This is a genomic window from Caulobacter sp. FV1ye6ST (assembly GCF_058681225.1).
Window position 1 is genome coordinate 2573175 of record NZ_CM178733.1, and the last position, 115343, is coordinate 2688517.

92 protein-coding genes and 1 pseudogene (2 of these 93 cut by a window edge) are annotated in these 115343 nt (G+C 67.2%); 48 read left to right on the forward strand and 45 right to left on the reverse strand.

All coding sequences use genetic code 11. The annotated features are described in order from the left end of the window. On the forward strand, positions 1-84 hold the final stretch of the coding sequence (locus ACW175_RS12620) for an alkene reductase (protein ID WP_492104793.1). 996 nt of this gene lie to the left of the window's left edge; the window shows 84 of its 1080 coding nt (coding positions 997-1080); the start codon falls outside the window, past its left edge; the stop codon is at positions 82-84. Positions 85-106: 22 nt separating this feature from the next. Here the strand turns inward: ACW175_RS12620 and ACW175_RS12625 are convergent, their stop codons facing one another. Further along, positions 107-1750 (reverse strand): NAD(P)/FAD-dependent oxidoreductase, encoded by a 1644-nt coding sequence (locus tag ACW175_RS12625; protein WP_492104794.1) that lies wholly within the window; start codon positions 1748-1750, stop codon positions 107-109. Between the two features lie 237 nt (positions 1751-1987). Here ACW175_RS12625 and ACW175_RS12630 point away from each other — a divergent pair, with 237 nt between their 5' ends. From ACW175_RS12630 to ACW175_RS12650, 5 genes are all read left to right on the forward strand, one after another. Then, positions 1988-4705, forward strand: a complete 2718-nt coding sequence (locus ACW175_RS12630; protein ID WP_492104795.1) for a TonB-dependent receptor — start codon at positions 1988-1990, stop codon at positions 4703-4705. 255 nt (positions 4706-4960) lie between these two features. Beyond that, a complete protein-coding gene (locus ACW175_RS12635; RefSeq protein WP_492104796.1) occupies positions 4961-7882 on the forward strand; it encodes a TonB-dependent receptor in 2922 nt (973 codons plus the stop codon). 100 nt (positions 7883-7982) lie between these two features. After that, positions 7983-8504 (forward strand): RNA polymerase sigma factor, encoded by a 522-nt coding sequence (locus tag ACW175_RS12640; protein WP_492104797.1) that lies wholly within the window; start codon positions 7983-7985, stop codon positions 8502-8504. Continuing rightward, complete coding sequence (locus tag ACW175_RS12645) at positions 8494-9477, forward strand: FecR family protein (protein WP_492104798.1); 984 nt, start codon at positions 8494-8496, stop codon at positions 9475-9477. Before ACW175_RS12640 ends, ACW175_RS12645 begins: the two co-directional genes overlap by 11 nt. A gap of 99 nt (positions 9478-9576) precedes the next feature. Next, positions 9577-10644: an NAD(P)H-dependent flavin oxidoreductase gene (locus ACW175_RS12650; protein ID WP_492104799.1), complete on the forward strand. Its 1068-nt coding sequence runs from the start codon at positions 9577-9579 to the stop codon at positions 10642-10644. Positions 10645-10776: 132 nt separating this feature from the next. On the opposite strand, the gene ACW175_RS12655 is transcribed toward ACW175_RS12650, so the two are convergent. The 5 genes from ACW175_RS12655 to ACW175_RS12675 all read right to left on the reverse strand — a co-directional run bounded on the left by ACW175_RS12655 (position 10777) and on the right by ACW175_RS12675 (position 18213). Continuing rightward, on the reverse strand, positions 10777-11475 hold the full coding sequence (locus ACW175_RS12655) for an FABP family protein (protein WP_492104800.1): 699 nt from the start codon (positions 11473-11475) through the stop codon (positions 10777-10779). A 99-nt stretch (positions 11476-11574) separates the two neighbouring features. Further along, a complete protein-coding gene (locus ACW175_RS12660) occupies positions 11575-12201 on the reverse strand; it encodes a glutathione S-transferase family protein (RefSeq protein ID WP_492104801.1) in 627 nt (208 codons plus the stop codon). 130 nt (positions 12202-12331) lie between these two features. Further along, positions 12332-13678, reverse strand: a complete 1347-nt coding sequence (locus ACW175_RS12665; protein WP_492104802.1) for a hypothetical protein — start codon at positions 13676-13678, stop codon at positions 12332-12334. Between the two features lie 83 nt (positions 13679-13761). Then, positions 13762-16824: a TonB-dependent receptor domain-containing protein gene (locus tag ACW175_RS12670; protein ID WP_492104803.1), complete on the reverse strand. Its 3063-nt coding sequence runs from the start codon at positions 16822-16824 to the stop codon at positions 13762-13764. Positions 16825-16878: 54 nt separating this feature from the next. Next, on the reverse strand, positions 16879-18213 hold the full coding sequence (locus ACW175_RS12675) for a dicarboxylate/amino acid:cation symporter (RefSeq protein ID WP_492104955.1): 1335 nt from the start codon (positions 18211-18213) through the stop codon (positions 16879-16881). A gap of 252 nt (positions 18214-18465) precedes the next feature. Between ACW175_RS12675 and ACW175_RS12680 the strand changes: the two genes are divergently transcribed. Continuing rightward, positions 18466-20298: a sensor histidine kinase gene (locus ACW175_RS12680; RefSeq protein WP_492104804.1), complete on the forward strand. Its 1833-nt coding sequence runs from the start codon at positions 18466-18468 to the stop codon at positions 20296-20298. After that, positions 20298-21644, forward strand: a complete 1347-nt coding sequence (locus tag ACW175_RS12685) for a sigma-54-dependent transcriptional regulator (RefSeq protein WP_492104805.1) — start codon at positions 20298-20300, stop codon at positions 21642-21644. Before ACW175_RS12680 ends, ACW175_RS12685 begins: the two co-directional genes overlap by 1 nt. A 6-nt stretch (positions 21645-21650) precedes the next feature. Here the strand turns inward: ACW175_RS12685 and phoY are convergent, their stop codons facing one another. The 15 genes from phoY to ccoN all read right to left on the reverse strand — a co-directional run bounded on the left by phoY (position 21651) and on the right by ccoN (position 39403). Beyond that, positions 21651-23312 carry an alkaline phosphatase PhoY gene (phoY, locus tag ACW175_RS12690; protein ID WP_492104956.1) on the reverse strand — a complete coding sequence of 554 codons (1662 nt, stop codon included), beginning with the start codon at positions 23310-23312 and terminating at the stop codon, positions 21651-21653. 89 nt (positions 23313-23401) lie between these two features. Then, the gene (locus ACW175_RS12695) at positions 23402-26578 is read right to left on the reverse strand and encodes an efflux RND transporter permease subunit (protein ID WP_492104806.1); all 3177 of its coding nucleotides are present in this window, start codon (positions 26576-26578) and stop codon (positions 23402-23404) included. Between the two features lie 2 nt (positions 26579-26580). Continuing rightward, complete coding sequence (locus ACW175_RS12700; RefSeq protein WP_492104807.1) at positions 26581-27729, reverse strand: efflux RND transporter periplasmic adaptor subunit; 1149 nt, start codon at positions 27727-27729, stop codon at positions 26581-26583. Then, the gene (locus tag ACW175_RS12705; protein ID WP_492104808.1) at positions 27726-28958 is read right to left on the reverse strand and encodes a TolC family protein; all 1233 of its coding nucleotides are present in this window, start codon (positions 28956-28958) and stop codon (positions 27726-27728) included. The genes ACW175_RS12700 and ACW175_RS12705 overlap by 4 nt, the downstream gene beginning before the upstream one ends. A gap of 50 nt (positions 28959-29008) precedes the next feature. Then, positions 29009-29359, reverse strand: a complete 351-nt coding sequence (locus ACW175_RS12710) for a hypothetical protein (protein ID WP_492104809.1) — start codon at positions 29357-29359, stop codon at positions 29009-29011. A 55-nt stretch (positions 29360-29414) separates the two neighbouring features. Beyond that, the gene (gene hemN / locus ACW175_RS12715) at positions 29415-30776 is read right to left on the reverse strand and encodes an oxygen-independent coproporphyrinogen III oxidase (protein ID WP_492104810.1); all 1362 of its coding nucleotides are present in this window, start codon (positions 30774-30776) and stop codon (positions 29415-29417) included. Continuing rightward, entirely contained in the window at positions 30773-31564 is a 792-nt protein-coding gene (gene ftrB, locus ACW175_RS12720; RefSeq protein WP_492104811.1) for a transcriptional activator FtrB, read from the reverse strand. The genes hemN and ftrB overlap by 4 nt, the downstream gene beginning before the upstream one ends. A gap of 45 nt (positions 31565-31609) precedes the next feature. Further along, positions 31610-31774 carry a cbb3-type cytochrome oxidase assembly protein CcoS gene (gene ccoS / locus ACW175_RS12725; RefSeq protein WP_099578172.1) on the reverse strand — a complete coding sequence of 55 codons (165 nt, stop codon included), beginning with the start codon at positions 31772-31774 and terminating at the stop codon, positions 31610-31612. Further along, the gene (locus tag ACW175_RS12730; RefSeq protein WP_492104812.1) at positions 31771-33957 is read right to left on the reverse strand and encodes a heavy metal translocating P-type ATPase; all 2187 of its coding nucleotides are present in this window, start codon (positions 33955-33957) and stop codon (positions 31771-31773) included. Before ACW175_RS12730 ends, ccoS begins: the two co-directional genes overlap by 4 nt. Further along, entirely contained in the window at positions 33954-34460 is a 507-nt protein-coding gene (locus tag ACW175_RS12735) for a FixH family protein (protein WP_492104813.1), read from the reverse strand. The genes ACW175_RS12730 and ACW175_RS12735 overlap by 4 nt, the downstream gene beginning before the upstream one ends. Beyond that, the gene (gene ccoG, locus ACW175_RS12740) at positions 34457-35965 is read right to left on the reverse strand and encodes a cytochrome c oxidase accessory protein CcoG (protein WP_492104814.1); all 1509 of its coding nucleotides are present in this window, start codon (positions 35963-35965) and stop codon (positions 34457-34459) included. The genes ACW175_RS12735 and ccoG overlap by 4 nt, the downstream gene beginning before the upstream one ends. A 6-nt stretch (positions 35966-35971) precedes the next feature. Next, positions 35972-36841 (reverse strand): cytochrome-c oxidase, cbb3-type subunit III, encoded by an 870-nt coding sequence (gene ccoP / locus ACW175_RS12745; protein ID WP_492104815.1) that lies wholly within the window; start codon positions 36839-36841, stop codon positions 35972-35974. Beyond that, positions 36841-37008 carry a cbb3-type cytochrome c oxidase subunit 3 gene (locus tag ACW175_RS12750; protein WP_492104816.1) on the reverse strand — a complete coding sequence of 56 codons (168 nt, stop codon included), beginning with the start codon at positions 37006-37008 and terminating at the stop codon, positions 36841-36843. Before ACW175_RS12750 ends, ccoP begins: the two co-directional genes overlap by 1 nt. Further along, on the reverse strand, positions 37005-37748 hold the full coding sequence (gene ccoO, locus ACW175_RS12755; RefSeq protein ID WP_099578184.1) for a cytochrome-c oxidase, cbb3-type subunit II: 744 nt from the start codon (positions 37746-37748) through the stop codon (positions 37005-37007). Before ccoO ends, ACW175_RS12750 begins: the two co-directional genes overlap by 4 nt. A gap of 8 nt (positions 37749-37756) precedes the next feature. Then, positions 37757-39403: a cytochrome-c oxidase, cbb3-type subunit I gene (gene ccoN, locus ACW175_RS12760; protein ID WP_492104817.1), complete on the reverse strand. Its 1647-nt coding sequence runs from the start codon at positions 39401-39403 to the stop codon at positions 37757-37759. 122 nt (positions 39404-39525) lie between these two features. Here ccoN and ACW175_RS12765 point away from each other — a divergent pair, with 122 nt between their 5' ends. From ACW175_RS12765 to ACW175_RS12795, 7 genes are all read left to right on the forward strand, one after another. Beyond that, positions 39526-39777 (forward strand): hypothetical protein, encoded by a 252-nt coding sequence (locus ACW175_RS12765; RefSeq protein WP_492104818.1) that lies wholly within the window; start codon positions 39526-39528, stop codon positions 39775-39777. A gap of 91 nt (positions 39778-39868) precedes the next feature. Continuing rightward, a complete protein-coding gene (locus tag ACW175_RS12770; RefSeq protein WP_492104819.1) occupies positions 39869-40117 on the forward strand; it encodes a hypothetical protein in 249 nt (82 codons plus the stop codon). A gap of 102 nt (positions 40118-40219) precedes the next feature. Next, positions 40220-40738, forward strand: a complete 519-nt coding sequence (gene msrA, locus ACW175_RS12775) for a peptide-methionine (S)-S-oxide reductase MsrA (RefSeq protein ID WP_492104820.1) — start codon at positions 40220-40222, stop codon at positions 40736-40738. Positions 40739-40813: 75 nt separating this feature from the next. Beyond that, positions 40814-41515: a VIT1/CCC1 transporter family protein gene (locus ACW175_RS12780; RefSeq protein WP_492104821.1), complete on the forward strand. Its 702-nt coding sequence runs from the start codon at positions 40814-40816 to the stop codon at positions 41513-41515. 156 nt (positions 41516-41671) lie between these two features. After that, positions 41672-42961, forward strand: a complete 1290-nt coding sequence (locus tag ACW175_RS12785; RefSeq protein ID WP_492104822.1) for a c-type cytochrome — start codon at positions 41672-41674, stop codon at positions 42959-42961. Positions 42962-42968: 7 nt separating this feature from the next. Continuing rightward, positions 42969-43433, forward strand: coding sequence for a (2Fe-2S)-binding protein (locus ACW175_RS12790; RefSeq protein WP_492104823.1), 465 nt, complete (start codon positions 42969-42971; stop codon positions 43431-43433). Further along, on the forward strand, positions 43430-45739 hold the full coding sequence (locus tag ACW175_RS12795; RefSeq protein ID WP_492104824.1) for a xanthine dehydrogenase family protein molybdopterin-binding subunit: 2310 nt from the start codon (positions 43430-43432) through the stop codon (positions 45737-45739). The genes ACW175_RS12790 and ACW175_RS12795 overlap by 4 nt, the downstream gene beginning before the upstream one ends. Before the next feature lie 310 nt (positions 45740-46049). On the opposite strand, the gene pstB is transcribed toward ACW175_RS12795, so the two are convergent. From pstB to ACW175_RS12825, 6 genes are all read right to left on the reverse strand, one after another. Next, the gene (gene pstB, locus ACW175_RS12800; protein ID WP_492104825.1) at positions 46050-46856 is read right to left on the reverse strand and encodes a phosphate ABC transporter ATP-binding protein PstB; all 807 of its coding nucleotides are present in this window, start codon (positions 46854-46856) and stop codon (positions 46050-46052) included. Next, complete coding sequence (pstA, locus tag ACW175_RS12805; RefSeq protein ID WP_492104826.1) at positions 46853-47701, reverse strand: phosphate ABC transporter permease PstA; 849 nt, start codon at positions 47699-47701, stop codon at positions 46853-46855. Before pstA ends, pstB begins: the two co-directional genes overlap by 4 nt. Before the next feature lie 8 nt (positions 47702-47709). Then, entirely contained in the window at positions 47710-48672 is a 963-nt protein-coding gene (gene pstC, locus ACW175_RS12810; protein WP_492104827.1) for a phosphate ABC transporter permease subunit PstC, read from the reverse strand. A 68-nt stretch (positions 48673-48740) separates the two neighbouring features. Continuing rightward, a complete protein-coding gene (gene pstS, locus ACW175_RS12815; RefSeq protein ID WP_492104828.1) occupies positions 48741-49781 on the reverse strand; it encodes a phosphate ABC transporter substrate-binding protein PstS in 1041 nt (346 codons plus the stop codon). Positions 49782-49883: 102 nt separating this feature from the next. Next, positions 49884-50768 (reverse strand): LysR family transcriptional regulator, encoded by an 885-nt coding sequence (locus ACW175_RS12820; protein ID WP_492104829.1) that lies wholly within the window; start codon positions 50766-50768, stop codon positions 49884-49886. A gap of 58 nt (positions 50769-50826) precedes the next feature. After that, positions 50827-51822 (reverse strand): DUF4118 domain-containing protein, encoded by a 996-nt coding sequence (locus ACW175_RS12825; protein ID WP_492104830.1) that lies wholly within the window; start codon positions 51820-51822, stop codon positions 50827-50829. Positions 51823-51931: 109 nt separating this feature from the next. Here ACW175_RS12825 and ACW175_RS12830 point away from each other — a divergent pair, with 109 nt between their 5' ends. The 3 genes from ACW175_RS12830 to ACW175_RS12840 all read left to right on the forward strand — a co-directional run bounded on the left by ACW175_RS12830 (position 51932) and on the right by ACW175_RS12840 (position 56236). Beyond that, positions 51932-52561: a recombinase family protein gene (locus ACW175_RS12830; protein WP_492104831.1), complete on the forward strand. Its 630-nt coding sequence runs from the start codon at positions 51932-51934 to the stop codon at positions 52559-52561. An 89-nt stretch (positions 52562-52650) separates the two neighbouring features. Further along, positions 52651-53994: a porin gene (locus tag ACW175_RS12835; protein ID WP_492104832.1), complete on the forward strand. Its 1344-nt coding sequence runs from the start codon at positions 52651-52653 to the stop codon at positions 53992-53994. A 475-nt stretch (positions 53995-54469) separates the two neighbouring features. Continuing rightward, positions 54470-56236, forward strand: a complete 1767-nt coding sequence (locus tag ACW175_RS12840; protein WP_492104833.1) for a chloride channel protein — start codon at positions 54470-54472, stop codon at positions 56234-56236. A 203-nt stretch (positions 56237-56439) separates the two neighbouring features. Here the strand turns inward: ACW175_RS12840 and ACW175_RS12845 are convergent, their stop codons facing one another. From ACW175_RS12845 to ACW175_RS12885, 9 genes are all read right to left on the reverse strand, one after another. Further along, complete coding sequence (locus ACW175_RS12845) at positions 56440-57777, reverse strand: DUF1254 domain-containing protein (RefSeq protein WP_492104834.1); 1338 nt, start codon at positions 57775-57777, stop codon at positions 56440-56442. A gap of 20 nt (positions 57778-57797) precedes the next feature. After that, complete coding sequence (locus ACW175_RS12850; RefSeq protein ID WP_492104835.1) at positions 57798-58709, reverse strand: CE1 family esterase; 912 nt, start codon at positions 58707-58709, stop codon at positions 57798-57800. A 23-nt stretch (positions 58710-58732) separates the two neighbouring features. Then, positions 58733-61162 (reverse strand): TonB-dependent receptor, encoded by a 2430-nt coding sequence (locus tag ACW175_RS12855; protein WP_492104836.1) that lies wholly within the window; start codon positions 61160-61162, stop codon positions 58733-58735. A gap of 86 nt (positions 61163-61248) precedes the next feature. Further along, a complete protein-coding gene (locus tag ACW175_RS12860; RefSeq protein WP_492104837.1) occupies positions 61249-61878 on the reverse strand; it encodes a GntR family transcriptional regulator in 630 nt (209 codons plus the stop codon). 163 nt (positions 61879-62041) lie between these two features. Next, a complete protein-coding gene (locus ACW175_RS12865) occupies positions 62042-63412 on the reverse strand; it encodes an ATP-binding protein (RefSeq protein ID WP_492104838.1) in 1371 nt (456 codons plus the stop codon). Further along, positions 63413-64132, reverse strand: a complete 720-nt coding sequence (locus ACW175_RS12870; RefSeq protein WP_492104839.1) for a response regulator — start codon at positions 64130-64132, stop codon at positions 63413-63415. It abuts the gene before it with no gap. A gap of 49 nt (positions 64133-64181) precedes the next feature. Continuing rightward, positions 64182-64979 (reverse strand): sterol desaturase family protein, encoded by a 798-nt coding sequence (locus ACW175_RS12875; RefSeq protein WP_492104840.1) that lies wholly within the window; start codon positions 64977-64979, stop codon positions 64182-64184. A gap of 53 nt (positions 64980-65032) precedes the next feature. Next, entirely contained in the window at positions 65033-65455 is a 423-nt protein-coding gene (locus ACW175_RS12880) for an EF-hand domain-containing protein (RefSeq protein WP_492104841.1), read from the reverse strand. An 82-nt stretch (positions 65456-65537) separates the two neighbouring features. After that, positions 65538-65951 (reverse strand): hypothetical protein, encoded by a 414-nt coding sequence (locus tag ACW175_RS12885; protein ID WP_492104842.1) that lies wholly within the window; start codon positions 65949-65951, stop codon positions 65538-65540. 348 nt (positions 65952-66299) lie between these two features. On the opposite strand from ACW175_RS12885, the pseudogene ACW175_RS12890 reads away from it, so the two are divergent. The 4 genes and pseudogenes from ACW175_RS12890 to ACW175_RS12905 all read left to right on the forward strand — a co-directional run. Next, positions 66300-66398, forward strand: a pseudogene (locus tag ACW175_RS12890) (hypothetical protein); the annotation flags it as partial. A 129-nt stretch (positions 66399-66527) separates the two neighbouring features. Beyond that, a complete protein-coding gene (locus tag ACW175_RS12895) occupies positions 66528-67034 on the forward strand; it encodes an RNA polymerase sigma factor (protein WP_492104843.1) in 507 nt (168 codons plus the stop codon). Continuing rightward, positions 67031-67984 carry a FecR family protein gene (locus ACW175_RS12900; RefSeq protein ID WP_492104844.1) on the forward strand — a complete coding sequence of 318 codons (954 nt, stop codon included), beginning with the start codon at positions 67031-67033 and terminating at the stop codon, positions 67982-67984. The genes ACW175_RS12895 and ACW175_RS12900 overlap by 4 nt, the downstream gene beginning before the upstream one ends. Positions 67985-68071: 87 nt before the next feature. Next, positions 68072-71059 carry a TonB-dependent receptor gene (locus ACW175_RS12905; protein ID WP_492104845.1) on the forward strand — a complete coding sequence of 996 codons (2988 nt, stop codon included), beginning with the start codon at positions 68072-68074 and terminating at the stop codon, positions 71057-71059. Positions 71060-71179: 120 nt separating this feature from the next. On the opposite strand, the gene ACW175_RS12910 is transcribed toward ACW175_RS12905, so the two are convergent. The 4 genes from ACW175_RS12910 to ACW175_RS12925 form a co-directional block, all read right to left on the reverse strand. Beyond that, a complete protein-coding gene (locus tag ACW175_RS12910) occupies positions 71180-72052 on the reverse strand; it encodes a glycerophosphodiester phosphodiesterase family protein (protein ID WP_492104846.1) in 873 nt (290 codons plus the stop codon). Between the two features lie 85 nt (positions 72053-72137). After that, the gene (locus ACW175_RS12915; RefSeq protein ID WP_492104847.1) at positions 72138-74861 is read right to left on the reverse strand and encodes a TonB-dependent receptor; all 2724 of its coding nucleotides are present in this window, start codon (positions 74859-74861) and stop codon (positions 72138-72140) included. A 68-nt stretch (positions 74862-74929) separates the two neighbouring features. Beyond that, entirely contained in the window at positions 74930-75721 is a 792-nt protein-coding gene (locus tag ACW175_RS12920; protein ID WP_492104848.1) for a glycerophosphodiester phosphodiesterase family protein, read from the reverse strand. A gap of 1030 nt (positions 75722-76751) precedes the next feature. Continuing rightward, a complete protein-coding gene (locus tag ACW175_RS12925; RefSeq protein WP_492104849.1) occupies positions 76752-77753 on the reverse strand; it encodes a LysR substrate-binding domain-containing protein in 1002 nt (333 codons plus the stop codon). Between ACW175_RS12925 and ACW175_RS12930 the strand changes: the two genes are divergently transcribed. The 15 genes from ACW175_RS12930 to ACW175_RS13000 all read left to right on the forward strand — a co-directional run bounded on the left by ACW175_RS12930 (position 77743) and on the right by ACW175_RS13000 (position 94354). Continuing rightward, on the forward strand, positions 77743-78732 hold the full coding sequence (locus tag ACW175_RS12930; RefSeq protein ID WP_492104850.1) for a YeiH family protein: 990 nt from the start codon (positions 77743-77745) through the stop codon (positions 78730-78732). The genes ACW175_RS12925 and ACW175_RS12930 overlap by 11 nt on opposite strands. A 282-nt stretch (positions 78733-79014) precedes the next feature. Further along, complete coding sequence (locus tag ACW175_RS12935; protein ID WP_492104851.1) at positions 79015-79461, forward strand: DUF305 domain-containing protein; 447 nt, start codon at positions 79015-79017, stop codon at positions 79459-79461. 1 nt (position 79462) lies between these two features. Next, positions 79463-80911 (forward strand): hypothetical protein, encoded by a 1449-nt coding sequence (locus ACW175_RS12940; protein ID WP_492104852.1) that lies wholly within the window; start codon positions 79463-79465, stop codon positions 80909-80911. A gap of 21 nt (positions 80912-80932) precedes the next feature. Further along, a complete protein-coding gene (locus ACW175_RS12945) occupies positions 80933-81460 on the forward strand; it encodes an RNA polymerase sigma factor (protein WP_492104853.1) in 528 nt (175 codons plus the stop codon). Continuing rightward, entirely contained in the window at positions 81457-82233 is a 777-nt protein-coding gene (locus tag ACW175_RS12950; RefSeq protein WP_492104854.1) for an anti-sigma factor family protein, read from the forward strand. Before ACW175_RS12945 ends, ACW175_RS12950 begins: the two co-directional genes overlap by 4 nt. Before the next feature lie 508 nt (positions 82234-82741). Next, positions 82742-82885: a hypothetical protein gene (locus ACW175_RS12955; RefSeq protein ID WP_492104855.1), complete on the forward strand. Its 144-nt coding sequence runs from the start codon at positions 82742-82744 to the stop codon at positions 82883-82885. A 270-nt stretch (positions 82886-83155) separates the two neighbouring features. Then, on the forward strand, positions 83156-85243 hold the full coding sequence (gene tkt / locus ACW175_RS12960) for a transketolase (RefSeq protein WP_492104856.1): 2088 nt from the start codon (positions 83156-83158) through the stop codon (positions 85241-85243). Further along, positions 85240-86364 carry a transaldolase gene (gene tal / locus ACW175_RS12965; RefSeq protein WP_492104857.1) on the forward strand — a complete coding sequence of 375 codons (1125 nt, stop codon included), beginning with the start codon at positions 85240-85242 and terminating at the stop codon, positions 86362-86364. The genes tkt and tal overlap by 4 nt, the downstream gene beginning before the upstream one ends. Positions 86365-86411: 47 nt before the next feature. Continuing rightward, complete coding sequence (gene gnd / locus ACW175_RS12970) at positions 86412-87389, forward strand: phosphogluconate dehydrogenase (NAD(+)-dependent, decarboxylating) (RefSeq protein WP_492104858.1); 978 nt, start codon at positions 86412-86414, stop codon at positions 87387-87389. After that, complete coding sequence (gene zwf, locus ACW175_RS12975; RefSeq protein ID WP_492104859.1) at positions 87386-88873, forward strand: glucose-6-phosphate dehydrogenase; 1488 nt, start codon at positions 87386-87388, stop codon at positions 88871-88873. Before gnd ends, zwf begins: the two co-directional genes overlap by 4 nt. After that, positions 88870-89688, forward strand: a complete 819-nt coding sequence (locus ACW175_RS12980; RefSeq protein WP_492104860.1) for a Cof-type HAD-IIB family hydrolase — start codon at positions 88870-88872, stop codon at positions 89686-89688. The genes zwf and ACW175_RS12980 overlap by 4 nt, the downstream gene beginning before the upstream one ends. A 102-nt stretch (positions 89689-89790) precedes the next feature. After that, entirely contained in the window at positions 89791-90228 is a 438-nt protein-coding gene (locus tag ACW175_RS12985) for a ribulose-phosphate 3-epimerase (protein WP_492104957.1), read from the forward strand. 241 nt (positions 90229-90469) lie between these two features. After that, positions 90470-91525: a DUF6976 family protein gene (locus tag ACW175_RS12990; RefSeq protein WP_492104861.1), complete on the forward strand. Its 1056-nt coding sequence runs from the start codon at positions 90470-90472 to the stop codon at positions 91523-91525. A gap of 93 nt (positions 91526-91618) precedes the next feature. Further along, positions 91619-92848 carry a hypothetical protein gene (locus tag ACW175_RS12995; RefSeq protein ID WP_492104862.1) on the forward strand — a complete coding sequence of 410 codons (1230 nt, stop codon included), beginning with the start codon at positions 91619-91621 and terminating at the stop codon, positions 92846-92848. Between the two features lie 204 nt (positions 92849-93052). Then, positions 93053-94354, forward strand: a complete 1302-nt coding sequence (locus ACW175_RS13000; RefSeq protein ID WP_492100487.1) for a cation:proton antiporter — start codon at positions 93053-93055, stop codon at positions 94352-94354. A gap of 192 nt (positions 94355-94546) precedes the next feature. On the opposite strand, the gene ACW175_RS13005 is transcribed toward ACW175_RS13000, so the two are convergent. Together ACW175_RS13005 and ACW175_RS13010 are read right to left on the reverse strand one after the other, a co-directional pair. Beyond that, entirely contained in the window at positions 94547-96304 is a 1758-nt protein-coding gene (locus ACW175_RS13005; protein WP_492100488.1) for an ATP-binding protein, read from the reverse strand. A gap of 360 nt (positions 96305-96664) precedes the next feature. Then, positions 96665-97642 (reverse strand): sensor histidine kinase, encoded by a 978-nt coding sequence (locus tag ACW175_RS13010; protein WP_492100489.1) that lies wholly within the window; start codon positions 97640-97642, stop codon positions 96665-96667. 460 nt (positions 97643-98102) lie between these two features. Here ACW175_RS13010 and ACW175_RS13015 point away from each other — a divergent pair, with 460 nt between their 5' ends. Further along, a complete protein-coding gene (locus ACW175_RS13015) occupies positions 98103-98426 on the forward strand; it encodes a hypothetical protein (protein WP_492100490.1) in 324 nt (107 codons plus the stop codon). On the opposite strand, the gene ACW175_RS13020 is transcribed toward ACW175_RS13015, so the two are convergent. Continuing rightward, positions 98423-99628 carry a hypothetical protein gene (locus ACW175_RS13020; RefSeq protein WP_492100491.1) on the reverse strand — a complete coding sequence of 402 codons (1206 nt, stop codon included), beginning with the start codon at positions 99626-99628 and terminating at the stop codon, positions 98423-98425. The genes ACW175_RS13015 and ACW175_RS13020 overlap by 4 nt on opposite strands. A gap of 331 nt (positions 99629-99959) precedes the next feature. Here ACW175_RS13020 and bufA2 point away from each other — a divergent pair, with 331 nt between their 5' ends. The 5 genes from bufA2 to ACW175_RS13045 all read left to right on the forward strand — a co-directional run bounded on the left by bufA2 (position 99960) and on the right by ACW175_RS13045 (position 107407). Continuing rightward, positions 99960-100229, forward strand: a complete 270-nt coding sequence (bufA2, locus tag ACW175_RS13025; protein ID WP_492100492.1) for a BufA2 family periplasmic bufferin-type metallophore — start codon at positions 99960-99962, stop codon at positions 100227-100229. A gap of 71 nt (positions 100230-100300) precedes the next feature. After that, the gene (gene bufB, locus ACW175_RS13030; RefSeq protein WP_492100493.1) at positions 100301-101137 is read left to right on the forward strand and encodes an MNIO family bufferin maturase; all 837 of its coding nucleotides are present in this window, start codon (positions 100301-100303) and stop codon (positions 101135-101137) included. Further along, positions 101134-101880 carry an HvfC/BufC family peptide modification chaperone gene (locus tag ACW175_RS13035; RefSeq protein ID WP_492100494.1) on the forward strand — a complete coding sequence of 249 codons (747 nt, stop codon included), beginning with the start codon at positions 101134-101136 and terminating at the stop codon, positions 101878-101880. Before bufB ends, ACW175_RS13035 begins: the two co-directional genes overlap by 4 nt. 537 nt (positions 101881-102417) lie before the next feature. Beyond that, the gene (locus ACW175_RS13040; protein WP_492100495.1) at positions 102418-104223 is read left to right on the forward strand and encodes an amidohydrolase family protein; all 1806 of its coding nucleotides are present in this window, start codon (positions 102418-102420) and stop codon (positions 104221-104223) included. Between the two features lie 136 nt (positions 104224-104359). Further along, positions 104360-107407 (forward strand): TonB-dependent receptor plug domain-containing protein, encoded by a 3048-nt coding sequence (locus ACW175_RS13045; protein WP_492100496.1) that lies wholly within the window; start codon positions 104360-104362, stop codon positions 107405-107407. 442 nt (positions 107408-107849) lie between these two features. On the opposite strand, the gene ACW175_RS13050 is transcribed toward ACW175_RS13045, so the two are convergent. Both ACW175_RS13050 and ACW175_RS13055 read right to left on the reverse strand, forming a co-directional pair. Then, positions 107850-108833, reverse strand: a complete 984-nt coding sequence (locus ACW175_RS13050) for a zinc-dependent alcohol dehydrogenase family protein (protein WP_492100497.1) — start codon at positions 108831-108833, stop codon at positions 107850-107852. A 1-nt stretch (position 108834) separates the two neighbouring features. Further along, positions 108835-110334, reverse strand: a complete 1500-nt coding sequence (locus ACW175_RS13055) for an NAD(P)H-hydrate dehydratase (RefSeq protein WP_492100498.1) — start codon at positions 110332-110334, stop codon at positions 108835-108837. 179 nt (positions 110335-110513) lie between these two features. On the opposite strand from ACW175_RS13055, the gene ACW175_RS13060 reads away from it, so the two are divergent. From ACW175_RS13060 to ACW175_RS13080, 5 genes are all read left to right on the forward strand, one after another. Further along, a complete protein-coding gene (locus ACW175_RS13060) occupies positions 110514-111617 on the forward strand; it encodes a zinc-dependent alcohol dehydrogenase family protein (RefSeq protein WP_492100499.1) in 1104 nt (367 codons plus the stop codon). A 56-nt stretch (positions 111618-111673) separates the two neighbouring features. Continuing rightward, the gene (locus ACW175_RS13065) at positions 111674-113056 is read left to right on the forward strand and encodes an NAD-dependent succinate-semialdehyde dehydrogenase (protein WP_492100500.1); all 1383 of its coding nucleotides are present in this window, start codon (positions 111674-111676) and stop codon (positions 113054-113056) included. A 75-nt stretch (positions 113057-113131) separates the two neighbouring features. Next, positions 113132-114289: an NAD(P) transhydrogenase subunit alpha gene (locus ACW175_RS13070; protein WP_492100501.1), complete on the forward strand. Its 1158-nt coding sequence runs from the start codon at positions 113132-113134 to the stop codon at positions 114287-114289. Positions 114290-114308: 19 nt separating this feature from the next. Then, positions 114309-114647 (forward strand): NAD(P) transhydrogenase subunit alpha part 2, encoded by a 339-nt coding sequence (locus ACW175_RS13075; protein WP_492100502.1) that lies wholly within the window; start codon positions 114309-114311, stop codon positions 114645-114647. Between the two features lie 8 nt (positions 114648-114655). Beyond that, positions 114656-115343, forward strand: the 5' portion of a protein-coding gene (locus tag ACW175_RS13080; protein ID WP_492100503.1) for an NAD(P)(+) transhydrogenase (Re/Si-specific) subunit beta. It continues 761 nt past the right edge of the window; 688 of the gene's 1449 nt are visible here — the first part of the coding sequence; it begins with the start codon at positions 114656-114658; its stop codon lies beyond the right edge, outside the window.

A 115343-nucleotide genomic window follows, 5' to 3' on the forward strand; every position in this document is an offset into this window, starting at 1 on the left:
ACGACCTTCTATGGCTTCGCCAACGGGGCCAAGGGTTATACGGACTACCCCACGCTCGAGCAGGTCAGCGAACCGGCCGAGTAGCCGATACTGTCCCCGCGATGGCTCAGGTCGTCGCGGGGATCAGCCCTTCGGCAAGATAGGCCCGCGCCACGGCCTCGGCGACCTTGATGCCGTCGACCGCCGCCGAGAGGATGCCGCCGGCATAGCCCGCGCCCTCGCCGGCCGGGAACAGGCCCGCGGTGTTGAGACTTTGGAAGTCCTTGCCCCGGGTGATCCGGATCGGCGAGGACGTCCGGGTCTCGACGCCCGTCAGCAACACGTCCGGATGGTCGTAGCCGGCGATCTGGCGGCCGAAGACCGGCAGCGCCTCGCGCATGGCCTCGATCACGAAGTCCGGCAGGCAGGTCGATAGGTCCGTCAGCGTCACGCCCGGCTTGTAGGACGGCGCGACCTCGCCCAGGTCCGTCGAGGCTTGCCCCGCCATGAAGTCACCGACCTTCTGGGCCGGGGCGGCGTAGCTGGAGCCGCCCGCCACGTAGGCCAGGCTCTCCCACTTGCGCTGGAACTCGATCCCGGCCAGCGGATGGCCCGGATAATCGCGTTCGGGATCGATGCCGACCACGAAGCCGGAATTGGCGTTCCGCTCGTTGCGCGAATACTGGCTCATGCCGTTGGTGACGACCCGGCCGGGCTCCGAGGTCGCCGCCACCACCGTGCCGCCCGGGCACATGCAGAAGCTGTAGACGGTGCGGCCGTTCTTGCAGTGATGCGAGAGGCTGTAGTCCGCCGCGCCCAGGTCGGGGTGGCCGGCGCAGGTCCCAAACCGCGCCTTGTCCATCCACGATTGCGGATGCTCGATGCGCACGCCGATCGAGAACGGCTTGGCCTCGATATGGACGCCGCGATCGTGCAGGACTTCAAAGGTGTCGCGCGCGCTGTGACCCAGGGCCATGACCACGTGCGTCGTCGCCATGTAGCCCCCGCCGGCGATGTGCAGGCCCTTCAGCCGGCGCACGCCGTCCGCGTTGACCGCGATGTCGAAGTCCTCGACCTTGTGCCGCCAGCGATACTCGCCGCCCAGGCTCTCGATCAGCGCGCGCATCTGCTCGACCATGTGGACAAGGCGGAAGGTGCCGATATGCGGATGGGCCTCGGTCAGGATCTCTTCCGGCGCGCCCGCCTTGACGAACTCCTCCAGCACCTTGCGGCCCAGGAAGCGCGGATCCTTGATCTGGCTGTAGAGCTTGCCGTCAGAGAAGGTCCCCGCCCCGCCCTCGCCGAACTGGACGTTGGACTCTGGGTTCAGCTCGCTCTTGCGCCACAGGCCCCAGGTGTCCTTGGTCCGCTCACGCACGACCTTGCCGCGATCGATGATGATCGGCTTCAGGCCCATCTGCGCCAGGATCAGCCCGGCGAACAGGCCGCAGGGACCCGCGCCGATCACCACCGGGCGCGGGCCGTCGAAGCCCTCGGGGGCCTTGGCCACGAACCGGTATTCGGTATCGGGCGTGACGCGAACATGGTGGTCGCCCGTGAAACGCGCCAGCACGGCCGCCTCGTCGCGTAGCGCCACGTCGACCGAATAGACCATCAGGATCGCGGCCTTGCGGCGCGCGTCGTGAGCGCGGCGCGCGACCGAGAAGCTGACTAGGTCGCCCTCGGCGATCCCCAGGCGCGCGACGATGGCAGGCTTCATGGCCTCCGGCGGATGGCCGAGCGGCAGCTTCAGTTCCGAAATACGCAGCATGGCCGGCGTCTTAGCCAAAAGAGGGCTCGCGCGCCATCAAGATGCGCATCTTCAGCGCCCCAACCAAAGCCATCCGGACAAGGATGGTTCACGGCAATCGTCGCAAACACTTCATAAAATTCCGATCCCGAAAGCTGTCCCCGCCGCGCCCTCAGCCGCCTCTCCCCGCCTGACGACCGGCGGGGAAGCCTCCCCGTCCCGTCATCGCTCAAGCGGAAACCGCAAGGGATCGGGGCCATGCTCAAAGTCACCAAGTTCAACCTTCTGACCACGACGGCGCTGACCGTCGCCGTGCTGGGTGCGACCGCCCAGGCGCACGCCGCCGAGACGCCGGCTGCCTCCGCGCCGGCTGCCAGCGACGCCTCGGAAGTCGACGCCATCGTCGTCACTGGTTTCCGCGACAGCCTGCTGCACGCCCGCGACCTGAAGCGCAAAGCCGTCGGCGCCGTCGACGTGATCGTCTCCGAAGACATCGCCGCCTTCCCCGACCTGAACTTGGCGGAATCGCTGCAGCGCGTGCCCGGCGTGACCATCTCCCGCGACAGCGGCGAAGGCCGTCAGATCACCTTGCGCGGCCTAGGCCCCGACTTCACCCGCACCCAGCTGAACGGCATGGAAGTGCTGGGCAACACCGCTTCGGGCATGGACAACCGCGGCGGCGTCAGCCGTTCGCGCGCCTTCGACTTCAGCCTGTTCGCCTCGGAACTGTTCGACCGCGTGACGGTGCAGAAGTCGTACGCCTCGGAACAGGACGAAGGCGGCATCGGCGGCACCGTGCAGCTCCAGACCGCCAAGCCGTTCGACTATCCGGGATTCAAGGCCGTGCTGTCGGCCAAGGGCCAGCGCAACAGCAACGCCAACGACAAGATCACGCCGCGCGTGGTCGGCCTGATCTCCAACCGCTGGGGCGACTTCGGAGCCCTGGCCTCGATCGCCTATGGCGAGACCGACTCCAACGAGTTCGGCTATCGCAGCTATAATTGGGGTCCGATCCGCGGCAATCCCGGCAACATCGGTTCGGGCGTCAGCGCCGCCGACGCCGCCAAGCTGACGGCCGCAACGGCGACCGTCTACGCCCCGCAGGCCAACACCTATTCGACCTGGTTCGACCACCGCAAGCGACTGGGCGCGACCCTGGCCCTGCAGTATGAGCCCGGCGACAAGCTGAAGCTGGCCTTCGACGGCCTGTACAGCCAGCTGGAAAACAGCCGCCAGAACTTCTCGCTGGCCACCTCGGGCGTCAACAGCCTGACCGGCAACATCACCGGCACGCAGGTGATGCAGTCGGCCGTGATCCAGGGCAACACCCTGATGGCCGCCAGCTACACCGGCGTCGACATCCGCAGCGAGTTCAACCGCGAGGAAGACAAGACCAAGTTCTACCAGCTCGGCCTGAGCGGTTCGTACCAGGCTACCGACAGGTTGCTGCTGTCGGGCCTGATCGGTTACTCGAAGTCGGACTACGCTCTGCCGGTCTTCGACAAGGTGTTCCTGGAATCCAAGAACTACGCCTTCAGCTTCGACGACCGTCCGAGCATGCCGGTCAACACCTACGGCCCCGGCCTGACCGACCCGGCCAAGTGGGACCTGATGCGCATGGACACCCAGGAGAACAGAATCTCCTCGGAATACACCAACGCCAAGTTCGACGTCGCCTTCGCGGCCAACGAGATTTCCACCCTGAAGGGCGGCGTCTCCTACAAGAAGTTCCAGAACTACGGCGCTCAGTGGGGCGACAAACAGTTCCGCAACGTCCCGGCCAACACCAAAATCCCGGACAATCTCAAGCTGGTCCTGCCGTTCAAGTCGCTGGGCGCCTACATCGTCGGCGACGTCGATCCGGTCTATGCCCAGATTGGCCAGACCCGTGACCTGCAAGCCCAGGGCGCGAAGTACGCGACCCCCGGCACCGCCTTCACGGTCACCGAGGAGACCAAGGCGGCCTATCTGCAGTACGACCTGAACACCGAGATCCTAGGCAAGGGCGTGCGCGCCAACGCCGGCGTGCGCTACTACTCGACCGACCTGAGCTCGGACGGCACGCTGAACACCGGCACCAGCCTGCAGCCGGTGTCGATCAAGCACAAGTACAACGGCTGGCTGCCGGCCCTGAACGTGGCCGTCGACGTCAACGAAGGCATGGTCGCCCGCTTCAGCGCCAACCGCGACATCAGCCGCCCGGCCTTGGGCGACCTGGCCGCCGCCGGTTCGCTGACCACCGCCCCCTTCGGTGGCACGATCAGCACTGGTAACCCGAACCTGACGCCGTTCACCTCGGACTCGATCGAAGGCTCGCTGGAGTTCTACGACGGCAAGGTCGGGTCGTTCACGATCGGCGTCTTCTACAAGAAGCTGAAGTCGTTCATCACGTCGCAGACCAGCATCATGCCCTATTCGCAAACGGGCTTTCCGCTGTCGTTCCTGCTGCCGGGCCAGGACGGTACGATCCTGTACAATGTCAGCCGCCCGGTGAACGGCCCCGGCGCCGACATCCAGGGCCTGGAAGCCTCGTTCCAGCGTGACTTCGACTTCCTGCCGGCTCCGTTCAACCACCTGGGCGTCGTGGCCAACGGCACCTATGCCGACGGCTCCTCGCCGGTGATCATCAGCGGCCAGTCGGTGACACTGCCGCTGTTCCAGCTGTCGAAGTACTCGGCCAACGCTACCATTTATTACGAGACGGATGCCTGGGGCATGCGCCTGTCGACCGCCTATCGGGACCAGTACCTGGACGGCGCCGGCGGCAACGGCAACATCGGCAGCGGCGTCAAGGCGACCAACAACATCGACTTCGCCGCCCACTACAACGTCCTGCCCAAGCTGAAGCTGACCCTGGAAGGCATCAACCTCTCCAACCAGCACAGCATCCAGTTCACCGACGTCACCGCCAAGCGGACGACGGTGAACGTCAGCAGCGGTCGCACCATCCTGATCGGCGCGACCTACGAGTTCTAACCCCTTACCAAGAGACCCCTTGAACTGGGCCGCCGTCCCCTCCCGGATGGCGGCCCTCCTTTTTTGCGAGCGGCGAGCCCGACGTTGCCGTTGGGCCACGTTCAGACGCACGGATAGATCCGTCCACAGAACCTTCAAATTAGTGACATGCGTCCTTTGTAGGGGTTCGCGCGGGCGCCTGAAGCTTTACTGGCCGCCGTTGTGAGGACCCTTATGGCGGGACGGCGCGCCTGGCTGTCGCGATCAGGTCCAGTCATGGCCGGTTCGATGCTGGCCCTGGCCGCCGTGGCGCCCGTGCGCGCCGAAGCGCCGAAGCGCTTCGATATCCCGGGCGGCGAGCTCAGCCAGGCGCTGAACGCCTTCTCCCACCAGGCCGACATCCCGGTCATGACCCTGGCCGACATCCGCCGTCGCACCAGCCGCGGCGTGCGCGGCTTGCTGACCCCCGAGCAGGCGTTGAACCGCCTGATCGACGGCCAGAACCTGCGCGCCCTGGCGGCCGGGGGCGGCTATGTCCTGCGGGAAGCGGTCGCCGCCCCGCCCGCTTCAGTTCCCACCGCGCCTCGCCACGTATCGCCGCCCGAGGCGCCGACGCAGGTCGACCAGGTCATCGTCACCGGCTTCCGCGAGACCCTGCTGCACGCGCGCGACCTTAAGCGGCGCGCGGCCGGGGCCCAGGAGGTGATCCTGGCCGAAGACATCGCCGCCTTTCCGGACCTCAATCTCGCCGAGTCCCTGCAGCGCGTACCCGGCATGACCATCTCGCGCGACACCGGCGAAGGACGCCAGATCGCGCTGCGCGGCCTCGGTCCCGACTTTACCCGCGCCCAGCTGAACGGCATGGAGGTCTCGGCCTCCACCGCCTCGGGCATGGACAATCGCGGCTCGGTCAGCCGCACCCGGGCCTTCGACTATTCGATCTTCGCCAGCGAACTGTTCAACAAGGTCACCGTCTGGAAGTCCTACGCGGTCGACCAGGATGAAGGCGGCATCGGCGGCACGGTCGAACTGCGTACCGCCAAACCCTTCGACTATCCGGACGAAAAGCTGGCCTTCTCGGCCAAGGCCTTGAACAACAGCGCCACCGGCGTGGTCAGCCCGCGCATCGCGGCCCTGGCCTCGCGCCGCTGGGGCTATGTCGGCGCGCTGGTCTCCGTGGCCTATAGCGAGAACGACGCCAACGAGTACGGCTATCGCAATTGGGGCTGGTCGCCGGTGACCTTCGGCGCCGCCAATATCGACCCCGGCGTGGCGGGCGAGGTCGCCGACCGCCTACTGGCCACCGGCCCCAACCGGGTCGTCGCCCCGATGGCCGAGAGCTATTCGACCTGGTTCGACCACCGCGAGCGGTTGGGCGTCACCCTGTCACTGCAATACGAGCCGGCCGACCGGGTGAAGCTGGGCGCCGACCTCCTCTACGGACGACTCTCCAACGATCGCGACGAGTTCTCGCTGGCGGCGGCCGGCGACAATCCGCTGACCGGCGACGTCAAGGGGACCCAACGCCTGAGGGCCGCGGAGATCCGAGGCGACAGCCTCGTCTATGCCGACTATTCCGGTGGCGTCGATCTGCGCAGCGAGCACAAACGCTCGGAAGACACGACCGTCTTCCTGCAGGGCGCGCTCAATGGCGAGATCCAGGCCAGCGACCGCCTGCGCCTGCGCGGGGCGGCCGGCTATTCGAAGTCGGATTTCGAAGGACCGGTCTTCGACAAGATCTTCCTGCAGGCCACCGACAAGGCCTTCGCCTACGACCTGCGCGGCGGCGATGCGGCCGCGAACAGCCGCTACGGCTTCGACCCAGCCGATCCGACCCAGTGGAGCCTCATGCGGGCAGACACCCGCGAGGACCAGGTCGTCAACCAGTTCACCACCGGTCGCCTCGATTTCGACTACCAAGCCGCGCCGGCCCTGACGATCGAGGGCGGCGTCCAGTACAAATCGTTCCGCAACGACGGCTACACCCGCCGCGGCCGCGCCGACTATCCGACCGGTAGCCCCGCGCCGCGGGCGGTCAAGGAACTGGTCTTCGAAAAATCGCTGCGCCCCTACATCGTCGGCGACATCGACGCGACCTTCGCGCGCCTCGCCGTCAACCGCGACCTGACCGAGGCCGACGACATGCCGGGCTCGCACTATTCCCTCCGCGAGAAGACCTGGGCCGCCTATCTGATGGCGCGGGTCAACAGCGTGGTGGGCGACAAGCCCTGGCGCGGCGATTTCGGCTTCCGCTACTACGCCACGGACCTGACCTCGGTCGGCATGGTCAATACCGGGACCAAACTGGAGCCCGCATCTATCCACAGCCACTATGATGGCGTGTTACCCGCCCTGAACCTGGCGGTCGACCTCTCGTCACGTGTCGTCGCCCGCGTCTCGGCCAACCGCAACATCAGTCGGCCCAGCCTCGCGGACCTGCGTGCGGCCGGCAATGTCAACTCGGCCCCGTTCGGCGGAACCATCGCGGCGGGCAATCCGAACCTGCGCCCATTCCTGGCCGACGCGGTGGAGGGCGCGCTGGAGGTTTACCAGGGCCGCGGCGGCTCTTTCGCCGTCAGCCTGTTCTACAAGCGGATGGACTCGTTCATCACCACCGCGACCAGCGCCGTGCGTTATGGCTCGACCGGCTATCCGCTGGCGTTCCTGTCGCCCGGCAACGGCCCCGACACGGTCTACACCTTCGTGCGGCCGGTGAACGGAGACGGGGCCTCGATCAAGGGGATCGAGTTGGCCTGGCAGCGCGACTTCACGTTCATGCCCGCCCCCTTCGACAAGCTGGGCTTCGTCGGCAACGTCACCCACGCCGCCGGACGCTCTAACGTGCTGATCGAGGACCGCTCGATCGACCTGGACCTGTTCCAGTTGTCGAAGTGGACCTCGAACGCGACGCTCTACTACGAGACGGCGCGCTGGGGCGCGCGGGTCTCGTCCGCCTATCGCTCGGGCTATCTGGACGGCGCGGGCAGTCCCGGCTCGATTGGCTCGGGCTACAAGGCGTCGAACAACATCGACTTCGCCGCTCACTACAACACGGCCGACGGGCTGCGGATCGTGCTGGAGGGCGTCAACCTCACTGACGCGCCGATCACCCAATACAGCGACATCACCGAGAAACGCCTGACCGCCCGCACCGTCAGCGGCCGCACCTTCACCCTCGGCGTGACGTACGAGTTTTGACGGGCGGACTCTGATGCCGAAACATTTTCTGTCCCCGTTCGCGCGGCTCGCGCCTCCTCCCTCCATGGACGCGTGCACGACCATGCCGACTGGAAGCGCCATGAATGACGTCCTCGCGGCGCTGCGGCCCCACGAGCGCAAGCTCGCGGCCTATATCGTGCGGCGGTCCAAGGACCCGGCGCGCGCCGAGGACATCCTGCAGGAGACCCTCTTGGCGGTGTTGCGCCAGGCGCGAAAGCAGGAGATCGCCCAGCCGCTGGCCTATGCCTACCGAGTGGCGGACTCGCTGATCTACGCCCAGGCCCGCCGCGACCGGCGCGAGGAGCCGATCGGCGACGAGGACTTCGGCTGCGACCTGCCCCTGCCGGACGCGGTGCTGGAGCACAAGCAGCGAGCCGCTGTGTTCGAGAAGGCGCTCAAGCGCCTTTCGCCGCTGCGCCGCGACATCTTCATCCGCCGTCATATCGACGGCCAGTCCAGACAAGCCATCGCCGATGATCTTCGGATCAATGTGGAGGCCGTCAAGAAACACCTCGTGCGGGCCATGACGGAATTGGCCGGCGCGATGCAGGACGCGGCGGTCAACGCCGCGCGAGAAGGGAGCCGCCAGGATGCGCGCTAACGACAACTGGCGCCTGCCGTCCGACGAGGATCTCGAGATCGCCGCCGACTGGGCCGATCGCCTGCCCGACCTGACGCAAACCGAACGGGCCGAACTGGAAGCCTGGCTGGCCGGCGCGCCCGGCCGCGCCGCCGCCTTCGCCCTCATGCGCGACACCCAGCGCGACACCGCCCTGCTGGACGCCGCGGAGCGGGTGCGCACCGCGCCCGCCAAGACGCGACACCTGCGCATGGGCCTCATCGCCGCCGGCGTCGTCTTGGTCGCGGGGCTATCCGCCACGGTGCTGATGGGTCCGTACCTGAGTGAAAAACCGATCGATCTGGCCACCCCGGTTGGGGCGCGCGCCGAGCATCGGATGAGCGACACGTCCGTGATCACCCTGGCCGCCGACACCGGCGTCTCGGTACGCTATAGCCGCGCCGCCCGCGACGTGGCCCTGAACAAGGGTGACGCGGTGTTCGACGTCGCCAAGGACGCCAAGCGCCCCTTCCGGGTCCAGGCCGGCGACACGCAGGTGACCGCCGTCGGCACCACCTTCGAGGTCGAGCTGGTCAGCGACGCCGTCCAGGTGCGCGTGTTCGACGGCGTGGTGCGGGTCAATCGCGAAGGGGCCGAGCGCCGAGTCGGCAAGGGCGAGTGGCTGATGCTGGTCGCCGACCGCGCGCCGGTCCAGGGCCGCCTGGGCGCCGACAGCTACCAGGCCTGGCGCTCGGACTGGCTGGACGCCGACGCCCTGCCGCTAAAGTACGTGATCGCCCGCCTCAACCGCTACACCGCCCAGAGCGTGGCCCTGCATGACGCGGCCCTGGGCGAGTTGAAGGTCAGCGGCCGCTTCAAGCTGGATCGCCCCGCCGAGTCCCTGGCCATGATCGCCGCGGCGCTGGACATGCGGGCCGAGCCGGACGGTCGCAAGGTCTATCTCTCGCCCCGGCAGACCCCTACTCATCACGCGACGCGCCCCCCGGCGATCTAGCGCAGCGCGGACGAACGCCTATGTTCCAGCGGCGCTCCGCGTTCGGTCGGGACGCGATCAGCGCCGTGAACGCCGCGCTCGAGGAACTGGACAAGGCCTATGAGCAGCATCCTGCCACGGATCGGCGTGCGGCTTCCGATCGTGCAAGCGCCCATGGCGGGAACGTCGACACCGGCTCTGGCCGCGGCGGTCACCAACGCAGGAGCCCTCGGCTCGATCAGCGTCGGCGCGGTCCAGGCCGCCAAGGCCGGCGAAATGATCGGCGCGCTGAAGGCGCTGACCGATGGCCCATTCAACGTCAATGTCTTCACCCACCAGCCGGCCGAAGCCAATCCGGTCCGCGAGCGCGCCTGGACTGAGGCTTTGCGCCCGCTCTTCGCGGCCTATGGGGCCGAGCCGCCGACGACGCTGAGGGAGATCTATACCAGCTTCAACGTCGACGCGGCGATGCTGGAGACCCTGCTGGCGGCGCGGCCCGCCGTGGTCAGCTTCCACTTCGGCCTGCCGCCCGCGCCCGTCATCCAACGACTGAAGGCCGCGGGGATCGTCCTGCTGGCCAGCGCCACCAACCTGGACGAAGGCCGCGCCATCGAGCGCGTCGGTGTCGATGCGGTGGTGGCCCAGGGCTGGGAGGCCGGCGGCCATCGCGGCGTCTTCGATCCGGCCGCGCCGGACCCGCAACTCGGTGCGTTCGCGCTGACCCGACTACTGGTGCGCGAGCTCTCGATCCCGATCATCGCCGCTGGCGGCATCATGGATGGCGCCGGCATCGCCGCCGCCCTCGACTTGGGAGCCCAGGCCGCCCAGCTTGGCACGGCCTTCATCGCTTCACCGGAATCCAGCGCCGACGCCTATCACCGCGCGGCTCTGCTGGGCCCCGGCGCCGCGGCCACCGAGATGACCCGGCTGATTTCCGGCCGACTTGCGCGCTCCTTGCCCAATCGCTTCACGGCCTTGAAAGACGCGCTGCAGGACGTCGTCCCGCCCGACTATCCGATCGCCTATGACGCGGGCAAAGCGCTGGAGGCCGCCGCCCGGGCCAAAGGCGAAGGCGGCTTCGGCGCCCAGTGGGCCGGCCAGGGCGCGCCATTGGCCCGCGCTCTGCCCGCCGCCGACCTGATCGCGACCTTGGCGGCCGAGCTCGAAGCGGCGCGGAGAGCGCGCTGATCGCTCGCCGCGGGCGTTGTCGCCAATCCCTGGCGCTGAAGCGCCGCTGAGCTGACGAGCTGCAAATCACCGCCGTGCCAGACATCCAGAGCAAGGCCGGCGCCGTCGCTCGACCTTCGTCGCGGCCTTGGGTTAGCCTTCGACCGGCTCGCCGATCGCGATGAAGCCGTGGGCCTGGCTTCGCGTCGCCTCGCCGGTGGTGATGCGCATCAGGGGGTTTGGCCGCGGCTCGGAGACCTTGGTCAGGGTGTTGCGGTCAACATGACGGAACGGCGCGGTGCGGCCACGGACCTGCAGCATGGTTGTGGAGACGTACGACCAACCGCCATCGGCCTCGAACTTCACGTCCAGTTGGTAGGAATCCGTCCGGAACGCCCATTCGAGGAAATCGGTCGAGCAGATGCCGTAGCCCGGTCCGCCTCGCTCGGCGCGGACCATCAGGCCCGAACCGTCCTCGCTGGCCCGGCCGGCCGCGAGCGCCACCTGGCCGCGCGGAATGGCCAGGGTCTGCAGGATCAGACCCGTCGCCGGCTCGTACAGCCAGTAGCCGATCTGGTCGTGGAAGGTGGTTTCCTCGTCCGAGGCGACGATGTGGACGTGGTAGCGCAGGCCGTAGAACAGCTGCGGGCCGTTCGCCTGAGGATCGATCGGCTGCATCTCGATACGCTCGAGAAAGTCGCGCCGCTCGGGCCCTTCGGCCTTCGGGTTGAGGTCGACGCCCTTGAGGCCCTCCCATACGCCGGCCAGGCGACGCAGCGGCCCCAGATTGGCCAACGCATCCGGATCGACGTCCGAGGGCTCGGTGAAGATGTCGTCGGGGAAATTGATCATGCCGGCCTCTGGTGACGCTTACCCCGGCTCTAGCGGCCCGGGCGCGCCGGTCAAGCCGAAGAGCGGGCGAACTCTGCCGCAGAGCAAGGAATTCATCGCCTAAGCCACCTCGGCCTCCTGCGCCGCCTTGGCCGCCAGGAACCCCGGCCGCGCGGCCAGACGCTCCCAATAGGCGGCGACCTCCGGACTGAACTTCTGATCCAGGCCCAGGGTGCGAGCCAGCAGCAGCGCATAGCCGACACACAGGTCGGCCGTCGTGAACCGGCCGGCGCACAGCCATTCCCGGTCTGCCAGGGCGCGGGTCAGATGGCGCAGGCGCGACAGGAACCACTGGGCGTAGTCGTCGGCGGCCTGCTTCAGCCGACGCTCCTCGGGCTCCAGCCGCGTGTAACGCAGCACAATCGTCTGAGGGAACGTCAGCGTCGCCTCGCCACGATGCATCCAGTCCAGCCACAGGCCGTAATCCGGCTCATCGACCCCAACCGCCAGCGGCGTAGGGCCATGGCGCGTGGCCAGGTACTGCGGGATCGCGGCCGACTCGGTCATCCGCGTCTCGCCGTCGACCAGCAGCGGAATGGTGCCGAGCGGGTTCCGCGCCAGATATTCGGGCGCCAGGAAGCGCGGCGGGAAGGGCAAGATGTGCAGGCGATAGGCCAGCCCCATCTCCTCCAGCGTCCACAGAACGCGGAACGATCGCGCGTCATGGCAGTGATAGAGTTCGATCACCCGGGTCCCCTCGCCTAGTCCCGCAATCGCCATCCGAAGGCGATGCGGGCAATCTCGTTGCGGCGATCGTACAACAAGAATTTGAGATTGACCGCCTGCCCGCGGCTTCACGCCCCCGGCGGCCGGGCGCCTAGTTGAGGCCCGGCTTGGCGCGCGGATAGCTGCGGGTCGACAGCGCCGGGACCTTGTAGCCGACCTGGAAGTGGCAGGCCTCGCCATAGGTCTTCACGGCCTCGGCGCAGCCGGCGGCCAGGGTCGCGGGGCTGGGCCTGGTTCCCTGCTCGATCCAGGCGGTCATGGCGCGCAACAAGGCCGCGTATTCGGGCGTTGCGAGCTTGGAGTGCTCATGCTCGTCGGTGAACGACTGGACCAATAGGTCGCTCTTGCCAGCCTTGGCGACGGTATCATGGAACACCTGTTCCAGTTCAACGAAGGCGGTCGGATCGTCGATGGCGTGCATCGTCAGGGTCGGGACCAGCAGTTGGCCGGTCAGGTCGCTGTCCTCGGCCAACTCGCGTACGCCTTCGAGATCGGCACTGAAGCGGATCACGCCCCTGTTCAGCGCCTTGTCGTCGTCCGAGCCCCGGTAGACCACGCCGACATTGGTGAAGGGGTTCTTGCCATCCAGCCGCTTGTTGACCATGTCGGCGAAGGTAAAAGTGGCCCAGCCCAGGTGGCTGCCCAGGGTTCGCTCGGGGATCCTGGTCACCGCCAGGATATTGGCCAGGTTGCGCTTCTGCTGGGCCGTGCGCTGGCCGGCGGGCAGGTCGACACCGGTGCAAGCGTTGACGCGCGCGTCCAGGTCCTTGTTGGTCAGTTTCGAGCCGACCGGCTGGCCTTGCCAGAGCGGATACTGGGTCTCGCCCTTCTCCGGGTGGTTGCCGCAATAGTACTGGTAGACGGCCCGCAGGTCGGCGCGGAAGTCGTAGGCGCGCGTGCCGCCCGAGACCACGCCGCTGGTCAGGATGACGCCGTCATAAATGAGCTTGCCCTCGGCGTCCTTGCCGTAGAGTTCGGCGGTCTTGGCCGCGACATTGCCGCCCCATGACTGGCCGTGCAGCACCGTGCGCTTGGGCCGACCGTAGGTCTCCCAGAACAGCTTGCGCAGGTTGTCGCTGTCCTCGGCCGCCGAGCGAACGCCGTAGCCTTCGCGACGATAGTTCGAACCGGCCCAGGCATAGCCCTCGACGACGGTGATGGCAAAGCGCTGCAGATCCTCGATCGCGTCGTCGGGCTTGGGCTTCTTCAGACGCGGCCCGCCGTGAGTGTGCAGGATGAGTGTCCCGTTCCAGGCCTTTGGAATGGCGATCCAATAGTAGGCGCCGTTCATGTCCCGGCCCGCCACGCACTTGGTCTCGTCCGGCAGGCCCTCGGGACAGGGCTTGGCGGCCGGAGCTTCCGCATGGGCCGCGCCGGCGGCAAGAGCCAGGCCAAAGGCCAGAACGGCGCCCGAGCATTTGGGGGACAGCTTCATCATCGGCGGAGACCTCGGCACGCGAACAGGAAGGAAGCCGGCCGCTCCAGGGGGAGGACTTTGGAGCGGCCGGGGCGAACTCAGCCTCAGAACGACTTGCTGACGCTGAGATACCAGTAGCGGGCATAGGGGTTGTAGAGCGAGCCGATGAAGCCCGACGACGACAGCGGCGGATCCTTGTCGAACAGGTTGCGCGCGCCGACCCGGATGCGGGTGTCGTTGGCCCAGCCCGTCTGCTCGAAGCGATATTGGGCATAGAGGTTGACCGTGGTCAGAGGCTCCACGCGCCATGGCTCGCCCGTGGTCGACAGAAAATCGGTGTCCAGCACCGCGCCGGTGTAGATCACCGAGGCGCCGATCTGGACCGGACCGCCGCGCCAGGTAGTCGTGCCGCTCCACTTCCACTTCGGCTTGCCATTCCGCTTCAAGAGGTCGCCCGGATCGGTCAGCGGCGTGGCCGGGTTGATCGTCCCAGCGGCGCGGGCGGCGAACAGGTCTGCGATCGGCGGGGCCAATTCCTGCGAGAACTTGTCCATGTAGGTGCCATCAATATTGGCGCTGAAGCGGCCCAGCTTGTCGGTGCGCAGGGTCCAGTTCAGGCCGAAGTCGATGCCGCTGACGGTCTGGGGCTGCAGGTTCTTGAACTGGTCGCGGATCTCCAGGATCTGGCCGACCGGCGTCAGGCCCGTGCCGTTGAAGAAAGCGACGTCGTCCACCGTCGGAGCGGCGCGGATGACGTTGGCGTTTGTCGTGCCCGTCAGGCGGAACAGGTAGTCTTGAACCGCCGCGTTGGTCGAACCCAGGGTGCCGACGATGCCTTGCTGCTTTATCTGCCAGCGATCGACCGTGACCGTGAAGCGACCGAACTGCTCGGGGATGAAGGTCGGCTGGAGCACCATACCCACCGAATAGCTCTCGCTCTCCTCGGCCTTCAGGTTTGGGTTGCCGGCGGTGGTGAAGCGGATGCCCACGCCGCGCGTGCAGGCGCTGAAGGTCGAGATGCGGCCAGCCCGCAGGTCGGCCTCGCAGCGGTAGAAGTCGGTGACGGTGTTGGTCCGCGAATAGGCGAACGGGTTGGTCGTCTCCAGGTTCGGGGCGCGGAAACCCTTCTGCCAGGAGCCGCGGAAGCGGACGCCGTCGACCACGTCCCATGCGAAGGCCACCTTCGGCTTCGCGACCGAACCGAAGTCGCTGTAGTTCTCGTAACGGCCGGCCAACTGGAGATCGATGCGGCGAACCAGCGGGATGTTCATCTCCGGCGAGACCAGCGGCAGGGCGAACTCCACGAAGGCCGACCCGACATCGCGCGACCCCTTGGTGCTGGGGGTGTCGTTGACGCCGGTGACGTTGCTGTTGCTCGTGTTGCCGGTCACCGGGTCGGTGAAGGGTGTGCGGCCGTCCAGCTGCGGGTCGCGGCGGTCCTGCTGGGTCTCATGACGGAACTCGATGCCGGCCGCGACGCCGACATCGCCTGACCAGATGGTCAGCAGGTCCGGTTTGGAGACCTTGAAGTCGGCCAGCGTCAGGGTGGTGGTCGAGTGGCGCTTCAGGCGGAAGCGAATGGCGTCCAGCGCGGCTTTCGAGCTGGGCGTGCAGTCTCGACCGCCCGTGCCGTCCAGGCAACCGCCGTTGAACGGGTTGTAGGCGTCGGGGGTCGACAGCGCCAGTTGGGCGGCCAGCTTCTTGCTGTCGATGCCGTCGCTCTCGTCCTTGGCGTCGGCCTTCGAATAGAGCAGCGCCGAGTCCCAGGACCAGCCCCACTTCTCACCTTTCAGCCCGCCCAGGAAGCGGGTCTGATAGTTCTCGACCTCGACCTTGCTCGGACCCAAATCGTTGAATCGATAGTTGGTGAAGGTCACCGGCAAGCCTGTGACCGGCACGTTGGTCAAGCCCGGCAGGCGGTTGGGATTGACCGTGCCATTGGCGAAGGTCACAGGACCGAAGGGATTCCAGTAGTTGCTGGCCGGCACGCCGATGACCACCAGGCTGGTACCCTGGGTGGTGAGCCCCTCGGACTTGGCGTGATAGAAGCCGAGCTCTCCATAGGCCGTTAGGTTGTCGCTGATGTCATAGTGGCCGTTCAGGAACAGGTTCTGACGCTCGATCCGCGGCTGAACCGTCGTCGCATCGTTCTGCGGCGCGTTGTATCGGTAGGCGTTGGCGGTGCTGCCGGTCGCCAGGTTGCCAGTTCCCAGGCACAGGCCGTTGCCGATCTGGGTGGCGCAGCCGGCGATGGTGTTGGGCTGGACGTGGGTCGCGCCGGCGGCCGTGGTCAGCGCCGTCGCGCCCTGCCGGATGACGCCCGGGCCGCCGAACACCGTGAAGTTGGCGAACGAGTTCTGGTTGCCGCGATTATCCGGCGCGGCGCTGGCGGCATAGTCCGGATAGCCGGCGAACAGAGAGCGCAGGTCCTGGGTCGCGGTATACGGCCGATCGCTGGGGCGCTGAGCCGTGCGCCAAGTGAAGTTGCCGTTCAGCGAGATGTTGCCGCGGCCCTCGGCGAAGTTGCGACCGGCGAAGATGTTGCTGGTGTATTCCTTGCGATGCGTGCCCTCGGCCCACCCGTATTGGGTGTCGACGGTCAGGCCGTCGAAGTCGCTCCGCAGCACGGTGTTGACCACGCCGGCCACGGCGTCCGCGCCATAGATCGCGGCGGCCCCGTCACGCAGGATTTCCAGGCGCTCCAGGTTCGAGGTCGGGATGGCGTTGGCATTGTAGCCCAACAGCGGCACGGTGCCCGAGGATTGGCTGGTCGGGTGCGAGACCAGTCGGCGGCCATTCAGCAGCACCAGGGTGTTGCCCACGCCCAGGCTGCGCAGGTTGATCGAATTGACGTCGCCGCGCGTCGAGTTGCTGGTCTGGGCCGCGTTGCTAGGGTTGATGAAGACATCGCCCATCGCCGGGATCGAACGGAACAGGTCATCGCCCGAGACCGCGCCGGTGGCGGCGATCTGATTGTTGTCCAGCACGGTGACCGGTAGGGCGGCCGTGGTCTTGGCGCCCTTGATCTGGCTGCCAACGACGACGATCTCTTCGACCTTGGTGTCGGCGGCTTCCTGGGCGGCGGCGGTGGTGGCCGCCAGCAGGCTGACGACGGCGACACTTTGGATGAGATGGCGGCGGTAGCCGCGGAGGGTTTGGTACGTCACGTTTAGCTCCCCAATTTTCTTGTTCTGAGTAGGCTTTGAGTTTGACCCGGCGCCCTAGGGGCGCGCGGGGTCCGCGATGGGACCGCCGGCGGCAGGCGGGTGTTTCTTCGGGTTCAAGGCCGCGTTGAGGGCCGCGACATCCAGGCCCCTCTCCCAGCGCGAGACGACGATCGCCGCCACAGCGTTGCCGGTGAAGTTGGTCAAGGCGCGGCACTCGGACATGAAGCGGTCCACGCCCAGGATCAGGGCCATGCCGGCCACCGGGACCGAAGGCACGACCGACAGGGTAGCGGCCAGGGTGATGAAGCCGGCGCCGGTCACCCCCGCCGCGCCCTTCGAGCTCAGCATGGCCACGCCCAGCAGCAGCGCCTGCTGCTCCCACGACAGGTGGACACCGGTGGCCTGGGCGATGAACAGCGCCGCCAGGGTCATGTAGATGTTGGTGCCGTCCAGATTGAACGAGTAGCCCAGCGGGACGACGAGACCGACGACCGACTTCGGGCAGCCGGCCTTTTCCAGCTTCTCGATCAGGCTGGGCAGAGCGGCCTCCGACGAACTGGTGCCCAGCACCAGAAGCAGCTCGGCCTTGAGGTAGCGGATCAGGCTGAAGATCGAGAAGCCGTTGGCGACGCCCACGGCGCCCAGCACCACCACCACGAACAGCGCCGAGGTCAGGTAGAATGTCCCAACCAGCATCGCCAGGTTCGCCACCGAGGCGATGCCGTACTTGCCGATCGTGAAGGCGAAGGCCCCGAACGCGCCGATAGGGGCGGCCTTCATCACGATGTGCACGAACTTGAAGAACGCCTGAGCGATCAGCTCCAGGAAGTCGACGACGGGACGGGCCGGCTCGCCGACCAGGGTCAGCGACAGGCCAAACAGGATCGAGATCAGCAGCACCTGCAGGATCTCGCCGTCGGCGAAGGCGCCGACCACGGTGTCCGGGATGATGTGCATCAAGAAGCCGACGATGGTCTGGTCATGCGCCTTGGCGGCGTATTCGGCGACCTTGTCGGTCTTCAGGGTGGCCGGATCGATGTTCATTCCCGCGCCCGGCTGGACGACATTGGCGACGATCAGGCCGACGACCAGGGCCAGGGTCGAGAAGACCAGGAAGTAGAGCAGCGCCTTGATCGCCACGCGGCCCACCTTCTCCAGGTCGCGCATGCCGGCGATGCCAGTCACCACGGTGAGGAAGATCACCGGAGCGATGACCATCTTCACCAGCTTGATGAAGGCGTCGCCCAGCGGCTTAAGCGACTGGCCGATTTCCGGATAGTAGTGGCCGATGGCGCCGCCCAGGACGATGGCGAGCAGCACCTGGAAATAGAGATGCTGGAAGAACGGCTTGGATCGTTCAGGGGCTCGCGCGGGCGCGGCCGGTTGGATCGTCTTCACTAGCGCCTCTTGGACTGACCGTAACGGCCGCGTTTCCACCCCGCGCCCTTTGCCAGGACGCCTGGATAGACGATCCTTTCAGGCGGAAGTCCGCGCAAGCGGCCTGAAGAAAAGCCACAAGACATTGCTTCTGTTAGATATTTTACTTTGGCCAACGGCGCCATTCGCCCCGTCGCCAGCGAAAATCCCCACACAAAATCCTGAATTTGTGCGAAAATCCGCACAAAGCCTGGAAGGCCGCGAATGACGATCGTACGGCCGCCAGACCTCGCCGACCCGATCGTGCGCCGCTGGGCGGCCTATTTCGCGGTGAGCGTGATGATCCTGGCCGCAATTGTCGGTTTCGCGGGCGCGGTCGCCGAACGGCGCGCCCAAGCCGACCTGGCGCGCCAGGCCAAGACCTCCGCCACACTCCACGCAGCCGTGCTGCGCAGCGAGCTGGCCAAGCATCGCTCCCTGCCCTTCGTGCTGGCCCAGGACCCAGACGTCGCCCAAACCCTGCGCTCGGCGGATTCGCGCGGCATCGACGCCCTGAACCGCAAGCTGGAGACCTTGAGCGGCGGCACCCGGGCGGCGGTGATCTATGTGTTGAACGCCAAGGGCACGACAATAGCCGCCAGTAACTGGCGCGAACCGACCAGCTTCGTCGGCTCCGACTACAGCTTCCGCCCCTACTTCAAGGAGGCCAGCGCGAACGGCGTCGCCGAACTGTTCGCCCTCGGCACCGTCAGCCGCCGGCCGGGCCTGTTCATGTCCCGTCGCGTCGAGGGGCGCGAGGGCATGCTGGGCGTCGTGGTCGTGAAGGTCGAGTTCGAGGCGATGGAGGCCGAATGGTCTGCCGCCGAACCCGCGTTCGTCGCCGATCCGCGCGGCGTGATCTTGGTGACCTCCATCCCGGACTGGCGGTTCTCGACCCTCACTCCCCTGCCCCACGCCGAGCAGGAGCAGTTGCGCACCGAGCACCGCTTCGGCGACGCCCCGTTCGCGGTTCTGAAGGTCGCGCCCGCGCCCATGGCCGGCCGCCCGCCAATCCTCACTACGGCGGCGGCGGATGGCGACACGCGCTTCATGGTCGCCAGCGCCGACCTTGGAGTCGCCGGCTGGACAGTCTTCACCTTTACGCCCGCGGGTGAAGCCTTGCGCGCCGCCGTCGCCGGGGCGCGCGCCATCGCCCTGCTGATCGGCCTCATCGTCTGCGGCATTGCCTTCGCCATCCTGCGCTGGCGTGGCCAGGCGAGCATTCGCGCCGCCCGCCAGGAGGCCGCAAGGCTGGAGCTGGAGGCCCGCGTCGCCGAGCGGACCACCGAACTACGCCAGACCAACCAGCGACTAGTCGTCGAGATCGAGGAACGTCGCCGCGCAGAGGCCCACGTCCATCTGATGCAGGACGAGCTAGTCCAGTCCAACAAGCTGGCTACCCTGGGCCAGATCGCAGCGGGCGTGGCGCATGAGATCAACCAGCCGGTGGCCGCGATCCGCGCCTATGCCGACAATGCCGCCGCCTTCCTGGACCGCGCCGACCAAAAGACCGCCAAGGCCAATCTGGGCCTTATCGCCGGCCTGACCGAGCGCATCGGCCTGATCACCGACGAGTTGCGCGCCTTCGCCCGCAAGTCCAGCGCGCCCGCAGCGCCCGTGACTGTACGCGAAGCCGTCGACGGCGCCCTGCTGCTGGTCGGTCCACGCGTGCGCCAGCAGCACGTCCGGGTCATCCGCGACGAGGCCGACGAGGCGGCCCGGGTGATGGGCGAGCGCTTCCGGCTGGAGCAGGTGCTGGTCAACCTGCTGCAGAACGCACTGGAGGCGCTGGAGGGCACGTCCGATCCGGAGATCCGGGTTCAGGTGGTGGTCAAGCGCTCGCAAGTGCGGATCGTGGTCGCCGACAACGGCCCCGGCGTCACGCCCGAAGCGGCCAAGAGCCTTTTCACGCCCTTCGCGACCACCAAGCCGCGCGGGCTTGGCCTGGGCCTGGTGATCAGCCGCGACATCGTCGCCGAGTTCCGCGGCGAGCTTTCCCTGGAGCCCGCCCCCGGCGGCGCCCGCTTCGTCATGTCCCTTCCCAAGGCGCGCACCTGATGCTTGCTTCCGTCAACCAAGTGGCCTTCATCGACGACGACGACGTGCTGCGCGACGCCAATGTCCAGACCCTGCGGCTGGCCGGGTTCGAGGTCATGGCCTTCGCGGCCGCCGAGGTGGCGCTAGCCGCCCTGCCCGCCGGTTTCCCGGGCGTGGTGGTCAGCGACATCCGTATGCCGGGCCTGGATGGCCGCCAGTTGTTTCGTCGGCTCAAGGTCCGGGACGAGGACCTGCCCGTCATCCTGATCACCGGCCACGCCGACGTCTCGGAGGCGGTCGAGGCCATGCACGACGGCGTCTACGACTTCGTGGCCAAGCCTTATGCCCCGGACCGCCTGGTCAGCAGCGTCCGGCGGGCGATGGAGAAGCGACGACTGGTGCTGGAGAACCGGTCCTTACGCACCCTGGCCGTCGAGGCCCAAAGCGACTGGCCCCTGATCGGCCAGACGGCGATCATGGAGCGCCTGCGCGCCACGCTGCGACAACTGGCTAACGCCGACGTTGACGTGCTGCTGGAGGGCGAGACCGGGGTCGGCAAGGAATTGGCCGCCCGCGCCCTACACGCCTGGGGTCGCCGCCGCGATCGGGAGTTCGTCGCCGTCGACTGCGCCGCCCTGCCCGCCGTCGCCCTGGACAGCGAATTGTTCGGCCACGAACTGGGCGCATTCAGCGGCGCGGTGCGCCAGCGGGCCGGGCGCATCCAGCAGGCCGATCGCGGCACCCTGTTCCTCGACGAGATCGAGACCCTGGCGCCCGAAGCGCAGGGCAAGTTCCTGCGCGTGCTTGAAGAGCGGGAAGTCACGCCGATGGGCTCCAACCGGCCTCAGACGCTGGATCTGCGCGTCGTCGCCGCCGCCAAGTCGGACCTGTCGGACGCCGTGGTCGCCGGAACATTCCGCGAGGACCTGTTCCACCGCCTGGACGTCGTGCGCATCCGCATCCCGCCGCTGCGCGAGCGGCGCGAGGATGTGCCGCTCCTGTTCGCCCACTTCCTGGCTCGGGCCTGCGAGCGGCTGGAGGGCGAGCCGCCCAAGATCGACGACAAGATCCGCTGGCGGCTCTACAACCACGACTGGCCCGGCAATGTCCGCGAACTCGGCCACTACGCCCAGCGGGTGGCGCTAGGCCTGGCGGACCAGGGCGGCGATGCGCGGGCGGATCCTCAGCCGCCCCTGCCGGCGCGCGTCGCCACCTACGAGGCGCACCTGATCGAGGAGGCCCTAGCGGCCTGCGAAGGCGATGTCCGCAAGGCGCTGGAGGTCCTGCGCATTCCGCGCAAGACCTTCTACGACAAGATCGAGCGCCACGGCATCGACCTAGCCCGGCATCGCCGCCGGTCGCGCTAGCCGCCCCTATCGGCAGGGCTGTCCGTAGACCAGCGGCCGGCAGACGCCGTCGATGTCGGCCGGCGCCTTGACGCCCGTGACCGCGGCGATGGTCGGGGCGATGTCGACCGTGTCCAGCGGCAGCACCCGCTCGTGCGGCGTAGCACCCTTCCACCAGAACAGGATCGGCACGCGACGGTCGTAGTCCCAGGGGCTGCCGTGGGTCGAGACATAGGTCGGGCCGGGCGTCGAAGGGACGCGGTTGGGCTTGAAGGCGACCAGGATGTCGCCGACGCGGCCCGGATAAACGCTGCGACGCACGCGCTCCGCCACCGAAAGCTCCTCGATGGCGGCATCGGCCGGCGCCGGCGTCATCGTCAGTATCACGTTGGAGTCGAACGCCTCGGCCACGGCCGGATCGCGCTGGATCAAGGCCAGGGCGGCGGCGGCGATGCGGGCTCGGTCGACGATCGACGGCGTCTTGCGATCCGGTCCGACGACGTAGATCTGGTCGATGCCGCCATCTGCGATCAGCGGATCCCACGACAGGTCGAGATCCTTGCGCAACTGGGCGTTCAGGCTGGCGATCCAAGGCTTGCCGATCACGCGCTGGCTGTCATAGCCCTCGCCCGCCAGCCGCTCGGCGAAGTCGGCGCCGCCGTGATCGGCGGCCAGCACGACCAGAACCCCGCCCTTGACCTTGTCCAGGCTCTTGAGGAACGCGCCCAGGCGGTCGTCGAGGCGGGCGATCTGGTCGCACATCTCCGGACCGCGCGTGCCATAGCGGTGGCCGATGAAGTCGGTGGCCGACAGGCTGACGGTCAGCACGTCGACCTGCGGACCGTCGCCCAAGGCGTAGGTCTCGCGCAGGGTCTGAGCCAGTTCCAGGGTCACCTGGTCCGTATAGGGGCTGGCATAGAGGTCCCGCTGCTGGCCGGCCTCGTCGGACGCGACCGGGATCGGCAGGGCCGCGCGCCACTCGCGGCCGCCGGTCTCATAGCTGGCCTCCAGCGCCTGGCAGCGCCTGGCCGTCCCCCCGATCAGCTTCTTGTCGTAGTCCCAGACGTAAGGATGCTTCTTGAGGTCCGCCGCCAGCCTGGCGTTGAAGGCCGCGACGGGCTTCAGGCGTTCTTCCGCCGTCTGCCCCTGACCGACCCAGGTCGTGAAGCCGAAGCCCGGCTGGTACCAGAACTGGCCGTCGGCCTGGTGGCCCGACATGGTGATCGCCCCGCGATCCTTGCCCGACACGCCAAACACCCGGCTTTTCGGCGACACGGCCTTGAGCCAATCGCCATAGGTCGTGGCGACCAGATTCGCTGGCGACACGGCCCGCCCCTTGGGATTGTCGGCCGGCGTCGCGCTGGGGTCGGCCAGGCAGTAGACCGTCTTGCCGGTGGCCAGATCGTACCAGTCATTGGCGCTGATGCCGGTCTTGTTCGGATGCTTGCCCGTCAGCAGCGTCGAATGCCCCGGGCAGGTCTCGGTGAAGGCGTGGGACTGGTAGCCGTTCGGATAGACGACGCCACTGCTCAGCGTCTTCAGCCCGCCAGTGAACTCGGGCCTGTGCTGGGCGTAGAGGTTGGCGCTGAACTGGTCGATCGAGATGACCACGACCAGCTTCGGATCCGGCCTGGCCGAGATCGTCGAAGCCTGGGCGGTGAAGCCGGTCGATAGGGCGGCGGCGAACAGGCCGCAGGTAAGCATCTTGTTCATTCGCAGCGATTTCGCCCGAACCGACCATCCGTGCAAGGATTGAAACGATCCGGGCGACCCTCATTTCATCCTTGCCTCGGATCGAGGCGGGAGCCTCGACGCTTCGCTAGCCACACGTAGAAACTCGGCAACACCAGCAGAGTCAGCACGGTGGAGGTCAGCAGGCCGCCGACGACCACCGTGGCCAGCGGCTTCTGGACCTCGCCCCCCGGACCGACGGCCAGGGCCATCGGAATGAAGCCCAGGATCGCGACCAGCGCCGTGGTCAGCACCGCCCGCAGGCGTCCGACCGTTCCGTCGATCACGGCGGCGACGATATCGGTCGCGCCCGCCATCCGCTGCTTGATGCTCTGCATGAGAACGAGGCCGTTCAAGGTCGCCACGCCAGATACCGCGATGAAGCCGACCGCCGCCGAGATCGAGAACGGCATGCCCCGCGGCAGCAGCGCCAGCGCCCCGCCGACCAGGGCCAGCGGCACGCAGGCGAAGACCAGCGCCGCCTCCGTCGCCGAACCCAAGGCTAGGAACAGCAGCACGGCGATGATCAGGAACACGGCGGGCACGATGATCGCCAGCCGCGCGCTTGCCCGCTCCAGGTTCTGGAACTGACCGCCCCACTCGAGCCAGGAGCCCGGCGTCGGCTTGACCTCCCGCGCCACGGCGTCCTGGGCGTCGGAGACGAAGCCGCCAAGGTCGCGCCCCCGGACATTGGCTTGCACCACGATGCGCCGCTTGCCGTTCTCGCGACTGACCTGGTTGGGTCCCTCGGCGGTGTCGAAGCGGGCGATGCTGGACAATGGGATGGCCGTCGCGCCCTCCCCGCTCTCCGACACGACCGGCAGCTGTCCCATGGCCGCCGGATCGGCGCGCGACGCGTCGTCAAGGCGAACGACCACGTCGAAGCGTCGGTCGCCCTCCAGGATATGGCCGGCCTCGCGTCCGCCCAGGCCGATCTCCAGGGCGTCGGCCGCGTCGCTGGCGTGGACGCCGAGGGCGGCGGCCGCCGTCCGGTCGACGCTGGCGGTGATGGTCGGCTGGCCGGAGATCTGCTCGACCTTCACGTCCGCCGCGCCGGGGACCTTGCGCAGGGCGGCGGCGACCTGGTCGGCGGTCTTGCTCATGGCCGCGAAGTCGTCGCCATAGACCTTCACCGCCACGTCGGACCGCACGCCGGCGATCAACTCGTTGAAACGCATCTGGATCGGCTGGGTGAATTCATAGGCGTTGCCGATCAGCTTGCTAAGGTCGCCCTCCATGCGCTCGACCAGCTTGGCCTTTGACAGGCTCGGATCGGGCCAGTCCTTGCGCGGCTTCAGGATCACGAAGGTGTCCGACGCGCTAGGCGGCATCGGATCCGAGGCGATTTCGGCCGTGCCGGTGCGGGTGAAGACCAGGGCTACCTCGGGCTGGGCCGAGAGCGCCTTCTCGACCTCGAACTGCATGGCCTGGCTCTCTTCTAGCGAGATCGAGGGCACGCGGCTGGCCTGGACCAGCAGGTCGCCCTCGTCCAGCGTCGGGGCGAACTCACGGCCCAGAGCGAAGAAGGCGACCACACCGAGCGCCAGCGCCAGGACAGCGCCCCCGGCCACCGCTTTCGGCCGCGCCACGGCCGCGCGCAGCACCGGCTCGAAGCGAGTGCGGACGACGGCCATGGCCTTGGTCTCGCCATGACCTTTCGGCTCGCGCACCGCCAGGGCGGTCAGGGCCGGGACCAGGGTCATGGACAACACGAAGGCGCCGGCCAGCGCGAACATCACCGTGGCGGCCATCGGCGTGAACATCTTGCCCTCGACGCCCTGGAAGGTCAGCAGCGGGGCGTAGACCAGCAGGATGATCGCCTGGCCGAAGGCGGCGGGACGCGCCATCTCCTTGGCCGCGTCGATGGCGATCGACAGGCGTTCGTCGGCGGTCAGGGCGCGACCTTCGGCGTCCCGGCGTTGCGCCAGACGTCCGAGGGTATTCTCGATCACCACCACGGCGCCGTCGACGATCAGGCCAAAGTCCAGCGCCCCGAGGCTCATCAGATTGCCGCTGATCCCGAACCGCCGCATGGCGATGGCCGCGATCAGGAATGACAGCGGAATGACCAGCGCCGTGATCAGGGCGGCGCGGAAGTTGCCCAGGGCGAAGAACAGCACGGCGATGACCAGCAGAGCCCCGACCGTCAGATTGTGCTCGACGGTGCGGATCGTGGCGTCGACCAGGCGGGTGCGGTCCAGCACCGGCTTGATGATCACCTCGGGCGGCAGGCTGGGCGTGATGGCCTTGAGGCGCTCGGCCACGCGCGCGGCGACGGTGCGACTGTTCTCGCCGACCAGCATCAGGGCCGTGCCGATCACCACCTCGCGGCCGTTCTCGCTGGCCGAGCCCAGGCGCGGGGCATGGCCGATGGCGACCGTGGCGACGTCCGAGACCTTGACGACCGCGCCCGATCGGCGGCCGATCGGGGTCTCGGCCAGTTCCGCCAGGCTCTTCACCCGCGCGTCCGTGCGGACGATATAGGCCTCGCCGCCGCGCTGGACGTAGCCGGCGCCGGCGATGCGGTTGGAATGCTCCAGAGCCTCGACCAGTTGCGGCAGGCTGATCCCCCGCGCGGCCAGCTTGGCCGGATCGGGATGGACGGCGTACTCCTTGACGTAGCCGCCCAGCACATCGACGCCGGCGACGCCGTTCAGGGTCTTCAGCTGCGGCGCGACGATCCAGTCCTGAACGGTGCGCAGATAGGTGGCCTTCTCGACGTCGGTCCGCAGGGTCTCGCCCTCGGGCGTGACATAGGGAACGCCCGCGCGGGCGGCGGCGCCCTTGAACTCGACGGTCCAGATATAGACCTCGCCCAGGCCGGTGACGGGCGGCCCTATGCCGGGCTCAAGACCGTCAGGCAGGTTGGCTCGCGCGGCCTGCAGGCGCTCGTTGATCAGCGCGCGGGCGAAATAGAGGTCGGTCTTGTCCGTGAAGACGGCGGTTATCTGCGAGAAGCCGTGACGCGACAGCGAGCGGGTCTCGACCAGGCCCGGCGTCCCGGCCAGGGCCGTCTCGAGCGGGAAGGTCACTTGCCGCTCCACCTCCTCGGGGCCGAGGGCCGGCGCGATGGTGTTGATCTGAACCTGGCGGTTGGTGATGTCGGGCACGGCGTCGATCGGCAGACGCGACAACTGCCGCAGGCCAAACGCGAACAGCGCCACGGCCAGCAGGACGACGATCCACCGGAAGCGGACGGAAAGGTCGATGAGGCGGTTCAGCATGATCAGTCCTCGTGCCCCGCCTCGCCCTTGCCCAGCTCGGCTTTCAGGCGGAAGGCGCCCTTGCCGGCGAGGGTCTCGCCGCCGGTCAGGCCTTTCAGGATCTCGACCGAGCCGGCGGCGGTGCGGCCGGTGACGACCGGCGTGGCGCGGAAACCCTTGGGCTCGGCGACGAACACCATCGTGCGCCCCTCCAGTGTCTGGACGGCCTCGGCCGGGACCGTCAGGCCGCCCTCGCCCTTCGCCAGGATCACCCGGGCCGAGACGATCGCGCCGATCTGCGGCGCGGGCGTCGTCGGCTTGGCGCGCACGACCGCCGCGCCCGCGCCCAGCGCGCTGGGCGCGACGGCGACGATACGGGCGCTAGCCTCCCCGCCGTCGGGTCGTTGCACCATGACCGTGTCGCCGACATGGATGGCGTCGACGGAGGCCGGGGGCGCGTCGAGGACGTATTCGACCTGGCTCTGGTCGGCGATCTCGGCGACGAGGCCGCCTTGAGTCAGAAAGCCGCCGACACGCGCGTCGATGCGGGTTACGACGCCGGCGATCGGCGCGCGCAATGTCGCCAGCCCGCTGGCGCTGGGCGCGCCCTGGGCGGCGACCTGGGCGCGGGCGGCGCGCAATTCGGCCTGGGCCTTGGCGGCGGCGGCCTGGCTGACTTCCCAGTCCTGGCGAGCCACGACGCCGGCCTCGAACAGGCGACGATCGCGCGCGGCGGCGGCCTCGGCCGCGCCAGCCCCGGCGGCGGCGACATCGACGCTCGCCCGGGCGCCGGCCCCCTCAGCGCTGCGCAATGTGGCGATGGCGGACCCGGCGGGGACGCGATCGCCGGCGGCGACATGGACACGCTCGACCGTCCCTGACACCGGCGCGCCAAGGGCGGCCGAGGCGTTGACGGCCAGGGCGACCCGGCCAGGCAGAACCAGCTCTGAGCCACCGCCACGCCCGACCGTCGTGGTCAGCACGCCGGCCTTGGCGGCGTCGGCGGCGGAGAGCGCCACGAAACCCTCTTCGTGTGGGACGGCCTCCTTCTCTTCGTGGGCCGGCGCTTCAGCCGGAGCCTTGTCGGTTTGGCGGCCTAGACCGAAGCCAAGGCCGGTGGCGGCGAGCAGCGCGGCGCCAGCGCCGGCGAGGATCCATCTACGGTCGGTCATTGGGTGTCCCCGAAAGCGATCTGTCCGTTGGCCAGGGCGAGGTCCGCCCGGGCCTTGGCGCGCATCAGCCGCGCCTCGACGTTGCGTTGGCGCGCGGCGACGAGGTCGCGGCGCGCGGAGAGAAGTTCCAGCAGCGGCAGCTTGCCGGCCTCGTAGCCGAGCCGGGCCAGGCGGTAGGCCTCGCGGGCGGCCGCCTCGCCTTCGCGGGCGGCCTCGACGGCCTGTTCGGCCGCCTTCGCCTCGCCTGTCGCGCTACGGCGGTCGGCGACCGCATCGGCCCGCGCCATCAACAGCCTGGCGCGCGCGGCGTCGGCTTCGGCCTGCGCGGACTTCACCGCGCCACGGTTGCGGTCGAACAGCGGCAGCGGCAGCGAGAACCCCGCCACGGCGGCGGTGGCGTCCTCGCCGGCCAGGCGGCGGACACCGAAGCTGACCGTGACGTCGGGCGTGGCGCGACGGCGCTCCAGATCGAGCTTTCGCGCCGCGGCCCGCTGCTCGGCCTCGGCGAGGGCGACGGCGGACGCAGGGTTCGATGACGATACGCTCCAGGTCCCATCCAGCACGCCAAGCGTCACGTCGGTGAAGGCGCGCTCTCCGCCGATCAGGGCCGCCAGCCGCGCCAAGGCCGCGCCGAACTCCGCCTCGACGCGCGAGACCTCGGCCTGGGCCGCCGAGACAGCCGCGCGGGCCTGCAGCGCGCGCAGTTCCGCCTCCTTACCGTTGTCGACCAGCAGCCGCGCCGCGCGGGCGTCGGCCTCCGCGAGGTCGCTCCCCTCCTTGGCTACAAGCAGCCGCTCACTGGTCGCTTCGGCCGTCGCGTAGGCCACCACCAGGTCGCGGGCGTAGGCGACGCAGCCCAGGTCAGCGCGCGATCTCGCGGTGTCGAGTTCGGCCTGGGCCGCGGCGACCCGCGCGCCGCGCTTGCCGCCCAGTTCCAGGACCTGCCCGATCGACAAGGTCGTCTCGGCGCCCTGGAAGTCGCGGTAGGGCCCGTCGCCTCCAAGGTTTTCGACCTGCAGGTCCAGCGTCGGATTGGGGCGGGCGCGGGCTTGCAGAGCGCGGCCTTCGGCGGCGCGGGTCTCGGCCTCGCCGACCATCAATCGCGGCGCGGCGACCTCGCGCAGCAGGGTTCCCAGAGGCGGCGCGGTCTGGGCCGAAGCGGCCCCGCAGAGCGCGCCACAGGCGGCGGACGCCAAGGCCGCACGCAGCGGCCAGCGGTTCGATGACATGAAGATTCCTCGCGATGACATGACGACGGCGCGCGAAAGCGCGCGGGTCGTCAGCCGCGAGGCGGTCTATCGAGGGCGGAAACCGTCAACGACGGCAAGATGTGGCCCGGCGCGACGGCGAGACGCGCGTCCGTGAAGGTTGGCGCGGCGATGCTCGAAAGGGGCGCATCAAGCGCGGGACCGACGTGGTGACAGTGACCACCAAGGCAGCAAGCGGCCTTGCACGGCGCGCTGTCCTGACCGTGGTCGGCCTGCGCCGCCTGGCCGGCAGTCACAGCGACCGCGTCGTTGGCGCAGAGGCAAGCCGCGGCGCTGGTCATCGGCGCGGCGACGACCAAGGACAGCACAAAGGCGGCCAAAAGGCCTCCCAGGTTCCGCCACCATGTCGTCTTGCGCCGCATGACCGCTCTCATAACGCCGAGGCGCGCACTTGAGAACGCGTTACATAATCACAGCTCAGACCGCCTTGGCGTGCCGCTCCGCCGCCTTGGGCAGGCGGGCGTCGAAGGCCGCCGCGACCACGCGCATCAAACGTCGAGCCGTCTCCGGGATCGAAATCACCACGCCGTCGCGCTGGCAAAGGCCGGCCAGCGCCAGGGCGTCGATCGCCTCAAAGCTCTCGGCCAGCAGGTCGCTGGGCATTCCCTGACTACGGCAGATCGCTTCGACGTCGACGGACAGGTCGCACATCAACCGCTCGATCACGAGGGCGCGCAGGCGATCCTCATCGCCGACGGCCAGAGCGCGGTTCAACGGCAGCTTGCCCTCAGCGATCCGGGCCGCCCACTGATCGGTCGGCACGTGGTTCTGGACGAAGCCCTCGTGGAACTGGCCGATCGACGACGGCCCCAAGGGGATAAGCACGGCCGCCGCGTCGTCCGTATAGCCCTGAAAGTTGCGCCGCATCCGGCCCTTCGCCGCCGCGAGGCTTAGGGCGTCGTCCGGCAAGGCGTAGTGATCGAGGCCGATCCGCGCATAGCCGGCCTCGACCAGGGCCGCATCGGCCGCCTCGGCCTGCAACCAGCGTCCGTCGAGATCGGCGAGGTCGGTCTCTCGGATCATCGTCTGGTGCTTTTTCATCCACGGCACGTGGGCGTAACCGAACACGGCGATGCGGTCGGGCCGCAGGGCGACGGCCTCGCGAGCGGAGGCATAGACGTTGTCGGGCGTCTGGCCCGGCAGGCCGTACATCAGGTCGAAGTTCAGGCCGGCGACGCCCGCGCCGCGCAGGCCCTCGACCGCCCGCGCCACCTGGTCGTAGGGCTGGACGCGATTGACCAGAGCCTGGACGGTCGGATCGAAGGTCTGGACCCCGAGGCTGACCCGGGTCACGCCGGCCTCGCCGACCGCCTCGATGAAGCCCTTCGACAACATGCCGGGATCGAGCTCGGCGGCGATCTCCGCGCCAGGCCTCAGGCGGAAGGCGCGCGCCAGCCTGGCTGTCAGGTCGACGAAGTCGGCGGGCCTCAAGGCATTGGGGCTGCCGCCGCCGAAATGCAGGTGCGCCAGGCCGTCGTGCTCGCCCAGGCGCGCGGCGACCAGCTCGATCTCGCGCCGGAGCACATCGAGATAGTTTCCCACTCGGTCGTAGGTCGGGGCGATCGAGGTATGACAGCCGCAGTACCAGCACAGGCGGCGGCAGAACGGCACGTGGACATAGGCCGACAGCGTGTCGTCCGGCCGGGTCGCCCCGTACCAGCCCTCGGCCTCGGTGGCGTGGGCGCTGTCGAAGGCCAGGGCCGTCGGATAGCTGGTGTAGCGCGGCAGGTTGCGCTCGGCGTGCAGGCGCTGGGCTACGGGCAGGGTCGTGGCGGTCATGGGCGGGTGTCCTCGAGGACCGGGAAATCTATGGCGACGAAGCGGCGGCGCTCGCGATCGGCCTGTCCCGGGCGGGCGGCGTCGAAGGCGGCGTGATTGTCGATCGATGCATCGGGACTGGCCAGCAGCGCGAGGGCTTCAGGCTGTCGCAGGGTGACGGTCGGGCCGTCGACCTCGACCCCCAGCGGCGCGAGACTGGCGAAGCCGCGCGACAGGTTCTCCGGCGTCATGCCCAGCAGCGAGGCCAGCACCCTTTTGCGGCTCGGCAAGGTCAGGCGGGTCGCGCCCCCCTGGCGCCGCCGCTGGGTCAGCAGATAGTTGGCCAGGCGCTCCAGCGTACCCCGCAGCCTCTGGCTCTTGAGGGCGCGGACCACGCCGCTGTAGCAGCCGGACAGCTCCTCGGAGACGGCGAAGGCCAGGGCGGGATCGGTGCGCGCGGCCTGACGCAGCGCCTCGCCGGGGATCAGCAGCACCTTGCTGCGCGGCGCGGCCCAGGCCGTCACCAGGGCCGGCGCGTCCAGCACGACCGAGGCCAGCATCACGGTGGACGATGGCTCCAGCAGCGCCAGGGTCGCGCCCTGCCCGTCCCGCCCGCTCTCCAGAGCGACCGCGCCCTCCATCAGGATGGCGAGGTGGGGACTGACCTCGCCCTCGACCGTCAGGACGGTCCGGCGCGACACGCGTTGCAACAGGGCTTCGCGCGTCAGCCGGGCGAAGCTGTCGGCGGAGGCGGCCGCCAAGAGAGGCAGCTCGCGGAAGCGGTTCAGATCGGTGCTGTCGAACGGCATGACTCGCACCATTCCGCGTTCGGCGATCGCGAACCTTGATCGGCGTCAATCTTCCGCAGGCGGCTTGTCGTCCAGATGATCGTAGAGGATGCGCGCCGCGTCGCCCTTGGGGTCCTCGTACTGGCCCGAGCGCATCGTCCAGAAGAAGGCCAACAGGCCCAACGCGCCGAGGCCTATCGAGGCCGGGGCCAGGAACAGGATGATGTTCATCGGACTCTTCCTTGACGCGGCCATCGCAGGCGAGGCCTGGCGGCGTTCAAGAGCACCACCATCGAGGACCCCGACATGGCCAGGGCGGCGATGAACGGATTGACCAGACCGGCCATCGCCGCTGGCATGGCCACGACATTGTAGAGCCCAGAAAAGCCGAAATTCTCCAACGCGCGACGGCGGGCAGAGCGCGCGGTGTCGATCGCCTCGACCACCACGCCAAGCGCTTCGCCGGTAAAGACAAGATCCGCGGCGTTCTGGGCTGCGTCCACCGCTGCCCCGGGGGCTATCGAAGCGTGGGCCTTGGCCAGGGCGGCGGCGTCGTTGAGGCCATCGCCGACCATCAGCACCTTGCGCCCCTGGGCCTTGAGGCCGTCGACAATGGCGGCCTTGTCGAAAGGCGTCAGCTCCGCGCGCCATTGGTCGATGCCGACGGCTTGGGCGATGTCGCGCACCGGGCCGGCGAGATCGCCCGACAGCACCTCGATCGACAGCCCCATGCGGCGCAGCCGTTCGACGGTCCCGGCGGCGTCGAGGCGGGGCCGGTCTTCGAACACGAAGCGGATCTTCACGTCGCCTTCGAAGCCGAACCACAGCTCCGTCTCGCGCGCGTCGCCATCCTTGACGCCGACGAAGGCGGCGCGGCCCAGGCGCGCGCGGCGACCGTCGATCAGGCCCTCGACGCCCTGCCCGGCCGTCTCGACGCAGTCGGCCGCGACGGGGCCAACGCCCGCCTGCGCGACCAAGGCCTTGGCCAGCGGGTGGCGCGAGGCGCGGGCCAGCGGCGCGGCCAGGGCGACCAGATGGGCCGGCGCATCGACCAGGCGTGGGCGGCCCGCGGTCAGCACGCCGGTCTTATCGAAGACGACGTGGTCGACCTCGGCCAGACGCTCCAGGGCCGCGCCCGATTTGACCAGCACGCCCTTGCGGAATAGCCGGCTGCTGGCGGCGATCTGGACGGCGGGCGCGGCCAGGCCCAGGGCGCAGGGACAGGTGACGATCAGCACCGCCGCCGCCCGCAGCAGCGCTTCACGCGGCCCCAGGCCCAGCGCCCAACCGCCGATGAAGGTCGCGGCCGCGACGGTGTGGACCACCGGCACGTAGAGCGCGGCGGCCTTGTCGGCCATGCGGACATAGGCCGAGCGGGTCTGGGCGCCGGCCTCCATCAGGCGGGCGATGGCCGCCAGGGTGGAGTCCTCGCTGCGCGCCGTGGCGGTCATGACCAGGCGGCCGGACAGGTTCAGGGCGCCCGCGTGCAGGCGTGCGCCGATCGCGACGGGGGTCAGGGCCGTCTCGCCGGTGATCAGGGCGTTGTCAATCTCGGAGCGGCCGGTCTCGACCACCCCGTCGACGGGCACGCGATCGCCGGGGGCCACGACCAGCCGGTCGCCGACGACGATCTCGGCGACGGGCACGCCGTGCTCGGTCTCGCCGGACAGCCGCACGGCCACCGGGGCTTGCAGGGCCAGCAGGTCGCGCGCCGCCGAGCGGGCGTTGGCGCGCAGGCGGTGATCCAGGTAGCGGCCGATCAGCAGCAGGAACAGCAGGGTGACGGCGGCGTCGAAATAGGCGTGCCGGCCTCGCAGCATCGTCTCGGAGAAGCTGACGATCAGGGTCAGGATCACGCCGATCGAGATCGGCACGTCCATATTGGCCTTGCCGCGCTTCAGTGACGCCCAGGCCGAGCGGAAGAACGGCCGACCCGCGAACAGCGCGCAGGGCGTCGCGACGATCGCGGCCATCCAGTACATCAGGGTCAGGGTGGCCGGCGTCAGCTCCTGGCCGAACAGGCCGGCCCAGGCCGGGACCGTGAACATCATGACGTTGCCGGCCCCGAAGCCGGCGACGCCCAGGGCCACGGCCAGTTCGCGCCCCTCGCGATCGGTCGCCGCCACGGCCTCGGCCGGATCGAACAGGCAGGCGCGGTAGCCCAGTCCCTCGACCGTCTCGACCACGCGTTCGGGATGCGCATCCTGGCCGGTCAGCTCGACGGCCAGCTTGCCGGTGGTCAGGTTCAGCCGGACGGCGGCGACGCCCGGAAGGCCGGCGACGGCCGTCTCGATCTTGCGGATACAGGCGGCGCAGCGGGCGCCGCTCACCAGCAGTTCAAGCCGCCCCCGCCCCGCCTCGTCGCGGCGAACAAAAGCCTCCAGGTCGCGCTCCAGGGTCAGGCTCGCGCTCATTTGACCGGCTCCAGCAGACGCGTTTCCAGCTCGAAGACGTCGCGGCCGTCGCGCGCCGTGGCCCGCAGGTCCCAGGCGCCGTCGAGGCGGGCGCGGGCCTGGTATCGACCACCGCCCAGCGACCTGAAGTCCAAGGTCTGGCGTCCCGTCTCGGTGGCGGGGCGTTCCAGGACGCCGGTCAGGGACAACCGATCCAGCGGCGCGCCGGTCTTGTCGACGAGCCGCACGACGACCGTGCCCCCTTCGGCCTTGTCCACCGAAGCCGTCCAGCCCAGGGCCGCCTCGCGCTGGCGCTGGGCCAGGGTCTTGTTGAACGCCAGGCCCGCCTCATAGGGGTTGGAGGCGACCTCGCCGGAGAAGGTGCCGTAGGCCTTGATCATGAACAGCGTGTCGACGCCGATCACCACGGCGAAGAACGCCACGACGGCGATCAGCACGTGCCAGCCGGTGATGGGCTTGCCCGTGTCGGTCTGGGCGACCTTGGGGGACGAGGCGGCGGTCATTGCGGGTTCGCGGCTCCTGAGAGGAAGACGGTCTTGGCGTCGGCCTGGACGTCGCCGGCGCGGGCGATGAAGCGCGCGGGCGTGCTGGGCGCGAGAACCGCGTCGGGCGGCGCGGTGACGAAGACCCGGACCGAGGCGACCTGGTCCGCCGGCACGGTGATGCTGACGGCGCCGGCTTCGCCTGGTTGACTAAGGCGCGCGCCGGTCACGCCGTCGAAGGCGATCTCGAACCGGCGGTCGAAGAAGGTCCGATTGGTGATCTTCAACGTGTAGCCGTCCCGCACCGCGCCATCGTGCATCCGCACGAAGATCGGATTGCGGTCGCGGATGACGTGGAGGTCGGCCTTGGGCCGGCTGATCAATGCCGCCAGCGTCAGGCCGCCGACCGCCGTCAGGGCCAGGGCGTAGTAGATGGTCCGCGAACGCACGGGCTTGTAGGTCGCCTTGCGCCCGCAGGCGCGGGCGGCGACGGCCGCGTCGGTGTCGTAGGCTATAAGGCCTGTCGGCCGCCCCATCTTGCTCATGATCTCGTCGCAGGCGTCGACGCAGAGACCGCAGTTGATGCACTCCAGCTGGCTGCCGTCGCGGATGTCGATGCCCATCGGACAGACCACGACGCACTGGTGGCAATCGATGCAGTCGCCGCGCCCCGCCCAGTCCTGGCCCTTCTTGTGCGCGCCGCGCGGCTCGCCGCGATCGCGCAGATAGGTCACCTGCAGGGAATGCTGGTCCAGCATAGCGCCCTGGATGCGCGGCCACGGGCACATGTAGGTGCAGACCTGCTCGCGCATCCAGCCGGCGAAGACATAGGTGGTCACCGTCAGCAAGGCGCAGGACACATAGGCCGTGGCCGGAGCCTGGCCGATCCAGAAGGTGCGGATCAGGGTCGGGGCGTCATGGAAATAGAAGATCCACGCCCCACCGGTGCCGAAGGCGATGCCCAGCCACGTTAGGTGCTTGCCCGCCTTGCGCCAGAGCTTGTCGAAGGACAGCGGCGCGGCGTCCAGGCGCATGCGCGCGTTGCGGTCGCCCTCGAACAGGCGCTCGACAACGATGAATAGGTCTGTCCAGACGGTCTGCGGGCAGGTGTAGCCGCACCACAGCCGGCCAAACAGCGCCGTGACCAGGAACAGGGCCAGGGCTCCGGCGATCATCAGCCCCGTGATGATGTGGACGTCCTGGGGCCAGAGCTGGATGTCGAAGAAGTAGAAGCGCCCGTCGGCGAAATCGACGAGCGCCGCCTGCTGGGGAAAGCCCTCGGGCCGCCGCCAGCGGATCCACGGGGTCAAGTAGTAGATCGTCAGGGTGGCGATTAGCAGCGCCCACTTCACCCGGCGCCAGGTTCCGTGGACCAGCTTGGGATAGATCGGCTCGCGCGGCTTGTAGAGCCCACTGCCGGTCGGCGCGCCCTTGCCCTTGGCGCGGGCGGCGGCCGAGACCGCCGCCCGTCCATGTTCGGAGTTCGCCTCGGGCTTGGGCTTGGTGTTGTCGATCAGCGTGGGCATGGCCCGTTATTGCCCGCCTGCGTTTGCGTGGACGTAGACGGCGATGGCCTTGATGGTCTCCGGGCTGAGGCGGCCGCCCCAGGTGGGCATCACCCCGCCGTTGCCGGCGAAGATCTGGCCGCGGATCGCGGCGCGGTCGGAGCCGTAGAGCCACTCACCGTCGGTCAGGTTGGGGGCGCCGACGGCCTGGTCTCCCCTGCCCTCCAGGCCGTGACAGGCCACGCACTGGGTCTCGAAGATCGGCTTGGCGCGGGCGATGGCCCCGGCGTCGGCGGGACGGTTCGACAGATGGACGACATATTCGGTCAGGTCGTCGATCTGCTCGGGCTTGAGCAGTTCGTCGCGACCGAAGGCGGGCATCTGGGACATGCGCGCGCCGGGGGCTCCGGTCCGCACGCCGTGGGTGATGGTGTACTGGATGTCCTCCAGCTTGCCGCCCCACAGCCACACGTCGTCGCGCAGGTTGGGATAGCCCTTGCCACCCGTACCGCCGATGCCGTGGCAGGTGGCGCAGTTGTCGCCGAACACCGACTGGCCGACCTGCTGGGCGTAGGCCTGCAGCTTCGGGTCCTTCTCGATCTGCTCAAGGCTGGCGGCCCGCAGCTGAGCCGCCCCCGCCCCGCGCTGCACGTCGAGCGCCTTCAGTTCCTGCCCCACCGATGCGCGGTCGGACTGGTGCAACAGGCCCTTGGTGTAACCATGCAGGCCCGGCCAGGCGGGCATCAGCACCCAGTAGCCGACCGCGAAGGCGATGCAGGCATACCAGGTCCACAGCCACCAGCGCGGCAGCGGGTTGTCCAGTTCGCGAATGCCGTCCCACTCGTGGCCGGTGGTCTCGACGCCGGTGACGTCGTCGGTCTTGCGTTCGGAAGCCATCAGGAGAGCTCCTCGTCATCCAGCGGCATGCGCGCGGCGTGTTGGAATTCAGTCTTCTTGGAAGGCCGCAAGGCGTAGGCGACACCCGCCAGGAAGATCAGGCCGAAGTAGATCAGCCCGCCTTGCTGCGCGAAGCGCGCCACGGTTTCGTAGGAGAGCTGGCTCATCGCTGGTTCTCCGGGGCCTGGGCCTTGTAGGACTTGAAGTCGACCTGGGTCCCGAGCATCTGCAGATAGGACACCAGAGCGTCCATCTCGGTGATCTTGTCGGGATCGCCGTCGAAGTCGCGGTTGACGACCTTGGCCCCGTAGCGGCCGCGAAGGGCCACCGCGTCGGTCGAATAGGGATCGGCCTGGGCCTCGAGATCCTTCTTGGCGTTGGTCAGCTCGTCGGCCGTGTAGGGCACCCCCTCGGTGCGCAGCACCTTCATCCGGTCGACGATGTCGTGGTAGTCCAGTTCCTTCTCGGCCAGGAACTTGTAGGGCGGCATCACAGACTCCGGCACCACCGAGCGCGGGTCGATCAGGTGGTCGCGGTGCCAGGCGTCGGAATACTTGCCGCCGACACGGGCCAGGTCTGGCCCGGTGCGCTTGGACCCCCACTGGAACGGGTGGTCGTACATGCTCTCGGCGGCCAGGCTGTAGTGGCCGTAGCGTTCGACCTCGTCGCGCAGTGGGCGGATCATCTGCGAGTGGCAGAGATAGCAGCCCTCACGGACATAGATGTCGCGGCCGGTCAGTTCCAGCGGGGTATAGGGACGGACGCCCTGCACCTTCTCGATGGTGCCCTGCAGCCAGAACAAGGGGGCGATCTCGACCAGGCCGCCGATCGAGACGACCACGAGGATGCCGACGATGAGCAGCAGCGAATGCCGCTCGAACTTGGCGTGATGCTTCCAGACAGACATGGGCGGCCTCAGGCGATCGCGATGGCGGGAGCGGCCGTTTCATCGGCCGGCTCGGCGGAGGGCGAAGCGATCGTCTTCCAGATGTTGACGATCATGATCAGGGCGCCGGACAGATACATCAGCCCCCCGACCGCGCGGATGACGTTCTCGATGTGCTTGGCCGAGACGGTCTCGATGAAGCTGTAGGCCAGGAAGCCTTGCGGCGTGTAGGCGCGCCACATCAGGCCTTCCATGATGCCCGACACCCACATCGCGGCGATGTAGAGAAGGATACCGGTGGTCGCGATCCAGAAGTGCCACTCGATCAGCTTGGTCGAGTACATGTCCTTCTTCTTCCACAGCCACGGCACCAGGCAGTAGACCGCGCCGAAGCTGATGAAGCCGACCCAGCCCAGCGCGCCGGAGTGCACGTGGCCGATGGTCCAGTCTGTGTAGTGGCTGAGCGCGTTGACCGCGCGGATCGACATCACCGGGCCTTCGAAGGTGCTCATGCCATAGAAGGCGATCGAGACGACCATCATCCGGACCACGGGATCGGTGCGCAGCTTGTCCCAGGCGCCCGACAGGGTCATCAGGCCGTTGATCATGCCGCCCCAGGAGGGCATCCACAGCATGATCGAGAAGGTCATGCCCAGGGTCTGGGCCCACTGCGGCAGGGCCGTGTAGTGCAGGTGGTGCGGGCCAGCCCAGATGTAGATGAAGATCAGGGCCCAGAAGTGCACGATCGACAGGCGGTAGCTGTATACCGGCCGCTCAACGCGCTTGGGCACGAAGTAGTACATCATGGCCAGGAAGCCAGCGGTCAGGAAGAAGCCGACCGCGTTGTGGCCGTACCACCACTGCACCAGCGCATCCTGCACGCCCGAGAAGACGCCGTAGGACTTGTGGTTCAGCAGGCCGACCGGGATGGCGGCGTTGTTGACCAGATGCAGCAGGGCGATGGTGACGATGAAGGCCAGGTAGAACCAGTTGGCCACATAGATGTGGGGCTCCTTGCGCTTCCAGATCGTGCCCAGGAAGACCAGCAGATAAGCGACCCAGACGATGGTCAGCCACAGGTCGGTGTACCACTCGGGCTCGGCGTATTCCTTGCCCTGGGTCGCGCCCATCAGATACCCGGTCGCGGCCAGCACGATGAACAGCTGATAGCCCCAGAACACGAACCACGGCGCGATGCCGCCGGCCAGCTTCGCCTTGCAGGTGCGCTGCACGACCCAGAAGGACGTGGCGATCAGGGCGTTGCCCCCGAAGGCGAAGATCACGGCCGAGGTGTGCAGTGGCCGCAGTCGGCCAAAGTTCAGCCAGCCGGCTTCGGGGAAGTAGAAGATGGTCGGCCACGACAGCTGGGCGGCGATGACAACCCCAACCAGCAGGCCGGCGGCGGCCCAGAACATCGTGGCGATGACCCCGGCCTTGATGACGTTGTCGCTGTAGCGGTCGGGATGATGGACCAGCGTGCCGCCCGAGAGGCCGGCGTTCAGAACGAAGGCGGCGATGACGCCAGCCAGGGCGATGGTCTCGGCCTGCATCCGGAAGATCGGATCCTGGCTCAGCCCCGCTCCGAGGATCGCCAGAAAGGCGCCTACGGCCGAAACGATGAGTAAGGCGCCGGATCCCGCGGGGGACCTGACGCTGGTGTGGGACGGGGCGGACATGCAGACTCCCTGCGGCGAACGTCGCACCGTGGTGTCATGCGCCGCCAAGCGCGGCTTTGATGCGCATCAAAGCCGGGAACGCGATCCGGGAGGACTGTGTCTCCATGCTTCCGGAGAGCTTCATGTCGGCCAAGTTTCGCTTCATCGCCCCGTTCGCGGGCGCGACCGCCCTGGTCGCTTGGGCGATCGCCATCGCTCAGGCCCTTCCACGCCTCATGGCCGGTCCACTGTGCAGCAGCCAGCAGGACGCCTGGTCGATGGCCGGCCATTGCCCCGCCTGCTTCGTCGCTGCGGGCCTGACGCTGTTGTGCGCCACGAGTCTGGTGCTGGCTCGGGCCGAATCCAACCGGATCGGGCTCCCCGCGCGGGGCTGAGACCCGGCCCCCGGTGGACTGTACGCGCGGAAGCCGGCGTAGCCGCGCCCTCCGCTGACCGCCTGCTGCTCGCGCGGCGCCCCCCGTCACCGTGTGGGGTCTGGTCACCCTGGCCGCGAGCGCCACGGCGATCGCCTGGACACCAGCGGTGATCTCCACCCGCCTGCGACTTTTGTCGGCCACGCTGTTCGCCGGGGGCGCCCTGGTTCATATCGGCCTGAATGGCGGTCGCTTCGCCGATCCCGTGGCCTGGGCGGCGAACCTGGGCTTTCTCGCGGCGGCGCCGCTGATCATGGGCAGCGTCTATCTCTCGCGGCCGAAACCCACAGCGGCGTGCTGAAGGTCCGAGGCACGCAATCCTGGACATCTCCGCATCCATACCCACTTGCTAGGCGTCGCGTGAAACGCGCGACGCACTCAGCTCTGAAAGGGACTCGCCGTCATGAACGCCAAGGTCGAAACCGCCATCCTGGCCGGCGGATGCTTCTGGGGCGTACAGGATCTGCTGCGCCGCTATACGGGCGTCATCGCGACCCGAGTCGGCTATTCGGGCGGCGACACGCCCAACGCCACCTATCGCAATCATGGCGACCACGCCGAAGCGATCGAGATCCAGTTCGATCCGGCCCTGATCAGCTACCGCCAGCTTCTGGAGTTTTTCTTTCAGATTCACGATCCGACCACGCTGAACCGACAGGGCAACGACCTTGGCCGCAGCTATCGCTCGGCCATCTTTTACACGTCCGAAGACCAGCGACGCGTGGCTCTGGAGACCATCGCCGACGTCGACGCCTCGGGCCTGTGGCCCGGCAAGGCCGTGACCGAAGTCGAGCCCGCCGGAGACTTCTGGGAAGCCGAACCCGAGCATCAGGACTACTTGGAGCGGATTCCCAATGGCTACACCTGCCACTTCATCCGGCCAGGTTGGCGCCTACCACGGCGCGAGGGCGCTCAGGCCTGACCTCGCGAGCGCCCCTTCCCAGTGTCCGCGTCGCCAAATAGGCGACGCGGTCGCGCATCCCGGAAATACGCCGTCATGGCTCGCTCCCATCGCCACCCAGAAGCCCATCTGGTTTCTCGCATCGGCTGGCTGCGCGCCGCCGTGCTGGGCGCCAATGACGGCCTGGTCTCCACGGCCAGTCTGATCGTCGGGGTGGCCGCCGCCTCCGCCAAGTCCAGCGAGATCCTGGTCGCTGGCGTGGCGGCGCTGGTGGCCGGAGCGATGTCGATGGCGGCTGGAGAATATGTGTCGGTCAGCTCCCAAGCCGACACCGAGAAGGCCGATATCGCACGGGAGACGGAAGAGCTGAAAAGTGACAGCGAGGCCGAGCACGACGAGCTGGCCCAGATCTATGTGCAGCGGGGTCTCGAACCCGAGACCGCCCAAATCGTCGCCACCCAATTGATGGCCGAGAACGCGCTGGACGCCCACGCCCGTGACGAGTTGGGCATCTCGCTGGCGACGACGGCGCGGCCGGCGCAGGCGGCCCTCGCCTCGGCCGGCAGCTTCACGGTCGGCGCCGCCGCGCCCCTGATCGTCGCTGTTCTGACCCCTGCGTCCGCGATCGTTCCCATTGTGGTTCTGGTGGCGCTGGTTTGCCTGGCGCTTCTGGGCGTCGCTGGCGCCAAGGCCGGCGGAGCATCGCCTTGGCGCGCGGCGGTGCGCGTCACCTTCTGGGGCGCACTGGCCATGGCCGTGACCGCCGGTATCGGCCGTCTGGTGGGCACGGTCGTCTAGTGAGCTGGATTTGATGTCGCCCGCATGGCGCTGAGATCGACTCGCAGCTGAGCCGAACACCTTGCTCAGCCACGAAATAGCTCCCAAGCTCCGCGCATCTGGCCTCGCTGCGGATGGGCGTTACACGTCCGCGCGGGACCGCCAGGAGGGTCTCTCGTGCTGAAACGTATCCTTGTCGGACTGCTGGCCCTGGCGGTCGTGGGACTGGTCGGTTTCGGCGTCTTCGCCTGGCGACCCGCCATCGGCGAGATCGCGCCGCCCGCGCCGTCAAGCTTCGCTCCAGACCTGATCGCGCGGGGCGAGGTGCTCGCGGGGGCGGGCTATTGCTCGACCTGCCACACGGCCAAGGGCGGCCAGCCGTTCGCGGGCGGCTACCCGATGAAGACGAGCTTCGGCACGATCTACTCGACCAACATCACCCCCGACAAGAAGACCGGGATCGGCGCGTGGTCGGAGGCGGCCTTCCGCCGGGCGATGCACGAGGGCGTGGCGCGCGACGGCGCCCACCTGTTTCCGGCCTTCCCCTATGACCACTTCACCAAGCTGTCGGACGGCGATGTCGCGGCGCTCTACGCCTACATGATGACCCGGCCTGCGGTGGCGGCCCCGGCCAAGCACAACAGCGTCCCGTTCCCGCTGAACATTCGCGCCTTGCAAGCCGGCTGGAAGCTGTTGTTCTTCAAGCCAGGCCGCTTCGAGCCCGACACGGCCAAGAGCGCGGAATGGAACCGCGGCGCCTATCTGGCCGAGGGCGTCAGCCACTGCGGCGCCTGTCATACGCCACGCAATGTCCTGGGCGCCGAGAAGCACGACAAGGCCTTCACCGGCGCGGCGATCGACAACTGGATCGCCCCGCCGCTGACCGCCGCCAATCCCTCGCCCGCCCCCTGGGACCAGGCCGAGCTCGTCGCCTATTTGCGCACGGGCGTCAGCCGCTATCACGGTGTGGCCGCTGGCCCGATGGCGCCGGTCGTCCACGACGGGCTCATCAAGCTGCCCGACGCGGATATCCAAGCCCTGGCGGTCTATTTCGCCGATCGCGACGGCGCGGCGACCCGCGCCTCGGCCCTCGCCCCGGCCCTGCAACGGGCGGCGGCCGCCAACCGCCTGAACGTCGGGCCCCAGAACGACTCGTCGGCGAGGCTCTACACGGCGGCCTGCGCATCCTGCCACTACAACGGCGCGGGCCAGCCCAATCCGCTTCGTCCGGACCTGGCCCTCAACAGCGCCGTGAATCTGGATGATCCCACCAACCTGATCCAGGTGGTGCTCTACGGCGTCAGCGCCAAGGACGGCGCGCCGGGCGTGGTGATGCCCGGCTTCAACCGCTTCAGCGACGCCGACATCGCCAAGCTGGCGACCTATCTGCGCGCCACGCGCACGGACAAGCCGGCCTGGCCGAACCTCGAGAAAAAGGTCGCGGCGATCCGCGCGCAGGAAAAGTGAACCAGCCATGACCCAGTTCACGATCAACGGCCGGGCCGTCTCCATCGACGCCGACGAGGACACGCCCCTGCTGTGGGTGATCCGCGACGACATCGGCCTGACCGGCACCAAGTTCGGTTGCGGCATCGGCATGTGCGGCGCCTGCACGGTCCATGTGGGCGGTCGGGCGACGCGCTCCTGCATCACCCCGATCAGCGCCGTCGACGGGGCCGAGGTGACCACCATCGAGGGCCTGGACCCGGCCGGCCAGCACCCGGTCCAACAGGCCTGGCTGGACCTGCAGACTCCGCAATGTGGCTACTGCCAGTCGGGCCAGATCATGCAGGCCGCGGCCCTGCTGAAGGACTTCCCCGCCCCCACCGATGAAGACATCGACGCCACCATGAGCGGCAACCTCTGCCGCTGCATGACCTATGTCCGCATCCGAGCCGCCATCAAGCAGGCCGCCGCTGCGATGGGAGCGAAGTCGTGAGCCGCCTGCGAACGAAAAGCCAATCCGGCGGCTTGCTGTCGCGTCGCAACTTCCTGGTCGCCTCCACCGGCGCGGGCCTGGCCTTCGGCTTCTCGGCCCTGGTCGAGGCGGCGATGGATCCGGCTGTCCCTGGTGGCGCGCCACCGACCAAGTCCGGCCCCCAGTTCGAGCCGACCCTTTGGTTCGCCATCGATGGCGAGGGGATCGTCACGGTCAACATCATCCGCGCCGAGATGGGCCAGCATGTCGGCACCGCCCTGGCCCGCATCCTGGCCGACGAGTTGGACGTTGCCTGGGACAAGGTCCGCATCGTCCATGTCGACACCGACCCCAAGTGGGGCCTGATGGTCACCGGCGGCAGTTGGTCGGTGTGGCAGACCTTCCCGATCTTCAGCCAGGCTGGCGCGGCCGGACGCATCGCCCTGGTCGAGGCCGGGGCCAAGCTGCTGAATGTCTCGCCGGCCGGCGGGACGGCGCGCGGCGGCGTGGTCCATGTCGGCGGCAAGTCGATCTCTTACGGCGACATCGTCAAGCGCGGCGGCGTCGCGCGACAATTCACGCCCGACGAATTGGCCAAGCTGCCGATCAAGCCGGCCGCCGACCGCAAGCTGATCGGCAAGCCCGGCAAGGCCCTGGACATCGCCGCCAAGACCAACGGGACGGCGATCTATGGCATCGACGCGAAGGTCCCGGGCATGGTCTTCGCCCGTCCCAAGCTGCCGCCCACCCGCCACGGGGCCAAGGTGCTGTCGGTCGACGACAGCGCCGCGAAAAAGATCAAGGGCTACCTGCGCTGTCTGACGCTGGAAGATCCCTCGGACACCGTGCCCGGCTGGGTGCTGGTGATCGCCGAGAGCTATCCCGCCGCCCTGCGCGCCTCGGAACGCGTGAAGGTGAAGTGGGCCGCCGGACCCGGCGCCAAGGTCTCGGAAAAGGATCTTCAGGACCACGCCGCCAACCTGATCGCCAAACCTGACGGCGGCGCGCTGCTGGAGAACAAGACCGCCGACACCGGCCCGGCCTTCAAGGCCGCCAAGTCGGTGCTGGAGCAGACCTACACCGCCGCCACCGTGCTGCACTTCCAGCTCGAGCCCCTCAACGCCCTGGCCTTCGAGAAGGACGGGGTGATGGAGATCCACACGGGCAACCAGTGGCAGAGCCTGATCCTGCCGACCCTGGCCAAGGCCCTGGGTCGGCCCGAGACCAAGATCGTCATGCGCACCTACATGCTGGGCGGCGGCTTCGGGCGACGACTGAACGGCGACTACGCCGTGCCCGCGGCCCTGGCGGCCAAGGCGCTGGGCAAGCCGGTCAAGCTGGTGCTGACCCGCGAGGACGATGTGCGCTTCGACTCGGTGCGCTCGCCCTCGGTGCAGACCGTACGCATGGCCTTTGATGGGGCCGGAAACATACTCGCCCAGGAGCATCACGCCGCCGCCGGCTGGCCGACCCTGGCCAACGCCCCAGCCCTGATGCCCAAGGGCAAGAACGGGGTGGCCTACGACCCCTTCGCCATCTCCGGCGCGGACCACTGGTACGAGGTCGGCGCCCATAAGGTGCGAGCCATCAACAACGACCTGGCCAACGAAACCTTCCGTCCAGGCTGGCTGCGATCGGTGGGACCAGGCTGGACCAACTGGGCGAGCGAGAGCTTCATCGATGAGGCCGCTCATCACCTGAAGACCGATCCTGTGGCCTTGCGGCTGAAGCTGCTGACGGGCGCCGGCGCCAATGCCGGCGGCGACGCCAGCACCAAGGGCGGCGCCAAGCGCCAGGCCGAGGTCGTCAGGCGCGCCGCCGAAGCCGCTGGCTGGGGCAAGCCCTTGCCCAAGGACACCGCCCTGGGCCTGGCTACCAGCTTTGGCCAGGAACGCGACATGCCCACCTGGGTGGCCTGCGTCGCCCGGGTTCACGTGGATCGCGCCACCGGGGTGGTCACCGTCCACAAGCTCACCCTGGTGACCGACGCCGGGACCATCGTCGACCCCGACGGCGCCCGCGCCCAGACCGAAGGCGCGGCGCTGTGGGGCCTGAGCATGGCCCTGCACGAGGGAACCGAGTTCGTGAACGGCGAGGTCAAGGACCTGAACCTCGACACCTATACGCCGCTTCGGATCTCCGACACGCCGGAGCTGGACATCCAGTTCGTCGACAGCGTCGAGGTTCCGGTCGGCCTGGGCGAACCGGCGACGACGGTGGTGGCCCCGGCCATCGCCAACGCCATCTTCCGCGCGGTTGGCGTGCGTCTGCGCCATATTCCGATCAGCGCCGCCGATGTCCTCAACGGGCTGACAGGCCGCTCCTGAGCGCTTTGAGCGGTACGAACAACCGTCCCGGAACCGGCGCTTAAGAGGTGCTCAAACCACGCGGTGGAGCAGCAGCTCCGGATGATACCGCACACCGATCCAGAAGCGGCGTGAACGATCCTCCATCGCTTGGATCACGTTATTGTCCTGACGCGTGGCCACTGTGATGCCCACGCCCCGTCGATCGATGTGACCCGCCCCGGGTTCTCCGATGGCCCCGACCACAGGTTCTGAGCAACGCCTTCACGATGCGCGAACATAAATCGGCCGACAAATCGCTTGAGGCGCTCGACGGCTGGACCTCGTAGGTCTAGCCGAACCGGCCGCCGATATAGTCCTGGGTCTCCTGGGCCATCGGTTTCATGAAGATGTCCGATGTGGCGGCGAACTCCACCATCCGGCCCAGATACATGAAGCCGGTGTTGTCTGAGATCCGCGCGGCCTGTCCCAAGTTATGGGTCACGATGACGATGGTGAAGTCGCTCTTCAGCTCACCAATCGTCTGTTCCAGCTTGGCGGTCGAGATCGGATCGAGGGCCGAGGCCGGCTCGTCCAGCAGCAGGATCTCCGGCTCGACGGCGATGCCGCGCGCCACGCACAGGCGCTGCTGTTGCCCGCCCGACAAGGACAGGCCCGAGGCTTGGAGCTTGTCTTTCACCTCATCCCACAGGGCGGCCCGGCGCAGGGCCTTTTCGACCACCCCGTCCATGTCCTTGCGGCTCTTCCTCTCGTAGAGGCGCACGCCGAAGGCGACATTGTCGTAGATCGACATCGGAAAGGGCGTCGGCTTCTGGAACACCATGCCGATGCGCGAGCGCAACTTGGCGATGTCCTTGACCGCCAGCAGGTTCTCGCCCTCGTGGTCGATGGTCCCCGCCGCGCGCTGACCCGGATAGAGGTCGTACATGCGGTTGAAAGTCCGCAGCAGGGTGGACTTGCCGCAACCCGAGGGACCGATCAGAGCGGTGACCTGATTGCGCACGATGGGCAGGTCGACGCCAAACAGGGCCTGGGTCTTGCCATAGAAGAAGTCCAGGCCCTTGGCGCGCAGGGCGACGCTGTCGGCGGCCGGCTCGAGGATGTGCGCCAGGGTGTCGGTTTGGAAGGGCTTGGTCATGGACGAGTGTTCCCCCGCGCGATGATCACGCGGCCGATGATGTTGATCGAGAGCACGGTGAGGGCGATGAGCAGGGCCCCGGCCCAGGCCAGGGCGCGCCAATCATCGTAGGCGCTGAGCGCGTACTGGAAGATCACCGCCGGCAAGCTGGCCGTGGGCTTGGTCATGTCGAGGGCGAAGAACTGGTTGTTGAGCGCGGTGAACAGCAGCGGCGCCGTCTCGCCGCTGATCCGGGCGAAAGCCAGGAGACCGCCGGTCAGCAGCCCTCCCCCCGCTCCGCGCCAGATAATCTTGCGGATGGTCACCCAACGCGCCGCGCCCAGGGCCACCCCGGCCTCGCGCAAGGCGTTGGGCTGAAGCCGCAGTATATCCTCGGTGGTGCGGGTAACCACGGGCGCGGCGATCAGAGCGAGCGCCACGCCGCCCGCCAGTCCCGAGAAGCCGTGGAACGGCCGCACCACCAACTCATACACAAACAGGCCCACCAGGATGGATGGCGCGGACAAGAGGACGTCGTTCAGGAAGCGCACCGCGTGGCCGTAAGGCGTCGCCCCGCCATATTCGGCCAGCCAGGTGCCCGCCAGGATTCCGACGACGAGCGCGATGATCATGGCCACGGCGCACATCATGATCGAGCCGACGATGGCGTTGCGCAGGCCGCCCAGCGAGCCGGGCGCGGGGGTGTCACGGGTGAAGACGTTGAGATTGATCCCGCCCAAGCCCTGCTTGAGCAGCGACCACATGATCAGGCCAAGCGCGGCCAGCGCCAGCACCGTGGCGAGCGCGCAGAGCGCGACGAACACGGCGTTGGCGGCTTTGCGACGGAAGGCGCGGTCGAACTTCATGGCGGCCCTCAGTCGTAGCGTTGGCGCAACAACAGCGCCCGGGCGATGGCCAGCACGCTGAAGGTGATGACGAACAAGACCAGGCCGAGCGCCGTCAGGGCCGCGGTGTGCAGCTCGCCGGTGGCTTCGGTGAACTCGTTGGCGATGGTCGAGGCCAGGGTCGAGCCGCTGTCGAACAACGACTGGGGCAGGCCGTGGGCGTTGCCGATGATGAAGGTCACGGCCATGGTCTCACCTAGGGCGCGACCCAGGCCCAGCATGACCACCCCGACCATGCCGCTTCGCACATAGGGAATGGTCACCGACCGGATGACCTCGAATGGCGTGCAGCCGATGCCGTAGGCGCTTTCGCGCACCTGGGCCGGTACGGTCAGGAAGAGCTCGCGGAACACCGCCGCCATGTAGGGCAGGATCATCACCCCCAGGATCAGGGAGGCCGTGAAAATGTTGGCGCCGTTGGGCACGCCGTAGAACACCTTCTCCCAGATCGAGCCAGCCGGAATGTTCATCATCAGCGGGAGCTGGACGTGCAGGGCAAACCAAGGCGCCAGCACGAAGAGGCCCCACATCCCGTAGACGATCGACGGGATGCCCGCGAGCAGTTCCACGGCGATGGCGATGGGTTGGGCCAGGCGCTTGGGGCAGAACTCGACGAGAAAGACCGAGACGCCCAGCGCGATCGGCAGAGCGAGCAGCAGGGCCAGGGCCGACGTGATCAGGGTGCCGGCGATCGGTCCGGCCGCGCCGTAGACCTCGGTCACCGGGTTCCAGGTCGTGCTGGTCAAGAAGCCGAGGCCAAACTTGTGAAGGGCCGGCCAGCCGCCGATCACCAGCGACACGATGATACCGCCCAAGGCGGCCAGCAGCAAGGTGGCGGCCGACAGACAGGCGAACTGGAAGATCGGGTCGAACCAGGCGCCCTTGGAGGCGGTTCTGCTCGGCCTTGGCGCGGTCAGGGGGATGTCGGCCATGGGTTTCCGCTAAAGGAAATGGGCGGGAGCGCAGGTCTCCCGCCCGGTAGAAGGTCGAGGTCGGAAGCTTACTTGGAGACGTAGACGGGCTTGCCGTCCGGCCCCTTGATCATCGCCGCCCACTGCTTGCGCATCATGGTCTTCACCGAGGCGGGCATGGGCACGTAGTCGAGCGCGCCAGCCGCGCCGTCGCCGTTCTTATAGGCCCAGTCGAAAAACTTCAGCACCGACTGGCCTTGAGCCGCGTCGTCCTGCTTCTTGTAGACTAGGATGAAGGTCGCGCCGGTGATCGGCCAGGACTTGGCGCCCGGCTCGTCCAGCAGCAGCAGGTAGTTGCCCGGGGCCTTGGCCCAGTCGGCGCCGGCGGCGGCGGCGGCGAAGTTGGCCGCGGTCGGAGCCGGGAACTGGCCGGCCTTGTTCTGCACCAGGACGTAGGTGGCCTTGTTCTGCTTGGCGTAGGCGTATTCGACATAGCCGATCGCGCCGATCGTCTGCTTGACGAAGGCCGAGACGCCGTCATTCCCCTTGCCGCCCAGGCCCACCGGCCACTGCACCGAGTCGCTGGCGCCGACCTTCGATTGCCAGGCCGGGCTCTTCATCGACAGGTACGAGGTGAAGAGGAACGAGGTGCCCGAACCATCCGAGCGGTGGACGACGGTGATCGGCAGGGCCGGCAGCTTGACGCCCTTGTTGGCGCCGGCGATGCGCGGGTCGTTCCACTTGGTGATCGCGCCCATATAGATGTCGGCCAGGACCGAGCCGGTCAGATGCAGCTGGCCCGGATTGACGCCCGGCAGGTTCACGACCGGCACGACGCCGCCCATCACGGTGGGGAACTGCATCAGGCCCGCGCCGTCCAGCTCTTCGGGCTTCAGCGGCTTGTCCGAAGCGCCGAAGGCCACGGTCTTGGCCTTGATCTGCTTGATGCCGCCGCCCGAGCCGATGGCCTGGTAGTTCAGGCCAGTGCCCGTCTGAGCCTTATAGGTCTCGGCCCACTTGGCGTAGACCGGCGCGGGGAAGGTGGCGCCAGCGCCCGAAATGTCACCGGCTTGAGCGGCCGTGCCGGCCAGGAGGGCCACACCCAGGGCGGCCGCGAGCTTCTTCAACATCCGTCATCTCCTCGGGCGCCAGCAGAAGGCCGCCCCCGGATTGGGAATTAGACGGAAAATATAACAGTCACATGACGCGCCGTAAGATGATCTAACAAATGATCATTCGCCGCGCGGCGAATGGCCTTGGGCCAGGGCCTGGCTGCGACGCAGTTCCAGGCGCAGCCACATGACGAACCGCTCGGCCGCCTCGGCGGTCTCCGGCGAGGCCTGGACGCGCGCCGTGAGCCACTGTCCGGCCGAGACCTCCAAACCCAAGGCCGTCAGGCGTCCCGAGGCCAGATAGGACTCAGCGGCGAACACGCTGCTCAGCACGATCCCGCCGCCTTGAACCGCCGCATCCAGCGCCATGGCCGGATCGTCGAAGAGGTGGGCGCGCGGGGCCTTTCCGCTCGGCGCCCAGCGCGCCGCCCATAGACTCCAGCTGTCGGGCATGTCGGCGATCAGCGGCGAGCCGAGCAGGACCTTCGGGTGGGCGCCATCGAGCTTCGCGGCCAGGCCCGGCTCGCACATCGGCAGATAAAAGAGCTCGCACAGAGCGCCTTTGACCGCCTTCGGACTCCAGGTCAGGGCGATGTCCGCGCCCTCCCCGCCTTCGCGCGTGGAGACCTGAACCTCGACATCAGGCAAGGCTTCATTGAGCCGCCCGATCTTGGCGGAGAACCAAAGCCGTCCCAGGAGCGCCGGCATGGCGATGCCCAGGATCGCGCCGGCCCTCGGCCCCAGCACTTCGCGCATGGCTCGACTCAGCGATTCCTGAGCCTCGGAATAGGTCTGGGCTAGGCGCAGAGCCGCCGAGGACGGCTCCATGGCTCCACCCCTGCGCTCAAAAAGACGCGTGCCGAGATCCAGCTCAAGCCGGCGGATCGACTGACTGACCGCGCTGTGGGTGATCTGCAGCTCGCGCGCCGCAGAGGTGAAGCTGCGGTGGCGCGAGGCGGCCTCGACGGCGCGCAGAGCGGTAAAGGGCGGTGGTCTGTCTGACATGGTGATCGAGTCTAACGCAGGAAGTTGAACTTACAATGACTCGGATCGAATTCCCCGGTTAGTGCAGGGTCGAGGGCGCGTCGCGCAGGCCGTAGGCGCCGCCTTCCAACGGAAAGGTCAATTCGGAGACACGCCCCTCGGCGGCGCTGCGTGAGCTGAAGCGCCCCCTCAGCTGTTCAACCATGGCCTGGAGCATGGCCGTGTCCTGGCCAGATACCGGGAGCGGGTCGAGCGGGCGTTCGATCTCGGTGATCCGCAGCCTACCCATGCCGCAGTCGCCGCGCAGGCTGATGCGCATCAGGCCCGGATCGGCGGCGGCCAGGCGGACATTGAGGCACTCCAGAAGCACCAGGGCCACGGATGTGGCCTGCTCGGTCGAAAGCCATAGTCCGCCGCGCTCGAACTCGATGCGCACGGGCGGGTGCTCGCGCGCTGACAGGGTGGCGTCGAGCAACTGACGGGCGAAGGCGTCGAAGTCGAGCAAGTCGCCAGGTTCGCTAGAGAAGCTGCGATGGGTCTTTGAAATCAGCATCGTGCGGGCGGAGGCCTCCGCCAAGGCGCGCGCCACGGCCTTATCGGGCTCGTCGCGCGCCTGAAGCTGCAGGATCGCCGCGACCAGTTGCAGATGGTTGGTCACCCGCTCGTTCAACTCGCCAAAGAGGCTCGCGTGGGCCTGGGCCAGTTCCTCGGCCTTGGCCTGCGCGGCCTTGGTGGCCGCCATAGCGCGCGACATGCCGGTGATGAAATAGATCGCCACCGCCGAGGTCATGGCGAAGAACAGCAGCGAGGTCAGCGAGTCGAGGTCCGTCTTGATCTCGAACTCGGGCCGGGCGAAGCGAAAATAGCCAATCGCCGCCGAAAGCACCGCGGCGACCACGGCGGGCCTGGCGCCCAGCACATAGGCGCTGACCAGAACGACGGGGTAGAAGACGGTATAGGCGTGATTGGCGCCGAACACGGGATCGAGCGCCCAACGCGCCGCGAGGCCCGCGGCCACGAGGCCCAGGTTGATCGCGTGGGCGCCGAGGCGCTCCAAACGGTGTGCTCGCAACATGCGTCTCCACGTCCTAGCCCAGTAAGCTTTACGACAGAGCTGAGACGGTTTCACGACAACGGCGAAATGTCACGCGTCGGCCCGCCAAGCATTGTAAGTTGAACTTGACATGCTCGGACACGATCCCCAGCCTTTGGGCATGCGTTTAGCCTATGTTCAGCTCGGCGGCGGCTTCCCCAGCCTGGAGGCCCAGGTGTTGCGGATCATACCGCTGCGCCCGGACGACTACACGATCGAGGAGACCCCGAGCGACGCGGCGCGCCGCCGGGTCAGCGAGCGTCTGGAGTCCCTCGGCGCGGGCGACCGCCTATGCGTCTGGTCGCTCGACGTGTTCGACGGTCCGGCCAAGGACATGAGCGCTCTGATCGCGAGTCTCCTTGAGCGCGGCGTGGTGGTGGAAACCTTCGACGAGGCAGGCGAACCCGTTGAAATTGGGGGAACAGTCGCTGAGAGACTCCTTGTCGCGTGGCTGGGCCGCGTGTTCGCGGAGTGCAAGGCTGTCCCGCGGCGACGCACCGCCGCGTCCCATCTGGAAGTCCTCTCCAACGAGGACATCGCCGAGATCCGGCGCCTGGCGCGCGCGGGTCTTACGGCGCGCCGCATCGGGTTGATTTTCCGGCGTTCGCCCAAGTGCATTGAAGGCGTCCTGGACGCGGCGTGCCAGCAAGCCGCGCCCAGGGACCCGCACGCCAGCCAGCGCTCTTCAATCGCAGCGCCCCCTCGCCAAGCCCGACGTTAAGTTCAACTTACATCTAACTGTCATCAAGCTGAACTAACACCCCGTTTTGACCCTACCCAGCAAAGGGAGGGCAAACGAGGGGTTTTTCCATGAAGTCCAAGATGTCGCTGCTTGCCGGAGCAGCTTTTGGCGCCATTCTGGCCGCTAGCGCCGCCCTGCCCGCCAACGCCGCGCCGGCCAAGAAGCATCGGGTGGCCGCGCCGAGCGCCCAGGCCGCCGAACTGGCCGCCCTCAAGGCGCAGGTGCAGGCCCTGACCGAGCGCCTCAACGCGCAGGAAGCCGCTCAGGCCCAAACCCGGGGCCAAGCCCAGCAGGCTCAAGCCCAGGCGCAAGCCGCCAGCGCCCAGGTGCAGGAAGTGCAGACCAAGGCCGACGCGCAGATCAAGATGATCCCGACCCAGGTCAGCACCGCGGTCGCCGCCGCAGCGCCCAAGCCCAAGAAGGCTTGGACCGACGACACGGTGATCTCAGGCCGGATGTATTATGACGTCTCGAACGTCAGTCAGAAGACCAATGGCGCCAAGGTCGCGCCCAGCGGCACCGGCTTCGACATCAAGCGGTTCTATATCGGCGTCGATCACAAGTTCAACGACGTGTTCTCGGGCAACGTCACCACCGACTTCCAGTATTCATCGGCGATCTCGGCCACCGAGCTCTACATCAAGAAGGCCTACCTGCAGGCCAAGGTCTCTGACGCGCTTGTCATCAAGCTGGGCTCGACGGACCTGCCTTGGGTGCCCTTCGCCGAGGACATGTATGGCTATCGCTATGTGGAAAACACGCTGATCGACCGCACCAAGTTCGGCACCTCGGCCGACTGGGGTGTCCACGCCTCGGGCAAGTTCGCCGGCGGCAAGGTCAACTACGCCGTGTCGGTCACGGACGGCGCCGGCTACAAGGCCCCGCTGCGTTCAAAAGGGATGGATATCGAGGGCCGCCTCAGCGTCACCCCGATCGATCACCTGACCCTGGCGGTCGGTGGCTATTCGGGCAAGTTGGGCAAGGACACTCAAGGGGCGACCAACGTCCGGCACACGGCCACCCGCTTCAACGCCCTGGCCGCCTACGCCACCAAACAATACCGGTTCGGCGTCGAATACTTCTCGGCCAAGGACTGGAACAACGTCACCACCGTGGCCGAAGACAAGGCCAATGGCTACTCGGTGTTCGGCTCCTACAGCTTCAGCGACAAGTTCGCCGCCTTTGGCCGCTATGACTGGGTCAAGCCCAACGACGACACCGCTTCGAACAAGAAGGACAACTATTACAACATCGGCCTGACCTACAGCCCGGCCAAGATTGTCGACTTCTCGCTGGTCTATAAGCGCGACAGCGTCGAGAACGGCACGCTGAGCACGTCCAACGGCGTGATCGGCGGAACCAACAAGGGCACGTACGATGAGATCGGCCTGTTTGGCCAATATCGTTTCTAGAGCATTTTCCGACGAAGTGGACACCGGTTCGTTGTCAGAAAATGCGTTAAAACAAAGGGCTAGAGCATTTCACCGATCCAGTCGGATCGGAAAATGCTCTAGTCGCTAGCGACCGGCGATTATCGCCGGATCGGCGCGAAGGGGGTCGCCGCGAGCGGCCCCCTTTTGCTGTCCGCGCGGCGCCTCGCTTGCCCACGCGGGCGTCAGAAAATTCCAGAGCCCACGATCAGCACGCCGATCATCACCGCGATCAACGCCAAGGTCGTGGCGTCGGAGGGACCAAAGGCGCCGTCAGGACACTTGGGGCGTTCCTTATGGCCCATCCCTGGTCTCCCAGCCTCATTGACGAGGTCTTCCCGCACCCGCTACGCAGTGCGTTAGTAGAACTTACGCCGACTATCAGGCTGGCAAGCGCTTCCGCGGGCGCGGCCGGCGCGCGGCTTGGGTTACCGATCCACCGCTTGTCGAGCCTATCATGCCCCTGCCGCTCCCCCTGCCCGCCCCCTCCGCGACTCGCTGGCTGGGCTGGCTGCGTCGACGCACTCGGTCCAGCGAACTGTGGTTGATCGCTGTAGCGGTCCTGATCGGCGCGGCGGCGGGGGCGCTGGCGGTATTGCAAGCCAAGCTCGCCCATGGGCTGCAAGGGCTGCTGTTCGGCATCAATCTGGATGAGCGACTGAGCGCCCAGAGCGCCATCGCGCCCTGGCGCGTGCTGTCAATTCCACTGGGCGGGCTGGTGCTTGGCGCGCTGACCTGGTCCTGGCTGACCTATAGGCCGCGACCGGCCGTCGACCCGGTCGAGGCCAACGCGCTACACGGTGGTCGCCTGTCGCTGAAGGACAGCGCCTTCATCTGTGTCCAGACCCTGATCTCCAACGGCTTTGGCGCTTCGGTGGGGCTGGAGGCGGCCTATGCGCAGGCCGGGGCGGCCGTCGCCTCGTTCGCGGGCCGGAAGCTCAACCTGCGCCGCGCCGACATGCGCACCTTGGTGGGGGCCGGCGCGGGCGCGGCCATCGCCGCGGCGTTCGGCGCCCCCCTCACGGGCGCCTTCTACGCGTTCGAGATCGTTATCGGAGCCTACACCGTCGCCAACCTGGCGCCGGTCGCCGCCGCGACCCTGGCCGCGGCGCTGGTGGCGGGCCGCATGGGCGCTATTCCCTATCTGCTAAGGACGACGACCCCGGCGATTCAGTCCTGGCTCGACTATGGCCTCTACGCCCTCCTGGGCCTGGCCTGCGCGGCGGTCGGCATAGGCCTGATGCGTCTGGTGGCCGTGGCCGAGCGCGGCGTGGCTCGTAGCGGCCTGCCGCGTGGATGGCGTCCCGCCGCGGGGGGCGTGGCGCTGGCGGGCTTGGCGATGATCACGCCCCAGACCCTGTCGTCCGGACACGGGGCGCTGCACCTGGATCTGATTTCGGACCTTGGCCTCAAGACCCTGCTGATGCTGGTGACCCTCAAGGCCCTGGCCTCGGTGCTGTCCTTGAGCTTTGGCTTTCGGGGCGGGCTCTTCTTCGCCTCGCTCTTCCTGGGCGCGCTGATCGGACAGATCTTCTCAGCCCTGTCCGTGCTGGCCCCGTGGTTGCCGGGCTTGGATCCGACCGTGGCGGCCCTGGTGGGCATGGCGGCCTTGGCGGTGGCCGTGGTCGGCGGCCCCTTGACGATGTCGTTCCTGGTCCTGGAGGCGACGCGCGACTTTTCGGTGACGGCCGCGGCTCTGGTGGCCTCGCTGATCGCCAGCACCATCGTGCGCGAAACCTTCGGCTATTCCTTCTCGACCTGGCGGCTGCACCTACGCGGCGAGACCATCCGCAGCGCCCATGACGTCAGTTGGCTGCGGCCGCTGACAGCGGGCCGGATGATGCGCAAGGACGTCCAGACCACGTCGTCGGCGACGACCTTGGCGGAGTTTCGCCGTCGCTTTCCTCTCGGTTCGACGCGGCGGGTGGTGATGGTCGACGAAGCCGAACACTACGCCGGAGTGATCGTCACCGCCCTGGCCTATGCCGAGCCTGGCGGCGACGAGCGACCTGTGTCGGCGCTGGCGGTCAATCCAGACGCGGCTCTGACGCCGGAGCAGTCGATCAAGGACGTGATGCGCGCGTTCGACAGCACCGAGGCCGACGAGCTGGCCGTGGTCGACGCCGAACGGCGGGTCATCGGCCTGGTGTCCGAGGCCCACGCCACGCGGCGCTACGCCGAGGAGCTTGAAAAGGTTCGGCGGGACCTGACCGGCGAGACCTAGCGCCGCCAGCCACCAGCGCATGGCGACAACCTTTAGAGGCCTCAATCGTAAGGCGCCCGGCAGGCCGCGTCGGCGCATGTCTAGAGCATTTTCCGACGAAGTGGATACCAGTTCGTCGTCAGAAAATGCGTTAAAACAAAGGACTAGAGCATTTCACCGATCCAGCTGGATCGGACAATGCTCTAGCTCTAGCGCGCCGGGAGCTAGTCCGCTCGCCGGAGGGGCGGAACCCGCCAGGACCGTTTCCTGAGCTCGCTGCGCGGCAGATAGGCGCGCAGAGCCAGGCGCATGCGCCCCGCGGGAGCAGGAAGCCAGTTGGCCGCCTCGGCGCCTTGCGGACGATCGCGCTGGATCAAGATCTCGAAGCCGCCGTCGGGATCCTTGATCAGCCCCGGCGTGCGGTCTCCGATCGCGTATCGGCCGATCGGATTTTCGGTGAAGAAATAACGCCCCTCCGGCGTGACCTCGTACAGGGTCAGCGACCAGAAGGCGTCGACCGGCACGCCGCCCGGGGGCACACGCCATCGATAAGACGTCGTCCCCATCAGAGGCTCTCCGCCGCCGTCGAAGTTGGCGTGGAAGTACATCGCCTCCTCCTCGCCGAGCGCCGCGATACCGCCCAGCGCCACCGCGGCGCGCAGTTGGTCGTTGTCGCCGAAGTCTCCGATTCCGGGAGGCTGGTAGCTCCATCCGTCGACCGCATAGTCGCGGAAACGGAAGGTTTCGCGCAGAATCTCCAGCGCGCCAGGAATGGTCGCGCGCCAGCGGTCCAAGAGCGCCTGGGATGGCAGGTCCGCCGCGCCGATCCCCTGAGCGGCGAACTGGCGCGCGCGGGGAAACTGGCCGCCTCCGCCCGGAGAGCGGGCGATGACCTCGTTGACGAGCGACAAGAACCGCGCGGGATCATTCACATCGCCGGCGGCCGCGTCGAAGCCGCGCGGAGGCGGACGGTCCGCCGGAACGCTCAGCGTCAGCCCGCCCTGGAAGGCCTGGGCGGCGGCCAGGTCGGCCGGTCCATCCACGAGCGTGCGCATCAGGGCCCAGACATCGTTGCTGGGCGAGCGGATCAGGTTGACCCCTTCAGGCGCGGCGCCCTTCCAGGTCGGCCCCACGATCCAGTAGCGACCGCCACGCCCCTTGGTCGCCCGCGTGCCGACATAGGCGAACACGTCCGTGAAGGCGCTCATGAAGGCCAGCGAGAAATAGCGGTCGGTCGAGCTTGGGACAGTCAGCTCGACCGGGCCGCCCGACAGCTCCAGGAAGATCGACGAATAGATGGTGTCGTTGTTGGGCGCGGTGACCTGGTGGGAGGTGTGGTCCATCAGTTGGGACCGGTGCGAGATGACGTTTAGTTTGCCGGCCTTCCCGATCGCGCCCGTTCGCTCCTGCTCGATGCGCGCCTGCTCATAGAGCGGAAATGCGTAGAAGAAGGCGCGCTGGAACGGATCACGCGCCTGTTGAGCCAGGGCGGCCAGCGCGCTTCCCGACGGCAGGAGCGCCGAGGCGGCGAGCGCGGACTTGATCAGATGACGACGATGCATCGGCTTAACTCCAACGGACCCTAGTTTCGACGCGCGTTGCGGCTGAAGAACCGCCAGATGACCTCGGTCGCGTCGACCTGGTCATAGCGGGCCCGTTCCAGCCCCCCGACGTCGCGCGCCGGTCCCGGCCAGGTGTGGCCGGCCGACTTCAGGCGATACAGGACCACCTCCCCGCCCTTGGCGCACTTGGCGTAGGTCTCGACCGTCACGTCGCCCTTGGCCTCCACAGAAGGCCCGTCCACGCAGCCATCGGCGCGCCGCCAGAAGTCCACCGCGTAAGCGACGTCGCGGAACGGCCGCGCCTGCGAGCGGCCCACGAGCGCCATCGGCGAGGTCCCGCCCCTGAACGGCACGATATCGTCCTGCTCGCCATGCATGATCAGCACCGGGACGGGCGTCGCCGGCGGCGTCTCGTCCCCGAACATCGCGCCCGAGACGACGGCGATGGCCGCGATGCGCGGCGCCAGCGCCACGCCGACGCGGTAGGTCAGCATGCCGCCGTTGGACAGGCCCGTCACATAGACGCGAGTCAGGTCGATGCGATGGTCGCGGGCGATGTCGTCGATCATCGCGCCAATGAAGGCGACGTCGTCGGTGTCCGAGGTCATCGCGAAGCCGCAACATCCACCGGCGTTCCAGGTCCCCATGTTGGCGTTGCGCCCAAGGCCGTTTGGGAAGGCCACCGCGAAGCCCTCCCGGCGAGCCGTGTCCAGCCAGCGCGGCGTCATGGTGCGAGCGTTGCCGCCGCCGCCGTGCAGAGCGATGACCAGAGGAACCGGACTGGACGCATTGACCGGCGCATCGAGCAGATAGTTCCGGTCGACACCGCCCACGTGGAGGTTCCGCACGGCCGGACCGGCCTTTTCCTGGGCCCAAGCTGTATGACAGTTCAGCGCCAACACGGCGACCATGGCGACCAAAATGGATTTCATCTGTTCGATCCTTGCTCCGGCGCTCAGTAGCGTAAGGTCAGTTCCGCACCGTAGATGCGAGGCTGGTTCCAGAATTCGGCCGTTCCGACGACGTTGAGCACATAGCGCTCGTTGCTCAGGTTTCGGCCGGTGACGGAAAAGCGCCAGTTGCGCCCCTCGACGCCGATACGGGCGTCGTAGAGCGTGTACCCGGCATAGGCCCGGCTGTTGTCGGGCGTCTCGAAGCCGCCGTGGGCGTACTGGGCGCTGCCGCCCACGAAGCCGCGCAGGCGGCCGATCGGCTGGGTGTAGAGCAGGTTCGCCGTGACCTGGGCGTCGCGCAGGCGCGGAACCTGCTTTCCGTTCAAGTCGATCGTCACGCCCTGGCTGATCTGGCTGGCGCCCTTCTCGAACGCGCCATCGGACGTCGAATAGGACACCCGTGTCACCAGCCGTCCAGGTCCGACCCGGAAAACACGGCGCGCCTCGGCCTCGAAGCCGTAGACATGGGCGTCGCCGGCGTTGGACAGGATGAAGCCGCTCGATCCGGCCGACGGCGCTGTGACCACCTGAACCTGATTGGTCCAGGTGTAGTAGACGGCGGCCTCGGCGTTGAAGCCGAATAGACGCCCCTTCCAGCCGGTTTCATAGTTGTAGGCGTACTCGGCGTCGTAACGCAGGATCCGCGGCAGCAGGGCGCGGGTCACCGACGGCGGCAGGTTGGTGTTGAACCCGCCCGACCGATAAGCGGTGGCGAAGCGCCAATAGATGTTCTGCTCGTCCGCCAGGTTCCAGCGCAACGACACCGTCGGCGTGTAGAAGCTATTGTCGAAGCCCGTGCGGATGGTCGCCGTTTCGTTCCCGGCCGCGCAGGCGGGCGCCGCCAGGGTCGGCGGACAGAACTGGACCGTGGCGGCGCCGGAACCGCCGATGGGCGCCAGCAACCCCGTCGGGACAGCTCCGGATCCAAAATAGACCAATGGATCCTCGGACCACCGCTGGAAGTCGTAATCGCGGCTGTCGTGCTGCGCCCGCAACTCCAGCCCGAGCAGCCACCGCTCGGTCAGCTTCGCCTCGATCGCCCCGAACAGCGAGACCGAGTCGACAGTCTCGTTGAAGGTGTCGTGGTTCATCGTGCCGCGTCCAGCCTGCCGCGCGGCCGCCGAGAAGGTGGTCGTCGCGCCGAGGGCGGCGGTCCCGACAAAGCAGCCGGGCGTCTCGGGTTGCGCCATCCCAGTATAGGCGGGGCAATCGAGCGGCTCGGTCACGACCTTGTCCCTGGAGTTCAGGAACTCCGCGCCGAACAGCCAGCTGACGCGGCCACCGTGCTTTGACGCGAAGGTCGCTTGAAGCACATCCCTCCGGTAGTTTTCGGATTGGGGCCGAGAATAGTCCGGATACCTGACCGCCGCCCCGGGAGCCACGTCCGTCAGCGACAGGCCCACGAAGTGATCGTCATCTTCGTTCGTGCGGGCGCCGTCGCGCTCGCGGTGCGACGCACGCAGGGCCATGTCGGCCCAGCCCAGATCAACATCGGCCCGTAGAGATACCCCCTTTTCCTTGATGTTGGTCCGCCCTTCCCTGTTCTGGTTGGCCCGCGTGTCCGGCCCGGGATCAAGCGTCGGACTCCGGGCCAGGCCCGTGAAACCGGCGGCGCTGCTATCGTAATACTCGGCCATGCCCCCCAGCGTGACCTTGGCCGAGGGCCGGGCCTCGATGGTCAGCCGCGCGCCCTTCGAGTCCTGGGTGTCGGTGAAGTCTCCGGTCGTCGTATTGACGATGAAGCCATCGTGCTGGTCGCTGATGAAGCCGCCGAGCCTAGCGGCGACCTTGTCGCCCAGGGGCAGGTTGACGATCGCCTCCAAGTCGGTCCGGTCCGGATCCGACCGACGGACCGTGGCCGTCCCTCCGAAGTCGGGCTTTGGCGCGTTGGAGATGACGTTGACGGCGCCGCCGACGGCATTGCGCCCGAACAGCGCGCCCTGCGGACCGCGCAACACCTCGACCCGAGAATTATCGAACAGGTCCATGCGCGTCAGCGATCGACCGCCGAAGCCGCCGCCCGAACTGTACAGGCCGTCGCGATAGAGCCCCGTGGCGGTCTCCGTGAACCCGACGCGGCCGCTGCCCTGCCCCCGGATCGAGATGTCGTTCAGATATTCCGGACCGGAGGTGACCAGGGTCACGCCCTGCACCTGTCGGAGATAGTCCTCCATGCGGTCGAGCACGAGGCCCTGACGATCCGCCTCGGTGATCGCGGTGACCGCCGCGGGGACGTCGCGCAATTGCTCTGCCCGGCGGCGTGCGGTGACAACAACCTCGCCGACATCGCCAGCGGCCTGGGCATGCGCCGCGCCCGCAGCCAGAAGCTCCGCCAGCACGACGAATGCGACGCCGCCCAACATGGCTCGCTGGCGCGCCGCGCCTTGGCGGCGAGCCCCTTCATCGGCCGCGGCCGTCCAAGCTCGTCTCATCGTCACCCTCCCTCACGGCGTCTGCGCGCCTTATGCCGAGGAGGCTATGCCAAGAGGATAGCTACTGTCTATAAATTGTCGACAATTTATGTCGTCACCTTCAGGGCGGCGGTCAGGGAGTCGACGTGGGTCAGTTGCGCTTGACGGTCGGCCTCGTCCCCATCGCGCCGCACAATGGCGTCGACGAGGTCCCGCCAGCGCTGGGCGGCCCGAGTCCTCAAGGCCTCCGTGGTGAAGCCGTAGGGACCGAAGTTGTGCGCGGCGCCCGTCCGTACGTCCAGGATCAGCGACCGAAGCCGACTTCCCCTGGCGACGTCGAGCACCACAAGACCGGCGCGCAGGGTTTGGCGGAAGAACTCCTGAGGCTCTATCCCCTCGCCCGCCATCGCCTCCAGTCGTTCCACCTGCCGCCAAAGCGCTGATATATCATCATGAGTTCGTGCAGCGGCGGCCTTGCGCGCCGCGAGCCCGAACAGCACCGCGCTGATTTCGACGCTTTCGCGCGCCTCTTGGTCGGACAGCCGCGCAACGGCGGCGCCTTTCATCGGCTCCATGTGCACAACCGAGCGGGTCGCCAGGATGCGCAGGGCCTCGCGCACCGGCGCGCGACTAACCTTGAACCGCTCCGACAGCTCGACTTCTCGAAGGCGATCGCCGGGCTTGTAGACGCCCGTCTCGATTAGATAGGCCAGGTCCAGCGCGACCCGGTCGGCCACGGACCGATTTCTTCTTTGCTGCAAGTGTGGAGGGGGAGTCTTGGACATTGCCTACAATCTTGAATCTTTCTTGATCGTAGCAAGCTTACTCACTGAAGCGTAGCCGCGGTAGGAGCCGCCTACATCCGGTGTCTCAGGCTTGAGCAAGAGGTTCCAAATAGCCCTAGACGCCTTCACGCCCATCGCCTTGCCCGATCGGCAGGGTGATGGTCGCCAGGAGCCCGCCGCCCGAACGATTGCGCAGCGCCAATGCCCCTCCCTGGGCGATAGCAAGCGCCGTTACAATGGACAGGCCAAGACCCGCGCCACCCAAGCTCCGCCCGCGTGAAGGCTCCAGGCGCTCGAACGGCTCCAGCATTCGTTGCAAGTCCGTCTCGGGGATTCCGGGACCGCGATCAGCCACCTCGATGGAAATGCGGTCCGCATCGCGCCACGCGCAGATCCGTGCCGCGCCTCCGTAGCGGATAGCGTTGTCGATGAGATTTCCCACCATCCTGCGCACGGACTGACGGGAGCCGTGGAACGGCAAGGCTTCCCCCGCAGGCGTGAATTCGAGGCTTTCGCCATCGAGCGGTCGCGCCGCGACCAACGCCGCCAACTCTTGCCCGACGTCAAAATGTTCGAGGCGCGGCGGCGAGGCATTGTCACGGGCGAATATGAGGGTGTCATCCAAAAGAAGCGCCATCTCGGCGATATCCCGCTCGGCACATTCCCGATGATCGGCGTCCTCAATGAACTCGATGCGAAGCCTCAGCCGGGTCATGTAGGTGCGCATGTCATGCGCTACCGCCGCGAGAAGCCGAGTACGCTGATCCACCAGATCGCGAATGCGGTGCTTCATGTCATTGAAGTCGCTGCTGAGATCGCGGATCTCCCGGAGCCCCGAAGGCGTCAGGTCGGGTCCGTCCATGGCCAGCGAGAAACGCCTCACCGCCGCCGCGAGGTCGCTGACAGGGCGGGCGGTCTGCCGCACCGTTACGACAAGGACCCCGGCCAGAACCGCGACGATCCCGCAGAAGAGCAGCAAGGCGCGAATAATGAATGTCCGCACGACGCGGGAGGGCTTGCGCTCGACAATTAGGACGTTGCCGTCATGCAGGCGCAAGGACATCCGGACCGGCCATCCTTGGGCCTCGCCGTGGCGAAGATAGGCCAGCCAATAGCCCCGACGCAGATCAATCCGAAACTCCCGGTCGCTCAGGGCGTCGGCATAGCCCTTGAAGAGCGGCCCCAAGGGCCCTGGCGGAGGGCCAATTTCGCGCCGGCCGCTGGGCGGAAAAGTCGGCGCCAGATAGGCCGTAATCACCGAGTTGTTGACCGCGCGCAGAATACGGTTCTGCTCAGCGGGTGTCGCGCCTTCCAGGGCCTCGGCGATCGCCAAGGTTTCCCGTGGCAAAGGCATGTCCATGGTTCCGGCCTGTCCGCGAAACACCGGCACGACGAGAAGCCATATCACTAGAGACAGAACCAGGAAGAGGCCGATCGCCAGTATGGCGGCCATTCGCGTGGAGAGGTTGTCGAACGGCCTGATCATTCAGATACGGCCGACGCTAGCCGCGAACAGGTAGCCGCCGCCGCGCACCGTGCGGATCAACGCCTCGCCGCCCGCCTGCGTCGCGAGCTTGCGGCGCAGACGGCTCAACTGCACGTCGATGCTGCGGTCATAGGGAGCCGCGCTGCGCCCCTTGGTCCAGTCCAGCAGTTGGTCGCGATTGAGCACCCGTTGAGGGTGCTGCAAGAAACTCATCAGCAGGTCGAACTCGCCACTGGTGAGGTCGACCTGCGATCCATCCGGCGTCGTCAGATCCCGGCTCGCGGTGTCCAAACGCCAGCCGTTGAACCCCAGCACTTCGCGGGGGGGCGAGGGTGTGGGTGAATGGGCGTCGCGAGTGCGTCGGAGAATGGCTTTGACGCGGGCTATGAGCTCTCGGGGATTGAACGGCTTTGAAAGATAGTCATCCGCACCGATCTCCAGCCCGATGATTCGATCGATATCCTCGCCCTTGGCGGTGACCATCAGCACCGGGACAACGCCGTCGGCGCGCAGCCGGCGGCAGATCGACAACCCGTCCTCGCCAGGCAGCATCACATCCAGCACGGCAAGGTCCACGCGCCGCTGCGCGTGAAGGCGATCGAACTGCGCCGCGTCGCCGCAGACCTCGACCTCATACCCCTCCCGCCGAAGCAGATCCGCGACCATTCTCCGGATTTCGGGATCATCCTCGACAATAGCGACCAGGGTGGAACGGTTCATTGCGGGCTTTCCAGAGGGGCCTAGAACGATCGGAACTTCGATCTCGACGTCAAGCTGGGCGGCCAAAGGCGGCGCTCATCGCGGCTCGAAAGCTTCTTGCCCGGCCAAGATCGCGCAGAAGCCGCCGCCATTCGCCCAGCGCGAGCCGCAGCGGATTTCGCGAAGGTTCAGGATGAACCAGTCCATAGCGAATGGGCGCGTCCGCTCGTTCGGCCGCGAAGGTGCCAAAAAGCCTGTCAAAGACGATCAGGACGCCGCCATAGTTACGGTCCAGGTATTCGAGGTTGCTGGCGTGGTGAACGCGGTGATGCGCGGGCGTGTTGAATATCCATTCCATCGGCCCCAATCGGCCGACCGCCTCGGTGTGTAGAAAGAACTGATAGCGCAGGTTCGCCCCCAGCAGGCCGATCACCAGGCTCGGATGGAATCCGGCCAGCACGAGCGGCAAATAGATCGCCCAGCCACCCGACGGCAGGTTCGTCCATCCCAGCCGGACCGCCGATAGGAAGGTCATCTCGGTGGCGCTGTGATGCACGGCATGGTTGGCCCAAAGCCAGCGCACCTCATGGCTCAAGCGGTGGAACCAGTAATAGGCGAACTCGACCGCCAGAAACCCGACCGCCCAGGTTCGCCAGTCCTCCAGAGGCCATCGTACGGGCGCCATCCGCCAGGCCAAGGCGAAGACACCCGCGAGCGCCGCGGCGCTCAGGCCGCCGAACAGCAGATTGCCGGCGCCAATCCCAAGGCTCGCCGCGGCGCCGATGCGATCATAGCCCTTTCGCGTGATGGCGACGCGCCAGACCGCCTCCGCGACCACCGCCAGGGCCATCGTGATCAGCAAGGCCAAGGGGGCTTGCGTGGCGGGACCGCCAAACGACGCGGCAGGGTGATGGAACATGATCAGCGCGCTTTCAAGGCGGCGAGTTCGGCGCGGTCGACCCTGCCATCGCCATTCGCATCCGCGAGCGTGAACACCGGCGTCGGGGCGTTCACGAATTCGGCTCGGGTCACGCGCCCGTCATGGTTGGCGTCCGCGCCCGCGATCAGTATTCGCAGGTTCGCTTTCATCCTGGTATCGCGCGAGACGAACGGCGGCAGGCTCTCCATGGACAGGTAGCCCAGATGACGACGATCCAGATCGTCGAAGCGCGCGGCGCGGGCCGCGAGAAACTCCGCGAGGCTGACAAAGCCGTCATGGTTCATGTCGGCGCCGGACAACAGCTTGATCGACGCCTCGGGCGCCGCCGGAGCCGCCAGCACCGAGGCGTTTGAGGTTAGTCCGATCAGAACCGCGAGCCCGAAGGCCGACCAGTGCGAGGTCATGATGATCTCCTGCTGCGAAAAGAAAAGCGGAACCACGCGGAGGGGGGGGCGAGCCCCCGCGCGGTTCCTGCCCATCCGCGCTCTATTGCGGGCCGGAGTGGCTGACCGTGCCCGAGACGCTGGAGGTCTGACCATTCACGCCGGTGCGCGAGGCGCTGTAGGAGGCCGTGCCGTCGCCGTTGGCCTGGGCCGACGCGCTACGCTGGATCGACGCGCCGTTGTTGAACGACGTCTGGCTGGAGCTCTGATAGGCGCCATTGCTGTGGGTCGACGCCCGCGAGGTGGTGGCGCCGTAGCCGGCGTTGGTCTGGGTCGAACGGGTCGAAGCCGTTCCGGTCGCGGTGCGCGAGACCGCCGTGGAGCGCGTCGCGCCGTAACCGTTGGAGCCCTGGATCGAGGTGCCGCGGGCCCGGGTTCCAGCTTCGGCCGGAGCGATCGAGGCGGCGGTCAGGGCGATGGCGAGGCCCGCCGAGGCGAGGACAGTGAACTTGGACATTGGGTATCTCCTTGAGGAAAGACGGTCACGCCGTCCGTTCCTGCAATGTGAGTCCCGTCCGTAAGGCCTGCGTCTCAAGGGTGAGACGGATTGTATCAAAGTGTATCAGTCGGCCAGAGCCTTGGTCCGAAGGCCCCTCGCGGACTCGGTCCGCCACCGACACGGCGACTTTACGAAAGGCGCCCTCGATGGGTTGGAGTTCAAGCGAGCTATAGTGATCGAAAACGGCCTGGCGGATCCGAGCGATCGGTCGCTGAAGAAACGCACCGCCGAGTTAAAGGAAGTCCGAGACGGGCTAGGCGGCGTGGATACTTACCGCAGCCATAGGACGATGGCGGCGAGGGTGACGACGGCGGCAAGTTCAAGGCGGGGAACACCCGCGCTAAGAACTTCACCTCCCACAAACTCAAGAAGCGCCTGGAGCAGGCGGCTGAGCACATCGCCGGCTGTCCCGAGCCTCCTCCGACCGGCCCGACCTCCGTGATTCCCATGGCGGCGGACGGGAGCGATTGTCCGCCGTCACGAAGGCGACATGGCGAGGTGCTATCCGCCAAAATTCAGTTGATGGGGCATCGCGTGCATTTCGACGAAGTCGCATATCGTCGCTACCGCGAGAATGTCTACCGCTTGGCTTACCGCCACCTGCGAGACCATTCCGCGAGTGAGGACGTAGTTCAGGATAGTTTCCTGCGACTCGCCGGCTACAGCGCCCATCCCATCCTCAACATGGGCGGGATGCTCCGAAAGATCGCTCGAAACCTGATCGTCGACAGCGCCCGGTTCCGGGCCCGGCGGGCCGAGGAAGCCCTCCCCGCCGCTGAGGACATCTCGACCGACGAACCGTCGGCGGAAACCACCCTGCTGCACAAGGAGCGCATGGAACGGGTTTCACAAATCCTCGAACAGATGCCGCCCCTGCGTCGCGAAGTCTTCATAATGCGTCGGTTGCGCGGCATGTCCGCCAAAGCGGTCGCCGAGGCGCTGTCGATCAGCCCCGCCGCGGTCGATGCGCACGTCGCCCGCGCCGTGCTGGCGCTACACAAGGGCGCGCCCCCGGTTGACGGGGCCAAGGGCTCGGAATGAACGATCCGTCGATAGACCAGGACGAAGAGGACGCGGCGCTGTGGGTCGCCCGCCAACTTGGCGGGCCGGTCGACGTCACCGCCTTTTCGGAATGGCTGGACGCCGCGCCCGGTCGCAAGGAAAAGTTCGACGCCTTGTGGGCCACCTGCGCCGACGAGGTGGTGACCCACGCCCTGCGCCTGCAGGATCGCCCCGCACGGCTACCCGCCGTCCCTCGCCGCTCGATCCAGACGGTGGCGACGTTCGCCGCCCTGGCGGCCGCGCTCGTCGTCGGCGTCATCCTGGCCTGGCCCCTGGCCCGCTTCGCCCTCGGCCCAGCGCGGACCTACGAGACCGCCGCAGGTCAGGTCCGCGATGTGGCCCTGGCTGATGGTTCGACCGTGGCCCTGAACGGCGCGAGCCGCATCCGCGTGAAGATCGGCGGCGCGCGGCGAGAGGTGACACTCGAGCGCGGCGAGGCCTTGTTCGACGTCCGGCACGACAAAACTCGTCCCTTCGTGGTCGCGGCGGGCGGCGGACGGGTGACGGTTCTGGGCACGCGCTTCGATGTCGCGCTAAATCGGGAAAGAGTGGACCTGGAGGTCGAGCGTGGACTGGTCCGGTTCGACACGGCCCTGGACCGATCGACCAGCGTCCTAGTCCCGGCCTCGCATCAAACATCGCTGACCCACGGCGCCATCGCTCCGCCAGCTCCACTCCATCTCGACACGGCCGCCTCCTGGCGCACTGGCTGGCTGGAAGCCTCCGACATGCCGCTGGCCGAGATCCTGCCACGACTGGAGCGCTGGTCCAGCAAACCGATCTTCGTCCGTGACCAGGCGCTGCTGCAAAAGCGCGTCGCCGGCCGCTTCCAGCTCTCCGACCCAAAGGCCGTGCTCGACAGCCTCGGCGCGCTTGGCGGCTTCGACGTGCGGGAGACTGGCCAGGCCTATGTGATCAACACGCGATAGCCAGCTTCCCGTGCGCTCACCCATCGATCATGCGCGGATCTGGGCGCGGACGACAGGCCGGACGGCGCGCGGTGTGGAGGAGCGTCGATGAAGGCGCTCGGCGGAACGGCCTGCGCCCTGGGGCTCGCAATCGCAGCGCCGGCCCACGGACGGTCGGCTGTGTTCTCGATTCCGCCCGGCCCCCTGCCCTCCGCGATCACCGCCTTCTCGCAGGCGTCCAACATTCAGGTCTTCGCCGACCCGACCGTTCTGCGCGGGCGGCGCACCCAAGGGGTGCAAGGCCGGATGACGGTCGATAAGGGGCTCATGGCCCTGTTGCGCGGCACGGGCTTGGTGAGCAAGCCGCGTGGCGAGGCCTACCTGATCGTCGCCGACGACGAGCGCGACCATGGCCGCCCGGCCCCTTCGCTCCGCCGAGGCTTGGTTGAACGCCCGTCAGTCGGCCTTGACGAGCAGCCGGCGGCGCTGTCGCCGCTGATCGTCATCGGACAGCGCATAGCCGACCAGCGGGCGCTGGCCGAGAAGAACCGCCAGAGTAACATCGTCGACGTCGCCTCGAGCGACGAGGTGCGGCGGCTGCCAGACATCACCATCGTCGATGCGATGCGCCGGATCCCGGGTGTCTCGGTGGTCCCCATCGCCGACAACGAGCACCCCCGTGACATTCCCGTCGCACCGGTGGTCCGGGGTCTGACCCAGGCCTATAACAATGTCACGATCAACGGCCTGGCGATCGCCTCCACCGGCATTCCTGACGCCGCCTCCAACAGCGCCACACGCGGCGTTCGGCTGGATATATTGCCGGCTTCGCTGGTCAGCCAGTTGGTGGTGGTCAAGACCTTCACGCCGGACCTCGATGCAAACGCGATCGGCGGCGCGATCGATCTACAGACGCGCAGCGCCTTCGACGACCATGGACGACGGGTCCTGTCGATCGAGGCGGGTCTGGCCACGACGGATCACCACCGAGCCGTGCGCCCACAGTCGCCCGTGGGCGGACACGCCTCCCTGACCGCCAGCGGCGTCTTTGGGTCGGAGCGCCGCCTGGGCCTGGTGATTTCGGCCGACGACCAGCACCTGGAAAACAATAGCGACGTCCATGGCACCAGCGACCAAGGCTTCGTCGCCTTCTATGACGACACCGGCCGCCGACAGGACGACGACCAACTGGGCAACGGCGTTCCAGTGCCGCAGGAGGACCGATACTGGTCCAACGGCAGCGACCGCCGCCGGCGCAGCGTCACGGCCAGGGCCGAGCTTGATCTCGACGACCTTCGTCTGTCGTTGCTCGCGGGCGGTTACCGCTATGTCGACGGCTTCACGCGCAATGAGGTGCTGATCGATCCCGTCGACGGCGACGTGCACGATCAGACCGCGACGTCCGGCCGCTTCGACGCAGGCGCGATCGAGGTCGGCTACCGCAGCGGCGTCACCCGCAACGAGACCCGCATCCTGCAAGGCGTCGCCGACTGGCGGAGAGGTCCTGACGACCTGATCCGGATTCGCGCGGGGCTTTCGCACGCCGCGATGCTCGAACGCTATGACATGGTGAAGTTCATCGCCGGCATGAACACGGCCGGCTCGGTCGTCGGCGACAGCCGCCTAGCCTTCTCCTACGACAGCGCCAGCCTGCACCACAGCTTCAATCCGAACGCCGAGGCCTACCGCGACCTGACGCTCTATTCGGCGAACTACTGGAGGCACCGACAACGCAAGGCAGGGTCGCGGATCGCAGTGTTGCACGGCGATTGGCGTCACCGAATGGAGGCCGGCGACGAAGGTCTCGGCTTCGCCGCCGGCCTGGCGTGGAAGCGCTCGACCTTCTCCTACGCCTATCGCAACGAGCAGTATCGCACCTCCGACCGGGGCCTTGTGCTGGCCGACGCCGGGTTCGTCAGCAACGCCCCTCTGACCTTCAACCAGGGCGGCCTGCCGTTCCTGGTGATCGATCCCGACCGCGCCTGGCGGATGTTCTCGGCCAACCAGGCCAGCATTACCCGGACGAACACCGAAGACTCCAACAAAATGGACAACTTCGCCTATCGCGAGGGGACGTGGAGCGGCTACGGCCTGATGCGCTATGCGCGCGGGAACGTCGAACTGCTGGGCGGGGGGCGGTTCGAGGGCAGCGCGGTCAAGACCCACGGCCACATGAAGGTCGATGACACCTGGTCGCCGACTTCGAACTCGGCACGCTATGCCCAGCTGCTACCGTCGGTGCTGGTCAACTATCGGCCCTCCCCCTCGCTGCGCGTGCGCGCCGGCTACAGCCGCACGATCGGGCGTCCTGGCTACGAGGCCTACGCCCCACGCTCCGCCATCAACTTTCAAAATGACGCCACGGTCGGCGACCCCGAATCGCCCGGGATTTCGGTCCGTCTCGGCAATCCGGACATCCGGCCGCGCCGGTCGGACAATTTCGACGTCAGTCTTGAATGGAGCCTGCCGGGTCGCCTGAACGGCGCGATCTCCGCAGCCCTCTTCCACAAGGCGATCCGTGACGAGATCTTCGACGCCACCACGGTCGGCTATGCTGTGGACGGTGTCTTCTACAACCATGCGACCGTGACCCGCCCCGCCAATGCGACCTCCGCCCACATCTCGGGTCTCGAGGCTAGCGCCCAGATCGACTCTCTGGCGGCGGTCTCGCCGACGCTGCGCCATCTAGGGATCAACGCCAACTGGAGTCTGCTGTCGGGAGAGATGACGGTGGCCCAGTCGACGGGGGAACTGAGGACGGTCGATCGCCTGGTCGGGCAGCCCAGCGACATTCGCAATCTGACGCTCTTCTATGATCGCGGCGGGTTCGAACTGCGGGGCGGCGTCAGCTGGACTAATCGAGCCCTGCGCGGCTTGACGCCCGACAAGGCGTGGCAGGATCTCTACTGGGCGCCGCGCCGGCAGTTCGACCTGCAGGCCCGCTATCATTTCGGGCCGGGCCTCAGCCTCATCGTCGACGCCGCCAATATCACCGGCGAGCGCCTGGCCAGCGTGACGGGACCGGGGCGCGCGTGGCTGAAGGACAGCTATTCAGTGCCGCGCACCTACCAAGTCAGCCTGAACCTGAGCCTCTAGAAGTGTATCAAGATCGAGCCTGTTTATCCGGTTTAGATGGTAAACCAGTCAGGCTCTAGACGCCCGGCGAAAAGGGACATGGAGCGATTTCGCGCTCCATGTCAGGTCGGGGAGAAGAGCTTAGCGTGCGGTCAGGCCGCACCGATCGAGCGAAGCGCGCAACAGGGCGGGACGGTCGGTCTGGATCACGGAGACGTCCTGCCCGCGCAGGCGCTTCAGGCCATCGCAGGCGGGCGGACCGCCGGTCACGAGCGCCGCATCCGCCTCGCCCAGGGCGTTGGCCCAGATTCGGGCGGGGACCGCCTTGATCGCATGGCGCATGGCCGGAGTCAGCGACTTGGGATCACCGTGCACGATGCGAACCGGCGGCAGGCCCGCCGTGACGGCCTCGAGCGAGGCGCCCTCGCGCAGGCGGGGCATGACCTGGAGCGCCGGGGCGAGTCGGCGCGCCCCCAGCAGGACGTCGGCGTCGCTGTCGAACAGCTGGACCTGGTCGAGCATGCCCAGGCTTTCGACGACCGCCACCACCGGGGCGAAGCGCCCGGTCTTCATGTCGAGATCAACGAGGATCCGCCCGCAGCTGCGGGTCAGCACCTCAAGCAGCGTCGGCGGCGGAGTATCGCCACCCTTCAGGCGAAGGCGACGCAGTTCGCCATAGGTCATGGTCTCGCCGACGCCGGCGCCGTCGGTTGTCCGGTTGACCGTGCCGTCGTGCATTATGAAGGGGATGCCGTCGCTGGAGACGCGCACGTCGATCTCCAGGAAATCGGCCCCAGCGGCGATCGCCTCATCGACCGCGGCCAGAGAGTTTTCGGGCGCGCTCAGGTGACCGCCCCGATGGGAGGCGATCATGATCGCCCCCTTCGGATCGGCCCAGGCGTCGCGCAGGGCCGCGATGCGCGGGGTGTCGCCGCAGAACGGCGCCGCGGCGGCGGGCAAAGCGGCGGCGGCCAAAGCCACGGCCACGGAGAGTTTGGCAAGTTTGCTGATCATGGGATCGGTCTCCACCTTCGTCGGAAATGATCGCGCGGCGTGGCGAACCTGGATGCCCTGGCCCGCCGGCGCCGCGCCCGCGCTGTTAGAACCTGGCGTTGATGCTTAGCCAGAAGACCCGGGGCTTCTGGCTGCGTTCGCCGACCAGCGTCCCCGTCGGCATCTCACGCGAATACTCGATGTCCGACTGGGTCAGGTTCTGCCCCTCGGCGATGAGGGTCACATTGTCCCGCACCTTCCAGCGGGCCTGGGCTGACAACTCGCCACGATGCTTGCTGTGGATATCGAAGATCGCGGCGTTCTCGTTGATCGACTTCAGGTAGTCGCCGACATAGCTGTAGGCCACCGAGGCGCCGAAGACGGACGTCTCATACGACACCGTGGCGTTGGCCAGGAACTTCGGCTGACCTTCCAGGCCGTCCACCGAACGGAGGGACTTGTCGGCTTGGACGACCACCTGATGCCCGTCGATGAAGGTGGCGTTGGCCGAAGCCACGAAATTGCTCAGCGGACCCGTCAGGATGTTGTGGAAGTCCTGGCGCGCCGACAGTTCGACGCCCTTGAGCCCGGCGCTTTGCGAGTTCATCGGCGTGGTTATGTTAGCCGTATAGCGCCCGCCGTTGTACTCGTAGTTATCGACCTTGACGTTCTGGGCGAAGATCAGGTTCTTGATGTCCTTCTTGAACATCGCCACCGAAAGCATACTGCCGCGCGCCATGTACCACTCGAACGAGACATCGAAATTGTTCGAGGTACGCGGCTTGAGGTCGGGATTGCCGCGCGTGATACTGATCGTGTTCTCCTCGCTGTCGCCCGGAAGGCTGATGCTCTCGCTAATGGCGTAGTAAGAGAAGTTCGGGCGACCGATCGTCTTGCTGTAGCCCGCGCGCATCAGCACGCCGCGACCCAGGTCATAGGTGGCGATCACCGAAGGCAGCAGATAGTCGTACTTGGCCTTGCGGTGGGTCTTCACGTACTGGGCCGCCTTGTTCGGCGTCGCCGTGCGGTTCGCGTCGAACGCCCACAGGTCGATATTGTTGACCGTCGAATCGTAGCGAAGGCCGGCGCGCACGTTGAAGGCATTGGTGCGGTAGGCGGCTTCGGCGAAACCGGCCGAGACCTTCTCGTTCAACTGGTAGTCGTCGGAGATGGCGTTGGCGCTGTCATCGCCGCTGGCGGGCATGCCCTGCGCCGCCCACGCCGTGCGATACGCCTCATCGTCGATGAACATGAAGTCGACGTTCGGATCGGTGGTGTGTAGGCGGGTCGGGCGCACGAAGTTGGCCATGGTGACCGTGCCGCCCAGCAGCTTGCCGCTCAACTGGCCCGCGTCGAACGCCTGGTCTGTGTCCTGCAAACTGACCCCGAGGTTGAAGCCGAAGCCCCGCGCGTCGCGATCGAAGTTGTAGTCAAAGTTGGCGCTGGCGAAGCTCAGGTCTTGTTTGGCGGCCTGGGTGATGTGCTGGATATAGCTCTGCACATAGTTCGCCGCGTCGTTCACATAGGTCGGATTGGCGAACTTGAGTACCGGATAGCCGCCGCTAAGGTCATAGGAAAAGGCTGAGTTCACGGTGTTGCTGGCGATGTTGAACTTCGAGCGGTCGCGGATCGTGTCCAGCCGGGCTTCGGAATGGGTGCCGCGCAGGTGCATGGCCAGGCTGTCGTTTAGCTGCTGGTCCAGGAGACCCGACACGACGAATGTCCGACGCTTTTGCGGCTGGTGCGAATAGCCCAGCGCGGTCTTGCCCTTGGCCCAGACGCCCGAGGTGGCCGTCTGATTGGCCGGCGCCGCGCCGCTGTCAGCCGTGGCCAGGTACTCGTTCCGAACCTCGTCCTCCTTCTGGAAGAAATAGCCGGTATAGATCGAGGCGTGAATGCTGGACTGAGGGTCGTACTCCAGCTTCACCACGCCGGACGCGCGGGTGACGTTGTCATCGTAGACGAAGATCTGGTTGCGCGAGGCCGCCGAGAAGCCGTTTGAATTGGTGATGTTGTTATAGTCGACCTGCTTGTTCGAGCCGTTCTGGTAAAGCAGGTAGCTGCCTTCGACCGCGCCGGGCTTCTGATCGTAGTTGCTAGAATAGAGGCGCGCATACGACCCCGACACCACGACGCCGAAGTCGCGATTGGCGCCGAACAGGCTGCTGAAGGTCGCGTCGGCGCGGACGTTCTTGCCCTGTTTCACGTCCGCCGCTCCCGAGGTCGATGAGTCGCCGACCGAAGCGCGGGTGGTCAGCGTGCGCTTGCCGCTGTCAAAAGCACTGGTCGTGATCAGGTTCAGCTGACCGCTCAGCGCGTGGGGGTCGAGATTGGCGGTGATCGTCTTCACCGCATCCACCCGGCTGACGAACGACGGCGGCAGCAGCTCGATGCGAGCGCCGCGGCTGTTCTGCGAGGTGGTGGCCAGCGGCAGATCATCGATGGTGACTAGGTTGAAACTCGAGCTGACGCCGCGGATCATCACGCTCTCGGCTAGGTCGGGCGAACGGTCGTCCGACGTGGCGAAGTCAGGCACCAGGGCCAGGCCCGGAATGCGCTGAGCGACCTGGGCGATGGTCAGGTCCGGGAGCAGGCCGGCCTGGTCCTGAGCGACAGAGTCGGTGATGCCGACCGCCCGGCGCTTGGCCTCGATCGCGGCGGCGTTGGAGGTGCGGTAGCCGGTGACGATCACCGCCGAAACGGCGTCAGCCTCCCCGGCGACGGCGCCTTGTTGCGCGCTCCGAGCCTGGGCAAATGCCGGCGCGCCCATCAGGCCGGCTATCAGCGCCGAGCGAGCGACGGCGTAGGAGTATTTGGCGATAGGTTTCACGACCACGGTCCTTTGGTGGGGAGGTAAGCGAAGGGTTCAGGAAAGAGGGGGCCGCCGAAGCCGACGGCTCAGCGCGAACAGCTGTGGCCGTGGGCGCCGGTCCGGTTCAGGTAGGCAAGCAGGACCAGAGGCTCGTCGGTTTGGATCGCGTCGACGCCCTGAGCGATCATCCGACCCCAGACGAGGTCCGGATGGGTGACCGCGTCGCGGTCATCGAACACCCTGCCCGCCAGGCTGTTGACCCAGTAGCGCGCGCAACGCGTCCGGATGGCCTGGGTGATGGTCGGGGTGAACTCGGCATGCTTGATGTCGATCTCGTAGCTCACGGGCCGCAACGGATCGTAGGCGGCGATTCCAGCGGCGGGATCAGCCGCGATGTTCGGCTCGCGCAGGATCGGCTGGAACCGCACATCACGCGCCCAAGGCGCGGCCCGCTCGATCATGGACACCGACGCCTCAGCCTTGAACAACAACTGGCGGCGGTCGCTGACGGCGTCGATAAGGGCCGGGGTCGAGGCCGGCAGCAGCACCTTTGCGTCGACATTGATCAGGATACGGTTCTTGGCGACCCGCAGGGCCTGCTCGAAGGTGGGAATCCGGCGGCGCGTCACGGCCGCGCTTCCCCCACGCCCCTCGCGCAGGCGAAGTTTCCGCAGCTGGGCCCAGTCGATGTCGGCGACCTTGCCAGCGCCGTTCGTCATGCGATCGACGCTGTCGTCGTGCATTAGAACCAGCTTGCCGTCGCGCGTGGCGCGCACGTCCAGCTCCACCATGTCGACGCCGGCGCGGATGCAGGCGCGGATCGCGTCCAGACTGTTCTCGGATGTCTGTTGCCAGCAGCCTCGATGAGCGATCACCATCACCTGACCGTCGGGAGAGGCAAGACGGCGTTCCAGGAGTTGCTCCCGGGGCGCTTCGGCAAACGGCTCAGCCGCGACGGCTGACGGCGCCGAGATAAGAGCGACGACAACAGAAAACGCAGAAATAGGAATAATTCCGCGCGATACAAATAATTGAAAAGCCTTATTTCGCCTTTTAGCGCTCACCGTCAGCCAATTTCGACACGACTTAAGATTTTGCTGTGTCGATATATTTAATAAATTAATGAATTGTCGCAATTTATTCACAAATCACCCCCAACAATCAACGGAATTTGTTGCTTGTTGAGTGTTAGACGGCAGCCATATCGAAATCTGACAGGCCTTTTCGACTTTTTCCTTCCAAGCTGACCAGAGCCCGCCCCCCCGAGAGGACGCCATGAGGCGAGCGAGGGGGCGAGCCCGCCCGCAAGGGTGGGATAACGGAAGACGCGATCGACGCCCGGAAAGCCAAGTTCAGCGGGATGAGCGTGTCAGAGGCCCAGCGCCTGCGGACGCCGGAGGACGAGAGCGCCAGGCTCAAACGCCTACGCGGCGGACACCATGCTGGAGGGGCGCGCAAGAGCTGTTGTCAAAAATATGAAGGCCCTTCATCCGGCGCGAGGGCGTGGCCCATCTCGAGAGCGCTCTGGAGCTGAGCCAACGGCGGGCCTGCGGCGTGATCCAGGCCGATCGCAAGATCGGCGCGCTACCCAGGCGTACAGTTAGGGGCTTGACGCGCCCGTCACGATTCGAGGTGTCGCGGCGCTCCCTAAAGGCAGCCCTTTCGAAGGTCAGCCAAGAACCGCGATCGCCCTCCGCTGGGCGCCGCCAGGCCCGTCGCCGGCGCGCTGTGGGCCGAAGGCCGGCCCGTGGTCCGAACCCTTTCCGAGCGCCACTGCCATTTGCGCGGCGTCCTTGGCCAACTGCCGGGCGCGCAGGCTCCGCGCCATCACGGGGCCGCGCCGCGCGACGACGTTGGTCAGACATCGACGATCGAGCGTGCGAAGGCGCTGAGCGACACGCCTTGCCCTTAGGTCGAGAGGGACGCCTTGAACGCCGCCACCGCGCGGCTGACCGTCCGCCCGCGGTGACGCAGCATGGTGAAGGCTCGGAGACTGAGCGGCCAGTCCAGCTGTCGGACCGCGCCGGCGCCCACTCTGCACGCGGCCGAGAGCTCCGAGACGGCCGTCACCAGCTGTCCGCCTTCGACGGCTTCCAGAGCGGCTTCATTCGACGGGAGCTCAAGGACGATGCGGAGGTCCTCTGGCGTCACGCCGGACTGACGCAGACCCGCCTCCACATGGTCCCGGGTGCCTGAACCTTGGTCGCGCATGACCCAGGCAGCAGCCTCGAGATCCTTTCGCGTGACCGAGCGGTGCGCGAGCGGGTGGCCCGGCCCGACGAAGAGACCGATTCGATCTCCCCCGACCGGTTCCACCGCGAGGAGGTCGTCTTCGACATCGCCCTCAACGAACGCCAGATCGGCCTCACCGCTCAGGACACGGCCCGCCGCCTGGCGCGTATTGCCGACGAAGAGCTTCAGCTGAATGTGCGGCGTGGCCGTGACGAAACGCGCCATCCTGGCGGGAAGCCAGAAGCTGGCCACGGTCTGGCTCGCGGCGATGTGGATCTCGCCCTTGAGAAGACCGGAGAGTTCATCGAGCACCAAGCGGGCCGAGGCGGCGCGAGCCAGCACCGCGACAGCCTCGGGCATGAACAGGCGCCCAGCCTCTGTCAGCGTCAGGCGCCGACCCATACGATCGAACAGCCGGGTCGCATAACGCGCCTCCAGCGCGGCGATGGCGGCGCTGACGGCCGGCTGGGTCAGATGCAGCCGTTCGGCCGCCCGTGTCATGCTCAGCAGCTCCGCCGCCGCCACGAAGATTCGAAGTTGTTCAAGCGTCATCCCATAAGCATTGCTTATGCTATGATAAAAACCAATCGATTGGATTTGTGATCGGTGTGCGCGCACCGTTCCGTGCATGGAAGCTTTGAACAAACTCAGGTCGGTCGGGCCAGGCTTGGCGCTCACCGTTGTCGTCACCGTTGGCGCGGTACTCCTTCAAGAGGCGGAGACGCGCCTTTTGGGTCGTCCCTGGCTCGAAGCGCTGGTGCTGGCGATCCTGTCGGGCGCGCTGGTGCGGACGGTCTGGACGCCGCCGAGGGCGTTTGATCCTGGAATCCACTTCGCCGCCAAGACGATGCTGGAGCTGGCGATCATCCTGATGGGGGCGACGGTGAGCTTCGGCGCCATGGCCGCCGTGGGCGCGCCCCTGATGTTCTCCATCGTCGGGACCGTTTTCCTGGCGATCGCGGCAAGCTTCTTGATCGGTCGGCTGCTGGGACTGCCGACCAAGATGGCGGTGCTGGTCGCTTGCGGAAACGCGATCTGTGGCAACTCGGCAATCGCCGCCGTGGCGCCGGTGATCGACGCTGACGGCGATGACGTGGCGACGGCGATCGCCTTCACGGCCGTGCTTGGCGTGGGGGTGGTCATCGGCCTTCCGCTGGCGGCGCATCTGCTGGGTCTTTCGTCCATGGCCGGCGGGGTGTTGGCCGGGCTGACGGTTTACGCGGTGCCTCAGGTCCTCGCCGCGGCGGGACCCATGGGTTCGGCCGCCGTGCAGATCGGGACCTTGGTCAAGTTGGTGAGGGTTTTGATGTTGGGGCCGATCGTCACGGGTCTTGCCCTGCTGGGACCCAAATCCGCGGACAGCGTCGCCCTACCGCTCAAACGGATTGATCCGCTACACCTGCTGCCGCCGTTTATCGTCGGATTTCTGGTGTTGGCGAGCCTGAACTCAGCAGGACTGCTGCCCCACGCCTGGATCTCCCCGGCTCAGAAGGCCAGCCTCGGCTTGACCATTGCCGCCATGGCTGCGCTGGGACTTGGCGTCGATCTTCGCAGCGTTCGCGAGGCCGGGCCGCGGGTCATCTTGGTGGTGACCGCCTCGCTCGCCGTCTTGAGTCTAACCGCGCTGGCCATGTTGCACCTGTTGAAGCTCAGCTAGCCCCTACCGCCTTGTGATCTTCACCAAGTGTCTGCTTGGCGGACCCACGCGCGACCTGGCGACTTGCAGGTCTGTGAAGGCGCGGACCCGCCCGATGCGAAACTTGGTCCGCTCCAAGAGAACGACATCCAAGAGGGCGATGAATCCCTCGGGCCGCCGTTTCAACTGAGGATCTCGCGACAGTCGGAGCGAAGATTGATTTCCGACAGAGGGAATAATCGCCGCCGGCCAGCGTCTCACCTTCACCAAGGCGCCGTGCGCGCCGAAGCTGGAGAACGTCCCTTGTCCCCTGCCGTACGCTCTTCGAAGCAAATCTGGGCTCCCGTGCTGATCGCCGCCAGCCTGGGCTGCGCCGCGCCGCTGGCGGCCAGCACCCCGGCCGACGGCTTCAAGGCCGAGAACGACGCAGCCATGAGCAAGATGATGAGCGCCATGGACGTCAAGCCGACCGGCGACGTCGACCGTGACTTCGTCGAGATGATGATCCCCCATCACCAGGGGGGCATCGACATGGCGATCGCCGAGCTGCGCTACGGCAAGAACGAGCAACTGCGTCGGGTGGCCCAGGAGATCATCGTCGAGCAGCAGCAGGAGATCGCCGCCATGCGCCTGGCGCTGGGCGACCCGTTGCCGCCCGCCTACGCCGCGCCGACCGCGCCTGCACCCGCCGCTCCCTCATTGTCGTCGTCCTCGCCTCATCACCACGCCGCTCCGGCCCAGGATCACTGAAATGAAAACCGCCCCCTTCATGCTGTCGCTGGTCGCCGCCAGCGCCCTCTGCGCCGTCGCCTGGGCCGGCCAGGCTCCAGGCAAGGCCAGCGACGCCGACATCCCCATCAGCCACCGCGATCGCGTCTACGCCGCCGAGCAATTCTCCAACACCGTCTCGGTCACCGATCCGGTCGACAACAAGCTCCTGGGCGTGATCCGGTTAGGCGATCCGTCGCCGGGCAATTTCAGTCCGCTCTACAAGGGCCAGGTGCTGGTCCACGGCATGGGCTTCTCGCCCGACCACAAGACCCTGGCCGTGGTCTCGATCGGCTCCAATTCGGTGACCTTCATCGACACCGCCACCAATACGGTCAAGCACACCACCTATGTCGGCCGTTCGCCGCACGAGGCCTTCTTCACGCCCGACGGCAAGGAGGTGTGGGTCACGGTGCGCGGCGAGAACTATCTGGCGGTGCTCGACGGCGCGACGTTCGAGGAGAAGGCCCGGATCATCACCCCGGCTGGACCGGGCATGACCATCTTCTCGCCCGACGGCCAGTACGGCTATGTCTGCTCGTCGTTCAATCCCGAGACCGACGTGATCAGCGTCGCCGACCACAAGATCGTCGCCAAGGTGGTCCAGCCCAGCCCCTTCTGCCCCAATATCGCCGCCTCGCCGGATGGTCAGCAGGTGTGGTTCACGCTGAAGGATGTCGGCAAGACGGTGGCCTTCAACGCTCGGCCGCCGTTCAATATCCTCAAGGTCATCGACACCGGTCCGATCACCAACCACGTCAACTTCATCCGCAGCGCCAAGGGGCAGTTCGCCTATGTGACCATCGGCGGCCTCAATGAGGTGCAGGTGTTCCGCACCGTGGACTTCAGCAAGGTCGCGACCATCCCGGTCGGCAAGCTCCCGCACGGCATCTGGCCGTCGGGAGACGGTACGCGCGTCTATGTCGGGCTCGAGAACGCAGATGAACTCGCGGTGATCGACACCACGACCAACAAGGTCGTCGCCAACGTGCCGATCGGCCAGGCCCCTCAGGCGCTGACCTATGTCCCCAACGCCGTCCCCGAGGGTCCGGGCGTCCAGAACCTGCAGCCGCTGGGCGTGGCTGGACAGGCCGCCCACCTGACCCTGGCGACCGTCGGCGCGGCGGGCTCCACGCCGACCAGCGTCAGCCTGTTCGACCAGGGCCTGATCCAGGTCGTGCAGGCCTCGGCCACGGGCCTTGCCCCCAAGTCTCCTTATGTACTGGCGCTGTCGACCCAGGCCAACGGAGGCGGTACGCTCCAGCCGCTGGCGAACTTCATGACCAATCCGGCCGGCTCGGCGATCGTCAACGCCATCGGCCCGATCCGTCAGCTCGTCCAGGCCAGCCAGCCCGATCAACGGCGCTATCTGGTGATCGCGTCCGGCGGGGCGGCCGGGCCGGGCGCGCCGGTGCAAGTCCAGGTCCCGTAGACCTTCGGGCGGAGCCTCGCCATGGATGACATGATCCGCCTGATAGAACCGTTGATCCCCAGTCTGCGGCGATATGCACGGTCCTTTGTGCGCGATGCATCGGAGGCCGACGATCTGGTTCAGGACTGCCTGGAACGCGCCGTTGACCGCTGGGGCCAACGGCGCAAGACCAGCGACGCGCGCAGCTGGCTGTTCTCGATCCTCCACAACCTCGCGATCAGCCGCTGGCGGCGGGTCCAGCGGCGAGGACCGCACCTGGCGATCGACGGCGTGGCCGAAGCGGCGCTGTCGGCGCCGGCCAGCCAGCTGGACGGCATGCAGCACGCCGACCTGCTGCGCGCCCTGGCCGAGCTCAGCCCCGACGATCGGGCTGTGATCCTGCTGGTCGGCGTCGAGGATCTGACCTACGCCCAGGCCGCCGAGGTGCTGGGCGTACCGATCGGCACGGTCATGTCGCGACTGTCCCGGGCCCGCGAGCGCCTGGCCCAACTCATCGCTGTCGATGCGGCCCACCCCGTCCAGCGCCCACACCTGCGGAGGATCAAATGAGCGCGTCACGCCCGATCAGCGAAGACGACCTGCATGCCTTTGTCGACCAGGCGCTGGACGCCGGGCGCGGGGACGAGGTGCGCGAGTATCTGCGGCTCCATCCGGAGGTGGCGCGCCGGATCGACGGCTATGTCGCCCAGCGCGCGGCCCTGCGCGCGGTTCTGGCGCCGATCGCCGAGGAGCCCATTCCCGCGGAGCTGGGGATAAGCGCCCTGGCCGAGGCCCGGCGCGCCCGACGGAGCGCCTGGCGGCCCGCGATCGCCGCGGCGATGCTGCTGTGCGTGGGCGGCCTTGGGGGCTGGATGGCGCACGGGGTGCTGAGCCCGCCCATGAACGGCGTCGGCGCGCTGGCCCACGAGGCCGCCGACAACTACCGTGTCTATGCGTCCGATCTGCACCGGCCTGTCGAGATGGGATCGGCGCAGAAAGCCGACCTCGTCCGCTGGGTGTCCAACCGCCTTCGCAGTCCGGTCGCGGTCCCCGACCTGCAGTCGGCCGGTTATCGCTTCATCGGCGGGCGCCTGGTGACGACCCCGCACGGGCCGGCGGCCCTGTTCCTCTATGATGACGCCAATGGCGAGCGGCTGGCGGTCATGGTCAGGCCAATGCGGGTGGAGAAGAACACCCGTATGTCGGAACGGACCGATGGCGGCTTGGACGGCGTCTCTTGGGCAAGCGATGGAATCGGCTACAGCCTCGTTGCGCCGACAAGACCCAAATCGCTGCATCCCCTAGCGGACGAGGTGCGCCGGCAAGTCGAAGCCACCGCGTGACCACCAGCGTTGAGGTTTGTGAGCGCCCAACGCTGTTTGGCACTTCGTCGCCGTAGAGCCGTGCGCTCCCCCGGGCCTACTGCCTGAAGAGAGGGGACCGCTGACCGGGTCGCGCCGTCAGCCGCCGTTAGACCCGCTTCACAAACCCGACCCTATGGACTGTCGTTGAGGCGAGCTTAGCCGGGCCACGCAGTCGTTCAACAAGGCGCTTGATGGAAGGACCTGAAGTCCTCCGAGACGCTCGGCCGGTCCCAATGTGGAGGGTTCAAGATCATCGGGACGTTTATTGGCGTAGTGCCTTGAACCCGCTTAGGCGCGCCAGTTGGACCGCCCAAGGTTCCGCACCGAGACCCAGTTCCTTTCCTATGACCAAGCGTGTTTCAGGACCAAAGCGTGATCGATCACAACAAGGCCGCCGAGCGGGAAATCGCCGATCACGGCGTCATCGGCAACCTGTCCACGGTGGCACTTGTGGCAGCCGACGTCGCCATCGGCGAGCAACTGAGCGATGATGGTCTGGTACGCCAGCGAGGACGGACTGACCGGCCGCGAGGGCAGTTTCGCGGCCTGCCCATTCTGGCGCGTCGAGTGTCTGGCGCGCGCCGGCCGTCTCGATCAGGCGCGCGCCAACTTCGAGAATCTGCTGCGCTAAGGCAATCACCTGCACCTCTATGCCGAGGAGTTCGACGCGCGGGCCCAGCTGATCGGCAACTTCCCCCAGGCCTTCACCCATTGGCCCTTGTCAGCGCGGCTTTCTACCTGAACCGGGCGCTCGACGACGACAAAGGCAGCAGTGGCGCGCCTAAGAGTCCGCCATTCGACAGAACGCCGTGGTTCGGCGGAACCGCGTTTTGGAGGCGGGGTTTTCCTAACGGTCGCACGCCCCACTTCGACGGCCGGCGCTGATGCTCAGGAGATCCAGATGAAAGCTCAAACGGTCGATCCGCGGGAGCACGATCTGGACACTCTGGCGATCGTCACCCTTCGAACCCTCGCCATTGACGCGGTCGAGAAGGCCAATTCAGGCCATCCCGGCACGCCCATGGCCATGGCCCCGGTCGGCTACACCCTCTGGAGCCGGTTCCTGCGCTATGATCCCGACAAGCCAGACTGGCCCAATCGCGACCGCTTCGTGCTGTCGGCCGGCCACGCCTCGATGCTGCTCTACGGCTTGCTGCACCTGACCGGCGTCCGCGAGATCGACGCCGAGGGCCGCCCGACCGGCGAGCCCGCCGTCAGCCTCGAGGATATCCGCCAGTTCCGGCAGCTGTCGTCCAAGACCCCTGGCCACCCCGAATATCGCATGACCACCGGGGTCGAGACCACCACCGGCCCGCTAGGCCAAGGCTGCGGCAATTCGGTGGGCATGGCCCTGGCCGAGCGCTGGCTGGCCGCCCACTTCAACCGGGACGACGCCAAGCTGTTCGACCATGACGTCTATGTGCTGTGCGGCGATGGCGACATGATGGAAGGCGTCACGAGCGAGGCCGCCTCCCTGGCCGGGCACTACAAGCTGTCGAATCTGTGCTGGATCTACGACAGCAACACGATCAGCATCGAGGGCCACACGTCCCTCGCCTTCACCGAGGACGTCGCCGCGCGCTTCCGGGCCTATGGCTGGAAGACCCTGCATGTCGACGACGCCAATGACACCGAGGCCCTGGCGCGCTCGATCGAGACCTTCAAGGCCACCGAGAACGCCCCGACACTGATCGTCGTCAACAGCATCATCGGCTACGGCGCGCCGACCAAAGCCAATACCGAGAAGGCGCATGGCGAGCCGCTGGGCGCGGATGAGAGCAAGGCGGCCAAGCGGTCGTATGGCTGGCCCGAGGATGCGCAGTTCCTGGTACCAGACGGAGTCGCCGACCACGCCCGCGCCGCGCTCGCCGACCGCGGGCGCCCGCTACGCCAGGCCTGGGACGCGACCTTCGCCCGCTACCGCGAGCGCTATCCAGACCTGGCCGAGACCTTGGAGCGCCTGCGTTCAGGCAAGCTGCCCGATGGCTGGGACAAGGACATCCCGAGCTTCGCGGCCGACGCCAAGGGCGTCGCCTCGCGCGACGCCGGCGGCAAGGTGCTGAACGCCATCGCCCAGCACGTGCCGGGCCTAGTCGGCGGCGCCGCGGACCTTTCGCCCTCGACCAAGACCAACCTGACGTTCGAAGACGCGGGGCAGCTACAGGCCGACAAGTACGGCGGCCGCAACATGCATTTCGGGGTCCGCGAACACGCCATGGGCGCTATCGCCAATGGAATGGCGCTGTCGTACCTGAGGTCGTTCACCGCCACCTTCCTGGTGTTCAGCGACTACATGCGGCCGCCGATCCGGCTGGCGGCGATTATGGAAATCCCGACAGTCTTCGTGTTCACTCACGATTCCATCGGCGTCGGCGAGGACGGCCCCACCCACCAGCCGATCGAGCACCTGGCCGCCCTGCGCGCCATTCCCGGTCTCAATGTCATCCGACCAGCCGACGCCAACGAGACCGCGCAGGCGTGGCGGATAGCGATGAACCAGTCGAACGAGCCCAGCTGTCTGATCCTCAGCCGTCAGACCCTGCCGACCATCGACCGCACGCGCTATGCGGCGGCCGACGGCCTGGCCAAGGGGGCCTATGTCCTGGCCGAGTCCGACGGGACGCCGCAGGTCATCCTGCTCGCCACCGGCAGCGAGGTCTCCCTGGCTCTTGCCGCCCATGAGACACTCGCCGCGTCGGGTGTCCGCTCACGCGTGGTGTCGATGCCCTCCTGGTCGGTATTCGAAGAGCAGGACGCCGCCTATCGCGAGCAGGTCCTGCCGCGCACTGTCCGGGCCCGCCTGGCCATCGAGCAGGCCGGGCCGATCGGCTGGGATCGCTATGTCGGTTTCGATGGCGAGACCATCACCATGAGCACCTTCGGCGCCTCGGCCCCGCTAGCCAAGCTGCAGGACAAGTACGGCTTCACCCGGGACAACGTAGTTGCGCGGGCCAAGGCGCTGATCGCCAGGCTGGGAGAAACGTCATGAGCAGCCGTCTGAAAAGCCTGGCCGCCGTCGGCCAGGGCGTTTGGCTGGATTTCGTCGACCGAAAGTTCCTGGCCGATGGCGGCCTGGACAAGCTGATCGCCGAGGACGGCCTGACCGGCGTCACCTCCAACCCATCGATCTTCGAGAAGGCCATCGGCCACGGCGACGCTTATGACGAAGTGCTGAAGGCCTTCGTGAAGGCCCATCCCGACGCTGATGCGACCGGAGTCTATGAGAGCCTGGCCATCGCCGACATCCAGGCGGCGGCCGACGCCCTGCTGCCCACCTATGATCGCCTGGACGGCAAGGACGGCTATGTCAGCCTTGAGGTCTCGCCCTACCTGGCCAACGACACCGACGGCACGATCGCCGAGGCGCGCCGGCTATGGAAGGCGGTCGACCGGCGCAACCTGATGATCAAGGTCCCCGGCACGGACGCGGGCGTCCCTGCCATCCGCGCGCTGGTCGAGAATGGGCTGAACATCAACATCACCCTGCTATTCGCGCTGGACGCCTACCAGGCCGTGGCCGAGGCCTATCTGGCCGGGTTAGAGGCCCGCCTCGCCAAGGGCGAGCCCATCGACCGTATCGCCAGCGTCGCCAGCTTCTTCGTCAGCCGCATCGACACCCAAATGGACAAGAAGATCGAGGCGCTGGACGCGGCCGACGCCAAGCCGCTGGCGGGCAAGATCGCCATCGCCAACGCCAAGCTAGCCTATGCCTCGTACCAGAACCTGATCACCAGCCCGCGCTGGACGGCGCTGGCCGCCAAGGGCGCCATGCCCCAGCGGCTGCTGTGGGCCTCGACCGGGGTCAAGAACCCCGACTATCGCGACGTGCTCTATATCGAGACCCTAATCGGCCCGGATACCGTCAACACCGTCCCGCCCAAGACCCTGGACGCCTTCCGCGACCATGGCGAGGTCGCCCCGACCCTGACGGAGAGGGCCGCCGAGGCCAAAGCCGTCTTGGAGAAGGCGGGCGCCCTGGGCCTGGACTTGCCCGGCGTCACGACGGCGCTGGTCGCCGACGGCGTCAAGCAGTTCTCCGAGGCCGCCGACGCCCTGCTGGCGGCTGTGGAAGAAAAGCGCCGCGCCTTCGTCCAAGACACCGCGGAATAATTCGACGGCACGATCGCCGCGCCTCAACATCTCGAAGGGATGCAATCATGAAGATCGGTGTGATCGGCCTTGGCCGCATGGGCGCCAACATCGTCCGTCGCTTGATGCGCGGCGGTCACGAGGTGGTGGTGCACAACCGCTCACCCGAGCCGGTGCGGGAACTGGCCAAGGAAGGCGCGATCGCATCGACCGACCTGACGGACATGCAGGCCAAGCTGGGCGAGGACGCGATCTATTGGGTGATGCTGCCGGCCGGAGCGGTCACCGACGAGACGATCGAGGAGATCGCGGGCTTGGCCAGTCCCGGCGACATCATCATCGACGGCGGCAACAGCTTCTACAAGGACGACATCCGCCGGGCCAAGGCGTTGCGCGCCAAGAACCTGAACTATGTCGATGTCGGCACCTCGGGCGGCGTCTGGGGGCTGGAGCGCGGCTACTGCATGATGATCGGCGGCGACGAGGCCGTGGTCGACAAGCTGGACCCGATCTTCGCGACCCTGGCCCCGGGCTATGGCGACATCCCCCGCACCAAGGGCCGCGACGCCGCCGACGACCGCGCCGAGCGTGGCTATATCCACGCCGGTCCCGCCGGCGCCGGGCACTTCGTCAAGATGGTCCACAACGGCATCGAGTACGGCCTGATGCAGGCCTATGCCGAAGGCTTCGACATCCTGAAGAACAAGGGTTCGGGTCGTCTGCCCGAGGATGAGCGTTTCGACCTGAACCTGACGGACATCGCCGAGGTCTGGCGGCGCGGCAGCGTGATTAGCTCTTGGCTGCTGGACCTGACGGCCTCGGCCTTGGCCCAGGACCAAGCGCTGGACCACTTCAACGGCAAGGTCGCCGACAGCGGCGAGGGCCACTGGACGATCGAGGCGGCCATGGAAGAGGCCGTGCCCGCCAACGTGCTGTCGGCCGCCCTCTATGCCCGTTACCGCTCGCGCAGCGACAACACCTTCGGCGAGAAGCTGCTGTCGGCCATGCGCTTCGGGTTCGGCGGTCACGTCGAGCCGCCGAAATGACGGCCAAGGACGTGGACGCGCCGGTCGCTCCCGACGCCACCCTCGTGATCTTCGGGGCGATGGGCGACCTGGCCCGCCGCCTCCTGGCGCCGTCCTTGGCCAATCTTCGGCGAGACGGGCTGGTTGGCGCGGGCCTGTCGATCGTCGGCGTCAGTCATGGTGAGGAGACCGACGCCAGCCTGGCCAAGGCGCTGGGCGAGTTCATCACGGATGGCGACGCCGACGCGCGCAAGGCCTGGTCGACGCTCAGCAAGGCGATCGCCTACCTGCAGGGCGACTTCACCGACGCGGCGACCTTCACAGCGCTGGCAGAGACGCTGAAGGCCAAGAGCCAGGCCAATGTCGTGTTCTACCTGGCCGTCAGCCCAGCCTTCTTCGGCGACATCGTCGAGGGCTTAGGCGGAGCTGGCCTGCTTGACGAGACTGACGGCTTCCGGCGCGTGGTGATCGAAAAGCCGTTCGGAACCGACCTGAAGTCGGCCCAGGCGCTCAACGCCCGCCTGCTGAAAGTCGCCAGCGAGCAGCAGCTCTATCGGATCGATCACTTTCTGGGGAAGGACACCGTCCACAACATCCTGGTCGCGCGGTTTGGCAACAGCCTGCTCGAAGCGGTGTGGAACAACCGCTTCATCGACCACATTCAGATCACCGCCGCCGAGACCATCGGCGTAGGCACGCGCGGCAAGTTCTACGACGCCACCGGCGCGTTGCGCGACATGGTCCCCAACCACCTGTTCAAGCTCCTGGCCATGGTCGGCATGGAAGCGCCCAACAGCTTTGACGCCGAAGCCGTGCGCGCCGAGCGGGCGCGGGTGATCGGCGCGATCCGCCCGCCCTCGCCCGAGGAGGCCAAGGCCAACATGGCGCGTGGCCGCTACACCGCCGGCGAAGCGGCCGACCAACCGCTCAAGGACTACCGCGCCGAGCCCGACGTGGCGGCGGGCGGCGATACCGAAACCTATGTCGCGCTGAAGCTGGAAGTCGGCACCTGGCGACTGGCCGGCGTGCCAATCTATCTGCGGACCGGCAAGGCGATGTCGACCCACGACACCGAGATTGTCATCGTCTTCAAGCCCCCGGCCCTGGCCCTGTTCCGCGAAGCCAAGGGAGCAACGCCGCCCAACCAGCTGATCCTCCAGATCGGGCCCGACGAAGGCGTCACGCTCGATTTCGTCGCCAAGACCCCTGGGCCGCTGGCCAACACCGCGCCGGTGTCGATGGCCTTCCACTACAAGGACCACTTCGCGGTGGGCGGCTCGACCGGCTACGAAACCCTGATCTACGACGTACTGATCGGCGATCCGTCGCTGTTCCAGCGCGGCGACGAGATCGAGGCGGCCTGGCGGGCGGTGCAGCCATTCCTAGACCTGATGGCCAAAGGCGGCGCGACGCTGGAAGACTACGCCGCCGGCAGCGACGGGCCCGCCGGCGCCGAGGCGCTGATGGCGCGCCACAATCGCCAATGGCATCGTCTGGGCTCATGAGCACGCTGCCCATCAAGCTTCTGGTCTCCGACATCGACGGCACCCTGGTGCGTGGTGACAAGACGCTGTCCCAGGCCACCATCGACGCGTTCGGCCGACTGCGGGCGGCGGAGATCACCGCTAGCCTGATCAGCGCCCGCCCGCCCAGCGGCATGCTCCGTCTGGCCAAGGCGTTGGGCATCCCCGGCCCCCTCGGCGCCTTCAACGGCGGCACGCTGATCGACGCCAGCGGCGCTGTGCTTGGCGCCGAGCGATTGACGCCGAAGGTCGCGGCTACGTCGCTGGCCCTGCTGGAGGCGGCCGACGTCGACATCTGGCTGTTCGCTCACGGGCTCTGGTACAGCCGCGACACCCGCAACATCCATACCGACCACGAACGCTTGGCCGCCGAAACCGAACCGACCCTGATCGCCGACTTCTCTGGCCTCGACCAGGTCGACAAGATCGTCGCCATCAGCGAGGACCACTCAGGCCTCGCGGGACTGGAAGCAAAGGTCATCGCCGCCGCCGGTGATCGCGCCACGGTCGCCCGCTCGCAGCCCTACTATCTCGACATCACCGCACCGGCCGCCAACAAGGGCGCCGGGATCACGGCGGTCGCCAAGGCCGCTGGCGTGTCGCTCGCCGAAACCGCCGCGATCGGCGACATGGCCAACGACCTGCCGATGTTCGCCCGCGCGGGCGTGGCCATCGCCATGGGCCAGGCTCCCCAAGCGGTGCGGACGGCGGCGCGCTTCGTCACCGCCTCGAACGATGATGACGGCGTCGCCAAGGCCATCGACCGTTACATCCTGCGCGCGGAGACTTCAGCGTGAGCCGGCCCATCAAGGTCGCGCCCCTCGATCGTCAAGGCGATCCGCCATAGCACCACCAAGCCGCTCAACGTGCACTTGATGGTCGTCGAGCCATAACGATCGCTGGAACGCTATCGCGACTCCGGCGCCGATCACCAACTGGTCCAAGCCGAGCCGGGCTCGACGATCCATCTACACCGCGTGTTGAGCCAAGTGCGCGCGTTGGGCTGCCGCCCAGGCGTTTTGATCGACCCGGCAACTCCGATCGCCTGGATCGAGCACGTGCCGCACCTGGTCGACATCGTGCTCGTGATGACGGTCAATCCCGGCTTCGGCCGCCAGGCCTTCCTGCCCGAGATGCGGCCTAAGATCGCCACTTTGCGCCAGTTATGCGACGCGCGGGGCTTGTCTCTGCGGGTCGATGGCGGACTAGACGCCCAGACAGATTCCAGCGTCATTGAAGCCGGCGCCGATGTTCTGGTGGCCGGACCCTCGATCTTCAGCTCGGACGACTACGCCCACGCTATCGGCGATGTGCGCCATACTGCCCGTGGCCGGTGAAGGAGTGGTCGCATTACGACCGCGGTCAACAAGCGCCAGAAGCAGAACTTGGTTTGGCTCTGGATACTGGACGTTGGTGCTGGCGTGGCGGTAGCGGCTCTCGACGAGTCGCAGCAGGGGTTAAGGGACGGATCGGCGCCAAGACCAGCGATCGCCTGCGACGATCGGCCCGGCCGCCATTAGGCAATTGGCCGGTCCAGCCGACTATGTTGGCGGAGCAAGAAGCCGAGGAAGGCGCCCGATGAAAAATCTCTTCCTGACGGTTGAGGCCGCCGCCGACCTTGTCGCATCAGGCGTTGTGGCGTTCATCTCCGGCCCTGAAGTCCTGCTGCGAAGCCTTCCCAGGGGACGCTGGATCGGCGGGACAACCGCCTATTTCATTGCCGAGGCTGGCGGCGTGGCGTGCGACGATCGATTGTTCTGCACGGTCTTTAACGAAGCGCTGCGCGCGCGCACCGCGATCCTGCCGGCCGACAAGCTCGGGGAACTCACCGCGGGGCGGTTTGGCCACGGCCTGACCTGCATCATCGCCCCGGCCTTCAGCGAGACCCACCAGCGCTATGCGCTTGAAGGACCGGCCCTGCCGGCCCTCTACGACCAACCGGTCTTTGGCTGGGTCGCCGGCGTGCGCCTAGACCAGACGGACACGCATCTGCCCAAGGTCTTTGACGGCGCGACCGGGCTAGCCGCCTGCGATGGCCTGGCGACCCTCTGGGTCGAGCTGCCGCTCGCGCTCGAGGCCGACCTGGACATCGTCAATCTGTTCGCTGAGGGCGACGGCGATGTTATCGGCTTCCTGGACGCTGGCTTTACGGTTGGCGACTGCTTGATCAACGGCAAGCCGACCAACTTCGCGCGCTATCTTACCGAAGGCCGGCTCGACATCCGATCTCCCCTGGTAGCCGACTATGCGGGCGCGGTGATCAATGTCTCGTTTCAGGAGGTCGACGCTCAGAAGGGACATGTGCGGCTCTATGCTCCGGTGGTCCCCGGCGTGACCTATCGGCTGGCGCGCCCTTTGGATGAACACGCCTTGCCTTACGCCCACGCGGGTCCTCCGAACGAGGCGTCGGCCATGCTCTCCTGCAACTGTATTTTGAACTACCTCTATGCCGGACTTGAGGGGCGCACGGCGGGCGGCTTCGTGGGACCGGTGACCTTCGGAGAGTTCGCCTATATTCTCTTGAACCAGACGCTTGTGCGGCTGGCGGTGTTCGATCCGACCAAGGCAAGCTCCGTGGCCGGACGCTTCGGCGCGAACTTGGCGACGTCGGCTCATGCCATGGCCACCTGGTGATCGCTCGTCCGCAAAGTTGAGCGTGGCGCCGTGCCACAGCTTATCCGGCGGCGGCGCTTGCTATTCTGATCTTCCAATCGTCGAGCCGAAATCATGACCGCGATCGCCTGCCTCAAGATCTTCGTTGGCGAGGAACTGCGGTTCGCAGATTCCGAGACCATGGCCGGCTTGGTCGCCAAGGTCGCCGGCGCCTACCTGGAGACCAGCTGGGTCTGGCCGCGCCGCCATGGCCTGGTGGCGCCGTTCTCCTTTGTCCTGGCCGATCCTCGCGCCACGCGCCTTGATGCGCGCGAACTGCAGAAGCTCGCCGCGGACCTTCAGATCAAACTGTTTGGCGACAAGGGCCTGGGCGATATCACCCTGCTGATGTTCGAGGGTGATCAGAGCGACGTCATGCGGTTCGCCGGGACCCATGCCGAAGCTCTGAGGACCTTGATCTCCGGCGAGGACGACGGAAGCTTCGCCGGCCGGGTTTGCAAGATCACGCCAGACGGCGTGACGAGCCTTCTGCCACCCGGCGGTCCCGTGGCGGGGGCGCCCCCGGCCGAGGAGCTGGCGGCGATCGAGCCGGAACCGCCCCTGGGCGGCGTCGCCGGGCTGTTGGATATCCCGACGCCGACGACCGGATGGTGGGGCGTCTACTATCTCCTGAAGGAGCGGTTCGTGGGCAGCGGCGTCGATTGGCGCGCGGCATGGGCGGGCGAGCCCTTCGGCGCGGTCGAGGACGCGGACGTCACGACCCGCGACCTGACCTGCCTGGCCTCGGCGCGACAAGCCCTATCGGGCGGTCCCAAGGGTTACATGTTCCTTCCGTTCAGCTTCTCGTCGATGGTCAAACCGTCGATGCGCGAAATCTATCGTCCGCAGCTTGATCTGCTGCCGCGCGCCGGGCGCCCGAGGCTGGCGGCCAACGTCTATGATGTCCCGCGCGAGCCCTCCTATGGGGCGATCAGCCAAATCCGCGTTTTTCTGCAGCCTTACTTTTCGCTGATCGATCTGCATGTGAGGGATCCGGGATTCCGGATCGAAAGCCTGCCGGCGGGGGCGGTCAACAGCGTCACCCTGGTGCTGGAAGGACAGGACGAGCGCGCGCGGTTAGCGACGATCTCACGCTTCCTCAACGACCCTGACGCCTACCGCGGCAAGAAGGTGTGGCAGGGCGTGACGGGGGTCGCCAGCCTGCGTGAACTGGACCTGTGTCGCCGGCTCAAGGCGCCGTTCCTCAGTGGACCGATGGTCGCGCCGATCGCAGAAGTCCCCACCGGAGAGATCCTCTGCCCGGCGCTCAATCTGCCTTATCGACCAAGGTTTGCGGCAGCCTGATCACGACGCGGTGTCCAATTGGCGAGCGAATAGCGCTGGTGCTCGGAACTCATGCTGAGGTACTGCGCGGCACGACGCGCGGAGCGCTAACGGCGTCCATTTCGGGCATATGAGCCCTTTCGCTGGTTCCGGTCTAGGAACGATCCTCCTTTGTCGGAGGCTCGCGCCGCTGGCTCCATCGGGAACGCGGCGCGTTAAGGTGCAATGCCTCTAGACCCCTACATCCTCTTTCTGCTGGGCCTTGGCGTTATCGTGCTTCTGGTGGCTTGGCTGCCGTTGGCGTTGCGCAACCTGCCGCTGTCGCTCGCGATCCTGTGCGTGGGGGCCGGTGTGGTGGTCTTCCAGACGGGCGCGCTTTCGTTCCACCCCAATCCGCTGCGATTTTCCACGCTCACGGAAAAACTCACGGAATTGGTCGTGCTGGTCTCGCTGATGGGCGCGGGCCTCAAGATTGATCGCCGCATTGGTTGGAAATCGTGGGGATCGTCCTGGCGGCTGATCGCCGTCACCATGCCGCTGACGATCGCTGGCGTGACGCTTATGGGCGTTTATGGACTTGGGCTGGGCCTGGCCTCGGCCCTGCTGCTTGGCGCGGTGCTGGCGCCGACCGATCCGGTGCTGGCCTCCGATGTCCAGGTGGGCCCGCCGCGCTCGGGCGAGGACGGCGAAGCCCGGTTCGCCCTGACCTCGGAAGCCGGCCTCAATGACGGCTTCGCCTTTCCGTTCGTGCACCTCGCCGTGGCTCTGGCCGCGACAGGCGGCGTGCTTGAGCCTGATCTCTTGAGCCATTGGCTGGCGGTGGACGCGTTGTGGCGGATCGCGGCCGGGATCGCCGTGGGCTGGGCGGTGGGTAAGGCCTTGGGCTGGATCACCTTCAAGGCGCCCCGCGCCCGACTTTCAGGGACCGGCGACGGCTTAGTGGCGCTGGGCGCGACTCTGTTCGCCTACGCCACCGCCGAGACGGCGCATGGCTATGGCTTTCTTGCGGTGTTCGTTGCGGCCCTCACTCTGCGGGCCACTGAGCGAGACCATGAGTTCCACGAGGCGATGCATGACTTCGCCGAGCAGATCGAGCGTCTGCTCATGATGCTCGTACTCGTTCTGCTGGGGGGCGCCATCGCCAGCGGGCTGCTGGCGCCGCTCACATGGAAGGACGCGGCCCTGGGGATTGTCCTGCTCTTCGTCATTCGACCGCTCGCTGGCTGGATCGGCCTGATCGGCGCGCCACACTCGCGACGCGAGCGCGCGTTCGTCTCGTTTTTCGGCATTCGAGGCATTGGATCGTTCTATTATCTGTCCTGGGCCCTCAACCATGGCGATTTCGACGGGTGGGCCCACCTTTGGGCGATCACCAGCTTTATCGTCCTGGGCTCCATTCTCATCCATGGCGTGACGGCGACGCCCCTGATGCGCACGATCGACATATGGCGACGAGGATTCATGACTGGTCACCAGGATGGGAAGGCGCCCCCTTCGCGCCCAGCGACGAGCGACGAGCGACATTGATAGGTCCGTCTCGCCCTGACCGAAGCGCCGCCTTGGCCTGGATCCGGGACGCGAGGTCAGTGGCCGGGCAAGGGTGACCTATCAGCCTCTCGTGGCCTGCGCCTGGCGCCCAGGCACAGCAAGACGCTCCAGCCGCGGACGGTCGGCCGTCTCCAAAACGCAGACGTTGAAGGTTGGCCGGCAGAGGTCAGGTCAGCCGGCGACCGCGTGGTCGGTCGGTACGGCAGCCAGGGTCTCAGCGATGGCGGCGAAGAGGACAGCAACATCGATCGGCTTGCTGACATGGGCATCCAGGCCCGCGGCAAGATAGTCGTGCCGCTGGTGGTCCATGGCGTTCGCGGTCAGAGCGATGATCGGGGTTCGGACGCGCGCGCTGGCGCGCTCTTCGTTACGGATGGCGCGCGTGGCGCTGACCCCATCCATGACAGGCATATTGATGTCCATCAGGATCAGATCGAAGGTCCGCTGGCGCCAGGCTTCGAGCGCCAGGCGACCGTCCTCGACGACCTCAAGGTCGATCCCCGCGCCGCCGAGCAGGCTGCGAAGCACCAGCTGGTTCGTGGGGTTGTCCTCGGCGACCAGGATGGCCAGGCGTTGCTCCAGGACGGTAACCGAGCGTGCGGCCCCTAGCGTCCCCGATGACGCGAGAACCGGCGTACTGGCGCGCGCCAAGGGCAAGTCGACGCGAAAGGCGGATCCGGCTCCCAGACGGCTTTCGACCGTGATGTCGCCGCGCATCAATCGGGCGAGGTCGCGTGAGATCGGCAAGCCAAGGCCGGAGCCGCCAAATCGTCGGGTCGTGGTGGCGTCTCCCTGGCTGAACTTCTCGAAGAGGCTGGCTCGAGAGGCCTCGGAGAAGCCGACTCCGGTGTCTTCGATCGTGACGACAAGCCCTCCCGCCTCGCAGGCCAGCAGCACGTCGATGCGCCCCTGTTCGGTGAATTTCACGGCGTTGCCAATCAGATTGTAGAGGATCTGTCTCACGCGCGTGGGGTCGCCCCGATAGAGACTACACGTCCCCTGCGCCACGAACGACAGGACAACACCTTTCTCCGCCGCGATGACGCCGAAGGCGTCGCACGCGTCGCGGCAGAGCGCCTCGGGGTCGAAGTCGATGATTTCGAGTTCGATCTTGCCGGCCTCGATCTTGGCCATGTCCAGCATATCATTGAGCAAGGTCAGCAGGGTCGCGCCCGACTGTTGCAGCACCGCCAGGCGTTCCCGTTGGTGACGGCCCATCGGCTCGCGCGACATAGCCTGGGCCATGCCCAGGATGCCGTTGAGCGGCGTGCGGATCTCGTGCGAGACCGTGGCCAGGAAGGCGCTCTTGGCCTGGTTGGCCGCCTCGGCGGTCAGTTGGTCCTGGATCACGTCGTCATAGGACTCGGCGTTGGCGAGCTGCAAGTCACGCGCGTTGATCGCGAAACAAGCGGCCAGCGCCGCGAGGATCCACCCCTCCCCCCCCGACTGCATTCGGGTGGCGCTGTAGAGAAGCGCGATCGCTGGGGCCGGGCCGGTCCACAGGATCATGCTCCGCGTCAGCGTGTGCTGCGCCGCGCAGGTCATCAGGATCCCGGCGCTGACGAGGACGAGCGTCACGACGGCCGTAATCGTCGTCGGGTGAGCCAGAAGAAGCGGGCCCGCGGCCGTCGACGTCAGCAGGATGGTGATAGCGATCAGCTGGTTCTGAAAGCTCCGGAACTGCTCTTGCGTCGCTGCCGCCAAGCGGGGCGCCACCCGGCGCCACCAAGCCATGGTCGCGACTTCGGAAGAGACGTAGGCGACGATCCAGCCCAGCGCGACCCAGAGCGATATCGCTTTCAAAAGGAGCAGCACCATCGCCACCAACGCGATGCTGCCGATCCGCATGGATACGTGACCGGAATAGGTTCGAGCGTAGTAGGTCTCGAACGCCTGCTGTGAATAGGGCCTGTCGGGGCGCGAAGTCATCGCGACAACTTGGGCGCACGAGGCTTTACAGGCTATTGGCCGATCGCCTCATGGGGTTGCGACATGGCGCCACAGCGTCCAACGAACCGCGGGCCACGACGTCGAAGCATCGCCGCGGCGAAGACATCCTCGCTATGAAAAGCCGATTTCCACCGCCCATATACCGCCGGCGCGGCGGAACTTAGAGTCGAGGTCGCGTCATTCGCCGCCCTTGGGGCAGCTGCGCGAACACGACGTTCAGCGGAGGTACGTCGCGCGGTTGGGCCGCTCTCGGCTAGCGAGCCCATGCGCTAGCGCTTGATCCGCACGGACATTTCCAGCGCGTCGTCGACCTCGATAACAAGGCGCCCGCGACGAGACCTACTCGCCCGGGGTCGACGGCGCCAGGGCCGCCAAAATCGTGCAAACAAGCCCCTCGGGCCTGTAGTCTAGATTGACCGGCCCCCGCAGGTCCGCGGCAAGGCTGCGCTGCAGAAGGCGGACACCAAAGCCTTGCCGCTGGGGCGGAGCGACGACGGGGCCGTCTTGCTCCTGCCACACGATCTCGACCGTCCGCGGATCAGGACAAGACCATTGAACATCGATGTGGCCCCGCTCGTTCGACCATGCGCCGAACTTCATCGCATTCGTGGCCAGCTCGTGCAGAGCCATCGACAGGGCCAAGGCAAGGGGAGGATGCAACGAGACCGCCGGACCTGCCAAGCGCAGTCGGTCGGCGTCGACTATGTTGGGCAGAATGACCTCGCGCGCGATTTCCGCGAGCTGGCTGCCTTCCCATTGCTGCCGCGTCAGGACGTCGTGCGCCTTCGAGAGCGCCATCAACCTCGCCGTGAAAGCCGCCCGGGCCGCGGGCAGGTCTTCGGCGCCCCGAAATGTCTGCGCCGCGAGAGATTGGACCGTGGCCAGGTTGTTTTTGACCCTGTGATTGAGCTCGCGGACCATAAGTTCAAGCTGCTCAATACCGCGCTTTCGCTTGGTGACATCGCGGTAGAGCAGCACCAATCCTTCGGCCGTGGGCAGAATGCGCAGCTCCATCCACGCCAGCCCGCCGCCGCGTGTTGGCCACTCTCGCTCCAAGGTTACGGGCTCACCGCTCCTGATCGCCTGTCGGTAGATATCTCTCAGGGGTTCGAAATAGGCCTCCGGCCAGGCCTGTTCGTGAGACAAGCCCAATATGTCCTGGGCTCGGCGCTGCTCCATCGCCAGCGCCGCCCGATTGATCAGTAGGACCGTGAGATTTCGATCAAGCAGGATGAATCCGTCGACGAGGCTGTCCAAGATGCTGGCGGCCAGATGGGGTGACAGCGATGGAGCGGAGGCGGACACGGACTTCGTCATGATCTGCTCCCTTAGGGCAGCGCCCTCGCACAGTAGACGGCATCGCGCGCGGCGCCCACGCCCACGAACACTGTTCTACGGCATCAGTCTCCGCGTGGGTACCGAAGCCCGCATCTCCAAGTCCGTGACCTGGCTGTCGAGGATGACACGGGTATTCAAGAAGACGCTCCGCCCTGGCCGATCGGCAAAGGCTCGGGGTCCATCCACGAGCATCGCGCATTTTGCGCGGCAAAGCGGGACCGGCCAATTGTCGGTGTAGATATCGCACGCCTAGCAACGACATTCTAACGATGGTTTGTCAGTGGGTTCATCGTCATGGCAGCGTCGTTGGCCGCCGCTAACGAACCTCCAGCACGGCGAGGTTCGCGAGACGGACTCAGGTGACAATTTCGCCGACAGACGCCGGTCCAGGATTTCGGCCGGGCCTGTAACCTTCGCGCATCCCCCGGCGAATACAGTCGTGGAACAGGGGGAAACCATGGCGATCAGCGGCGACTATCCGACCCCGGTCAACGTCAACGGGTTCTCGTGCAAGAACTGCACGGACGTCGACAACGCCAAGAAGCACATCGATCCGGCCCATCCCAAGGACGGTCCGTTCGGGATCAACGCCAAGAACCGTCCAGATGACATTAAGCGCACCGCCGCCAAGCCTCTGGACCCAACCTACGACGGACAAGCCGCGGTGACGTTTGGCGGCCAACTCACCGCCTTCGCCGACAGGGCGTCGCAGCAGCGCCCCGTCGACATCGCGGCAGGCTCTCGCGTCAATATTTCTGTCTAGAAGCTGGTCCGGAACGCCGCTCGCCCCTGAAGGCTGTCCTGACGGGCGGCCTCGCCAAAGCGCGAACGGTCCGGACGAACGCTATGGACGGCGACGCCCTCCAGCACGACCTCCGATCCTTCGCGAACGGCGAACGACCAGGCCGCCGTGGCGGCCCAGCCGTGCTCGGCGTTGTTGTCCAGCGCCTTGAAGGTGCGGTCGCTGACCGAGAACTGATCCAGCCTCACCGTGGCGGTCCCAGTCTTCAGGGTTCGTGACGCCAGCACATAGGCGGCGGCGAAGCCGACATCGGCCGGCTCGCGGCCATCGACCGCGACGCCCATCGCGGTCTCGCCAGTCATGGCCTGGGCCAGGATCTCGGTATTGGGGTCCGGCGTCCAGCGCGCCGAGGCCTGCACGAAGCGCGTACGCCACGCATACTGGCCGTTTGTCACGGTCGCGCGGTCGCCGTTGTTGTCATAGCCGAACAGGCTCAGCGCCAGGGTCTGGGACGGCGCAAAGTCCAGGCGGACATAGCCACCCCAGCGTCCGTCGACCTCGTCGACCGGCCGGGTGGCCTGAGCCTGCTTGCCGGCGAACATCCCGGGTACGGTCGGAAGATCAAAGGTTCCGTCCAGATTGGCCCGCAGGTCGTGCAGCGCCCAGCCCCGGAACGTCAGCAAGGCGCCCGAGGTGTCATTGCCCTGGAACGCGGCGGCCGTGACGCCGACCGGATGGCCCGCGACGGCGCCGCGCAAGGTCACCTCCGCGCCCGCCACCTTGACCTCTTCGGCGATCCAGCTGTCGATCGCCGACGGCGTCAGGGTGCGGGCCAGGGACCATTCGGTCCCGTCGTGCTCCAGCGAGGCGGGCGGGAAAAACAGGCCCGCGCGCCCGGAGAGACGCAGGACGGAGCCCGGCGCCGGCCGCAGCGTGATATAGGCCTCGTCGAGACCGACGACGGAACTGGCCAGGGATTGAGCGTCCGCCGACACCAGAGCGCCAACGCGGTCGCTGAAGCCTCCTCGCCAGGTGACGATCGCCGAGCCCTCGACCCGGACCTGATCTCCGCCGGTCCGCAGCTTCCCCAGTCCGCCTTTGAGCCACGACGCCTCGCCAGACCCGGTCGAGGGCCCGGCGACGATCACGCCCGAAAACGCATCACGCGAAAACAGATCGTCGGCGCGAGCGGCGCGGGGCGCCGCGACGGCCAGAGCGAGCACGGAGGTCGCTATCAGAACTGAGGATCGCATCATCGACCAAGCTTGCTCCCCTTCCCCCTACGGCCGGCTTAAGACGAGATGGACGGCGGCCGGCCAGGAGACACGACCCGCCGCCGTCCGGGTGGCCTCCGCCGAGGGGAGCGGGAATCTCGGGACCACACGCGAGGCCATTCGCACGCGGGACATCCGAGGTTACGCCCTCTGGAAAATATGGCGCGCGACCGGCCCTGGAAAATTTCTGGCGTCAGGCCTGTAACCGAAGGCCGAGCCGCGGCGAATGGGGTGTTGTCGGGCCGATCAGCGGCCTGGCCTCGACAACCAGGAAACACCCATGACCAACTTCAAGTCCGCGACGATCGCCTCGGCCGCCGCCCTGTTCGCCATGACCAGCATGGTCGCCGCCACCCAGGCTTCCGCCGCCCCCAAGGCCGCGGCCGAGAAGGTCCACTGCTACGGCGTCAACACCTGCAAGGGCACCTCGGACTGCAAGACCGCCAAGAACGACTGCCGGGGCCTGAACGACTGCAAGGGCCAGGGCTTCAAGGAACTGAGCAAGAAGGCTTGCACGACCGCCGGCGGTTCGCTGTCCGCGCCGCAGTAGCCGGTTACGCGCGGCCGATTCTCCGCGAGCCGGCCGCGCACCGACCGTCCTCAACCCAGCCCGAGGTCGCCATGCCCGACACGATCCCGCTCTTCGAAGGTTTCGGCCTGGGCCTGCGTCCGCCCCACTACGCGGACTTTCTCGAGCGCGAGGTCCCCGTCGATTTCGTCGAGGTGATCTCCGAGAACTTCATGGTCCGCGGCGGTCGGCCGCTCTACATCCTGGACGCCGTGCGCGAGCGCCATCCGGTGGCGATGCACGGGGTGTCGATGTCGATCGGCTCGGCCGATGGCGTGAAGCCGGACTATCTGCGCCGGCTCAAGGCCCTGGTCGATCGCGTCGATCCGCTCTGGGTGTCCGACCATCTCTGCTGGACCGGGCTGGAAGGCTTCAATTCCCACGACCTGCTGCCCCTGCCCTACACCGAGGAGGCGATGGAGGTGGTCTGCGCCAACATCGCCCGCGTCCAGGATGTCCTCGAACGACCGATCCTGCTGGAGAACCCTTCCAGCTATCTGACCTTCGCCGACGACGAGATGACCGAGCATGGCTTCATGGCCCGGATGTGCGAGGCCACCGGCTGCTCGCTGCTGCTGGACATCAACAACATCTATGTCAGCGGAACCAACCACGGCTTTGATCCCGCCGCCTACATCGCTGGCGTGCCGGCCGACCGGGTGCGTCAGATCCACCTGGCCGGCCACAGCCAGGGGCGGGATCTGCTGATCGACACCCACGATCAGCCGGTCCCCGACCCCGTCTGGGCGCTCTACGACCTCGCCTGCCGGCGCTTCGGGCCCGTGGCGACCATGATCGAGCGCGACGACGACATTCCGCCCCTCGGCGACTTGCTGGCCGAGCTGGACATCGCGCGTGCTCGCGCCGCCGACCTGGAGCGCGCCGCATGAGCCTGCTGGCGATCCAGCGCGGCCTGCGCGACCACATCCTGGCGAACAAGGCCGACCGCCTGCCCGCCGTCGCGGCCAGCGGCGAAGCCGGCCTCGCTGTCTATCGACATGCCTATCGCGCGCAACTGGTCGCCTGCCTGCGCGACACCTTCGAGCAGACCTGGTCCTGGCTCGGAGACGACGGCTTCGACGCCGCCGCGCTGAGCCATATAGCGGCCCATCCGCCCAGTGGCTGGACCCTGGACGCCTATGGCGAAGACTTTCCCCAAACCCTGGCCGAGCTCTACCCCGACGATCCGGAGGTCCCAGAACTGGCCTGGCTGGACTGGAGCCTGCGCCGCGCCTTCGACGGTCCGGACGCTGATCCGATCACGGCGGAGGCCCTGGCCATGGTGGATTGGGACAGCGCCGTCCTGACCCTGTCGCCGACGTTGGCGATCGGCGCGGTCACGACCAACAGCGCCGCGATCTGGGGCGCGCTTGCCGAAGGGCAGGCGCCGCCAGCGGTCGAGCGCCTGCCCGCCCCGGCCGCCATCCGCGTCTGGAGACAAGGTCTGTCGCCACGATACCGGACGATAGACGCCTTCGAACAACAGGCCCTGGCCATGGTGCTGGACGGTCGCGCCTTCGCCCAGCTGTGCGAGCGGCTTGCCCAACCCGATGACGCCGGTCGCGCCGTCGAGCAGGTCGGCGGTCTTCTAGGCGTCTGGCTTCAGGATGGACTGGTCCGCGGCGCTAGCTAACCGGGTTCGCTAGAGGCCAAAGGCGGTGAGCCAAGGATGATCGGCGGCCTGGGCGCCCCGAGCGAGCTCAATGAAACAGGCGGCTTTCCAGCGCGGTCGAGATGCCGTTTAGCATCAAGAGCACGCGTAGTCGGGCGGACCCGTGAAGGATCAAGCTCTCCTGTAAGCTCTCGGTTTTTGCCAAGACGAAGGGAGACGACGATGTTCCACGCTGCGTTGGATGTGTCGCTGCGGTCAGTGGCGATCTGCATCATTGATGAGGATGACAAAGTGCGGCCCGAGCGGTCCGTGCCTTCGGAAGTCCCCGGCCCATAAGACCGCCTCCGACCCAGTCGCCGCCCCCGCTTAGACGAAACGCCGGCGCATGGCGGCCGATTGGGTCAGCGCGCTCCGAGCACCTGACCGCGCGCATCGTCATAGGGTTCGTGGCCGTCGACGGGCGAATGGATGATTCAAGACAGTCGCAGACTGGCGGAAACGCGAACCTCGTCCGTCGATCAAGGAGTCGGTATCGTCTACGTCGGGGATCGCATTGCCATGAAGTCAATCCGTAGGGTCATTCTGGCGGCCACCGCACTGGCCGGAAGCTTTGGACTGGCCGCCTTCGGGATCGCCCAGGCGGCCAAGGCAAGCGATGCTCAGGTGGTCGCCATCATGGGCGCGACAGTGTTCGACGCTACGGGCGCCGCGCCGCATCTGGCCAACGTCGTCATCCGCGACGGGCGCATCGCCGATGTCGGACCCGACGTGAAGGCGCCGCGCGGCGCCAAGGTGATCGACGCCAAGGGCGAGGCGCTGTTGCCGGGCTTCTTCGATCTGCATACCCACTGGACGCCCGGCGGCGTCCCGGCCACGACGCCGCAAATCGCCACCGCCTACGTCTCGGCCGGCGTCACCACGGTCAACGACTTCAACGCCGCGCCGGAATCATTCGCGCCGCGCCGCCAATGGCTGTCGACCCTGATCGCGCCGCACGTCAACTTCGCCGCGCGCATGAGCACGCCAGGCGGTCACGGCGCGGACTGGGCCGACACCGCCACGACCAAGTGGGTCAATACACCCGAGGCCGCCCGCGCGGCGGTCAAGGCGCTGATCCCTTACAAGCCGGACCTGATCAAAGCCTTCACCGACGGCTGGCGCTATGGCAGCGCGCCCGACAACACCAGCATGGACGAGTGGACTCTGACAGCGCTGGTCGACGAGGCCCACAAGAACGACCTGAAGGTCTTCACCCACACCGTCAGCGTCGATCGTGGCGAGGTCGCGGGCCGCGCGAAGGTAGACGTCATCACCCATAGCCTGCAGGACCGTCCGCTGGACGCCGAGGCGATCGCGATCATCAAGGCCGGCGGCACGTCGGACACCCCGACCCTCGCCGTCTACGAGCCTACGAAACCCGGCCAGCCGGCGCGCGATCCCGATGATGACCCCAAGGCCAAGCAGAGCTTCAAGAAATTCGACTACGCCCTTGGCAACGCCAAGAAGCTGCACGACGCCGGCGTGACCATCGCGCTGGGCACCGATGCGGGCATGCCGGGCACGCCGCACGGCGTCTCGACCTTGCACGAGATGGAATTGCTGGTCCGCGCCGGCCTCACGCCCGCGGAAGCCCTGATGGCCGGCACGGCGCTGAGCGCCAAGGTCATCAACCTTCTGGGCGACCGCGGCACCATCGAGAAGGGCAAGCGCGCGGACCTTGTGCTGATCAAGGGCGAGCCCTGGAAAACGATCGGCGACGTGCGGAAGACCGATCGCGTGTTCATCGACGGCAAGCTGGTCTTCGGTCCCGGCGCGCCGCCATTGAGCGCCAACCAAGCCACGACGATGTCCTCGATCCCCGCCAAGGCGCAGATCGACGACTTCGAGCGCGCCGACGGCCGCTCCAGCCTCGACACCCTGCGCACCGACGATCCGGATGGCGGCCTCGACCGCACGGTGGAGATCAGCCAGGTGATCACGCGCGGCGCCGAGGGCCACGCCTTGTCGATCAACGCCCGCATGGCGATGAAGGCCAGGCCCTCTGCCGGCGTGATCATCCCGCTGACGCGCGGTTCGATCCAGCCGGTCGACGCGCGCGCTTTCAAGGGCGTAAGGTTCGAGGTGCGCGGCGACGGCGACTATCAGCTGGGCGTCAGCGCCTCAAGCGGCCGCTGGTCGGCGCCGTTCACGGCCGGCTCGGCCTGGAAGACCGTCGAGGTCCCGTTCTCGGCCCTCAAGCCCGCCGGCGAACGCGGCGCCAAGGGCGACTGGACCGCCTCGGACCTGACCGAGGTCGAGTTCATGGGCGGCCGCAAGGGCGGTGAGAAGCTTTGGATGGAGGTCGACAACGTCGCCTTCTACTGAGGGCTTGAGCTTTCGTCCGGGGCCGTGAATCGCGGGACGCCCGGATGCCACGCCCTCCAAAGAGGGATGGTTCAGGCGAACGACACCGAAATCTTGAGCCTGTTCTTGGGGGACGGGCCATACCGAGGGGATTCAAATGAAGAATACGAGAGCGCTACGCGCCGCCATGCTGGCCACTTCGGCCCTGTGCGTGGCCTGGGCCAGCCAAGCGGCCGCCCAGCAGTCCAGTGCGGCGCAGGACACCAGCGTCGAGGAGATCGTGGTCGTCGGATCACGGATCGAGGGCGCCAAGGCGACCGCCGCCCTGCCGGTGACCGTCGTCGACGCCAAGCAGCTCGAAGCCGTCGCGGCCAGTTCGGGCGATGACCTGTTCCGCTCCATCCCGCAGATGGGCGACGTCAACTATAACTCGAGCTACCTGCCGGGCAGCAGCAACTCGGCGCGCGGCGACATCGGTTCGGTGAACCTGCGCAACCTCGGCTCGGGCAACACGCTGGTGCTGCTGAACGGCCGCCGCGTGGTCGCACACCCGACCAGCCAGGCGGACGGCACCAGCCTCGTGCCGACCATCACCTACAACACCAACGCCATCCCGACATCGGGCCTCAAGCGCCTGGAAGTCCTGCGTGACGGCGCGGCGGCCATCTATGGCACCGACGCCGTGGCCGGCGTGGTCAACACCGTGCTTAAGGACAATTTCGACGGCGTCGACATGGAGGCGCAGTACGGCGCGGCCCACGACACCCACCTCAAGGAATATGAGTTCAACGGCCTGTTCGGGCACAATTTCGAACGCGGTAACCTCACGGCCTTCGTCAGCTACGACAAGCGCAGCGAGTTGCGGACGACCGACCAGATCTACACCGCCTCGGCCGACCGGCGCGTGCTGTTCACGGGCACGCGCTTCGACGGCGCCGCGTCGCTGGACGGTCGCGGCACGATCACCCCGTGGGGCAGCTTCACGGCGGCCTCGGCGGTACGGGTCGGCACGGCCCTGATCACCAGCTCGGCGGGGGCCTTCCACGTCCAGCCGACCAGCTATCCGGGCAGCCTGGCCACCGCCGGCGCCGGCATCAGCATCGACGACGGCGCCCCGGCCACCTCGGGCGAGGACCGCGAGCTGCGCTATAACGCCGCGTCCACGGGTCTGACGGTTATGCCGTCGCTGAAGCGCCTGAACGTCTTCACGACCGGCAACTACCAGATCACCGACGCCATCACGGCCTTCGGCGAGGTCGGCGTCTATCACGCCAAGACCCGCGCGTTCCAAGCCCCGGCCACGACCAGCTCGGCCCAGGTGATCACGGCGCCGACCTCCAGCTACTGGAACCCCTTCGGTCCGGTGACCTTCGCCAACGGCGCGGCCAACCCCAACCGTCTGGCCGGCATCAACGCGCCGACCTCCGGCCTGGCCGTGACCCTGACCAGCTACGACTTCGTCGACGCCGGCAAGCAGCAGGTCGACGTGACCAACGACCAGAACCGCTTCCTGGCCGGCCTGCGCGGGGACGCCATGGGCTGGAAATGGGAGTCGGCCCTGCTCTACTCGCGGGCCAAGGTGAAGGACGTCTCCGACGGCATCAGCGCCACCGCGGCGCAGAAGCAGATCGGCCTGTCGACCGCCGACGCCTACAACCCGTTCAACGGCGGCACGGTTAGCAACCCCAGCGTCGGCGACGCCACGCCCAGCAGCCAGGCGGCGATCGACGCCATCCGCTTCAAGTCCAAGCGCGAGAGCACCAGCTCCCTGGCGTCTTGGGACTTCCGCGTTTCCAGGCCCGACCTCTTCAGCCTGCCGGGCGGGGATGTCGGCATGGCCGCCGGCGTGGAATGGCGCCGCGAGACCCAGCGTGACGACCGCGACGCGCACGTCGACGGCACGATCACCTATACCAACTCGGTCACCGGCTTGGTCTATCTGAGCGACATGGTCGGCACGAGCCCGTCGCCGGACACCAGGGGTTCGCGCAAGGTCAGCTCGGCCTATGTCGAGTTCGCCGTTCCGATCATCTCGCCCGAGATGAACATCCCGTTCGCGCGCAGCGTCGAGCTGCAGCTGGCGGGCCGCGCCGAGAAGTACAGCGACGTCGGTTCGGTGGCTAAGCCGAAGGTGGCCGTGGCCTGGGACCTGGTCGACGGCTTCCGCGTTCGCGGCTCGTGGGCCCAGGGTTTCAAGGCTCCGAACCTCGAGCAGATCAACGCCACGGTCGTCACCCGCGCCAACACCCGCACCGATTATGTGCGCTGCGAGGCCGATCTGCGCGCCGGCCGCATCACCAGCTTCAGCAACTGCACCCGCACGCTCAGCGTCCAGGCGCAGCGTTCAGGCAATCCCGACCTGAAGCCGGAAGACTCAGAGACCATGGGCTTCGGCTTCGTGTTCCAGCCGAAGTTCATCCCGTCGGCGTTTGGCGACTTCACCCTCACCACCGACTACTGGCGCGTGAAGCAGAAGGGCATTGTGGGCCTGTTTGGCGAAGGCAACGCCCTGATCCTGGACTACCTGCTGCGCCAGAGCGGTTCGAGCAACCCGAACGTCGTGCGGGCCGCCGCGACCAGCGACGACGCCGCCGCCTTCGCCGGCACCGGCCTGACCCCCGTCGGCACGGTGCTCTATGTGAAGGATCAGTATGTCAACACCCTGCCGCAGGAAGCGCGCGGCGTGGACATCGGTCTGATGTGGCGCAAGCACGGCACGCCCTTTGGTGACTTTGATCTCAGCGTCAACGGCGCTCACCTGATCAAGTTCTACCAGCAGCCTTCCCCACAGATCGCGGAACTGTTGGCGGCGCGCTCGGGCGGCAAGATCAACGCCGGCACCACAATCAGCGGCGGCGGCAGCTACATCCGCCAGAACGGCAAGCCGGACTGGAAATGGACCGCCGCGCTGAGCTGGAGCCTCGACCAGTTCTCGGCCGGGGTGTTCACCCAATACATCTCTGATGTCGACGACACGGGCCTGATCGATTCGGCCGGCGCTCCGTGGATCATCGACTCGCAGATCACCACCAACGTCTACGGCCAGTACGAATTCACCAAGGGTTGGGCGGCCAATACCCGCTTGAAGCTTGGTGTGCGTAACCTGAGCAACGAGCAGCCTCCGCTGTCGTCGAACGGCTACCTGGCGTCGATGTACCAGCCCTACGGCCGGTACCTGTACGCCAGCATCCGCAAAAGCTTTTGACGGATCGTCGGCGCTCCCTCCAAGGGGGCGCCGACTACTCATTGTTCCTACGTCAGACCGGACTGGGCGCATGCGCCAAGCGCCGCGGCTTTTAACATCAGACGAGTTATTTTAGGCGACTCGCCGGGCCTCGCTTTCACGGCGCGAAATGGCCCGTCCCGGAGGCCGGTCCAGTCAAATTGGGTCCTCAAGCTCGTGAAACGGGATCGGGTCATCAGATGTCTTTCAGTCGGGGCGCGGGCCGCCGAGCTCCAGAAGACCTTCGCGTCCGCTGGCGGACTTGGGCGTCATGCGTGGGTGACAAGCCCTTGGCGAGCTTCACGCAGACAAGCTAGGCGACGACGACCAAGGCCAGCACACCGGTGATGGCCAGTGACGGCGCAGAGCGTTTCACGCTCATGCGCCGGTCTTCACCTCACCAGCGTCAACTTTGTGAAACGCACTAGGGGACCAGAACCGCCGCGCCTTCGAACCGTCCGGCCCGCAAGTCCGCCAGCGCCGTATTGGCCTGTTGGAGCGAGTAGGTGGTCGTCTTGGTGATGATGCCCATCTTCGGAGCCAGGGCGAGGAAATCGAGGCCGTCCTGACGGGTCAGATTGGCGACCGACATCAGCTGCCGCTCTTCCCACAAAATCCGATACGGGAAGCTGGGAATGTCGCTCATGTGGATGCCCGCGCAGACCACGCGTCCGCCCTTGCGCACAGCCTTCAGCGCCAGAGGTACGAGGTCACCCACGGTGGCGTAGATGATCGCCGCATCCAGTGGCGCGGGCGGCGCCTCGTCCGAGCCGCCTGCCCAGACAGCGCCCAGACTCCGGGCGAAGGCTTGGCCCGCCAGATCGCCAGGTCGCGTGAAGGCGTAGACCGCCCGGTCCTGCCATCGGGCGATCTGCGCCACGATATGACCGGCGGCGCCGAAACCGTAGATGCCCAGGGCCGCGCCCGGTCCGGCGATGGTCAGCGACCGCCAGCCGATCAGGCCGGCGCACAGCAACGGGGCCAGGGAGACGTCGTCGCCGTCCTCGCCCATCGGGAAGGCATATCTCGCGTCGGCGATGGTGGCGGTCGCGAAGCCGCCGTCACGCGTGTAGCCGGTGAACAGCGGGGCGTCGCAGAGGTTCTCGCGCTGTATTTGGCAGTAGGGACAGATCCCGCAGGTGTGGCCCAGCCAGGGAACGCCGACCCGCTGGCCCACCGTTAGGTCCACAACCCCCTCACCGACCAGATCGATCCGGCCGACGATCTCGTGACCGGGGATGATGGGAACCCGCGGATCGGGAAGCTCACCGTCGACGACGTGCAGGTCTGTTCGGCAAACGCCGCAGGCGGCGATCTTGACCCGCACCTGGCCCGGGCCCGGTGTCCGGTCGGGAAGATCGGTCCATTGCAGGGGCGCACCGACCGTGCTGAGCACCATGGCTTGCATGTCAGGTTCGGCTCCGCGCTAGGGCTTGCAGCACGCCGGGCATGCCCTCCGGCAGATCTTCGGCGACCAGTCCAAGGCCAAACGCCGCTGCAGCCGCGCCATGCAACCAAACCGCCGCTGCGGCCGCATCAAAGGCAGGGAGACCTTGGGCGAGCAGGCCGGCGACAAACCCCGCCAGCACGTCGCCGCTGCCGCCGGTCGCCAGTTGCGGCGGGGCGTTGGCATTGATGATCGCGCGGCCGTCCGGCGCGGCGATCACGGTGTCGGCGCCTTTGAGCACGATGACCGCGCCGCTTTGCGCCGCCGCCTGCCGGGCGCGGGTCAGCTTGTCCGCCGTCTTGTCCAGAGCGCCAAACAGCCGGGCGAACTCGCCAGCGTGCGGCGTCAGAACGCAGGGGCCGGAGATGGCGTCGAACAGGCGTTGAGGGTGGGCCTCGAAAGAGGTGATCGCATCGGCGTCGATCACCACCGCCCGCTTGGTCGACAGCGCTGACAGGACATGGCGCCGTGTCGCCTTGCCGACCCCTGCTCCGGGTCCGACGACGATGGCGTTACGCCGGGCGTCGCCGAGAAGTTTCCGAAAATCGTCGGCGTCGCGGAGTTCGCGGACAATGACGCCGGACAAGGCCGTCGCGTCGATCGCCCAGGTCGAGGTCGGCGCCGCCAGAGTGACTAGGCCCGCACCGATGCGCATGGCGGCGCGGGCGGTCATGCGGGCGGCGCCGGCGACGGCCGGGCCGCCCAGCACCAGAACCTCGCCGCGTTGATACTTGTGCCCCTCGGCTTGCGGCCAGGGGTAGCCATCCAGCCAAAGCGCCGGTTCGTTTTCGAACGTGTTGGGAGCGATCGCCTCCAGCACGTCGTCAGGCGTACCGATATCGGCCAGCACCAGATCGCCGCATAACCGCCGCCCAGGAAACAGCAGATGGCCGGGCTTCTTTCTGAAGAAGGTCACGGTCAGATCGGCGGCGGCGGCCACCCCGCGAACCTGTCCGGTGGCGCCATCGAGACCACTAGGCACGTCCACCGCGCACACCGGCAGGCCCATGACGCTTAAGGCCTCCAGGGTCAGCCGAGCCGCCCCCTCGATGGGCCGCGACAGGCCGGCGCCGAAGATGGCGTCGATCACCAGGCCCGCGCCGTCGAGACAAGAGGGAGAAAGCGCCGTGACCGCGCCGGACCAAAGAGCGGCGTTGCGCGCGGCGTCGCCGGACAGGTGATCTCGAGCGCCCAGCAGAGCCACTGTGACCGGCCAGCCCGCGGCCGCCAGGCGGCGCGCCGCGACGAAGCCATCGCCGCCATTATTGCCGGGTCCGCAAAGCACCGTGGTCGCGCCCGGCGACCAACGGGCGATCACGGCCGCCGCGACGGCGCCGCCGGCAGCCTCCATCAGCGCGACTCCGCTGACGCCGCCGGCGATCGTTTGACGGTCAGCCCACGCCATCTGCTCGGGGGTCAGGAGGGCCAGGTCGAAAGGCCGCCGCGCGATTGAGTTGTTCATGGTCACCCAGGTGTGAGGTGACCCTAGCCCGCGCGTCACAGCCCGCTGAGGTTCGGAATCTACTCAAGCCGGGCGAGCCTGGGCGACGCGGCCATGCCGCGGTCCCGATTGAGTACTTTCCGACCCTGTCGAGCGCCGGCCGCGCGTCCCAGTCTTAGGGCCAAGACTGAAGCGGGCCCTTGGCTCGCATCGCCATTCAGACCTGCGAGGCCCAACTCATGAACGCCATGACCAAGATCGCGACGATGAAGGCCCTTGTCTATCATGGGCCCGGCAAGAAGGCTTTCGAGGACCACCCCAAGCCCAGCATCATCGATCCGACCGACGCTATTATCCGGATCACCAAGACCACGATCTGCGGCACCGATCTGCACATCCTGAAGGGAGACCTGCCCAGTTGCGAGCCCGGCCGGGTCCTGGGCCACGAAGGTGTCGGGGTTGTCGACAGCGTCGGCGCCGCAGTCACGGCCTTCAAGGCGGGCGACCGAGTTCTGATCTCCTGCGTCAGCGCCTGCGGAAAGTGCGAATACTGCCGCAAGGGGATGTTCTCGCACTGCACCACCGGTGGCTGGATCCTCGGCAACACCATCGACGGCACCCAGGCCGAGTTCGTTCGCACGCCGCACGCCGACACCAGCCTCTATCCCATCCCCGATGGCGCCGACGAGGAAGCGCTGGTCATGCTCAGCGATATCCTGCCCACCGGATTCGAATGCGGCGTGCTCAACGGCAAGGTCCAGCCGGGCGCCACCCTGGCCATTGTCGGCGCGGGCCCCATCGGCCTGGCCGCCCTGCTCACCTCGCAGTTCTACTCCCCGGGTGAGATCATCATGATCGACCTGGACGACAACCGCCTTGAGACCGCGAAGCGCTTCGGCGCGACCCAGACGATAAACAGCGGCGACGGCAAGGCGGTGGAGGCGCTGATGAAGCTGACCGAAAACCGGGGCGTCGACACCGCGATCGAGGCTGTCGGCATTCCGGCGACCTTTGAGCTTTGCGAGCAGATCATCGCGCCAGGCGGGGTGATCGCCAATATCGGCGTGCATGGCCTGCCGGTGGCGCTCCATCTCGAGCGCCTCTGGGACCGCAACATCAGCATCACAACCCGCCTGGTCGACACGGTCAGCACGCCGATGCTGCTCAAGGTGCTCAAGGCCAACAAGATCGACCCAAAGCAGCTGATCACCCACCGATTCAAGCTGGCCGACATTCTCGAGGCCTACGAGACCTTCGGCAACGCCGCCAAGACCAAGGCGCTGAAGGTCATCCTCGAGGCCTAGCGCGGGCCTACAACGTCATCGCGGGGCCGAACGACACAGCCAACAGGACAGATCTCATGACCTATCAAAGCACCAATCCCTTCAACGGCACGCCCGTCGAATCCTTTGACGCGATGAGCGACAAGGCCCTCGACGCGGCCCTTGCCAAGGCCGCGACCTGTTTCGAGACCTGGCGCCATAAGAGCTACGCCGAGCGCGCGGTGATCATCGCCAAGGCCTCGGCCCTGATGCACGCCAATGTCGACTCCCTGGCCAAGACGATGACCCAAGAGATGGGCAAGCGGATCAGCGAAGCGCGCGGCGAGGTCGAGTTCAGCTCGCGAATTCTCGCCTATTACGCCAAGAACGCCGAACGTTTCCTCGCCCCGGTCAAGCTAAACCCCACCGTCGGCGAAGCCCATATGGAGAGCAGCCCGATCGGGGTGATCTTCGGCGTCGAGCCCTGGAACTTCCCCTATTACCAGCTGGCTCGCGTCGCCGGTCCGCACCTGATGGCCGGCAATGTGCTGGTCGTGAAACACGCAGGGATCGTGCCGCAGTGCGCCATCGCCTTTGAACAATTGCTGATCGAAGCCGGCGCGCCGGCGGGCCTCTATACCAATCTGCTGATCTCCCACGAGCAGGCCGACAAGGTGGTCGATGATCCCAGGGTCAAGGGCGTCTGCCTGACGGGCAGCGTCGCCGCCGGCCAGAGCGTCGCCGCCCGCGCTGGCCAGAACCTGAAGATCTCCTCGATGGAACTGGGCGGCAGCGACGCCTTCATCGTGCTGGAGGACGCCGACCTGGAGAAGACGATCCCCTGGGCGGTCTGGGGCCGGATGTACAATACCGGCCAGACCTGCTGCGCGGCCAAGCGGTTCATCGTCGTCGACGCGATCGCCGACAAGTTCCTGGCCAAGTTCCAGGCGGCGCTCAAGGCGCTGAAGGCCGGCGATCCGATGGACGAGAAGACCACCCTGGGTCCGCTGTCCAGCGAAGCGGCCCTCCTACAGCTCCTGAAGCAGGTCGACACGGCCGTCGCCAAGGGCGCCAAGGTGCTGATGGGTGGAAAACGCATCGATCGTCCCGGTTCGTACATGGAACCGACCATCCTGACCGACATCAAGCCCGACAACCCCGCCTTCCGCGACGAATTCTTCGGCCCGGTGGCGATGTTCTTCCGGGTCAAGGATGAGGCGGCGGCGATCGCCCTGGCCAATGACTCCGACTTCGGCCTCGGCGGCTCGGTGTGGTGCAAGGACACCGCCCGCGGCAAGCGCGTCGCCAGCGCCGTCGAAACCGGCATGATGTTCATCAACAATATCGACTGGTCCGACGCCGAACTGCCCTTCGGCGGCATCAAGAACTCCGGCTATGGCCGCGAGCTGGGCGACATGGGCATCCAGCAGTTCGTCAACAAGAAGCTGGTCCGCGTCGCGTCCATGGACGCCCCGACCTAAGGCGCGACTTCGTACGGCCAACGACCTTGCCCGCCGTTGGCCGTCGATCGCGCGGCAGGGACTGGAGTTCTCGAAATGTATGTCAATGTCGCGGTCCTCAAGGAGACGCAGCCCCACGAACGGCGCGTCGCCCTGACTCCCTCGGTCATTCCCAAATTGATCAAGCTGGGCGCCAAGCTGCACATGCAGGCCGGCGCCGGCGAGGCTGTCCGGCTTCCCGACGCGGCCTTCGAGGATGTCGCGATCCTGGAGGATCGCGCCGCCATGGTCGCCGCCGCCGACGTGGTGCTGGCGGTCCAGCCGCCGGCCCTGGCGGTGGTCGACGCCATGAAGCCCGGTTCGATCCTGGTCAGTTTCATCTATGCGGACAGGGAGCCCGAGCTGGTCAAAAGGCTGCTGGCCCGCAAGATCACCTGCTTCGCCATGGAGCGGGTCCCGCGGATCTCGCGCGCCCAGGCCATGGACGCGCTGTCGAGCCAGTCGGCCGTGGCGGGCTATTATGCAGTAGCGCTGGGCATGACGCATATGCCCGGGGTGCTCCCCAAGATCACCTCGGCCGCCGGGGTCATCGGACCGGCCAAGGTTCTGGTCATGGGCCTGGGCGTCGCCGGCCTGGAGGCCATGGCCACCGCCCACCGCCTGGGCGCGGTCGTCGAGGGCTACGACGTTCGCCCCGAGACCAAGGAGCAGGCCCTGTCGCTGGGCGCCGCCTTCGTGGAGACCGGCGTCGACGCCACCGGCAAGGGCGGCTACGCCCGCGCCCTGACCGCCGAGGAAAAAGCCAAGGTCGACAAGGCCTTGACGCAGCACATCCAGGCGTCCGACCTGATCATCACCACGGCGGCGATCCCAGGCAAGGCGTCGCCCAACCTGATCAGCGCGGCCCAGGTCACGGGGATGAAGCCCGGCTCGGTCATCGTCGACCTGTCCGCCGAGGGCGGCGGCAACTGCGAGGACACCCAGCCAGGTCAGACGATCCAGGTCAGCGGCGTGACCCTCATCGCCCCGCTGAACGTGCCGTCGATGTTGGGCCGCGACGCCAGCGAACTCTACGCCAAGAACCAGTACGCCCTGCTGGCCCTGATGATGAAGGACAACATCATCACCATCGACTGGACCGACGAGGTGCTGGCCAAGACCGCCCTCACCCACGACGGCAAGCTTTGCGACGCCGACGGCGCCAGCGACGCCCCCAAACCCAAGACCGCCAAACAGCCCGCCCAGTCGGCCTGAGCCGGCGCCGGAGAACCCCATGGACCTCTCGATCGCGATGGACGGCTTCGTGGCCGTCTATGTCTTCATGCTGGCGGGCTTCGCCGGCTGGGTGATCATCGGCCATGTGCCGGCCATCCTGCACACCCCGCTGATGTCGGGCTCCAACTTCGTGCACGGCATCGTCGTGGTCGGCGGCCTCTATGCCCTGCTCAACGCCAGCACCGTCCAGGAGCAGGCGATCGGCTTCGCCGCGGTGCTGCTGGGCGCCGGTAACGCCGCCGGCGGCTTCGCCGTCACCACCCGGATGCTGGCCATGTTCCAGACCAGCGACGCCAAGCCCGCCCTCGCTCGCTCGCATCACCGTAAGAAGAGCTGAGGCCCGACATGCTCACCCAGATCCCCGCCTTGATCATCGGCGTAGCCGATCTCGCGGCCGCCTTCCTGTTCCTGTTCGGCCTGCAGCGGATGTCGTCGCCGGCTACGGCGGCGTCCGGTATCTTCGTCGCCGGCGTCGGGATGGTCGCCGCCATCCTCGCCAGTTTCCTCTATGTGTTCAGCGTCAGCGAGGCGGCCAAGCCCCACTTGGCGGTCAATATTGGTCTGGCTCTGGTCGCCCTCGCCATAGGCGGCGGACTGGCCTGGTTGAGCGGCAAGAAGGTCGCCATGACCGCCATGCCGCAGATGGTGGCGCTGTATAATGGCATGGGCGGCGGCGCGGCCGGCGCCATCGCCTCGGTCGAACTCTTCGGCGGCAAGACCTCGGGCCCGACGACGCTCGTCGTCACCCTGCTGGGCGCGCTGATCGGCGCGGTCTCGCTGTCGGGATCCGTGATCGCCTGGGCCAAACTGGACGGCGTGATCAAGAAGCCCCTGAGATTCAAGGGCCAGCAGGCCGCCAACGCCGCGGTCATGGCGGCAACCCTGGCGGTCGGCGGTTGCGTGCTGTTCGCGGTCCTGAGCGGATCGCCACTGCTGCTGGCGACCTCGACCTGGATCTATATCTTCTTCGGCGCCGCTCTAGTGTTCGGCGCGATGATGACCCTGCCGATCGGCGGCGCCGACATGCCGGTGG

Coding starts and splice junctions, on each gene's coding strand:
- ACW175_RS12625 (WP_492104794.1), bottom strand. CDS start 1,750: ATGCTGCGTATTTCGGAACTGAAGCTGCCGCTCGGCCATCCGCCGGAG.
- ACW175_RS12630 (WP_492104795.1), top strand. CDS start 1,988: ATGCTCAAAGTCACCAAGTTCAACCTTCTGACCACGACGGCGCTGACC.
- ACW175_RS12635 (WP_492104796.1), top strand. CDS start 4,961: ATGGCCGGTTCGATGCTGGCCCTGGCCGCCGTGGCGCCCGTGCGCGCC.
- ACW175_RS12640 (WP_492104797.1), top strand. CDS start 7,983: ATGAATGACGTCCTCGCGGCGCTGCGGCCCCACGAGCGCAAGCTCGCG.
- ACW175_RS12645 (WP_492104798.1), top strand. CDS start 8,494: ATGCGCGCTAACGACAACTGGCGCCTGCCGTCCGACGAGGATCTCGAG.
- ACW175_RS12650 (WP_492104799.1), top strand. CDS start 9,577: ATGAGCAGCATCCTGCCACGGATCGGCGTGCGGCTTCCGATCGTGCAA.
- ACW175_RS12655 (WP_492104800.1), bottom strand. CDS start 11,475: ATGATCAATTTCCCCGACGACATCTTCACCGAGCCCTCGGACGTCGAT.
- ACW175_RS12665 (WP_492104802.1), bottom strand. CDS start 13,678: ATGATGAAGCTGTCCCCCAAATGCTCGGGCGCCGTTCTGGCCTTTGGC.
- ACW175_RS12680 (WP_492104804.1), top strand. CDS start 18,466: ATGACGATCGTACGGCCGCCAGACCTCGCCGACCCGATCGTGCGCCGC.
- ACW175_RS12685 (WP_492104805.1), top strand. CDS start 20,298: ATGCTTGCTTCCGTCAACCAAGTGGCCTTCATCGACGACGACGACGTG.
- ACW175_RS12695 (WP_492104806.1), bottom strand. CDS start 26,578: ATGCTGAACCGCCTCATCGACCTTTCCGTCCGCTTCCGGTGGATCGTC.
- ACW175_RS12700 (WP_492104807.1), bottom strand. CDS start 27,729: ATGACCGACCGTAGATGGATCCTCGCCGGCGCTGGCGCCGCGCTGCTC.
- ACW175_RS12705 (WP_492104808.1), bottom strand. CDS start 28,958: ATGTCATCGAACCGCTGGCCGCTGCGTGCGGCCTTGGCGTCCGCCGCC.
- ACW175_RS12710 (WP_492104809.1), bottom strand. CDS start 29,359: ATGCGGCGCAAGACGACATGGTGGCGGAACCTGGGAGGCCTTTTGGCC.
- hemN (WP_492104810.1), bottom strand. CDS start 30,776: ATGACCGCCACGACCCTGCCCGTAGCCCAGCGCCTGCACGCCGAGCGC.
- ftrB (WP_492104811.1), bottom strand. CDS start 31,564: ATGCCGTTCGACAGCACCGATCTGAACCGCTTCCGCGAGCTGCCTCTC.
- ccoS (WP_099578172.1), bottom strand. CDS start 31,774: ATGAACATCATCCTGTTCCTGGCCCCGGCCTCGATAGGCCTCGGCGCG.
- ACW175_RS12730 (WP_492104812.1), bottom strand. CDS start 33,957: ATGAGCGCGAGCCTGACCCTGGAGCGCGACCTGGAGGCTTTTGTTCGC.
- ACW175_RS12735 (WP_492104813.1), bottom strand. CDS start 34,460: ATGACCGCCGCCTCGTCCCCCAAGGTCGCCCAGACCGACACGGGCAAG.
- ccoG (WP_492104814.1), bottom strand. CDS start 35,965: ATGCCCACGCTGATCGACAACACCAAGCCCAAGCCCGAGGCGAACTCC.
- ccoP (WP_492104815.1), bottom strand. CDS start 36,841: ATGGCTTCCGAACGCAAGACCGACGACGTCACCGGCGTCGAGACCACC.
- ACW175_RS12750 (WP_492104816.1), bottom strand. CDS start 37,008: ATGAGCCAGCTCTCCTACGAAACCGTGGCGCGCTTCGCGCAGCAAGGC.
- ccoO (WP_099578184.1), bottom strand. CDS start 37,748: ATGTCTGTCTGGAAGCATCACGCCAAGTTCGAGCGGCATTCGCTGCTG.
- ccoN (WP_492104817.1), bottom strand. CDS start 39,403: ATGTCCGCCCCGTCCCACACCAGCGTCAGGTCCCCCGCGGGATCCGGC.
- ACW175_RS12765 (WP_492104818.1), top strand. CDS start 39,526: ATGTCGGCCAAGTTTCGCTTCATCGCCCCGTTCGCGGGCGCGACCGCC.
- msrA (WP_492104820.1), top strand. CDS start 40,220: ATGAACGCCAAGGTCGAAACCGCCATCCTGGCCGGCGGATGCTTCTGG.
- ACW175_RS12780 (WP_492104821.1), top strand. CDS start 40,814: ATGGCTCGCTCCCATCGCCACCCAGAAGCCCATCTGGTTTCTCGCATC.
- ACW175_RS12790 (WP_492104823.1), top strand. CDS start 42,969: ATGACCCAGTTCACGATCAACGGCCGGGCCGTCTCCATCGACGCCGAC.
- pstB (WP_492104825.1), bottom strand. CDS start 46,856: ATGACCAAGCCCTTCCAAACCGACACCCTGGCGCACATCCTCGAGCCG.
- pstA (WP_492104826.1), bottom strand. CDS start 47,701: ATGAAGTTCGACCGCGCCTTCCGTCGCAAAGCCGCCAACGCCGTGTTC.
- pstC (WP_492104827.1), bottom strand. CDS start 48,672: ATGGCCGACATCCCCCTGACCGCGCCAAGGCCGAGCAGAACCGCCTCC.
- pstS (WP_492104828.1), bottom strand. CDS start 49,781: ATGTTGAAGAAGCTCGCGGCCGCCCTGGGTGTGGCCCTCCTGGCCGGC.
- ACW175_RS12820 (WP_492104829.1), bottom strand. CDS start 50,768: ATGTCAGACAGACCACCGCCCTTTACCGCTCTGCGCGCCGTCGAGGCC.
- ACW175_RS12825 (WP_492104830.1), bottom strand. CDS start 51,822: ATGTTGCGAGCACACCGTTTGGAGCGCCTCGGCGCCCACGCGATCAAC.
- ACW175_RS12830 (WP_492104831.1), top strand. CDS start 51,932: ATGCTCGGACACGATCCCCAGCCTTTGGGCATGCGTTTAGCCTATGTT.
- ACW175_RS12835 (WP_492104832.1), top strand. CDS start 52,651: ATGAAGTCCAAGATGTCGCTGCTTGCCGGAGCAGCTTTTGGCGCCATT.
- ACW175_RS12840 (WP_492104833.1), top strand. CDS start 54,470: ATGCCCCTGCCGCTCCCCCTGCCCGCCCCCTCCGCGACTCGCTGGCTG.
- ACW175_RS12845 (WP_492104834.1), bottom strand. CDS start 57,777: ATGCATCGTCGTCATCTGATCAAGTCCGCGCTCGCCGCCTCGGCGCTC.
- ACW175_RS12850 (WP_492104835.1), bottom strand. CDS start 58,709: ATGAAATCCATTTTGGTCGCCATGGTCGCCGTGTTGGCGCTGAACTGT.
- ACW175_RS12855 (WP_492104836.1), bottom strand. CDS start 61,162: ATGAGACGAGCTTGGACGGCCGCGGCCGATGAAGGGGCTCGCCGCCAA.
- ACW175_RS12865 (WP_492104838.1), bottom strand. CDS start 63,412: ATGATCAGGCCGTTCGACAACCTCTCCACGCGAATGGCCGCCATACTG.
- ACW175_RS12870 (WP_492104839.1), bottom strand. CDS start 64,132: ATGAACCGTTCCACCCTGGTCGCTATTGTCGAGGATGATCCCGAAATC.
- ACW175_RS12880 (WP_492104841.1), bottom strand. CDS start 65,455: ATGACCTCGCACTGGTCGGCCTTCGGGCTCGCGGTTCTGATCGGACTA.
- ACW175_RS12885 (WP_492104842.1), bottom strand. CDS start 65,951: ATGTCCAAGTTCACTGTCCTCGCCTCGGCGGGCCTCGCCATCGCCCTG.
- ACW175_RS12900 (WP_492104844.1), top strand. CDS start 67,031: ATGAACGATCCGTCGATAGACCAGGACGAAGAGGACGCGGCGCTGTGG.
- ACW175_RS12905 (WP_492104845.1), top strand. CDS start 68,072: ATGAAGGCGCTCGGCGGAACGGCCTGCGCCCTGGGGCTCGCAATCGCA.
- ACW175_RS12910 (WP_492104846.1), bottom strand. CDS start 72,052: ATGATCAGCAAACTTGCCAAACTCTCCGTGGCCGTGGCTTTGGCCGCC.
- ACW175_RS12920 (WP_492104848.1), bottom strand. CDS start 75,721: ATGGTGATCGCTCATCGAGGCTGCTGGCAACAGACATCCGAGAACAGT.
- ACW175_RS12940 (WP_492104852.1), top strand. CDS start 79,463: ATGAAAACCGCCCCCTTCATGCTGTCGCTGGTCGCCGCCAGCGCCCTC.
- ACW175_RS12945 (WP_492104853.1), top strand. CDS start 80,933: ATGGATGACATGATCCGCCTGATAGAACCGTTGATCCCCAGTCTGCGG.
- ACW175_RS12950 (WP_492104854.1), top strand. CDS start 81,457: ATGAGCGCGTCACGCCCGATCAGCGAAGACGACCTGCATGCCTTTGTC.
- ACW175_RS12955 (WP_492104855.1), top strand. CDS start 82,742: ATGATGGTCTGGTACGCCAGCGAGGACGGACTGACCGGCCGCGAGGGC.
- tkt (WP_492104856.1), top strand. CDS start 83,156: ATGAAAGCTCAAACGGTCGATCCGCGGGAGCACGATCTGGACACTCTG.
- tal (WP_492104857.1), top strand. CDS start 85,240: ATGAGCAGCCGTCTGAAAAGCCTGGCCGCCGTCGGCCAGGGCGTTTGG.
- gnd (WP_492104858.1), top strand. CDS start 86,412: ATGAAGATCGGTGTGATCGGCCTTGGCCGCATGGGCGCCAACATCGTC.
- zwf (WP_492104859.1), top strand. CDS start 87,386: ATGACGGCCAAGGACGTGGACGCGCCGGTCGCTCCCGACGCCACCCTC.
- ACW175_RS12980 (WP_492104860.1), top strand. CDS start 88,870: ATGAGCACGCTGCCCATCAAGCTTCTGGTCTCCGACATCGACGGCACC.
- ACW175_RS12990 (WP_492104861.1), top strand. CDS start 90,470: ATGAAAAATCTCTTCCTGACGGTTGAGGCCGCCGCCGACCTTGTCGCA.
- ACW175_RS12995 (WP_492104862.1), top strand. CDS start 91,619: ATGACCGCGATCGCCTGCCTCAAGATCTTCGTTGGCGAGGAACTGCGG.
- ACW175_RS13000 (WP_492100487.1), top strand. CDS start 93,053: ATGCCTCTAGACCCCTACATCCTCTTTCTGCTGGGCCTTGGCGTTATC.
- ACW175_RS13005 (WP_492100488.1), bottom strand. CDS start 96,304: ATGACTTCGCGCCCCGACAGGCCCTATTCACAGCAGGCGTTCGAGACC.
- ACW175_RS13010 (WP_492100489.1), bottom strand. CDS start 97,642: ATGACGAAGTCCGTGTCCGCCTCCGCTCCATCGCTGTCACCCCATCTG.
- bufA2 (WP_492100492.1), top strand. CDS start 99,960: ATGACCAACTTCAAGTCCGCGACGATCGCCTCGGCCGCCGCCCTGTTC.
- bufB (WP_492100493.1), top strand. CDS start 100,301: ATGCCCGACACGATCCCGCTCTTCGAAGGTTTCGGCCTGGGCCTGCGT.
- ACW175_RS13035 (WP_492100494.1), top strand. CDS start 101,134: ATGAGCCTGCTGGCGATCCAGCGCGGCCTGCGCGACCACATCCTGGCG.
- ACW175_RS13040 (WP_492100495.1), top strand. CDS start 102,418: ATGAAGTCAATCCGTAGGGTCATTCTGGCGGCCACCGCACTGGCCGGA.
- ACW175_RS13045 (WP_492100496.1), top strand. CDS start 104,360: ATGAAGAATACGAGAGCGCTACGCGCCGCCATGCTGGCCACTTCGGCC.
- ACW175_RS13050 (WP_492100497.1), bottom strand. CDS start 108,833: ATGCAAGCCATGGTGCTCAGCACGGTCGGTGCGCCCCTGCAATGGACC.
- ACW175_RS13055 (WP_492100498.1), bottom strand. CDS start 110,334: ATGAACAACTCAATCGCGCGGCGGCCTTTCGACCTGGCCCTCCTGACC.
- ACW175_RS13065 (WP_492100500.1), top strand. CDS start 111,674: ATGACCTATCAAAGCACCAATCCCTTCAACGGCACGCCCGTCGAATCC.
- ACW175_RS13070 (WP_492100501.1), top strand. CDS start 113,132: ATGTATGTCAATGTCGCGGTCCTCAAGGAGACGCAGCCCCACGAACGG.
- ACW175_RS13075 (WP_492100502.1), top strand. CDS start 114,309: ATGGACCTCTCGATCGCGATGGACGGCTTCGTGGCCGTCTATGTCTTC.